The sequence below is a fragment of the Roseinatronobacter domitianus genome (genome assembly GCF_023336755.1).
Taxonomy (GTDB): Bacteria; Pseudomonadota; Alphaproteobacteria; order Rhodobacterales; family Rhodobacteraceae; genus Roseinatronobacter; species Roseinatronobacter domitianus.
In genome coordinates this window covers 110941-222042 of record NZ_JALZWP010000003.1, presented here as the reverse complement: position 1 = coordinate 222042, position 111102 = coordinate 110941, and the positions used below count along the sequence as shown (strand labels likewise).

The following is a 111102-nucleotide window of genomic DNA, read 5'->3' as shown; positions in this document are numbered from 1 at the left end:
ACCTTGGCGCGACCCAGATCGTTGCACGCGAGGAGTTGAACGAAACCGTCAAACGCCCGCTGGAATCGGAAACATGGGCGGGTTGTGTCGATGCCGTGGGCGGCGCGATGTTGGCGCGTGTGCTGGGGCAGATGAAATATGGTGCCTCTGTCTCTGCCGTGGGGTTGGCGGGTGGCGCGGGTTTGCCGGCGACGGTGGTCCCGTTTCTGTTGCGCGGCGTGAATTTGCTGGGCATCGATTCGGTTCTGCAACCCTATGAAAACCGCCTGCGCGCGTGGCGGCGGATTTCGCAAGACCTGCCGATGGACAAGCTAGAGGCAATGACTCAGCTCGCCACGCTGGCTGATTTGCCGCAACTTGGCGCCGATATTCTGAAAGGGCAGGTCAAGGGGCGCGTTGTGGTAGATGTAAACGCCTGAGCGCGATTCCGCGTGCAAACGCTATTTACTTGGCGCTTTGCACGATTAGCTGGCTTTTCGAAGGCAGAGTCTATTGCAAACCCAGAGGAAGAAATGGCCCCACGTCCAAATCCTATCGATAATATGAGCCCCGCCGAAAAGCTGTTGCGGGTCGGCACTTTTGGCAGTCTGGCAGTGCTGTTGATCTTGGTCACAGTGCGCAGCTTTGGCGATGGCCCGGATCGGCAGGCGACCCCGCAGGTCGCTGAAGTCTCCGAGCCTCTCCAGGAGGAAAGCCGCGAGGAGGTTAGCGTTGCTGATATGTCGGCCCCTGTGACGGAAGACCCGGCTGAGCCGGTCGAAACCGCAGAGGCCACGCCTGCCGCAGAAGAGCCGGCCTCGACAGAGGTTGCAGAGGAGGCCGAGCCGGTTGCGGAAGAGACCGCCCAAGCGGAAGAGGCAGCAACCGAGCCTGCCCCGGCAGAAACGACAGAGGAAACCGTCGAAACCGCCGCCGAGGCGACACCCGCAGAGCCTGAACAGGCTGAAGGGTTGCAAGAGTCTGCGCTTCTGGCGCGTGCCGACATTGACGCAGGTGAAAGTGCTTTCCGCCAGTGTTCGACCTGCCACCAATATGCGACTGAACGCAACGCGGGTGGTCCGCATTTGGTCGGGATTGTCGGGCGTGAGGTGGCGGCAGTCGACTCGTGGCGCTATTCGACCGCGCTGCAAGAGGCAGGCGGCATCTGGACGCCGGAACGGCTGGAGCAGTGGCTGACCAACCCCAATGAGTATATTCCCGGTAACCGGATGGCCTATCCCGGCGTGCGCGACGAACAGGAACGCATCGACATCATTGGGTTTCTTGCGGCGCAAGGCCAATAATATCAGCCGCGCGGCAGGATCAGCCGCGCGGTCAACCCTTGGGGGCGTTGCTCGAATTCCAGCTCGCCCCCATGCTGGGCGGCAATGGTCGCCACAATGCTAAGCCCCATGCCAAAGCCTGAAATTGGCGTGCCATCCGCATCGGTCAGGTTCTCGCCACGCTGAAACGGGTCGGTCAGACGGCGCAAGCTATCCGCGTCCAGTTCGCGGCCTGCATCCTGAACTTCCAGCACTACGCGTGCAGAATCGGCACGCAAGATGATGTCGGCGCGGCGTCCGTATTTCAGTGCATTCTCGATCAGGTTCGACAAGGCGCGCTCCAGTGCCAAGGGCCGCCCGGTGAATAGAAGCCGCCGCGATTCCGGCAATGCCATGCGGCGCGGACGACCCAAGGCAAAGACGGTCTGGGCGGTGTCCATGCTGGCGGGTGCGGCCAGCGTCATGCCCACCGGGCGGCCGGTGTCGCGGTAGTCATCGACCACAGCTTCGGTCAAGGCGGCAAGGCAGAATTCGCGCGTGGATTCTGCCGCGATTTCGGCGCGAGTGAAGGTCAGGACTTCCTCGATCATCGCGCCCATACGGTCCAGATCATCCTCGAACCGGGCGCGCAATTCGGCGTCCTCTATCATCGCCGCGCGCAGACGCAGGCGTGTGGCCGGGGTTCCCAGATCATGGCTGACACCGGACAGCACCATGGCGCGCCGCGCAAGACGCGCGCGCTCATCGGCCAGATAGCCATTCACGGCGGTAATGGTGGCGCGCAACTCCTCTGGGCCGGTCAGGGCCAGGTCGGCCGTTTCGCCGGGACGCCGGCGCGTGGCCAGTCCGCGCGCGAAATCGCGAAAACTGGCGGTCAGGTCGGCGGCATGGCTAAGAAGCGCCATCAGTGCCACACCTGCCAATACAAGCGCTCCGATTCGCCAGTCGCGTGGTTGCGCGTCGCAGGACCACAGCGCGCTTTCCGCCCGCCACCAAGGCCCGTTATCAGCGCGCAAAAACAGCACCGGGTCTGAACACAGCCGCGCCAGCGTTCGCGACAGCGCGGCCATGCCCGCGTAGGCCCCCGCAGCGTTCAGGTCTGCCACGGGGTATTGCAGCCTTGCGCTGACGACCTGCACCTGCAACCGCGCGCCGCCGCCTTGGCCAGCACCATCCGGGCCGGGCTGACGAAAGGCCAGCGATGTTACGCGCGCCGAGGATCTCATCCCGGCCTCATCGGCACCGGGGGGCTGGTCTGTGCGCCCCAGCGCGACCAGCCGCGTGTCGCCGGGCAATGGCGTGCCCAGCAATACAGTTGCGGCGACGTCGCGCCCGGTTTGGGCGGCCCGATCCAGATGCTCGCGCCATGCATGGGTCGAGGACAGCCACAACCATGCCGCCAGCGCGCCCGCACCCATCGCCGACAGTATCCACAGGCTGGCCCAGCCGCGCAGGCTGCGGATCATCCCTCAACCTCGACCGGGCAAGCCAGCACATAGCCCACGCCGCGCGCGGTGCGGATCAGGACGGGGTCTTTCGGTGCGTCCTCTATCTTGCTGCGCAAGCGGCCCACCAGCATGTCGATGGCGCGGCCCTCGGCGGGGTCTGTGCTTTCGCCAAGCACATCCATGGCTTCGGCGATTTCCTCGCGCGACAGCGGGATTTCGGGGTTCGCCAAGAACACCTGCAACAACTGGCGCTCGCGGGTGGACAGAGCCACCTCGAACCCGCCCGGTGCATGGGCGCTCGCCTCTCGTGTGTCGAATCGCCATCCGGCGAAACGGTAGACCCGCGCTTGCCGCCGGTAAGCCAGCGACGCCGCGCGCCGGGTGCGGCGCAGCACCGCGCGCACGCGTGCGACCAACAATTCGGGGTTGAAAGGTTTGGCAATGTAATCATCCGCGCCAGAGCGATAGCCCGCCATGCGGTTGTCATCTGCCGATAATGCCGAAACCATGATGATCGGCACGTCATGCTCTTGCCGCAACTGTTGGCAGATGCGCAGGCCGCTTTCGTCGCCCAACATCACATCGAGCAAGATCAGGTCCACGCGCCCCGCCGCCATTTGCTGCGCCACGCCTGCGCCGTCCTGCACGCCTGCCACGGAAAAGCCGTTGCGTTGCAGCCAGCCAACCATCATGGAACACATCTCTGCGTCATCATCGACCACCAAAAGGCGGGGAATGGCCATTCCTGCTCTCCTCCAAGCCGCGGATGGTGTTGGTTTAGCACCAAGCACGCGGGTATTGTAACAGCCTGTAACAAGCGCCGCGAAATTCGGTCAATCCGGGTGCATAGGGCAGTTGCGTGGGCCACATGGCTTGCGCCATGCTTACCACGTCTGGCGGATGTCCCGCCAACCATCTGGGAGGATGATCATGAATATGAAGACGATTCTTGCGACTTCCGTCGCATCTTTTTGCATGGCCGGTGCTGCGATGGCAGAGCCTCAGGCCGAGGTTCTGCATTGGTGGACCTCTGGCGGTGAAGCCCGTGCCGTGGCCGTGTTGCAGGAAGAATTCGCCAGCCGTGGCGGTAGCTGGACCGACATGCCCGTGGCCGGTGGCGGTGGCGATGCGGCCATGACCGCGCTGCGCGCCCGTGTGCTGTCCGGCAACGCACCGACCGCCGTGCAGCTCAAAGGCCCCGCCATTCAGGAATGGTATGAAGAAGGCGTTCTGGCTGACATTTCCGCCGTGGCCGAAGCTCAGGGCTGGGCCGATGTCCTGCCCGCGTCCATCGCGGGCCACATGCAGTGCGAAGGCACTTGGTGCGCGGCACCCGTAAACGTGCACCGCGTGGATTGGGTCTGGGCAAACAAAGCGATCCTGGACGAGCACGGCATTGCCATGCCGACCACTTGGGACGAATTCAACGCCGCCGCTGACAAGCTGCAAGCTGCGGGCATCACGCCGCTGGCGCATGGCGGTCAGTCATGGCAGGACGCGACCGTGTTTGAAACCGTCGTGCTGGGTCTGGGCGGGCCGGAATTCTTCCGTTCGGCGCTCATCGATCTGGATATGGACGCGCTGACATCTGACACGATGAAAGCTGCCTTCGACCAGATGCGCACCATGCGCGGCTATGTCGACGCCAACTTCTCGGGTCGTGACTGGAACCTTGCCACCGCGATGGTCATGAATGGCGAAGCTGCCTTCCAGATCATGGGCGACTGGGCCAAGGGCGAATTCCTTGCTGCTGGTAAAGTGCCGGGCGAGGATTTCCTGTGCGCTTCGACCCCCGGTGATGGCTACCTGTATAACGTCGACAGCTTTGCGATGTTCGAAGTCGATGGCGAAGATGCGCAGGCTGGTCAGGCGCTTTTGGCAGAGCTGATCGTGGGCCAGAACTTTCAGAAAGTGTTCAACCTGAACAAAGGCTCCATCCCGGTGCGCAGCGATGTTGCGCTGGATGAGTTCGACGCTTGCGCCGTTCTGTCCTCTAACGAGATGGCGGCCACTTCGGACGCCGGGTCGCTGCTGCCGTCCTACGCGCATGGCATGGCGCTGCGCGGCGCGCAGGCGGGCGCAATCACCGATGTCGTGACCGCGCATTTCAACAGCGACATGTCCTCTGACGACGCTGTCCAAATGCTGGCCGACGCGGTCACCAACTCGATGTAATCAAAACGCGCCGGGGGCGATCCTGTCCCCGGCGTCCCTTGCGGCATTGGCCGCAACGTGGCCCCGGCGCCACCCCATTCCCCAACCGAAGGGAGGCTTCCCATGCAATGGCTTGAACGCCATGTGCCGAAGCTTGTTCTGGCACCCAGTTTTATTGCGGCCCTGTTATTCGTTTACGGCTTTATTGCGTGGACGGCGTGGGTCAGCTTCACCCGCTCGCGGCTGTTGCCCAATTATGACCTTGTCGGCACCATCCAGTATGAACGGCTTTTCGCCTCGCCCCGGTGGGAGGTCGCGCTGAACAACCTGTTCGTGTTCGGTGTGCTGTTCATTGGCATTTCCATGCTTCTGGGCCTGCTGCTGGCGATTTTTCTGGACCAGAAAATCCGCACCGAAGGTGTGTTGCGCACCATCTATCTATACCCGATGGCGCTGTCGCTGATCGTAACCGGCACCGCCTGGAAATGGATGCTCAACCCCGGTCTGGGGCTGGAAGCCATGGTGCGCGGCTGGGGGTTCGAGGATTTCCGCTTCGACTGGATCACCGACCCCGACATGGCCATTTATACCGTGGTCATCGCCGGGGTCTGGCAGGCGTCTGGTTTCGTGATGGCGCTGTTTCTGGCGGGTCTGCGGTCGGTGGATGGAGAGATCATCAAAGCCGCGCAGGTCGACGGCATCCCGACCCACCGCATCTATACCGCAATCATCATTCCCAGCATGGCCCCGATCTTTTTGTCGGCCTTCATCGTGTTGTCGCATCTGGCGATCAAAAGCTTCGATCTGGTCATTGCGCTGACCGGGGGTGGCCCCGGCTACGCCACCGACCTGCCCGCCACCTACATGTATGCCATGGCGTTTTCGCGCGGCGATATCGGGCAGGCAGCCTCGAGCGCCATGGTCATGATGATGATCGTCTTCGCCATCGTGGTCCCATACCTGTATTCAGAGCTGAGGGCGAAACATGACTGACGCAACCTTCACTGCCCCAACCCAGTCGCGCGCGCTGAAAATCGCCTTGCGCTGGGGGCTTTACCTGATGCTGACGGTGTTCGCGCTGTGGTATCTGCTGCCGTTCTTCGTGATGCTGACGACCTCGCTCAAAAGTCTGGAAGAAATCCGCACCGGAAGTCTGATCGCCCTGCCGCGCGAGGTGACCTTCGATGCCTGGCGCACCGCTTGGTCGGGGGCTTGCACCGGTATTCAATGCGAAGGCTTGCAGCCCTATTTCTGGAACTCGGTCATGCTGGCGGTGCCTGCGGTCATGATCTCGACTGTTCTTGGCGCGATGAACGGCTATGTCGTTGCGCAGTGGAACTTTCGCGGCGCCAACATCATCTTCGCGCTGATGCTGTTCGGCTGTTTCATCCCCTTTCAAGTCGTGCTGCTGCCCATGGCGCGGACCTTGGGTATTCTGAACATCGCGGGCACCATTCCGGGGCTGATCTTCGTGCATGTCATCTACGGAATCGGCTTTACCACGTTGTTTTTCCGCAACTATTACGTGACCATCCCGGCGGAACTGACCAAGGCTGCGAAAATTGACGGGGCGGGGTTCTTCCGTATCTTCTGGTCGATCTTCCTGCCGCTGTCTCTGCCCATCATCGTCGTGACGGTCATCTGGCAATTCACCCAGATCTGGAACGATTTCCTGTTCGGGGTGTCCTTCAGCCAAGCGGGCACGCAGCCGATCACGGTCGCGCTGAATAACATCGTCAACTCCACCACCGGCGTCAAAGCCTACAATGTCGATATGGCCGCCGCGATCATTGCCGCCCTGCCGACCTTGTTGGTCTATGTCGTCGCCGGAAAATACTTCATTCGCGGCCTGACCGCCGGATCGGTGAAAGGATAATCTCATGTCGCATATTCTAGAGGTCGACGGCCTGTTCAAAAGCTACGGCGCGACCGAAATCCTCAAGGACATCAATGTCAGCATTGATAAGGGCGAATTCCTTGTGCTGGTTGGCCCGTCGGGTTGCGGGAAATCCACCCTGCTGAACTGCATCGCGGGTTTGGAGCCGATCACCGGTGGCGCGATCCGCATTGCGGGGCAAGACATGACGCAGGTCAGCCCAAAGGACCGCAATATCGCCATGGTCTTCCAAAGCTACGCGCTTTACCCGACCATGAGTGTGGCCAAAAACATCACCTTCGGGATGCAGGTCCGCGGCGTGGACAAGGCCACGCAAGCTGCAAAGCTGGCAGAAGTCGCGCGGCAATTGCAGATTGAACCGCTTCTGAACCGGCGTCCGGGTCAGTTGTCGGGTGGTCAGCGCCAGCGTGTTGCCATGGGGCGCGCTTTGGTGCGCGACCCGGCGCTGTTCTTGTTCGATGAACCATTGTCAAACCTCGACGCAAAATTGCGCGTTGAAATGCGGACAGAGATCAAGCGCCTGCATCAAGACCTTGGTGCCAGTATGGTTTACGTCACCCATGACCAGATCGAGGCGATGACGCTGGCCACCAAGATCGTGGTCATGAAAGGTGGCATCATCCAGCAGATCGGCAGCCCGCACGAGATATATACCCGCCCAGCAAACACATTTGTGGCGGATTTCATGGGCAGCCCGGCCATGAACCTTATTCCGGCGCGGGCCATGCCGAATGGCACTGGTAGCGTGATCGAGATCGCGCGCGACGGCGCTGACCCGTTGCGCCTGCAAGAGCCACGCCATGCAGGGCTGACCGGCGATATCCTTTTGGGCCTGCGCCCAGAGGACATGCATGAAGCCACCGCCCGCGCCGGCGAGGCTTTGCAAGGCGGTGCCGTGCGTGTCGATGTGGTCGAGCCTGCCGGAGCCGACACGTATGTTGTTGCCAGATTGGGCGGCAAGGAAGTGACCTCGCGCTTGTCGGCCGATACTCGTGCACGTGCAGGTCAAACGCTGGATTTCGGGTTCGACCTGTCGAAAGCGTCTTATTTCGCACCTGATACCGGTGAACGCTTGATTTAGGGAGCTTGGATTTTTTCCGTCTATGAGAGCGAATGGTATGGTGCCTTATGGCCAGTCGCCGATCCGGTCGGGTAGTTGAAGGCTGTTGCGACACATTTGCCCAAACCGCAACACTGTTGCGGGGCTGCTTTCCGGCCAAGGTTTGCTATCGGTCCCTGAATGCAAACCTTGGCGCGTTCTTGCACGCGGCAAAGGCCCGTTGTTTGCGTGGTAAGGCGGTTTCACGGCGGCTGCGACCGCACCGGCAAGCTTTTATGAGCGATGCTCAACCTGCACGCGATAACAGGCTTAGCGCTATTGCCGCGCCGCTCATTCCCGTTTGACTGGCCTTGACCTGCTCCATCAGCAGAAACCGCTGCGTTATTTGGGCGATCATTTCGGGTTTTGCGAGTTCGGTCATGGCGTCGGTGCCAAAACGCTTGCGGGCTGCGGCGCGCAACCGCTCGGCCTGCTCTTCGATGTCTAAGCTGGCGAATTCCTTGGGAAGTCCAAGCGCGGTTTCAATCACCCGGCGTGTCGGCAGATCGCCGAGGACTGAAAACCACTGGGCCGCGTCCGATTGGGAAGCTGCGGCGATTTCCGGCAACTTGCGCTCGAAGGCTAAACCAAGGCGCATCGATTCGTTGCTGTCGCCAACAGCGACCTCGAAAGCCATGGTCCGAAAACGCCCGAGGAGTTGCTCGGCCAGGTCTTGCGGCGCCTGACCTGTGCCACCGGGTGCAAGATGCGCCATATCCCGCGCCAGCGCATTATAGCGCTTGTCTGCAAGTCGATTGGAAAGTGCGCGCGGGTCCGTGGCGCCGTCCGTGATGACTTTCTTGATGAAGGCACGGTTTTCCAAATCTGCCTGTAGACCGTACGCGCCCAACACCACGTCCAGAGCCTGGCGGTTCCCGACCAAATCCTCGGCGCTGCGCAGTTTGGCGAAATCTTGCGCAAACCCGCGTGTCAGGCGTGACATGCGAGGGCTGGCTGTGAAGCTGTTTTCCTGGCGTTCTCGGGTGCGTTTCAGGAATTCCCAACCGGCCAGACCACCCAGTGGAACGATCGGTTGAAAGCTCACACCCGTTGCGCGGCCATTAGCCGCGCCTCTCTCGGCAATAAGGCCCGAAGCGATTTCAAGGCTTGATAATGTTCACCATCCAAGGCGAACTCGGTCGCCTCGCGCAAATATTGGGCGCTGTCGGCATCGCGGAACACTTGGCTTAATTGCTCGATGGCGCGCAACAAGGGCGTCTGCAAATCCGTTGGGTCGGCATCACCCGACAAGATCAGTTGTGCCATATAACACGTGCGTTTGACAGGCGTCGTCGCTTCGTCCGGATGGATCGCGTCACGCAGGCGCAGAACTTTGGCGTTCGGAGTCTTGATGGACAGGCTTGTGCGCTTGTCGCCGTTTTCGATAACTGCCCCGTTCAGCAAGACGCGCTCGCGCGGGGCCAGACGTATCACGAGGCCAGTCATGTCATGCCTCCTTCTCCGTTCAGGCCGCGCATGATCGCGACATTCACGTCAATGATGGCTTCGGCTGTGCTTTCGCCCCTCAGGATAGCGTCGGTCTGTGTAACGGTGAATTGCGCCAACCCAAGCAATCCGGCCCGTATGTCGGTCGGCAACCGATTATCATCAGACGCAAGGTCAAACGCGAACTCGGTCCAAAGTTGCCTGTTGGCGTTCAGAGCGTCGGCGAGCGCCGGAAAGGCCATCGGGCCCCCCGCAATCGCGGCGCGAATGCGCGCGGTAATTTGCGCAAGTATGTCGTATTCGATGGCCCGAGGTGGCTTTTGGGCGGTGTTCGGTGTGCCATAGGCCGCAAGTGCCTGAGCATGAGCGTTCATTTCGGGTCTCCCGGAGATGGTATTGCGCAACATTTCGGTCGTTCAGGATGAAGCGGGCGACGCTGGTGCAACGCTCTACGCTATGGCTGGGCAGAGCGGCTGCTCTTGCTGATTTTCCTGTGCGCCGTGACAGTCCGTGTATGGACCCCGTGACCGGGGTCCATAGCGGTTTTTAGCGGAACAATGACAGGATGTTCTGCGGCTGCTGGTTCGCGATGGAAAGCGATTGTGTTGCCAACTGTTGCTGAACCTGAAGCGCCTGCAACCTGGCCGAAGTTGCTTCCATATCGGCATCCACCAGCGCACCGATACCGGTGTTAAGTGCATCAGTCAGGTTGGTCACGAACTCGGACTGGGTTTCGAGGCGCGACTGTGTCGCCCCGAAGGCGGCGGCTGCATCAATCGATGTAGATATCATGGTCTCGATATCGGCCAGAGCCGCGCCGGACGTGACATCCAGACGGGTGGAGACGCCATCACCCAGACCTGACAAACCGCCAGTGCCTGCCGCGCTCACCCGCACGGTGATGGCCGTATCCGAAGCATCCGTACCGGCATTGTTGAACGTTAGCACGCCATCAGACGACGGGTCATAGTCAGCCGTGAGGCCGGTGATCCCTGCGGAATTGATCTGGCTGCGGATGTTGGTCAACGCGATGTCGTTCGCATTGTTGCCCGGAGCCACGTCATCGTCTGTGACGGTGTAGCTAAAGTTTTGATCGCCAATCGTCACGCGCAGGGTTTCGCCGGTTGCAACCGTCGAGAGATCAATTGCGGCATCGCCGCCGCCAAGTGCAACCACGCTCGCTTCATCCGCGTTGGTAGACCCGATGGTGAAGGTTTGAGTGCCGCCACCATCCGCCAGGGTCGCACTCGCCGCGCCCGAAGCCCCGGTGCTGAGGTTCTGAGCGGCAACGGTGATCGTAGACGGCGTGACTGCGCCACCGCTGCGGTCAAGCGAGCCCAGAACGCTCTGGTCCGTACTGCTGCTGATAAGGTTCACGCCGTTGAACTGTGCCGCGTTTACGACCGTATTGACCTGCTGGATAAGCTGATCTGTTTCGTCCTGCAACTTGCTGGTATCGGCCGACGGGTCTTGTGCCGCGACGACCTTGGTTTTGATATTGTTCAGCAAGTCGGTGATCGATTCGGTTGCCGTGCGGGCGACCCCGACCATAGCTTGCCCCGTTGCAAGGCTGTTGGAAATAGCTTTGAAGCCCTGAACGTCGCTCTCCATAACCTTCGAGATTGCCCAAACGGCGGAGTTGTCCTTGGCCGTGGCAACGGATTTTCCGGTAGAGATTTCGGACTGTGTTTGCGCCAGACCTTTGTTAATGCCGCGCAGGGTTTGCAGCGCGACCATTGCGCTGGAGTTCGTCAGAATGCTTGACATGGTATTTACCTTCAGTGACGTGCGTTTTGCACATTGTATCAATGCGCCGGAGCGGCGCGATTTCGGTGCATTCTGCAAACGATCCGTTGCTGGTATCGATCGACGATCCTGCCGATGGACAGATCATGACGCGGAAAGAGTTGAGAAGTTGTGAACGCAATGGTGCCGGGTGTATTTTCCGGACTGCTTTTGATCTTTGAGGTTAACGCCCCCGATCATGCTTTTTGCGTAAGCTGGCCCGTTGGCGGGTGCAAGGAATGGCGCAACCCGTCTGCGCTGTAGGCTTTTGTCTCTGGGGCGTGGGGGCCAAGCCGGGTTAGGGCGCGAACGGCTTCGACCGCGTTTGAAACCACGTCCAGCAATTCGGCGTTGCGCTTGGCCAGACTTTGTAATGCGCCCAGTTCTGCTTGGGTTAACCGTGCATTTGCCAAGCGCGCGGCGGCGCGCTCCTTGCGCTCGGCGATATGCTCCAGTTTGTTCAGCTTTCCGAACATCAATGCGGCGTGTTCTGCCGCCAATACAGACTGCATCCGTGCGAAGGGTGACGGCCCAATCATGGCGCATCTGCCTTGTGGCTAGGCGCGTAATGACGAATGATCATTTCAGCAAGTCCCACCCCGCCGCTATCGGCAATGCGCTGCGCTTGCGCATCCAGCAGGAAGGATGCGAACTGCGATTCGCCTATGCCGCCGCCCTGCGTATCAGCGGGTTGTCCCGCCCCTGCGGCGGCAAGCATGTGGGACAGGAACGCGCCTTCAAACTGGCGCGCCACAGCCTTGATAGATGTTTTCGGGTGGCCAGTGGCCGCAACCGAACTTAGGGAATCCAGCATGAGGTCCTCCATTCAATGCGGTGATATTGTCTGTTGGCGGTAAAGATTCGGTAAGCACTCTGTGGCAATCTGCTTTCAGGAGGGCCTATGCCGGATTTCATGCTTCAATCGGACATCGCGATCCCAGCGCGTGTGAGCTCGCTACAGACTGCGCCTGTCCTTGCACAACGCGGCCAGGGGTTTGCGCAGTTCATGGCGGCTTCCGATTCGACGATCAAAGCGTTGGACCCGCACATGCAAGCGCCACAGTTGGCGGGCGCTGCCAGTGACGGAAATGAATTCGCGGCAGGGCAATCCGAAGCATCGGAGGACGCGCTCGCAGATAGCGCGATGGATATCATCGCATTTCAGGGTGAGCAGGCACTGTCCGTCATCCCCAGTGCAGCAGACGGGGCAATCGCAATCGCGCCCGGACCCGATACCGGAACGCAATCTGATATCGTGATGCCCGAAAAAGTCACTCACGCCAGCGGCGCAAAGTTGCAAATTGCTGAGGAGATTGCCGCGCGGGGCGAGTTCGTGCGATCCCAAAGCTCGACCATGCCGGTAGGTGTTGGGCGCATGGCCGAAGTTGCGGGAATGCCAGAGCAACAGGCGATGCGGGCCCCCTCTACGCCACGGTCCACTAGAGAGTCGCTTGGCTTTGCGTCATTAGCGCCGCGTCCTCACGACCCAGAGATTGTGGCGCAGGCCGGGCTGTCGAGGGCGGATTTGCTCGGTGATAAAACTGCGCCCCAAGCCGTTGTCCATACTGGCGCTCATCTTCTCATGTCGGCTCACGATCAGGGCAAACAAGCTCTCGCGGGCGCGGCCCTTGCGGCTTTTCCAGCGGCACAAACTGCCGCGTTCATGACCCCAGTCGCGGCGGCAACTTCCGACAAGATGCAACGCATCACGGGCATGGCCGCAGCCACACCAGGGCAACGTCTTGCCGCAGTAACGCCCATGGCGCTGGCAGAGCTTCAGCTCATACCGGGCGGCATTGTGCCCATAGCCCAGCGTGATGCGGTCCCGGAGGTTCGGCACGCCATGGCAGAGCTTGGGGACGGGGTTGCCGCGTCTTCGGTGCCGGGCGGTGGCGGGGCAGGCGTCTTGGGGCTTGCGCCCGGTGTCGCACCGTCAGCAGCAACGCCAGGGATGGTAACGCTCCAAATCGCACAGGCTTTTGCGCAGGCGCATGGCGACAGGTTCGAGGTCTCGCTGTCACCCGAAGAGCTGGGCCGCGTGCGGATTCAGATGCACTTATCGGAGACCGGGCTGCATGTGCTGATCACGACCGAGCGACCGGAAACGCTTGATTTTCTGCGCAAGAATATCGCTTTTCTGTCACGGGACTTGTCCGGGCTTGGCTTCAACAGCACAAGTTTCGAATTCGCCGGTGACAGTTCCGACCGGCACAAGGGAAAACGCTCTACGGACGGCGCGAACTTACACCCTTCGGCCTCACCATCTGCCGCAAACCTGTTGGGCGTTCAGACCACCATGCCCCTGATATCCGGGGCTGGTCTAGACTTGCGGTTCTAATACGTATTTCGGCTTCCAGAAAAGGAGTTAAACCATGTTGGACCCGGTTGCCCCAAGCGCCACGCCTGCCCAGTCGCCAGCGACCAGCCCCGGCGCTGCCACGGCAGAGGCCGGCGATTTCCATACCTTTCTGACCATGTTGACCACGCAGATGCAAAACCAGAACCCACTGGAACCGATCCAAGCGTCAGATTTCGCGGCCCAGCTTGCTACCTTCTCTGGGGTTGAGCAGCAGGTGCAAACCAATGATTTGCTGACCCGCCTTGTGGGGCGCATGGGTCTTGCAGATCTGGCCGGTTGGGTCGGGCGCGATGTTCTGAGCACAGCACCGATCCGTTTTGATGGCACCCCGATGCGTCTGGTTCCGCCGGAAGTGCAGGGGGCAAACCGGGCGGACCTTGTAGTCACGGATAGCATCGGACGCGAGATTGGGCGCTATGCGGTTGACCCGCAAAGCACCGAGATATTGTTCGAGGCGCCCGAAGGGTCGAATGTGCTTGAGTCGGGCGCGTTTTATGGGTTTTCCATGGTCAGTTACCGCGATGATATCGAATTGTCAGAAAACGCGGTTCTTGGCTATGCGCAGGTGCTTGAGGCGCGCGCCGATTCCGGGCGCACCTTGCTTGTTCTGGCTGGCGGTCAGATTATCGACAGCGATGCCGTTGTCGGCCTGCGCGACTCCGCGCTTTCGCCTGTCGGTCAGGGCTAATCACGGAACATGCCGGGTGTGATCAAGTTCCGCCAAAGCGTCGGGCAAGGCCGCAGCGAAAACGTCCAGAATTGGGTCTGGCGCGGTGCTGACACGGATGCAACGGTTTTGCGGTGCCACGAAGGGCATCCGCACGAAAACATCGCGCGCCATCAATGCGTTGACAAGCCGATGTGCGAAGGCGCCATCGTGCCCTGTATCGAGCGCGACGAAACTGGTCGCAGAGGGCAATGCATACATCCCGCAATCCGCTGCGATTTGCCCCAGTCTTTGGCGCGCCGTGGCGACATTGCTTTGCACGCGTCGCAGCCAATCCTGATCTTGCAATGCGGCCAGCGCCGCGGCTTGCGACACCCGGCCCATCCCGAAATGATTGCGGATGCGGTCGAACATCCCGATCACTGCGGGCGCGCCGATTGCGTAGCCAACGCGCATCCCCGCCAGCCCATATAGCTTCGAAAAGGTGCGTATGCGAATGACCCTTGGGTCGTCGGCGTCAATCTGCGGGGCCGTGCCGGGTGGTGCTGCGTCGATATATGCCTCGTCGAGCACCATGAGCGTGCCGTCAGGCAGACTTTTCAGCATCCGTTCGATAATCCGCCCGCTATGCCAACTGCCCATCGGATTATCCGGGTTGCAGACATACAGCAGTTTCGCGCCAACCTCCTCGGACCGGGCCAGAAGCGCGCTCGGGTCTTCGTGATCGTCACGATAGGGCACCTTGTGCAAGACGCCACCAAACCCCGCAACATGGTAGTTGAAGGTTGGGTAGGCACCGTCAGATGTTACAACAGGGTCGCCGGGGGCCACAATCATCCGCACCAGCAAGCCCAAAAGCCCGTCGATCCCTTCGCCGATCACGATGTTCTCCGGCCTGACGCCATGATGCGCCGCCAGCGCCTCTCGCAAATCGTGACACTCCGAATCGCCATACATCCAAGCGTCGGGTGCCGCGCTGCACATCGCGTCTATCGCTTCGGGCGATGGGCCGAAGCCGCTTTCATTGGCGCCGATCCGCGCCTGAAATGGCCTTCCATTCGCGCGGATATGCGCTTCTGGCCCAACAAATGGCACGGTCGCGGGAAGGCCCGCGACAAGCGGAGTGAAACGAGGCGTTTTCATCCCCTTGGGATAGGTCAGAGCAAGCGGCAGGGCAAGCCTGTCAGACCAACTTGCCGGCGTCCAGCTTGCGCAGGAAGCCGTCTGCCTCTGCCAGCACTGTGGTGCGCCGCGCCTCATCCATCCGGTCAAAGGTGCGATACATCTGCGCCATGCGTGGGTTTCCCGCGAAGCGTTCACGGTGCCGAATCAGGAAATGCCAATACAGCAGATTGAACGGGCAGGCGCGCGGCCCTGTCTTGTCCTTCACCCGGTAATGACAGCCAGCGCAATAATCCGACATCCGGTCGATATAGGCGCCAGAACTGACATAGGGTTTCGACCCGACAACGCCGCCATCCGCAAATTGCGACATGCCGATAACGTTCGGCGCTTCGACCCACTCATAGGCATCGGCGTAAACGGCCAAATACCATTCATGCACATGCGCCGGGTCCACACCTGCCAGAAGCGCGAAATTGCCCGTCACCATCAGACGTTGGATATGGTGCGCATAGGCCAGATCGCGGGTCTGCCCCACCGCGTGTTTCAGGCAATTCATCTGCGTATTACCACCCCAATAGAGGGCTGGCAACGCACGATCATGCCCCAGTGCATTGCGACTGGTGTAATCCGGCCCCTCCAGAAAATAGACCCCGCGGATGAATTCGCGCCAGCCAATGATCTGGCGGATGAACCCTTCGACGGAATTGAGCGGCGCGTGCCCCTGTCCATAGGCTTGGGCGGCACGTTCGCACACCTCCAGCGGCTCAAGCAGCCCGGCATTCAGGTATAACCCGATCACGGCATGATAGAGATACGGGTCATCGGCCAGCATGGCATCTTGATAGGCACCGAAATCGGGCAGGGCGTGGGTGATGAAATGATCGAGCGCGCACAACGCCCCTGCGCGGTCTGTCTGGAACTGGAACGGGCGCAGCGTGCCAAAATTATCCGGGAAACGGCTTTCGACCAGGTCAAGCGCGTGTTCCAGAATGTCATCGTCCTGCGCCTTCGGGGGCGGTTTGCGAAACAGGTCGCCGCTGGCCGGTTTGCGGTTGTCGTGGTCGAAATTCCACTTCCCGCCCACAGGCTTGTCACCCTCCATAAGCAGGCCGGTTTTGCGCCGCATCTCGCGGTAGAAATATTCCATGCGCAGGGCTTTACGGCCTTCGGCCCATGCTTCGAATTGCGCGTGGGTGCACAAAAAACGGGTATCTTCCAGCAATGTCAGGCGCAGGGGGATTTCGTGCAAGGCGGCGATCAGCCGCCATTCGCCGGGTTCCGTGGCCAGCACCAGGTCGGTGTCAAATTCTTCTGCACGGCGCAGCAATTCGGCCGGAAGGGAGCCCGCATTTCCCGGGTCATCAAGCCGTGTGTAGGCCACGCGCCATCCACACTCTTGCAGATGGGCCGCGAATTTCCGCATTGCGGCAAAGGTGAAGGCAATCTTTTTGGGATGATGAGGAACGTAGGACGCTTCTGACGCGACCTCTGCCATGACGACGATATCCGTGGCCTTGTCCGCTTCTGCCAAGGCCGACAGGTTTTCCGACAACTGGTCGCCCAAAACCAGGACCAAGTTTACCATGGCACGGGTTTCCCGGCATAATCGAAGAACTGTCCGGTCTGCTCTGGGCCTAAACTGTCCATCACATCCAGCAAGCGTTTGGCGGCCTGCTCGGCACTGACCGCCGGGTGCCGGCCCAGATATTTTTCGGTGAATTTTGTCGCAACCGTGCCAGGGTGCAACGCTACGCAGGCTGCGCGCTTATGGGTTCGTGACAGTTCGATCGCGGCACCGCGGATGATCTGGTTCACCGCTGCTTTCGCCGCGCGATAGCTGTGCCAGCCGCCGATCTGGTTATCCCCGATAGACCCCACGCGCGCCGACAATGTGGCCACCACCGCGGCTTCGTCGCGCGGCAGCAGGCGCGCGGTGTGGGCCAGCACCAGTGCCGGGCCAGTGGCGTTCAGCGCGAATTGCGCCGCCATTGCTTCGGATGTGATGTGCTTTAGTGCCTTTTCCGGCCTGTGGTTGCCGATCTCTAACGCGCCGGTTGCGATTATGATCCGCTGAAATGGCCCCTCCAGCTTGGACAAATGCGCGGTAACCGACGCGGCGTCGGTCACGTCCAGACCGTCTGTGCTGCGCGACAGGCCGGTTACGCGCCATCCGCGTGCTTCCAGTTCTGCCGAAATCGCGCGACCAATCCCGCCCGATGCCCCGATGACCAATGCGTGTTGCATCTCGCCTCCTACTTGTTGGGCGTAGTTAGGGCAGACGCGGCATCGGTCCAGCAGGTCGCAGCGGTGTCAGGCCAGTCGCTCTGCCCATTTGCGCGCAAAGGGTCCGACCAGAACCGCCAGCGGCACCGCAATGACCCAAGCCACCGCCCAAGCATACGCCCAGCGGCCCAGATACCCCGCTTCGAACCCGGTGTTCACCGCAGTTATGAAGCCTGACATGATGACCGACATGATCGTGCCCATCAGCACGCCGGTAAGAATGCGCAATTTCATTGTGGCCCTCTATTGCTCGACAACATAATCAATATAGTGAATATGTTGTCGAGCGCAAGACTGTCACCCCAAGGCGGCGCTGCATCGCGCACATGTGTTCGGGTGCGCGTGGCTGCCCACGTCGGGGCTGATCTTCCAGCAGCGTTCGCATTTCTGACCTTCGGCGCGGGCAAAGACAACGGCGACGCCGGGTGCGTCGTCCAGCGTGAACGCGCCTTCGGGGGCCGGTGTGGTGGTCAGGGTCACGCCCGATGTGATGCACAAATCCGCGAAGGTTTCCGGGTCGGTTACGATCTGGGCTTGCGCGTCGGTCAGGTGGACGATGGGTGCCGCTTCCAGGCTGGCACCAATGGTCTTGGCGCGGCGCTCTGCTTCCAGCGCTCCGGTCACGACACGCCGCACCATCCGCACGGTTTTGGAGCGTTCGGCCAATGCCGGGTCCAGCCAGTCCGAAGGCGTGGCCGGAATATCGTGCAGATGCACGCTGTCATCCGCGGACGGGAAGCGCGACAGCCACACATCTTCCATGGTGAACGGCAGGATCGGGGCGAGCCATGTCACCAGCCGGTGGAACAACAGGTCCAGCACCGTGCGCGATGCGCGGCGGCGCAGGCTGTCGGGCGAATCGCAGTAAAGTGCATCTTTGCGGATGTCGAAATAGAAAGCCGACAGGTCCGTTGTTGCAAAATTGAACAAGGCTTGGAACACGCCCTGAAAGTCGTAAGCGTCGTAGCCTTTGCGCACCACGCCGTCCAACTCTGCCATCCGGTGCAGCATCAGCCGCTCCAGTTCGGGCATATCAGCGGGGGCAACGCGCTCTTCCTCTGACCAGCCATCCAGATTGCCCAGCATGAAGCGCAGCGTGTTACGCAAGCGGCGGTAGCTGTCCGCCACGCCTTTCAGGATTTCTTTGCCGATGCGCAAATCCGCAGTGTAGTCGGATTGCGCGACCCAAAGGCGCAGAATATCGGCGCCGTATTGGTCGATCACCTCTTGCGGGGCGACAGTGTTGCCAAGCGATTTGGACATTTTCATGCCCTTTTCGTCCAGCGTAAAGCCGTGGGTCAACACGCCCCGATAAGGCGCGCGGCCCTTGGTGGCGCAGGCTTGCAGCATAGACGAATGGAACCAACCACGGTGCTGGTCGGTCCCTTCCAGATACAGGTCTGCGATCCCGTCCGGGCTGCCATCCTCGCGGTCACGCAACACGAAGGCATGGGTCGAGCCGGAATCGAACCAGACATCCAGAATGTCAAAAACCTGCTCATACGCGTCCGGGTCATGCAGCCCTGTAAGGATGCGTTCCTTGAAACCTTGCACATACCACGCATCTGCGCCTTCGGTTTCGAACGCAGCCTTGATCCGGGCGTTGACTTGTTCGTCACGCAACAGGAAATCGGGATCGGTCGGTTTCGCGCCGTTTTTCACGAAACAGGTCAGCGGCACGCCCCAAGCACGCTGGCGAGACAGCACCCAGTCGGGGCGGTTTTCGATCATCGAAAACAGACGGTTGCGCCCGGTTTGCGGTGTCCATTTCACCAGCCGGTCGATGCTTTCCAGCGCGCGTTTGCGGATCGTGTCGCCATGTTCGCCCATGCCGTCATCCAGCGGTTTGTCGATGGCAGCGAACCATTGCGCGGTGTTACGGTAGATCAGCGGCGCTTTCGACCGCCAGCTATGCGGATAGCTGTGTTTCAGCTTGCCCTTGGCAAACAGCGCACCGGCATAGGCGAGTTGCTTGATGACCGCGACATTCGCGCCGCCTTCCTTGCCATCGGGCTTGATGATGACTTCGCCGCCAAACAGCGGCAGGTCGGTGCGGTAGCTGCCATCCGGCTCGACGTTGTAAGTCATTTTGAAGTCAGGATATTGATCCTTGAACTGCAGATACATCTGATAGTCATCATCGCCATGGCTGGGGGCGGTGTGCACGAACCCGGTGCCCGCGTCATCGGTCACATGGTCGCCGGGCAGCATGGGCACGTCGAAATCCCATTCGCCGTTTGCGCCTTCGACGCCCCGGAAGGGGTGGGCGAGGGTGAGGGCGACAAGTTCACGGCTGCTGACGCTTCGGCGTAGTGTCGCTTTAACCTTTGCTTGTGCAAAAGCTGTTTCTGCAAGCGCCTCAGCCAAGATTACTTTGGCTCCGAGTTCCAAGTTTGAACCCTCTGGCACTTCTGTGATCTCATAAAGCCCATAAGCTATACCGGGGCCAAAACACACAGCGCGGTTTTGTGGGATGGTCCAAGGTGTGGTGGTCCAGATGACGACCGAAGCAGAAAGAAGCTCATCGAAGACTTCTTTAGACGCGACTTCTCCTTCGTTCTGGTCCAAGAGGAGTCGTTGAACGGCGTCAGCAAACTCATTGGAACTGACAGCAACAACAGGAAACCGCACCCAGATCGTATGCGACGTATGCTCGTGATACTCCACCTCGGCCTCTGCCAGCGCGGTTTTTTCCACCGGCGACCACATCACGGGCTTGGACCCCTGATACAGTGACCCGTTCATCACCAGCTTCATGAACTCACCCGCGATCACGGCTTCGGCGTGGTAATCCATCGTCAGATAAGGCTTGTCCCATTTCCCGGTAATGCCAAGGCGCTTGAATTCCTCGCGCTGCACGTCGATCCAGCCCGCGGCAAAGCGGCGGCATTCCTGACGGAAATCGACCACATCGACCGCGTCCTTGTCCAAGCCTTCGGCGCGATATTTCTCTTCGATCTTCCACTCGATGGGCAGGCCGTGGCAATCCCAACCCGGCACATAGCGCGCATCGCGGCCCAGCATTTGCTGGCTGCGGGTAATGAAGTCTTTCAGCACCTTGTTCAGCGCGTGGCCGATATGCAGGTGTCCATTGGCGTATGGGGGGCCATCGTGCAGGATGAACGGTTTACGACCTTCGGCATTCGCACGCAGCCGGTCATAGATGCCCAAGCGCTCCCAACGGGCCAGCCAATCGGGCTCGCGCGCAGGCAGGCCAGCGCGCATGGGAAAGTCGGTTTCGGGCAGGGATAGGGTGTCTCTGTAGTCGGTCATTGGGGCGATCTTTCGCAAATTGGGGAAGGGGCAAGCGCAATCGAACCCGGCACTCCGCGCGCGTCAGAGTGCCGGGACGCTAATTCGCTGGATGATCGCTATAATATTCATGCGCGCCTTATAGGGTTGCGCGCGCGCAGGGTCCAGAGGGGCGCTTGCCTGTTTTGGCGTGCAGGGATACCAACATGCAAACAGGAGGATTGCCCATGCTGATGCCGTTTCACTTCGCCTATCATGTGACCGATCTGGACGCCGCGCGCGCCTTTTATGGCGGGACCTTGGGCTGTGCCGAAGGGCGAAGCACCGAGACATGGGTGGATTTCGACTTTTTCGGCCATCAGATTAGTCTGCATTTAGGCGCGCCCTTCGCCAACACCCCCACGGGAAAGGTGGGCGATCACATGGTGCCGATGCCGCATTTCGGGCTGGTGCTGGATGTCGACCGATTTCAAACGCTGGCGGACCGGCTGGACGCGGCGGGCGTGGCGTTCGTGATCCCGCCGACCCTACGGTATGAAGGCCAGCCGGGTGAACAATGGACCATGTTCTTCCGTGACCCGTCGGGCAACCCGATAGAGGTCAAGGGCTATGCCAGCGCCGATCAGGTGTTTGCGTCCTGACATTCGGTTGCCACCCATTCGGCCACGCCGGGGCCGATAGCGGTAAGGGGCAGGGCGGTGATGGCAGGCAGCTCGTAGGGGTGGTGCGCGGCGATGACATGGCAGAGCGCATCGAATTGTCCGGCGGGCGCTTTCATGCGCACCAGCACTTCGCTTTCCGAATCGATCTGCCCCTGCCAGTGAAACAGGCTTTCCAGCCCCGGCAGGATATTGGCGCAAGCGACAAGCCGCGCTTCCAAAGCCGCACGGGCAATCTGCCGCGCGCTGTCCGCGTCCGGGCAAGTTACCTCCACTTCTATCAAGTCAGTCATCGCACCCAATACCCCGCATCCATGATCTGTTTCCTGCGTGCCCAATATGTGAAAGGCGGTGGGGTGCCTGCTATGATCTGGCGCAAAGCAGGACCGTTTTCCTTGAAGATCATCCGGCGGAAGGCAACGTGCTGGTTGAAAATGTCCCAAAGGTGAGCCGCGCGTGTGACCTGTTCCAGAATGTCGACCGCATGGTCGGACGCATAGGCGTAAATTTCGGGCAAGGCGCGGTAATGTAGCGATTTCGGGCCATCCAACCCTGTGTCGCGTCGCCCGCCGCCCTCTGCCGCAATCGCGAGGGGCAGCACGATCTGGTCCAGCCACGGGAACAGGGTTTGCGTGGCAAGTTCCGGCGGCGGGTCGCGCTCGATCGCTGCCACGTAATGCAGCAACCGTTCGCCCATCTGGTGCGGGCAGGTGCCGGTAAACCATCCGGCATTGAAATACAGATACCGCCGCCAGTCATCCGCGCCAAAACGGGTGTTAAGGGTGAGAGCCATCTCCAGCCCAAAGCGGTCATACAGCGCGCCCCAGATCTGCGCCAAGGACGGCCCGTATAAAGGCTCTCGCGGCCATGTTGGTTCGACCCGCACAGAGGCCGTGGGCGGCCCGGCCACAACATCGACAATCGGGCCGGTTATCAGCGTGTCAGTGTCAAAAAAGGCAAAAGCTTCGCCCGTGGGCAGCAGCGCCAAGGCTTCCAGCTTGTTGCCTTGCGGGTAGCGCGCGCCGAAAACCTTGCTGTGCAGCGGTATGATATCCGCGCCCAAAGCGCGCAACTCGCGGCGAATTGCGGGGCGGCTTATGCGTGGGTCGCCCTGCCATAGCGGCCCCGGTTGCGGTTCTGCTACCACCAGCCGCAGATCGCGGTTTTCCGGAAAATGGCGCAGGCTTGCGGCGAACAGAAGCGCTTCATATTGCAGCCGCCCGTCTTGCGCCACGATCAGGATATTGCGGATCGTTGCCATCTGCGCCCTTTCCTTGCTCACCCTACATTAGGCGTTCAAGCAGACGGCGCAAAGCCATTTCATCTTGCCATAAATACTCATGACACGCCTTTGGCCAAACACGCGGCTGTCAGGAAAATCTTTCAACGTCAGCAGTTTGGAATATTCACCGCCAACCCGCCCAAGGCGGTCTCCTTGTATTTTTCCGACATATCGGCCCCGGTCTGGCGCATGGCCTCTATGCAGTTGTCTAGCGGCATGAAATGCGTGCCATCACCACGCAGCGCAAGCGAGGCGGCCGAGACTGCCTTGATCGCGCCCAAGCCGTTGCGTTCAATACAGGGCACTTGCACCAGCCCTTTCACCGGGTCGCAGGTCATGCCCAGATGGTGTTCCAGCGCAATTTCAGCAGCGTTTTCGACCTGTTCGGGCGTTGCCTCCAGCACGGCGGCCAACCCGGCGGCGGCCATGGCAGAGGCCGCGCCGACCTCTGCCTGACAGCCGCATTCCGCGCCGGAAATAGAGGCGTTGTGTTTGACCAGCCCGCCAATGGCAGAAGCGGTCAACAGGAACTCACCCACCCGGGCCTCTGATGCGCCGGGAACATGGTCCAGCCAATAGCGGATCGTGGCGGGAACCACGCCCGCCGCGCCATTGGTGGGCGCGGTCACGACCTGACCGCCGGCAGCGTTTTCCTCATTCACCGCCATTGCGTAGGTGCTGATCCAGTCATTTATGACATGCGGTGCGGTCAGATTCAGCCCGCGCTCGCGTTCCAGCGCTTCGCGGATCGCTTTGGCGCGGCGCTTCACGTTTAGCCCGCCGGGTAGCGTGCCACCCGTTTCCAGCCCGCGGTCAATGCAGGCACGCATCACGGCCCAGATGCGGCGCATACCGTCATCGAGCGCGTTTGGCCCCATCAGCGCCAGTTCATTGGCGCGTTTCATCTGCGCAATGCTTTTGCCAGAAGCGCGCGCCATCTGGAGCATTTCAGCCGCCGTCGCGAAAGGGTGGGGGAAGGTCGCGGCAGGTGCGGGCGGTTCCGCGCCCAGTTCCGCCTCGGTCACGACAAATCCGCCGCCTATGGAATAATAGGTTTCCTGCGCGATGACATCGCCTTGCGCGTCGGTCGCCATAAGCCGTAACCCGTTGGCATGGCCGGGCAGGGGCGCGCCGTAATCAAACACAAGGTCGGTGTCGGGCAGGAAGCGCAGTGTGCCAAGCCCCTCTACCTCGACATGGCCCTCGGCCTTGATGCGGAGCAATTCAGCTTCGGCGCGCGTCGCGTCATAGGCAGACGGGACGAACCCCGCCAACCCAAGGATGACCGCCCGGTCGGTGGCATGGCCCACGCCGGTAAAGGCCAATGACCCATGAAGCGATGCACGCAACCCCGCCACGCCAAAAGGCAGCCCGCGCAGATGGTCCAGAAACCGCGCCGCGGCGATCATCGGCCCAATCGTGTGGGATGAGGACGGACCGATCCCTATCTTGAACATGTCGAAGACCGACAGAAACATCGCGCACCTTTTGAAAACCACTTTGGCCGAGGCTACAGGCTTGGCAGATGTTTTCAATCGCGGGAAACGACATGACGGTAGTCAAACAAGACCCCTTGGCAGATGCGCTTGGCTGAGGCAGGCTAGCGCAATGATACGAATATTTGCCATCGCGTCGCTTCTGGCCATTTCGGCCTGCTCTCCGACCACAAGCCCGCAGGCCGGGCGCAGCCTGTTCGCGCAGAATTGCGTGCAATGCCACGGCGCCAATGCCACCGGGGGCGACACTGTGCCTGACCTGACGGGGCTGGCCTTGCGCGCGGGCGGCACTTATCCGCAAACCATGGTTCTGGACAAGCTGGATGGCTATGCGCGCGGCCAGGCGGCCTATGCGGGCGTAGCGATGCCGCAATTCGGTTATCTGCTGACCGGCCCACTGACCCGCGTTCCAATGTCGGATGGAATGTCGCGCCAACTGCCTGAAAAGATCGTCGCACTCGACAGTTATCTGCGCAGTCTGCAACGGTCAGGCAATTAGCCCTTAAACCTAGGTGGCAAAGCGCCTATAACCCCGCCAACAGTTTAACGAGGGCCCGCCATGACCGACCAGATGACCCCGATTGATCGCGCCAAATACGCAGCCGCCTATTGCGCGGCGGATTTCGTCAAGGACGGCATGCGTGTGGGGCTTGGCACCGGATCGACGGCCAGTTGGCTGGTGCGTCGCCTGGGCGCGCGGGTCAAGCATGAGGGGTTGCGCATCATCGCCGTGCCGACGTCAACGCGCACCGCGCAGCTTGCGCGCGAGGTCGGGATTAACGTGGTCACGTTGGACGAGGCGCGCTGGCTGGATCTGACAATCGACGGCGCTGACGAATTCGATGCCGAACTGACGCTGATCAAGGGCGGCGGCGGCGCGCTGTTGCACGAAAAGATCGTAGCGACCGCGTCAGACCAGATGATCGTGATTACGGACCCTGCGAAAGAGGTCAACGCGCTGGGCGCATTCCCCCTGCCGGTGGAGGTGATTCCCTTTGGCTGGCAAGCGTCCAAGGCGCTGATCGAAGAAATTCTGGCCAGCATGGACGTGTTGGACCGTCGCACATCCCTGCGGATGAATGGCGACGCCCCTTATATGACCGATGAGGGCAATTACATTCTTGACCTCGCGCTGGGCCGCATCGGCAACGCGCGGCAACTGTCACTGGTTCTGAATCAGGTGCCCGGCGTGGTTGAAAACGGGCTGTTCGTCGATATCGCCGATCAGGTCATCATCGGTCACCCGGATGGTGCGGTTGAATTGCGTGACCTGTCGGACGGGTCTGCGCAGGTCAGTCACCGGCGGGTCGAACTGGCCGAGGACAGCAATATCTTCGATGATATTTGAAGGAGGGATCATGTCATTCGACTATGATCTGTTCGTGATCGGCGGTGGCTCGGGGGGCGTGCGCGCGGCCCGGATTGCCGCCAGCGAACATGGTGCCAAGGTCGCACTGGCCGAAGAACACCGCATGGGCGGCACCTGTGTGATTCGAGGGTGCGTGCCGAAAAAGCTGATGGTTTTCGCGTCAGAATTTCCCGGCCGGGTGGCAGATGCGCAAGCCTACGGCTGGGACGCGCAGATCGGCGCGTTCGATTGGGGCGCGTTCCGTGCAAAGCTGGACGCGGAACTGGACCGTCTGGAAAAAGCCTATCGCTCTGGTCTTGATGGCGCGGGCGTGACCGTGTTCGATTGTCGCGCCACGCTCGATGACCCGCATACGGTCGAATTGGCCGATGGTCGCAAAGTGACCGCGCGGCACATTCTGATCGCTACGGGCGGCACGCCGGTCGTGCCCGAACAATGGCAAAGCCAGGGTGTGCTGACCTCGAACGAGGTGTTCTTTATGGACACGCTGCCCAAGTCCATGCTGATCGTGGGCGGGGGGTATATTGCCAGCGAATTCGCCTGCATTTTCAATGGTCTGGGCGTGAAGACAACGCAATTTTATCGGGGCGCGCAAATCCTGCGCGGGTTTGACGAGGAAGCGCGTGGGCATATTGCGGATGAGATGACCGCCAACGGCGTTGACCTGCATCTGGGCACCGATGTGGTCGAGATGCGCGCCGAAGAGGGGCAAACCTTCGTCAAGGCGAGCACCGGCCATGATGGGGTCTATGACGCCGTAATGTTCGCCACAGGACGCAAGCCCAATACAGATGGCTTGGGGTTGGACAAGTTGGGGCTGGACCTTGGGCCGGGCGGCGCGATCCCGGTCGACCGCTACAGCCAGACCGCGATTCCCTCTGTCTATGCCGTGGGCGACGTGACCAACCGCGCCAACCTGACGCCGGTCGCGATCCGTGAGGGCCATGCGTTTGCTGATACCGTCTTTGGCGGCACGCCGCGCTATTTCGACCATGGGCTGATTCCGACGGCGGTGTTTACGCGCCCGGAATTCGGCACCGTGGGCTCGACAGAAGAAGAGGCGCGCGACCAAGGCCCGGTTGATGTGTATAGCGCGGCCTTCCGTCCCATGCACAGCCTGTTCGCCGGCCGCGACGCGCGCGCCATGATGAAACTGGTCGTTTGCGCCAAAACCGACCGCGTGTTGGGGTGTCACATCGTCGCGGATGGAGCGGGAGAGATGATCCAGCTTGCAGGCGTTGCGGTGTCCATGGGGGCCACAAAAGCAGAATTCGATGCTACGCTTGCGGTGCATCCATCTATGGCCGAAGAACTGGTCACAATGCGTAAACCCGCCCGGTCGCATCCCGGTTAAGGCTTGAATTTGCCGGGCGTGAACCCACTTGTCACACAAAGCTATAAATCAGGAATGGAGTCCAAATGTCCGGAAACAACGGAGGGCCATGGGGAGGCGGCAATCGCGGCAGCGGTGGAAACCGCGGTGGCGATGGCGGCAATAACGGCCCGCGCGGCGGCGGTGGCCAGCAAGTTCCCGAAATTGAAGAGATCGTGAAGAAGGGTCAAGAGCAGTTGCGCGTGCTGATGGGCGGTCGCGGCGGCGGCAATGGTGGCCCCGGTGGCGGCATGGGCGGCGGGTTCAGCAAACGCGGGGTGTTGCTGGGTCTTGTGGCGCTGGTCGTGGCTTGGGCCTTTGCATCCTTCTATACCGTGCGCCCGGAAGAGCGCTCGGTCGAATTGCTGTTCGGCCAATATTACAGCACTGGTAACCCTGGCCTGAACTTTGCGCCTTGGCCCGTGGTCAGTGCAGAGGTGGTGCAGGTGACAACCGAACGTGTGACCGAGGTTGGCACAGGGCGCTCGGTTCTGGACAGTGGTCTTATGCTGACCCGTGACGAAGCCGTGGTGGATATCGAATTCCAGGTGGTCTGGAACATCGCGGATCCTGCGCGCTTCCTGTTCAATCTGGCCGACCCACGCGAAACCGTGCGCGCAACATCCGAATCCGCCATGCGCGATATTATTGCCCGGTCCGAATTGTCTCCCGTTCTGAACCGTGACCGGGGTGCGATTGCAGCCGACCTTCAGGCGAATGTGCAAGATCTTCTCGACAGCTACGATTCCGGCATTGCCGTTATTCGGGTTAACTTTGACAAGGCAGACCCGCCAGAGCAGGTCATCAGCGCCTTCCGCGATGTGCAGACCGCCCGTCAAGAGCGTGACCGTCTGGAGCGTGAGGCTGACGCCTATGCCAACCGGGTTCTGGCAGAAGCCCGTGGTCAGGCCGCGCAGCTTCGCGAAGAGGCCGAAGGTTACCGCGCGCAGGTCATCAACACCGCGCAGGGTGAGGCCAGCCGCTTCGTGTCGGTCTACACCGAATATGTGAATGCGCCCGAGGTGACCCGTAAACGGATGTATCTTGAAACCATGGAACAGGTTCTGGGCAGCATGAACCTGACCATTCTGGACAATGTCACGGGTGGCGAAGGTGGTACCGGCGTCTTGCCCTATCTTCCGCTGAACGAACTTGGCCGCCAGAGGAGTGCAAACTGATGAAAAAAGCTGGTCTTTTGCTGCCGGTTCTGGCCGTCGCGGTCGTGCTTGCCTTCTCGTCGCTGTTCATTGTGGATGAACGCGAAAACGTGTTGGTGCTACAATTCGGGCAAGTGAAACAGGAAATCTCTGAGCCCGGTCTGGGGTTCAAGCTTCCCTTCATTCAGGAAGTGGTCCGCTATGATGCCCGCATTCTGGGTCTGCAAACGCAGCCTCTGGAAGTGACGCCGCTGGATGACCGCCGTCTTGTGGTCGATGCGTTTCTGCGCTGGCGCTTGCGGGATGTGACCGAGTTCCGTGAGGCTGTCGGTCTGGACGGTGTGCGCGGCGCGCAAGGTCGCATGGAGCGTATCATGAACGCCGCAATCCGCGAAGTGCTTGGCTCTGTGCCGTCGACGGCTGTTCTGTCTGAAGATCGCACCGGGCTGATGAACCAGATTCGGGCCATCGCAAGTCGTCAGGCACAATCCTTGGGGATCGAGGTGATTGACGTGCGTCTGACCCGCACCGATCTGCCGCAGGAAAACCTTGAAGCGACCTTCGCGCGGATGCGCGCGGAACGTGAACGCGAAGCCGCTGACGAACGTGCGCGCGGTAACGAAGCCGCGCAGCGGGTTCGTGCGCTTGCCGACCGGACGGTGACGGAACTGGTGTCGAGTGCGCAGCGTGATGCAGAGATCGTACGCGGTGAGGCCGACGCGGAACGTAACCGGGTTTATGCGGATGCGTATAATCTTGACCCGGAATTCTTCGCCTTCTCGCGGTCCATGCAAAGCTATGCGGCAGCGCTGCGGGGTGACAATTCCTCTATGGTGCTGCGCCCGGATAGCGAATTCTTCACCTTCCTGCGCAGCGATGGCCTGAGTGGAGAGGCGCTGGCCGCAGCCGAAGCCTTTGCGCGCGAATTGGAAGAAAATCCTGAAGCTGGGCGCGAACGCTTGCCTGAAACCGGGCCGGAAGAGCCTGAATCGGTGCGCGAACTTGAAGACATGATTAGCAACTAAGGGCGCAGGGCGTGACTTTTTCCACGCTGTTCTTGGCCCTTGGGCTGGTGCTAATTCTGGAGGGGCTGGTGTTCGCACTGGCCCCTTCCCGCATAGAAGATCTTTTGAAAGCTCTGGCGCAACTGCCCGAAGGCGCACGCCGTCTTATCGGCGCGCTTGCATTGGTCGCAGGGGGGGCGTTGATTACCTTGTCGGGGGTGATCGCAGGGCCGTAACCTGTGCTCACCTTTGGTTGAAATATCATTTCACGAATTGCGTTTGCGTCAATCCATCATATCTAACTGTGAAGCTGTGGCCCGTCGGTCCACAGATCAAGACAGTGAAAGAGGAGTTCACATATGCCTTCCACCGTCGCGATAGCGCGCCAAGGCGATACAGGCGGAGCGCTTAGACTAGTCAAGCTTACCGCCCTTGCGCTGGTGCTTACCCTTGCGCAAGTCACCCTTCTTATGGCGCAAGACCGCCCAGAGAGCTTTGCCGACCTTGCAGAACGTGTCAGCCCGGCCGTGGTGAATATTACCACCACGACCACGGTTGCCACGCGACTGGATGGTGCACCGCAAATGCCCGAAGGGTCCCCGTTCGAGGATTTCTTCCGCGATTTCTTTGACGACCCGCGCAACCCCGGCGCACCGAACCGTCCGCAGCGCCCACGTCAGGGACAGGCGCTCGGGTCCGGTTTCGTGATTTCACCGGACGGTTACCTGGTCACGAATAACCACGTCATCGACGGTGCTGATGAAATCCGCATCGAGTTTTTCTCTGGGCTAGAGCTGGAAGCAGAACTGGTCGGCACGGACCCGGCTACGGACATTGCCTTGTTGAAGGTCACGCATGACGACGACCTGCCCTTCGTCGCCTTCGGTGATGCAGAGGCTGCGCGCGTCGGTGACTGGGTTCTGGCCGTGGGCAACCCGCTGGGGCAGGGCTTTTCTGTCAGCGCCGGGATCATTTCTGCGCGCGGCCGTGCGTTGCAAGGCAACTATGACGACTACATCCAGACCGATGCGGCCATCAACCGCGGCAACTCTGGTGGTCCGCTATTCAACATGGAGGGCGAGGTCATCGGCGTGAATACCGCGATTCTGTCGCCCACGGGCGGGTCCATCGGGATCGGGTTTGCGATGTCGTCCAACGTTGCCACCGGTGTTGTGGAACAACTGCGCGAGTTTGGCAGCACCCGCCGCGGCTGGCTGGGCGTTCGCATCCAAAACGTGACCGATGAAATGGCCGACGCGATTGGCCTGAGCAGCGCGCGCGGTGCTATGGTCACAGAGGTGATGGATGGACCGTCCCAAGAGGCTGGCATTCAGGCCGGCGACGTCATCCTTGAATTTGACGGCGGCGATGTGGCGGATAGCAATATGCTGGTGCGGCGTGTTGCTGATGCCGGCGTTGGCCGTGCGGTCGATGTTGTGGTGTTCCGCGATGGCGAGGAAGAAACCGTTTCTGTCACGCTTGGGCAGCGCGAACTGGCCGAAGCGACCAACACTCCGGCACCCGGAATGCCAGCCCCGGACCCCGAACCGTCCAACTTTTTGGGGATGGAGCTTGCTCCCATCACCGATGCAATCCGCGTCCAGTTGGATCTGCCCGCAGGGTTGACCGGTTTGGTGGTCGGGTCTGTCGAGCCGGATAGCGATGCGGGGACCAAGGGTATTCTGCCCGGCGATCTGATTACCGAGGCCAACCAGCAACCTGTGTCCACCGTGTCCGAGTTGCAGGCCCGCGCTGAAGAAGCCCGTGAGGCTGGCCGCAAATCATTGTTGGTGTTGTTGCGTCGCGGTGGCGATCCGCGCTTCGTGGCACTCAGCCTCGAAGAGTAGCCCTACATTTCGACCACCGCCTAAAACGCGCGCCTACACGGCGCGCGTTTTTTTTGCTCAGTTCTGTCCGAAGTCGCGGGGCGACAGACCAAGACGTTGCGCGGTCTCCAGCGTCAGGATTGGGCTATCGAACCCGTTGTCGCGCTGAAACGCGCGCACCGCATCGCGAGTTGCAGCGTCAGGCTGGCCGGTGATCGGACCTGCGTAATAATCGCGCACGTGCAAAGCGCGTTGCAGGCTTGCCACGAAAACGCTGTTGACAGTTTCGGGGCAGGGCACACGAAAGGCGGTTTCTTCGATGACACCATTCGCGGGCGCAGCTCCGTTTACGGAATAACGCGCCCAACAAGCCCGGTTCGGGCTGGCGGGCAGTGACAGGCTTGCGGTTTCAACCCGCGCGCGGGTTGCGCCCGGATCTGCGGCGCTTGCCATATCAGCATGGGCCATGGCCGTCAGCGCGACGACAGCTCCGATATGCAGGGCGAGAAATCGGTTATGACGGTCTTTGTGTTCCATGCTCAGAAACTTATAAACCGATTCGGGCGCAATGTAGGCACCCATGCGTCGTTTTATCGGTGCTTTTGCGCCAAAAACACCTCTGGCCAAAATGGGTGTGGTGGCTTAAGTCGCAAACAGGACAAGCGATCAGACGAGGGCAGTATGGCCAAAATCACTTATGTCGAGTTCAACGGCACCGAACATGTGGTGGATGTGGCCGATGGCCTGACAGTCATGGAAGGCGCGCGCGACAACGGGATTCCCGGTATCGAAGCCGATTGCGGGGGTGCCTGTGCCTGCTCGACCTGCCATGTCTATGTCGACCCAGGCTGGACCGACAAACTGCCCGCCAAGGACGCGATGGAAGAGGACATGCTGGACTTTGCCTACCAGCCGGATCCACAACGCTCGCGCCTGACCTGCCAACTTAAGGTCAGCGCAGAGATGGATGGGCTGAAAGTGTTCATGCCGGAAAAACAAATCTGATCAAGCGCTGCCTCTGGGTGTAATCTTAACGGCGACTTAACCAATCTGCGTCAGGCTCTGACATAATGATGTCGGTCGAGGGGTTGGGACATGTCGCAAGCGCTTTTTCTGGGTCTGACGATCGTGACCAGCAGTGCGTTGGTGTGCGCGGCCGTGGTGCTTTTGTTTCGGGGCATGCGCAAACGTGACGCGGGCTACACCCCTGAAATATCTGAACAAGATGCCGTTTTCATCTTTCGGGATGACACGCTGGTCGACATGTCCGACCGCGGGCGCCAGCTGCTAGGGTCGATCATGGCTGCCAGCGATTGCAGGCGCGACGATCTTGAGCATTTGTTGCGGTATCTGGACCATCGGTTCCTGGACTTGCGCAGCAGTCTTGGCCGTTTGGTCGGGCTGGGGCAGATGGAATTGCAGGCGAAGGATGACAGCGGTCTGATCCTGCGGGCCAGTCGCAAGAAGGGGCTGACACATCTTCGGTTGGTCGATACACGCGCCGAAGGTGCGCTGGTCGCGATGGACCGGCTTAGTTTCGAAGCCATGCGCGAAGAGCTGGATACCCTGCGTGATGTGGCCAAGCACATGCCGGTGCTGTCGTGGCGGGTGAACAAGGTGGGCGAGATCACATGGGCCAACACCGCTTACATCGACACTTACACCGCATTCGATAAAGGTCGGAATGGTCTGGCTTGGCCAATTCCGCCCCTGTTTGACGGGCAAATGTCCGATGCGCACGGTCGCCTATCGCTCGATATGGGGGCGCATATGTCTTGGTTTAGCCATGACATGGTGGCGGACGGTGCCGAGGTGCAGCATTTCGCAACGCCCATCGACCTTGCCGTGCAGACTGAAACCTCGCGGCGCGAGATGATGCAGATCCTGACGCGCACCTTCGCATGTCTGCCCACGGGGCTTGCACTATTCGACACGGAACGCCGCCTGCAGGTTTTCAACCCCGCCTTGGTCGATCTTATGGGGCTGGACCCGCTCTTTTTGGCTGCGCGGCCCAGCTTCGAGCAGGTGCTTTTCACCTTGCGGGAATTGCGCATGTTGCCCGAACCCAAGGATTTCGCGACCTGGCGCCGCGAGATTACCGAGATGGAGCGCGCTGCCGAGACAGGGCTTTTCAGCGAGGAGTGGTGCCTTGGCAATGGCCGCATTTACCACGTTAGCGGACAGCCCCAGCCGGGTGGCGCATTGGCGTTCTTTTTCGAGGACGTGACCTCGGACGCCACGCTCGCGCGCAGCTTGCGCCAAGAGATCGAACTGGGGCAGGCTGTGCTGGATGGGCTGCCCGACGCGGTCGCGGCTTTTGGGCCTGCGGGCGATACATTGATCTCGAATGCGCGCTACAGCCAGATATGGGGCGAAGACCCTTGCAATAACCTTGCCGACACGGGCTTTCTACACGCGTTGAGCCTGTGGAAGAAAACGACGACGACGACGCCATTCTGGGACAAGCTAAACGACTTTGCCGCCAATCGTGATCTTGGTGCCGTGGTGCAAGGCAGCGTTTGCCTGCTGGATGGGACCACGCTTGGCGTTCATGCCCGGCGGCTTCGCCAAGATTGGCTTATGCTGACCTTCCGACCTTTACGGCAGGAAACGGCGCGCGACGTGGTCGTCGCCCGTCATCATGCACACGCGCTGGCGGCCCCGGATATTTTGCAAAGCGCCGGGCCTCAGTTTCGGACAGACCCTGCCGAGATCGGGCTGGCCCCGACCCGCAAGGCGCGCTTGGTTCAGCATGCTGGCAGCCGGTCGCGGGGCTAGGCGTTCTTTGTCGATGATCGTCGTGTGAACGGCGCGCAAGAGGGCTGGAATCGCAGGTCTTGGCATGTAACACCTGTGCTATGGAACCGACCCTCGACACCACGATAATATCCTCATCACCCGAGGAGACTGCGCGGATCGCGTGGCTGTTAGGTGCTCAGATGGCAGCGGGAGATGTGATCTTGTTGCAGGGTCCGGTCGGCGCTGGAAAAAGCCACTTCGCCCGCGCCTTGATCCAGTCGCGGCTTGCGGCGCTTGACCGCTTTGAAGATGTGCCATCGCCCACCTTTACCCTTGTGCAGTGTTACGATCTGGATAGCGTCGAACTGTGGCACGCCGATCTGTATCGGCTGACCAGCCCGTCGGAATGTGACGAACTGGGGTTGGTGGATGCGTTTGAGAGCGCGATTTGCCTTGTTGAATGGCCCGACCGACTGGGCGATTTGACCCCGCAAGGCGCTTTGCTGCTGGATATCCGGCCCGAGGGGGATGACCGGCACCTGCATTTTCAGAGTGAAGCACCGCGCTGGCGTGATCGGCTTATGCGGTTGGGTGCTGCTTGATGTTCGCCCGGTCCGACATACCGCGTGTGTTTGCCTTGCCGCCGGGTGCGGATTTCCCGCAGCTTTTTGCGGCGGGTCTGCGCGCAAGGTTGGCGGACATGCCGCCGGAGGCGCGGGCGCGTGTGACCATTCTGGTGAACTCTGCCCGGATGCGGCGGCGCATACGCGACTGCCTTGTGGCGCAGGGGCCGGGGCTGCTGCCGCGTATCCGGTTGGTGACCGACCCGTTACTGTTCGACGGTGCGCCGCAACATGCGCCCCCGGTCCCCCCATTGCGGCGGCGATTGGAACTGGCGCGGCTTGTCGGGATGCTTCAGGCGGCCCAGCCAAAACTGGCCCCGCGGGCAGCGGTGTTCGATTTGGCAGACAGCCTTGCACGCCTGTTCGCTGAAATGCAGGCCGAAGGCGTGCCATTTCAGGCGCTTGACCATTTGGACCTGACCGAACATGCCGAACATTGGGCGCAGGCTCAGAAATTCCTGCGTTTGGCGGAAACCGTCATCGCGCAGGATGCACCCGATGCAGAGGGCCGGTTGCGCGTCCAAGTCCTTGACCTGACCGAGGCGTGGTCAGTGTCCCCGCCGCCGGACCCGATTCTGGTTGTCGGCTCGACCGGGTCGCGCGGAACGACGGCCATGCTCATGCAAGCCGTGGCACGCTTGCCGCAAGGTGCCGTGGTCCTTCCCGGTTTCGATTTTGACATGCCGCCCGCTGCATGGGCGCTGCTGGACAGAGCGACCGTGTCGGAAGATCATCCGCAGTTTCGGTTCCGTGTTATGCTGGATGACTTGGGCCTTGGTTCCAACGCCGTCATGCCGTGGCATGAGAGCCCCGAATTGCCGCGCGGAAAGCTGATTTCGCTGTCATTGCGCCCTGCGCCGCAGACCGATCAATGGCTGCGCGAGGGGCCGGATCTGGGCGACCTTGCTCGCGCGACAGAGGGTCTGAGCCTGATCGAGGCACCGTCACCCCGCGCCGAAGCGACAGCAATTGCGCATTGTCTGTTTGATGCCGCTTGCAAGGGACAGCGCGCTGCACTTGTGACCCCTGACCGCGACTTGACACGCCGGGTGGCGGCGGCGCTTCAGGTCTGGGGCATTATCCCGGATGACAGCGCGGGCCGCCCGCTTGGGTTGTCGGCGCCGGGGCGGTTCTTGCGGCAGGTCGCAGAGTTGTTCCTGAACCGGCTGGATGTGCCTCGGCTGCTGGCCTTGTTGAAGCACCCGCTTACGCATAGCGGCGAAGGGCGCGGCGACCATCTGCGGCATACGCGCGATCTGGAACTGTATCTGCGGCGCCGGTCGCTACCGTTCCCCGATGCGCAAATTCTGGCTGGGTTCGCGCCCGATCCCGGTCCTCGGCAGGATTGGGCGAAGTGGTTGGGCGCAACGCTCCCCGCATCGCCAGACCCGGACCCGCGCCCTTTGGCGCTGCGTGTGGCCGATCATCTGTCGCTTGCAGAGGCGATCGCTGCCGGTGCCGGTGCCGCAGGCGCCGGGGTGTTGTGGGATGAAGCGGCGGGGCAAGAAGCACGCGGCGCCATGGAGGCGCTTGCGACAGAGGCAGAGGCCGGCGGCGAGTTGACCGCCTTCGACTATGTCGCTTTGCTTGGCACCCTTTTTGCTGGGCGCGAGGTGCGTGACCCCGTCACCGCACATCCTGACATCATGATCTGGGGCACGCTGGAAGCGCGGGTGCAGGGGGCCGACCTTGTAATCGCCGCAGGGCTGAATGAGGGTGTTTGGCCGAAAGCCCCTGACCCGGACCCGTGGCTGAACCGGGCCATGCGTGCGCAGGTCGGGCTCTTGCTGCCGGACCGGCAGATCGGGCTGTCGGCGCATGATTATCAACAGGCTGTGTGCGCGCCCCGCGTGGTGCTGTCGCGCGCGAAGCGCACAGCAGAAGCGCAGACCGTTCCCTCGCGCTGGTTGAACCGCTTGACCAACCTTCTGGACGGTTTGCCCGCGCAAGGGGGGGGCGCGGCGTTGAACGCGATGCGTGAGCGTGGCCAGCACTGGCTGGATGAGGCCGCTGCCTTCGAGGCTGATATGCGCCGTGTTTCGCCTGACCCGCTTGCCCCGCGCCCCGCGCCCGCCCCGCCAGTGCGCCCACAGCGGCTGTCGGTAACACAGATCGAAACCCTAATTCGTGACCCCTATGCGATCTATGCGCGCCATGTTCTGGGGCTGGAGAAGCTCAAGCCGCTGCTGCCACAGCCGGACGCTTTGTTGCGGGGCACGGTGCTGCACAAGGTGTTGGAACGCGCGACCGATCCGGAGCATCCCGGCGCGTTGATGGATGTGGCCGAAGACGTCTTGCGCGACGCTGTGCCATGGCAGGCCGTGCGCGCGTTTTGGGCCGCGCGCCTGTCGCGCGTTGCGCCGGACCTGACAGCTTATCTTGACGCGCAACCCGGCAAGATCGTGCTGCGTGAAGACAGGGCTGGCTGGGCGCTTCCCGATTTGCCCTTTACCCTGACGGCCAAGCCCGACCGGATTGACGAATGGCCAGATGGACGGTTGCATATCATTGATTACAAGACCGGGATGCCGCCAAGTAAGCCGCAGCAAGAGCGCTTTGCAAAGCAGCTTTTGTTGCAGGCGCTCATGGCGCATGAGGGCGCGTTCGAGGCGCTTGGCCCGCGCGATGTGGCGCGCATCACTTATCTGGGCCTTGGGGGCGGGGCGCTGAAAGCGGCAACGACAGAGATTGACGAAGCCTTGCTGGACACGGTCCGCGATGGTTTTTTCGCGTTGATCCGCACTTATCAGGACAAGGATCAGGGTTTTTCCGCTCGCCGCGCTGTCGAGAAAGGTGGCCTGAGTGGCGATTACGACCATCTGGCGCGGTTCGGGGAGTGGACGATGCAAGACCAGTCGGTCACGATCCCTGTGGGGCGCAACGATGGTTGATGCCGCGACCGAAGCGCAGAACCGCGCGTCAGAGCCCTTGTCCTCGACCTGGCTGTCCGCCAATGCCGGGTCTGGTAAGACCAAGGTGCTCACCGACCGCGTGGCACGGTTGCTGCTGAATGATGTCGCGCCGCAGCATATTCTGTGTCTGACCTACACCAAGGCTGCCGCGAGCGAGATGCAGAACCGGCTCTTTGCCCTGTTGGGAAAATGGGCCATGCTGCCCGATGAAGAGTTGCGCGCCGAACTGTCCAAGATCGGCGAGGCAGGCGGATCGTCAGAGCAACTGGCACAGGCGCGGCGGCTTTTTGCCCGTGCGATCGAAGCCCCGGGCGGATTGAAGATCCAGACGATCCATTCGTTTTGCGCGTCGTTGTTGCGCCGCTTCCCGCTGGAGGCGCACCTGTCCCCGGCCTTTACGGAGATGGACGCCCGCGCCGCGCGTGCCTTGCGCGCCGATGTGCTGGAGGAACTGTCGGAAAATTCCGATGCTGTGGCCCGTTTGGCGCAGGTTTTCACCGGAGCAGAGATCGAGACGCTGCTGGCCGAGATATGTGGCAAATCTGCCCTGTTCGACGCCCCCGCCCCGGAAGAGGCGACCTTTGGCCTGCCCGCAGGTATGACCGAGGACAAGCTGTTGTCAGAGGTGTTCCTTGGCAGCGAGGCCGCGCTGATTGCGGACATGCTTCCGTTTCTGGACGCGGGCGGCAAGAATGATGGCAAGGCCGCCGACAAGCTGCGCGCCTTGGACATGGACCGCGCTGATCTGTCGCTCTTGCCCCATTTGGAAGGAATATTTCTGACGGGCGCCACGGCAAAGGAACCCTTCGCGGCCAAGATTGGCAGCTTTCCCACCAAGGACACACGCATTGCCATGGATGCGCTGATTGACCCGCTCAATCAGTTTATGGCGCGGGTCGAGCAGGCTCGCCCCTTGCGGCTTGGCCTTGCCGCGCTGCACCGGGCGCGGGTGCTGCATACGTTCGCCCAGCCGTTTCTGGTGGCTTACCGCGCACAGAAAGACGCGCGCGCCTGGTTGGATTTCGACGACCTGATCCTGCGCACCGGACAATTGCTGACCGATCCCTCAGTCGCGCAATGGGTTCTGTTCAAGCTGGATGGCGGGGTTGACCACATCCTTGTCGATGAAGCGCAGGACACCAGCCCCGCGCAATGGCGGGTCATTGAATTGCTGACGCAGGAATTTACTGCGGGCATCGGGGCGCGCGACGTGGAGCGCAGCCTGTTCGTGGTGGGCGACAAGAAACAGTCGATCTATTCGTTCCAAGGGGCCGATCTGAGAGTCTTCGATGACATGCAGGCGATGTTCCGCGAACGCCTGTCCGATGTCGGGCTGCGGCTGGAAGATGCGGCTTTGGAACATTCGTTCCGTTCGTCCGCCGGGGTGCTGCGCACGGTCGACATGACATTCCAGCCGCCGCAGGATGAGGGGCTTGGCGGGCCGCCCACGCATATCGCCTTTTTCCATGCGCTGCCGGGCCGGGTGGACCTGTGGACACCGATTCTGCCCGAGAAAGCCGAGCACGACCGCGCTTGGTATGACCCGGTCGATCTGCGCTCGGACGAGCATCACGCGCGCAAGCTTGCCCGCGAAATTGCCTCCGAATTGCGCCGCATGATCGATGCGCGCACGCTTGTGCCGCACAAGGGCTCTGCTCGTCTCATGACCGAAGGTGATGTCCTGATCCTGGTGCGCAGGCGTGGCCCTTTGTTTCACGAGATTATTTCGGCCTGCAAGGCTCAAAGGCTGGCAATTGCCGGGGCTGATCGGTTGCGCTTGGGCGGGGAAATGGCGGTGCGCGACCTGACGGCGCTTCTGGCCTTTCTGGCCACACCCGAGGACGATTTGTCGCTGGCCGCCTGCCTGCGCTCGCCGCTGTTTGGCTGGTCTGAAGATGCGCTTTACCGCTTGGCGCAGGGCCGCACCAAGGGCGAATACCTGTGGTCGCGGCTGCGCGCCCAAGACGACAGCCCGACGCTGGCCGTGTTGCGCGACCTGCGCTTGCAGACGGACTTTTTGCGCCCTTATGATTTGGTCGAACGGGTGCTGTCACGCCATGACGGTCGCCGCCGCCTGATCGCGCGGCTGGGAACAGAGGCCGAGGACGGGATCGACGCGTTCCTTGCGCAGGCCCTAAGCTATGAACAAGCGGAAATACCGTCGCTGACCGGGTTCCTGTCCTGGCTGGAGCGCGACGAGGTCGAGTTGAAACGCGAATTGGACAGCGCCAGCCCGATGCTGCGGGTGATGACCGTGCACGGCGCCAAGGGGCTGGAATCGCCCATCGTTATCCTGCCCGATACCGCCGATCAAAGGGCGAATGACAAGACAGAAATTGTCGGGGTCGAAGGCCGTGCGGTCTGGAAGGCAAATGCCGGGCTGAACCCCGCGCCGGTGCAATCCGCACTGGATGATCGCGCAGCACAGCGCGCGCAGGAAGATGCAAGGTTGCTGTATGTTGCAATGACGCGCGCCGAAAGCTGGCTGATCGTTGCGGGCGCGGGCGACATGAAACAGCCCGAAAATTGGTATAATCGTGTGGCGGACGGCCTGCGTCTGGCGGGCGCGGACCATCTGGACACGCCGACCGGGCCGGGGATGCGCCACGCGCATGGCGTCTGGCCAGAGCAAGGCACAGAGCCGCAAACGGCCGCGATTGCGCCCATGCCGCTGCCCGATGCGCTTTGGTACCCCGCGCCGCCGCCACCGGATCGGCCCAAACCTTTGACCCCCTCGACCTTGGGGGGAGCAAAGGCATTGCCGGGCGAGGCAGGCCTTGACGAGGACACAGCACTGCGTTTGGGCACCGGGTTGCACATGCTGCTGGAGCATCTGCCGCTTTGGCCGCGAGAGACATGGGGCGCCCGCGCCGCAGCACTTCTTGGTAGCCCGTCCGATGCCTCGCAGCTATTGCCAGAAGCGGTCTCGGTTCTGGACACGCCTGCGCTTGCCCCGCTTTTCGCCCGCGGCACATTGGCAGAGGTCGAAATCGCGGGCCAGCTTGGCGCGCGCCCGCTGTTTGGCGTAATTGACCGGTTGGTGGTGCAAGACGGGCATGTATTGGCGGTTGATTACAAATCGAACCGGGTTGTGCCGCGCGATGTCGCAGATGTGCCGGAAGGGTTGCTGCGCCAGATGGGGGCTTATCTGCAGGCGTTGGAACAGGTCTTTCCCGGTCATACGGTCGAGATGGCGCTGCTCTGGACCGCAACGGCCGAGCTGATGCGACTGCCCGACGCGCCCCTGCGTGCCGCGGTTGCCCGCGCGAGTGCTTGAATCCGCGCGCGCAGAGGCATAATTGAGGTTCAGAGAAGCAAACCTATGGAGGGGCCAATGCCCACAGTTGCAGTTACCGATGCCACCTTCGACGCGGAAGTGCGCCAGTCCGATATTCCTGTCGTGGTTGATTTTTGGGCCGAGTGGTGCGGCCCGTGCAAGCAGATCGGCCCGGCTTTGGAAGAGCTGGCCGCCGAATATGGCGACAAGATCAAGATTGCCAAAGTGAACGTGGACGAAAACCCGAACACTGCAGCGTCCATGGGCATTCGCGGTATCCCCGCGTTGTTCCTGTTCAAGGACGGCCAGCCGGTGTCGAACAAGGTCGGTGCAGCCCCGAAATCGGCGTTGCAATCCTGGATCGACGGCGCAATCTGAACTTTTTGGGGGCTGTTTGGTCCCCAAACCCTGCCGGTCGCATCCGGCCACACGGCGGATGCCTCCGGCGGGAGTATTTTTTGCAAGATGAAGAGGGCGCGATGACCGAGTTTCCCGGCTGGCATGGCACGACCATTGTGGCAGTTCGCAGGGGCGGCGAGGTCGTTGTCGCAGGGGATGGGCAAGTGTCGCTTGGCCAGACCGTGATAAAGGGCAGCGCGCGCAAGGTGCGCCGCCTGTCACCCGGCGGCTATGACGTGGTGGCGGGGTTTGCCGGGTCCACCGCCGATGCGTTTACCTTGCTGGAACGGCTTGAAGCCAAACTGGAAGCGACGCCGGGGCAATTGGCACGCGCGTCTGTGGATTTGGCGAAAGACTGGCGCACCGACAAATATTTGCAAAAACTGGAAGCCATGCTGATCGTAACCGATGGGCGCGACCTGTTCGTGATTACCGGCGCGGGCGACGTGTTGGAACCGGAGCATGACATTGCTGCGATCGGGTCGGGGGGGAATTTTGCCCTGGCCGCCGCGCGCGGGTTGATGGCGACCGAGATGGGTGCCGAAGACGTCGCGCGCCGCGCCATGGCGATTGCGGCGGATATTTGCGTCTATACCAACGGAAATCTGACGGTGGAGAAGATTAGCGCTTAAGCTGCGCATCCATCCACGCGCGCAGAACCGCGTTCATGCGGGTTTGATAGCCTGCGCCTTGCGATTTGAAGAACTCCAGCACGTCCGGGTCGACACGCAGCGAAATCGCCTTTTTCGGCTCTGGCGTAACCAGCTTGGCGCGTGTCCAGTCGACTTCGAATTCATCTTCGTTGCGCTCGGGTTCCAGCCCAAGCTCTTCCGCGCGCCGAAGCGCGTCCCAATCAGTGCGGCCTTTGATCTGGCGAATCTCGTCCAGTGTGTAGGTTTTGATAGAGGTCTCGCTCATGTCTCCGTGCCCTCCGGGCGGTGATGATGCGGATCGTCTCTCCGCGGATCGTAAAGAACACTGCAACCATAATCCCGTTCCAATCCGCGATTGCGGCGAAGCGGTCTTCGGTATCGCTTCGGGCGGGGATAATCAGGTGCGGGCTGTCAAAAATGCTGATGACGTCAAGGAAGTCGATGCCGTGTTTTTCGATGGTTTTGAGACGTTTGCTTTCGTCCCATTCGAATGGGGGTGTCATTCGTTTTCCTTAACTGCATGAAACTGATGTTTTGTCGCATGGGCTTCCCCTATCCAAGTCATTTGCCTTCTTTTGAGGCCCAAATTGTATATACACATCGCCCACACATTCCGCAACCCCTTCAATTTCACCCTTCAAGCCTCTATCTGAGCAGGAACACCAGAAGGGACGCACCATGACCGACCTGACCCCGCGCGAGATTGTGTCTGAATTGGACCGCTTCATCATTGGCCAGAAGGACGCCAAGCGTGCTGTGGCTGTGGCATTGCGGAGCCGCTGGCGGCGCAAGCAACTGGCGCCGGAACTGCGCGATGAGGTCTACCCCAAGAACATCCTGATGATCGGCCCGACCGGGGTGGGCAAGACCGAGATCAGCCGCCGCTTGGCGAAGCTTGCGAAAGCGCCTTTTATCAAGGTCGAGGCGACGAAATTTACCGAAGTGGGCTATGTTGGCCGCGATGTGGAGCAGATCATCCGTGATCTGGCCGACGCCGCGATTGCCCAGACCCGCGAGCAAATGCGCGAGGCCGTGAAGGCGCGCGCGCACAAGGCCGCCGAGGACCGCGTGATCGAGGCGATTGCCGGTAAAGATGCCCGTGAGGCCACGCGTGAGATGTTCCGCCGCAAGCTGCTGGCGGGCGAGCTTGACGATACGGAAATCGACATCGAGATTGCCGACACATCCAACCCGATGGGGGGGATGTTCGACATGCCGGGCCAGCCGCCTCAGATGATGAATATCGGTGAATTGTTCGGCAAGGCGCTGGGCGGGCGCACCACGCGCAAGAAAGTCACAGTTCGGGAAAGCCATGATCTGCTGATCGCGGAGGAGGCCGACAAGCTGCTCGATGACGAGGCGGTGAAGCTGGCCGCACTAGAGTCGGTGCAGGAAAACGGCATTGTTTTTCTGGATGAGATTGACAAGGTCTGTGCGCGGGCCGATGCGCGCGGCGGCGATGTGAGCCGCGAAGGCGTGCAGCGCGACCTGCTGCCGCTGATCGAGGGCACGACCGTCACCACCAAGCACGGGCCGGTAAAGACCGATCATATTCTGTTCATCGCATCGGGTGCTTTCCACGTTGCAAAGCCGTCCGACCTGCTGCCGGAACTGCAAGGGCGCCTGCCGATCCGGGTAGAGTTGCGGCCTTTGACAGAAGCCGATTTCGTGCGAATTCTGACCGAAACCGACAATGCTCTGACGCGGCAATACAAGGCTTTGATGGGCACAGAGGAGGTCGAAGTGAGCTTTGCCGAGGACGGGATCGCAGCACTTGCGCGCATAGCCGCCGAGGTCAACCAATCGGTCGAGAATATCGGCGCGCGGCGCTTGTATACGGTGATGGAGCGCGTGTTCGAGGAATTGTCGTTCCATGCGCCCGACCGCTCGGGCCAAGCCGTTGTGGTGGATGCCGCTTTCGTGGAGCAGAATATCGGCGATCTGTCGCGCTCGGCCGATCTGAGCCGTTATGTTTTGTAGCACTGGACGGGTTGGGGGATTTTCCTATATAATCGGTCAGGAAATAGAGGCAGCCAAAGGAAAGGCCGTGCCATGCCACAAGATGAAGGCGATCTGCTGATAAAGCCCTCCAGCACCGAACACCCGCTGTATGAGCCATTGGTCGAGGCGTGTAAAACGGTCTACGACCCGGAAATTCCGGTCAATATCTTTGATCTGGGGCTGATCTACACCATCACGATTTCAGACGCTGGCGAAGTTGAGGTCATCATGACCCTGACGGCGCCCGGCTGCCCGGTGGCGGGTGAAATGCCCGGCTGGGTTGCGAACGCCATGGAACCCGTGCCTGGCGTGCAATCGGTGAATGTGGAAATGACCTTCGACCCACAATGGGGCATGGATATGATGTCGGACGAAGCGCGGCTGGAACTGGGGTTCATGTGATGGAAATTGTCTTGTCCGAACGTGACAAGATGCAATCGGGCGCGCCTTATGACCCGGGCTGCCCGGAATTGGTGGCCATCCGCAAGCGCGCGCAAGGTTTGATGCGGGATTATAACCAAACCATCATGGGCGACCCGCAGCGCGCAGAGATTTTGCAATCGCTTCTGGGCAGCTGGAATGGGGCGGTCATTCGCGCACCGTTCCATGTCGATTATGGCATGAATATCCATTTCGGGCCGGGCTGTTTCGCGAATTTCAACCTTGTCGTGCTGGATGTGTGCCCCGTGCATATCGGCGCGCGCACCCAGATCGGGCCGAATGTGCAGATCCTGACGGCAGACCACCCGCGCGATGCGGCATCGCGTGCCAAGGCTGTCGAATGGGGCCGTCCCATCACCATCGGGGCTGATGTCTGGATCGGTGGTGGCGCGATTATCCTACCCGGCGTTACGGTGGGAGATGGGGCAATTATTGCCGCCGGCGCGGTGGTCACGCGCGATGTGCCTGCGGGCGCGACCGTGATGGGCAATCCCGCGCGGCAACAGAAACGGAAAGAGAGCTGACATGTTTGGCATTCCCGGAAAATCCCCGGTAACGATGACACCCGCCGCTGTGCGGCAGATCACACGTCTGATGGAACGCGAGGGCGCCAAGGGGCTGCGCGTGGGCGTGAAGAAGGGCGGCTGCGCGGGCATGGAATACACCATGGAGACCGCACAGGACGTGGGCGAACATGAAGAAGTGATCGAGCAGGATGGTGCGCGCGTGCTGATTGCACCCATGGCGCAGATGTTCCTGTTTGGCACCGAAATCGACTACGAGACGGGGCTTTTGGAAAGTGCATTCAAGTTTCGCAACCCGAATGTGACCGATGCTTGCGGCTGTGGTGAGTCCATCAAATTCGATGACGTGGATACCCTGACAGAGCGTATGAACGCCGCCCGCGCGCAAGGCTGATTGCATCGCCGCGCGGTGGGGCGTATCCCTGTGCAAGACCAACAGGAGGAACGCCAATGCCTTGCAAACTCGTCGCCGGTAACTGGAAGATGAACGGTCTGCGCGCCGATCTGGACGAGATGCGCGCGTTGATCGCGGCCCACCCGGACCCGGACTGCGGAATGCTGATCTGTCCGCCGGCCACGCTGCTTGCGCCGATGGCTGATCTTGCACAAGGCAGCCGCCTGCTCGTGGGCGGGCAGGATTGCCATACGGCCAAGAGCGGCGCGCATACCGGCGATCTGTCGGCAGACATGTTGGCTGACGCTGGCGCGCGCCATGTTATTCTGGGGCATTCCGAGCGGCGTGCTGACCATGGTGAAGGCTCTGATCTGGTTGCCGCCAAGGCACGCGCCGCGCAGGAGGCGGGTCTGACAGCGATCATTTGTGTGGGAGAGACCGAGGCACAGCGCGACGCGGGCACCACGTTGGAAGTGGTGCTGGGCCAGTTGCTCGAGTCTGTCCCGGATGGCGCGAATGCAGGCAACACTGTTATCGCTTATGAGCCAGTCTGGGCCATTGGCACGGGCCGCACGCCCACGTTGGAGCAGATTGCCGAAGTGCATGACGCATTGCGCGCGGCGGTCCCCGACGCCGAGATGTCGCTGCTATATGGTGGGTCTGTGAAGCCCGGCAATGCAGCAGATATTTTTGCGCTGGCGAATGTTGATGGCGCACTTGTCGGTGGCGCGTCTTTGAAAGCCAGCGATTTCGGCGCGATCATCGCGGCCTTGGACGCGGCCTAGATGCGGTAACGAAGTGTGGGGGTGGCGATAGCGGCAAACAGCACGCCACCCACGAAGCCACCAAGATGCGCTTCCCATGCCAGCATGCCCGACAGCATTAACCACAGCACCACATTCAAAACCGCAAGCCCAAGCAAGGACCGCCACAGCGGTCGCATTGGGCTGCCCAGATGGTGGCGCAACTGCCATTCCCAGAACTTCCACGCGCCAATCAGGCCAAAGACCGCGCCGGACGCGCCGACCATGGGTGCATCGGCATTCGACAGCAGGGCATAGCCCATGCCGCCGGTGAAGACGCTGACTGCGTAAAGCAGCAAGAAACCGCCTCCGCCGACCCGTGCAACCACGATGCCACCAAGTGCCAGCACCGCAACCATGTTGCCGAGCAGGTGGATAAAGCTGCCATGCAAGGCGGCATATGTGAAAAACATCGCAATTTGCTGGCCGGGGTAAACAGGTTCCCATCCGCGCAGCAAGCCATCCCAAAAGGCACCATACATCAGAAATACGCCACGCAAGCGTTCAAATCCCAACAACCCGGATTCACCCAAAGTGAGCAGGATTTCGGGCGCGCATGTCAGAGCAACCAGCCAGAGCACTGCTGGCGTGTTCGTGACTGTCGGGAAAACAATGTTGCGCGGAGCCATAAGCGCGGCTTTGACACTCTCTTCCACAATTTGCAAGTCATCCTGCGTGGGCCGGACCACCCGCACAGACCGACTCACCGTCGTAGAGGACCGAATGTCAGGGCGCATCTGGTGTTAGTAACCCGTGCTGCGAATTAGGGTCCGAATGGTTTCCAAGACAAGTTTCAGATCGGTGCCAAGGGTTAGGTCAGACGCATATTCCACGTCGATCTGGGCACGGCGCCGGAAATGGGCGTCATTGCGCTCGGACACCTGCCATTTGCCCGAGATCCCCGGCTTCATGGAAAGATAAACATCGAGTGTCGGGCCGTAAAGTTCGATCTGATCCAGCATCATCGGGCGCGGGCCGAGCAAGCTCATATCGCCTTTCAAAACGTTGAAAAGCTGCGGAATTTCGTCGATAGAGGTACGGCGTAGAAACGCCCCGACCCGTGTAATCCTAGGGTCATCCTTCAGTTTTTGCGTGCTTTGCCATTCGCGCGCGCGCTCCGGGTCGTTCGCCAGCAGATCTTCCAGAAGTTTGTCAGCGTTCGGATGCATCGTCGACAGTTTCCAGATGCGGAAGATTTGGCCATGTTGGCCAAGGCGCAATTGGGTATAGAAAATCGGATTGCGCGTCAGGAGGTTTGCAAGGGCGCAGACCAGCAGCACAGGAATAACAATCGGCAAGGACGCGAGGACGATGGCAAGGTCCAAGACCCGCTTTCCATAGCGGACGTAGAACCCGTCCGCATTGATCGTCTGGTCGTAGTTGTCTTTGGCCACCACTTGCGTGGCCTCCATCTTGTTATGTTGAAACGTCATTGTCATGCTTTTTACCCTTACCCATCGTACTCATGCTACTTTCAACTTGGGCCGCAACACTTGCGGTCCTCGCATCAAGCCAAGTTTTCGTGGCATGATTATGGTCTTGGTCGGACACAACTTTAACTTACCCTTAACCTTGCGTTTTTTCATTAAAAAAGAGTGAACTGCGGGGGGCTGACACATGAATCGTGTTCGATTGTTATTCTTTGGTGGACAAAGCTACGCGTGTTTACAATTTGTTTCCAAGAGGCCCGGTCGCGCAGTTTGGCCATCGGCATGTCACGGTGCCCATCTGGAAACGATTCGATTGCAATGGGATTGACTTGCACAGCGTCAGCGCCGAAAGCTGCGAAAACGATGCCACGCGTTTGCCGCGTTTACGCTTAAATTTCGTCATGTCGAAACAGTATCGCATGATCTGCGGGTATCGTCGCAAGGGGCAGAAGCATTATGGCACATGGATTTTCGTCGTATCTGGAGCATTTCTCGTTCAAGCAACGGCCGTTTTCCCTGACGCCCGATCCCGAATTCCTGTTCTGGTCCGATACCGCGCGCGGTGCCTATGCCATGCTGCAATATGGCCTGTCGACACGCGCGCCCATCACCCTGCTGACCGGCGAGATCGGTGCGGGCAAGACCGTGCTTTTGCAGCATTTCATTGAAGAGGCTGATGACGATGACAGTCTGTCCATCGCGCTGGTCACGAATACGCGTCCCAACACCCGCGAGATTTTGCAATGGCTGCTGCCGGAGCTGACGCAGAGCGATCTAAGCGACGAATCCAAGTTCCTGAAGGTGCAGGAATTCTTGATCCAGGAATTCAACGAAGGGCGGCGGGTGCTGCTGGTCATTGACGAGGCGCAGAACCTGTCGCTAGAGGCGCTGGAAGAGTTGCGCATGTTGACCAATATCAACCTTGGCAAGGAAGAGGTCTTGCAGCTTTTCCTGATCGGTCAGCCAGAATTGCGCGATCATGTCCGTCGCCGCGAATTGGTGCAGTTTGCCCAGCGTGTCGCAGCAAATTACCATCTTCCGTATATGCAGCCTGAAACCGTGCTGCACTATGTTTCGCACCGCCTTAAAGTGGCGGGTGGCAAGCCCAATATCTTCAGCAAGCAGGCGGTCATGGTCATTCATGAAGTGACGGGAGGCGTGCCGCGCCTGATAAACCAGCTGTGTGACATGTCACTGACCTATGCGTTCGCCCAAGGCGATCAGGTGGTGAAGCGTGCCACCGTCCAAGCGGTGCTGGACGATGGCATTTTCTTTGCCCCTGTGCGGGACTGACACCTTACCAATGGCCGGTATTGCCCATGCTGGCCCAAGGCTCTGCTGGCGCGAGGGATTCCCCCTTTTGCAGAAGTTCGATCGAAATATTGTCGGGTGAGCGGACGAAAGCCATGTGCCCGTCGCGTGGCGGACGGTTTATCGTGACGCCATTGTCCATCAGATGCTGGCAGGTTGCGTGAATGTCTTCGACCTCATAGGCTAAATGTCCGAAATGACGGCTGTCCGAAGGCAGCGCCTCATCTCCGTCCCAGTTCCATGTCAGTTCAACCGGGCATTCGGGCTGTCCGGGCGGTGCCATGAAGATCAGTGAAAACCGGCCACCTTCGCTGTCGTGGCGGCGGATTTCCTCTAGCCCGAGCAGTTTGTAAAACGCCATGGAGGCGTCAAGATCCTTGACCCGAACCATTGTGTGCAGATAGCGCATATCATCTCTCCTTGTTCTGCGAGGCAGGTATGACCTTTCGCGTTGCGTTCAACCCCGTGACAGGGGCTTTTCAAGCGCGCCGAATCCGGGCATTGTTAAAAAAATCACAGTATAATGTGGATGGGCAGAGCTATGCAGCAATATCTGGACGGTTTGCGCTATATTCTGGAGCATGGCACGCCCAGCGATGACCGCACTGGCACTGGCACTCTGTCAGTCTTTGGGTTGAGCATGCGCTATGATCTGGCCGATGGGTTCCCGCTTGTCACGACCAAGCGCGTGCATCTTAAATCTGTCATTCACGAACTGCTTTGGTTTCTGTCTGGTGACACGAATATCGGGTATTTGAAAGCCAATGGCGTCTCGATCTGGGATGAATGGGCCGATGAAACCGGCGATCTTGGGCCGGTCTATGGCCAGCAATGGCGCAATTTCGGCGGTGTGGATCAGATCGCGACATTGGTGCAGCAGATCAAGACCTCTCCCGACAGCCGCCGCTTGATCGTGTCGGCTTGGAACCCGGCAGATGTGCCCGACATGGCGCTTCCGCCTTGCCATACGCTGTGGCAGGTGCGGGTTTTGGCCGGCAAGTTGCATTTGCAGCTTTATCAGCGATCGGCCGATATGTTCCTTGGTGTGCCGTTCAACATTGCCTCTTATGCGTTGTTGCAGATGATGTTGGCACGGGTCTGTGATCTGGAGCCGGGAACCTTCGTGCATACGATGGGCGACGCGCATATCTATTCCAACCATATGGAGCAGGTGCAAACTCAGTTGTCGCGGACCTTGCGCCCCTTGCCGCGCATGGAAATACTGCGCACACCCGATAGTATTTTCGATTTCACCTTCGATGATTTTCGGATCGAGGGCTATGATCCGCACCCGGCGATCAAGGCTCCGGTGGCAGTCTGATGTTGACCTTGATTGTGGCACGGGCGCGCAATGGGGCCATCGGGCGTGGCAATACAATTCCATGGACTGCCCCCGAAGATCTGGCCTTTTTCCAGCGCGAAACTTTGGGTGGCGCGCTTATCATGGGGCGCAATACTTGGGAGAGCCTGCCGAAACGGCCTTTGCCAAGGCGGTTGAACATTGTCGTCACTTCGCGCCCGCTGACGCAAGAGGGTGTGCGCACCGCAACCTTGGCGACAGCGCAAGACATAGCCACCAATGCGGGCTATGCGCGGGTCTATGCGATTGGGGGGGCGGGAATATATAGCGCGTTCCTGCCTTTGGCGGATAGGTTGCTGATAACGGAGGTTGCGCTCGACATCCCTGATGCCGATACGTTCTTCCCGCCCGTAGCCCTTGACGCATGGCGTAAAAACGCGGAGTTTCAATTGCGTAGCGCCGACCCTGGTTGCCGCCTGCAAGAGTATCTGCGCGCGTGACCCTGCTGCTTGTGTCCAATGGGCAACAGGCGTGTCAAATGGACAAGCACACCGCATGTTGCGGTTGGGTGGAGCCCGCCACCAAATATGCGATAATCTAGGCTTCGCGGTTCTCTTATTAATGTATCCGCCACAGGATTTATTCCCGCTCAAGCTGAGTCGACGCGCCGGGATGGTGCCAGTTGCCCTCAATTCGATGGAATGTTGCCACAACCCTGACAATTCGGTAATATCACTCTAATTAGACAAAACCCTATCAAAAGGGCGATGGCGTATCCCGAAAGAAGGATACCCACAGAGGCAGAGACAGAGGCAACCTATGTGCAGGTCACTTGACCAGAGCAATTGCGTGTGTGCGCAGACCGTCCCTGGTGGCGGTGCTCGGCTAGGTGCCCTGTTCCGTGATCGGGCAGAACAATGCAGCTTTATTTTCCAGTAGCCTCCGCAGGGGCAAAGTTTTCTTTCAGCGCAATGCGCCTTGTTATGCTGTTGACCGGGCTTGTCGCGCTGTCGGCTTGCGGTATCCGTCTGCCGGGAAATACCGACAGCCCGACCGAACTGGCAGAGGCCGTGACAGAGTTTCGCGTTGTTCCTGCATCGCGCGCCTTTGTCAGTGTCCCGTCGGCCATGTTGGTCATGGAGCGTGACCTTGGCGGTGCGATAGAGCAACGTATCACCTTGCCGAACCCGACATCGCTTGCCGGTGAAAACGTCATCATGCTGCGCGCCCAGCAGGGTAGCCTTGCGCGTGGCACAAGGTTTGTTCTGAGCGAGCAACTTATGCAGTTCGGCGGCGCCCCCAGCCCGTTTGCGGGTATTTCCGAAGGCGCGTTGACCGCGACAACTGACAGCTTTGGCGACATTACCTATTCGACCATCCGCCCTGGTGGCGATGTGGTCTGCGTTCTGGCATTTCGCCGGACCCAAACCGCGAGCCGCGCCTTGCCGCGCGGCACCGGTGCTTTGGATATCATGATGAGAAACTGTGTATCGGGGACGGTCGAACGTGCCCTAGCCCCGATTGGTACGAGTGCGTTCGGCCTTGGATTGCCGGGTTAACCTTATTTTGGAGCCTAGTTTATGAGTTTGCTTATTGCCAACAGGCGGCTGAAGCCGGGCGAGATTTTCCTCGCATTTCTGTGGTTTGCGATTGTCATTCCGCTCGCATTTTTGTCCAGTATTCCGACTTCGAACGCGGTGCAGGGGGCCTTAGGCCTTTTCGCAGTGCTGGGCGTTGCGGTTCTCAAACCCTTTACCATGAAATCCATCGTTGCGCGCTTCGCATTGCTGGCGATCGCGTCAGCAATCGTGATGCGCTATTGGTTCTGGCGCGTCACCTCGACCCTGCCGCCGATTGATGAACCCTTGTCTTTTGCCATCGCAGTGGCGTTGTTCATTGTCGAGACCTATGCGATCTGCGTGTTCTTTGTCAGTTCGTTCATCACCGCCGATCCAGTAGAGCGGAAGTTGCCGCCCAAGGTGGCCGCATCCAGTTTGCCAACGGTCGATATTCTGGTGCCCAGCTATAACGAGCCGATCGAGATGCTTTCGGTTACGTTGTCGGCGGCCAAGAACATGCACTACCCGCAGAACAAGCGCACGGTTGTCTTGTGCGATGATGGCGGCACCGATGAACGTTGTAACAGTGATGATCCGGTAAAGGCGCAGGCTGCACGCAAGCGCCGGGCCGATTTGCAGGCACTGTGCGCAGAGCTGGGCATCGTTTATTCTACCCGTGAGCGCAACATCAACGCCAAGGCCGGGAACATGTCTGCGGCACTGGAGCGGCTGGATGGCGATTTGGTCGTGGTGTTCGATGCCGACCACGTCCCGGCGCGGGATTTCCTTGCGCGCACGGTTGGGTATTTTGTCGTCGACCCAAAGCTGTTTCTTGTTCAAACGCCCCATTTCTTCCTGAACCCGGACCCCGTGGACCGCAATATCGGTTTGCGCGCGGATTGCCCGCCGGAAAACGAGATGTTCTACCATCAGGGCCATAAGGGTCTTGACCGCTGGGGCGGTGCTTTCTTTTGTGGCTCTGCGTCTGTTCTGCGCCGCGCTGCCCTCGACTCTGTGGGCGGTTTCGCCGGTGAGACGATCACCGAAGATGCCGAAACCGCGTTGGAAATTCACAGCCAAGGGTGGAAAAGTCTATATGTCGATCATGCCATGATCGCGGGGCTTCAGCCGGAAACCTTTACCTCTTTCATCGAACAGCGCGGGCGCTGGGCCACGGGCATGATGCAGCTTCTGCGCCTGAAAAACCCGTTGCGCCGCAAGGGGATGAGCCTAAGCCAGCGGCTGTGCTACCTGAATTCGATGACCTTCTGGTTATTCCCGTTGGTGCGTATGACCTTCATCCTTGCGCCCTTGGCCTACCTGTTCTTCGAGTTGCAGATTTTCGTCGCAACCATTCAGGAAGTCGCGGTCTACATGTCAAGCTACATGGCGATCAGCTTCATGGTGCAGAACGGGCTTTATGCGCGGGTGCGCTGGCCTTTGATCTCGGAATTGTATGAAACGGCACAGGCGCCCTATTTGTCGGGCGTTGTGCTGCGCACCATTTTCAGGCCGCGCGGCGCCAAGTTTAACGTGACCGCCAAGGACGAGGTGCTGGAAGAGGACTTCCTGTCGCCGATCTACCGCCCGCTTCTTGTGCTGTGGGGCATCACGCTTCTGGGCGTTCTTGCAGGTGCCATTCGCTGGGTTCTTTTTCCTGGCGACCACAACATCCTGATGATCGTGGGTGGATGGGCGATTTTCAATTTCATCATCCTGTCTGCCGCTCTGGGGGCCATCGGTGAGCGCCGCCAGCGCCGTGCCGTGCCAAGGGTAGAGATGAATGTGCCAGCCGTTGCCGCGATTGGCGCGGGCGAGCAATATACGTTTACGGCGGCAACCGTGCTCGATTCCTCGACCAGTGGCTGCAAGCTGAAGCTGATACCCGGCCCAGACACCGATCTTACCGAACTTACCCGGCTGGAAAAGGGTACAGTGTTCTACTTTACCCCGGAATTTCCGAAATCGCCGCATCTGGAAAACGCGGTGCGGGTGCAGGTGGTCAATATCAGCCGTGACCCTTCCGGGGTTGTTTTGGGCGTGCGCTACGACCCGGAGCAATCGCTGATCGTGCGGGAAACCATCGCGCATCTTATCTTCGGCGATTCCGCCGTATGGGAACGGGTCCGCGAAAGCCGGAACAAACCTATGCCGCTGTTGAAGGGCATGGGGTATGTTGTCTCTTTGGCCTTTACCTCTGTGGCGCATGTCATGCGCATGATCGTCAACGAACCCGCCCGGCGCAAGCGCGCCGAAGAGCGCGAGCGTGAGGTGGCGATCGTCGAGGATCATCCGGCGCATATCCTTGCGTTTGGCGAGACCTTCGACCCGGTGTTGAGCGAGCCCGTCCATCCGATGAAACAGATGCTGACGCGATCAGAGAGCGCGGCGCGCGGGGCTGCCCGGCCTGGAACCTATGGCACGCCCATTGACCGGGGGACGAACGCATGATCCGGATTCCCGTTATACTGTCGGCCATCGCCCTCGCATGTTCGCTTGCACCAACCGTGGCGCTTTCCCAGGGCGGGATGATCCTTCTGCCCGAGCAGGATATGCCGCTTAGCAGTCAACTGGCCGACGGAATCGACCCAAGCGACCGTTTGCGTCAATACGGCCCTGCGGACGGGGATCAGACCGCGCCGGAGCAGCGCAAATGGGTTTCACCCCTGCGCCTGACCGATCTGCAGGTGCAGCGGAACGGACCGCTTGCGCGGGTCACAGGTGAACGCGAATTGGTCAGTTTCGACCTTTATGTTGCGGATCCCGGCCGCACCCAACGGCTGCAACTTGTCACCGTGTCCAGCATCAATCTATTGCCGGAACGCTCCTTCATGCGGGTGCTGGTGAATGGGGTCGATCTGGGGCGCACGTCTCTTGACAATTTCGAGTCCGAGGACAGCGACGAGTTCATCCTTGCCCCCGGCACATTGCGCGCAGGCCGCAACGCGGTGCAGATCGAGTTCCGTCAGGGGCACCGCATATTTTGTGGCCCCGAAGCGTCTTTCGACCTGTGGAGCGATATTGATCTAACCCACAGCGGGTTGGTGCAAGATGCAGATAACGGCGCAATCGGGCCTGACGATTTCATGATGGGACTGGCAGCGCAATCGGCAGCGCTTGCGCCGGTTGAAATTCGGGGTATCGACAGCCTTGGCGCCGAGGCCGAAAACTGGCGCCGCGCCCTTGTGCGCCGGTTGAACCAGTCGCTGGTCGGTGCGCCGGTTGTCTTTGCCTTCACCGACTACTGGACGCTGGAACGCGAGACACCAGCACAGGCCCGCATTACCATCCTTCCCGCGGCGCAGTCGCGCGTCAGTTTTCAGGTTGGTGGCGACGGAGCGCGCGTCATGGTGCTGGAAGTGGCGCAAGGCACCCGTCCGGCTGATCTGCTGGGGCAGATCCCACAACTGGAACCGCAGGAGCAGGCTGACCGCGCCTCTTTGCTTGTCGCGGATGCAGAGAATACCTTTGCCAATTTCGGCATTCACACCGAAAGTTTTTCGCAACGCTATGCGATCCGCAATCATCCGTTTCGCCTGCCGGATGACTGGCTGATCCTGACGGCTGAGAAGGCCCGCATCTATCTGGATTACGCCTATGTCGAAGGGTTGCCGCAGGGCTCGCTGTTGCTGATCCGGGTCAATGGCCAATCCGTCCGCCTGTTGCCGTTGCGCGGCGACGGCGGGGCACCGATTGTCCGTTTCCCGATTGATTTCGAGGCACGGATCATGCAGCCGGGCACCAACACCCTGACATTCGAAATGATGGTGCCGGGCGATCCCGCTGATCTGCCATGCCCCGCCTACGACCAGCCCTTCCTTCAGATCGGCGAAACGTCCAGCCTCTTCGTGCCCTATAGCCCGCCCATGTCGATCCCGGACATGGACCTTGCCTTTAGCGCGCTAACGCCGGACAGCCTGCGCCAGAACGAGCTGAGCGGTCGCGCCTATTCCGAAAATGACATTCTGACCTTGTCGGCTGTGCTGGCCCGCGCACGTGGCGATATTCGGTCGTCCACGCTGCATCTTGTCTCCATCGACGATCTGGGCGCAGTTCCGATGGCGCATCATCGGGCTGATCGGAAATTGCTTGAAGACACGGTGTTGATAACCCCGGAATACGAGGCGCTTCTTGCCGAACAACGCACGGTTGATGACCCTTTCGCCGTGCGCCGGCAGCAAGAGCGTGGGTTTACGGCAGCCCTGAGCAATATCTGGGCGCTTGTGCTCGACAAGGTCTATTGGGTGCGCGACAGGATTTTCCCGTCAAATGGCGACCAGCTGAATGCGTGGCTGTCCGAACGGCGCGGGCAAGCGGTTCTGTTTCATCTGGACCCCGATCGCCCTGACGAAATCTGGATGCTACGCAGCCCGGATAGCGACATTACGCAAATCGCGAACTCTATCGCGGGGGCGCGCGCCTATGGGCGTGGTCCGCGCGGGCAAGTGTCCATCCTTGGCTATGACGGGCGCTGGGACAACTGGATCGCGCCGGATCGTCGTCCGATCATGCTGGAGCCATGGTCCTTTCAGAATTTCCGCACCGCAATGGGCAATTTCGTCTCTGCGCGCCCGATTTTCTACACATTCTTGATGTTATTCCTTGCCATGGCGTCAGCCCTGGTCGCTTTGCGGCTTGTCATCTCAACCCGAGAGAAACCATGAAAAGACGTGATTTCTTGTCTGGCACCGCCGCAACCATGTTTGCGGGTTCCAGCATGGCCCAAACCATGATGGCAGAGTTCGGCCAGACCGCGCGTCCTCTGTGGCAGGCTTGGCGGGACCGCTTTGTCATGCCCGATGGCCGTGTGGTCGATACATTGCAAGGTCAGGCCAGCCATTCCGAAGGGCAGGGCTATGGGATGGTGCTGGCGTCGTATTTTGACGATGCCGAGGCATTTGCCCGGATGTTCCAATGGACCGAGCGCAATCTTGCCGTGCGCTCTGATCCGCTTCTGGCTTGGCGCTGGTTGCCGGATACGGTCAATGCCGTGCCGGACCGCAACAATGCGTCGGATGGTGATCTGTTCTATGCATGGGCGCTGGTGCGGGCGGCGGCGCGATTTGACAATCGGGCCTATATGACGCGCGCCAGAGAGATCGCCGAGGCCTTGGCGGCGACCTGTATCGTGCCCATGCCGGGTGCAGAGGGGCGCACGCTTTTGTTGCCCGCGCAATTTGGGTTCAACAAAGAAACACATGTCACGATAAACCCCTCCTATTACATGCCGCGCGCCATGCGCGAGGTTGCCGCCGTGACCGGGGTCAGCGCGCTTGCGATTTGCGCGCAGCATGGCGAGGCGCTGCTGGATCAGCTTGCTCAGGGCGGTCTGGTGCCGGATTGGATTGATGCGTCGCCGGATGGGGTTACGGCATCGAAAACCCTGTCCGAGAATACCGGCTATGAGGCGCTGCGCGTGCCGCTATTTTTGATCTGGTCGCGCATCCCGCGTCATCTTGCAGTGCGACGCATGGCGGCTGTTTATGCAAGAACGGTGCAGCCCGGTGTTGGCGTGCCGACTGTGTTGGAACCAATCTCTGGCAGCGTTCTCGAAAGCTCGGGCGATGCCGGATATCAAGCGATTGCTGGGCTTGTCACCTGCGCGGAAGGTGCGGGACCCGGCGCGCTCATCCCGCCATTCACGCCTGACCAACCTTATTATCCGGCGACTTTGCACCTGTTTGCAATGATCGCCGCCCATGAAACCTTGCCGGAATGTGTGCCGTTATGATCCGATCCCGTGTTCGTCATCCAGCCCTGATCGCCGCTGTTCTGGCCTGCCTGGCCGGCGGGTCGGCCTATGCGCAAACCGCCAGCTACGATGATTTGCGCGCTTTGCGCTATTATCTGCAACAAGGCGATGACGAGGCGACTCGCGCAGAGTTGCGCCGTTTGCGCGCGGCCTATCCCGATTGGCGTCCGCCGTCCGATATGAACGACTTGCTGGTGCCACAGGCGACAACCGCCAATGTCGACGAAGGCGCGATCTGGCGCCTTATTGAACGCAAGGATTATGCCGCCGCGCGTCGTGAGATCGACACCAACCGTCAGGCCGTCTCGGGCTGGACACCGCCTGCCGACATGTTGCGGGTGCTGGAAACAAACGAGGCGCAGGACGCGTTCACATCCGCTACCGCTGCGCGAAACGCGGCCGACGCAATCGCGATAGCACGACGCTCGCCCCAGATTATGAGCTGCGAGCGGATCAACAACGCATGGCTGTTGTCGGACATGTATGTGCTGGCCGGGCAGACGGCCGCCGCTGTCACGACATATCGCAACACCGTGCAATCCTGCACTGGCTACAGCCAGATGGAACCCACGTTGGAAAAGGCCTCTGCCGTGGCAAGCCAGGCCGATCTGGCCAGCATGTTCGACGTTGCCCGCACTGCGAACCGGGCGGAAACCCCGCGATTGAATGCGTTGCAACAGCGTTTGCTGGGGGGAGGTGCCCCGGCACCACAAACGGCGGCTGCGCCAGCACCACGCGCGGCTCCTGCGCCGCGCCCGCAAGCCGTGGCGGCGCCGCCTTCGGCACCGGCGACAAACTCATCGGGACTGCCCGTGCGCGGGGATGGGCGCCTTGCAGAGGTGCGTGCCCTGAAAGAACGCGAACAATATGCACGCTGCATCGCGGCATCGCAGAACCCGCGCTCGCTGGATGTTCTTTATGAACGGTCATGGTGCCTTTACAGCCATGATCGCCCGACAGAGTCGCTTGTCGGGTTCCAAGCTTCGGCAGCGGCTGGGGATGCGATTGGTCCCAATGTCGGGCGTGACGCGCATTATGGGCTGGCGTTGTCTTACCTTAACCTGAACATGACCGAGCAGGGGGCGCAGATTGCCACACGCGCCCGGCTGACCGACACGCAGCGCGCAGAGGTCGAAAGCATCGTGCTGGACCAGCGTGGCGTGAAAGCGTATCGCAATGGCGATTATCGCCAGTCCATCGCCTATTTCAACGCGCTAGAGCAGTTGAAAGGTGGGCTGCGCCGCGACCTGTCTATCTTGCGCGCCTATGCGTTACTTAATTCCGGTCAAAGAGTGCAGGCCAAATCCGAATTTGAACGCTTGCATGCCCAGCTTGCAACCGCCGAAACCCGGCAGGGACTGAACGCAGCACTTGGGAATTAAGCGCAAAGACCCGGACCCGTGAAACGCGAAACCCCCGCCATTGGCGGGGGTTTTCGGTTTATCCGTTTGATGCTGCGACTTTCAGGCGGCGCGCGCCACCACCATCGTCGGAATGCGTGTCCATGAATTCCATTACCAGCGGGCGGATATTGTTGCGCCACGACTTGCCGGCGAAAATACCGTAATGCCCCGCTCCGGGTTCGACATGGCTGGCCTTTTGCGCATCCGACAGTCCTGTCAACAGGTCCAGCGCGGCAAGGCATTGACCGGGCGCGCTGATATCGTCTTTCTCGCCCTCGACGATCTTGACGGCAACGCGCGTGATCTTACCGATATCGACCTTGTGCCCATCGACCATGAATTCGTTGCGCGCGATTTCACGGTCTTTGAAGATACGTTCCACCGTGGACAGGTAGAATTCTGCTGTCATGTCCATGACGGACAGATATTCGTCATAGAAGCGGTTATGCTTGTCGCGCTCGCCGCCTTGGCCATGAGCTTCGGCAGAAATTTTGTCTGCAAAGGCCTGTGAGTGACGTTCAAGGTTCATCGAGATGAAGCCGCCAAGCTGCAACAGACCCGGATAGACCAACCGCCCAACGCCGCTGTATTTGAAGCCGACACGCTGGATCGCAAGATGTTCCAGTTGCCCCATAGTCACACGTTCGCCGAAATCTGTAACTTCCGTAGGCGCGGCATCCGGGTCCACCGGGCCTCCGATCAGCGTCAGTGTGCGGGGCTGCGATTCGGGTTCCAGCTCTGCGAGGTAGGCGGTGGCGGCCAGCGCCAGCGGCACCGGTTGGCACACGGCGATCACATTTGTATCTGGCCCAAGATGGCGAATAAAGTCGGTGAGGTAGAGCGTGTAATCTTCGATGTCGAATTTGCCTTCCGACACGGGAATGTCGCGGGCGTTGTGCCAGTCCGTAACCCAGATCTCACAATCCGGCAGCAGGCTGGCCACTGTCGAGCGAAGAAGCGTCGCATAATGCCCCGACATCGGCGCGCAGAGAAGAACACGGCGCGGCTTTTCTGGACGGCCATGCACTTTAAAGCGCAGCAGATCGCCAAAAGGTCGTGCTAATTCAACCACTTCTTCAACGATGTGGTCACGCCCGTCTTCTGCGACGACGGATGTTATATTCCAGTCTGGCTTGATGACCATCCGGGCGAAACTGCGCTCTGTCACGCGGCCCCAAGCCGACATTACCTTGAACATCGGGTGCGGCACCATTCCCCAGACCGGGTAAGAGGCGAATGCCCGCGCAGAAGCGCCCATCCATTCGTTTGTGTTGCGAATGGCTTCCATCAGGTCGTAGGTGGCCATGCCCTTCATGCAGTCATCCTTTTCAGCGCTCGAACAGGTAACGCCAATCGTCCCTTTAACTCAAGTTGCGCGGCAGCTATCCTAAACGACAATATGCTGCGCATGCGAAGGGTAGGGGGAAATTCGCTTTATGACAACTTCTGAATATGATGATGAAAAAAAAGCTGAACGTTTGAAAGAAAACATGGCCCGGATAGAGGCGTTGACCGCACGCCTTACAAACGCCTTGGCGCACCGCGAGCCACCGCGGCCCAGCCTGCAAGCGCCCGATTCGGACCTGTTCTTGCATGGCGTGACGGCTTATTGGACCGAAATGGCCAAGAACCCGTCCAAGGCTTTGGAGCAACAGCTTGAATTCTGGGGCAAATCGCTGAAGCATCATTTGGAAGCGCAAAAAGTTTTGCAAAGCGGGAAGTTAAAGGCACCGGCGGATATGACCCCCGACGACCGCCGTTTTTCGAACCCGTTGTGGAAGACCCACCCCTATTTCAACTACATCAAGCAGCAATACATGATCGCGTCCGGGACAATGCAGGATGCGATCGAGGGTCTGGAGTCGATCGACGATCGCGAAAAGCGCCGGTTGCGGTATTTCACGTCACAGTTGGTCGACATGATGGCGCCGACCAATTTTTTAGCCACCAACCCTGACGCGCTGATGAAGGCGGTCGAGACCGAGGGGGAGAGCCTTGTGCGCGGGCTGGAGAACCTTGTGCGCGACGTGGAGGCGAACAAAGGCGAGTTGCAGGTCACGCTGGCCGACAAGGAAGCGTTCAAGCTGGGTCAGAACTTGGCGACGACCCCGGGCAAAGTGGTATTTCGCAACCGTTTGTTCGAACTGATCCAGTTCAGTCCCACGACCGAGCAGGTCCACCGCACGCCGCTTTTGATCTTTCCGCCATGGATCAACAAATACTATGTGATGGACCTGAAGCCGCAGAACAGCCTGATTAAGTGGATCGTGGATCAGGGCTATACGCTGTTCGTGGTGTCATGGGTGAACCCCGATGCGAGCTATGCCGATACGGGCATGGATGACTATGTTGCTGAAGGGTATCTGGAAGCGATTCGCGTCACCCGCGAGATCACCGGTGAACCACAGGTCAACGCGATCGGCTATTGCATTGCCGGGACGACACTGGCGCTGACCTTGGCGCTGATGAGCAAGCGCAAAGACAAATCGGTGCGCGCGGCGACCTTCTTCACCACGCTTACGGATTTTTCGAACCGGGGCGAGGTCGGAGTTTTTCTGGAAGATGATTTCGTCGACGGGATAGAAGCCGAGTGCAACGAGAACGGGTATCTGGACAGTTTCTTCATGTCGCGGACCTTTTCCTACCTGCGGTCAAACGACCTTATCTATGGTCCGGCCATCCGCAGCTACATGATGGGTGAGGCGCCGCCGGCGTTCGACCTTCTGTATTGGAACGGTGATGGCACCAACCTGCCGGGCAAGATGTGCGTGGAATATCTGCGCGGGCTGTGCCAGCAGGATCGCTTCGCGTCTGATACTTTCCGGATCTGCGGCGAGGATGTGTCGCTGTCGGATGTGAAGCACCCGCTATTTGCTGTGGCCTGCGAGACCGACCACATCGCCGCATGGAAATCCAGCTTCCGTGGCATTGCTAAAATGGGCAGTCGGGACAAGACCTTCATCCGGTCGCAATCGGGGCATATTGCCGGGATCATCAATCCCCCTGCCAAGAAGAAATACGGCCACCATGCGGGGCCAGAGGTGAAGGGCACGCCGGAAGACTGGATGGAGGTCGCAGAATTCCACGAAGGATCGTGGTGGCATCGCTGGGAAGAGTGGCTTCGCAAGCGCTCTGGGGCAAAAATTCCGGCGCGGATCCCCGGTGATTCGGGGTATGAGGTGTTGGCGGACGCACCCGGCACCTATGTGAAGAGCACGAAAAACGATGCGATGTCATAAGGTTGGATTTAGCCTAGCAAAAAAAATGCTGCGGTGCAGAAAAAAAGATTGAAATGCTGCACCGCAGCATGCATATTGTGTTCAGACGCAGGGAACACGACGCGACCTGCCGGAAGTTTTAGCTAGGAGAAGCACAATGACCAACGCTGCTGATTACACCAAAATGATGAAAGACATGATGGGCACCATGCCGATGGACACCACCGCGTTCACCGATATGTTCAAAACCCAGGCTGCTGTTGCAGAAAAGATGAGCAAAGTTGCTCTTGAAGCTGCCGAAAAGTCGACCGAAGTTTCGACCAAATGGACCAAGGCAACGCTGGCAAAAGCCGGTGAGCTGTCGACCGCCAAGGAAGATCCGGCTGACTACAGCAAAGCCATGACCGATTTCGCATCCGCTTCGGCTGAAACCGCCGCAGAGCATGTCGCTGCTTTCGCTGAAATCGCGAAAAAAGTGCAGATGGACACCGTTGAGTTGCTGATGGCTGCTGGCAAGGACATGCAGGAAGAAACCACTGCTGCAGTCAAGAAAGCCACCGACACGGCGACCAAAGCAACGAAAGCCGCAACCGCCAAGTAAGGCGCTTCGGTTCTCTACCCGCGGACCTGTTCCTCCCGACAGTTGACCGCGATGAAAGGGTGCGCATGCAATGCGCGCCCTTTTCTTTTGTCGTAACCTCCCCTAGGCTCTGCTGCACCGCAAAACCCATGGGAGGGGGCCTCGTGTCACAAGACGCAAAACCGCTGCTGATAAAGCGCTATGCCAGTCGCAGGCTATATAACACGGAAACCAGCGATTATGTGACGCTTGAGGATATCGCGGGTTTCATCCGCGATGGGCGCGAAGTGCAGATCGTCGACCTGAAATCCGGCGATGATCTGACGCGGCAATACCTGCTTCAGATCGTGGCAGAGCACGAAAGCCGGGGCGAAAGTGTCTTGCCGATCGACGTGCTGACTGACCTTGTGCGCAGCTATACGACGCAAGCGCAAAGCGTGGTGCCGCAATTCTTGGCCATGTCTTTTGAGATGCTGCGCGACGGCCAGTCGCAGATTGTGGACAACATGGCTCGTGCGAACCCGATGGCGGCCATGCCCGGCTTCGAAGAAATGCAGCGCCAGCAGCAGGCTTTCATGAAAACCATGATGGCAGGTTGGCCGGGTATTCAGGAGTCCGAGGGCGGCTCCAGCGGCGACGATCTGGACGACATTAAGAAACAGCTTTCGGAATTGCAGGACAAGCTGTCGAAGATGAACAAGTAGCGCTCACAGCCCTAATTTGTCGCGCAGCCCGAACCATGTCATGGCCAAAGCCAGAAGCGGGCTGCGTAATGCGCGCCCGCCGGGAAAACGGGGCAGGGGAAGTCGCGCCATCAGGTCAAAGCGTTCCGATTTGCCTGCAACGGTTTCGGCCATAATCCGGCCCGCGAGCGTGGCCAGCGCCACGCCATGGCCCGAATAGCCCGAGGCCGACAGGATATTTGGGGCCACTCGCATAAAGGCGGGCAGGCGCGTCATGGTGATCGCCAATGTGCCGCCCCATGCATGGGTAATGCGGGTATTGGCCAGTTGCGGAAACACTTGCAGCATGGGTTTGCGCACGGTGCGCGGAATGTCGGGAAAGCGGTAGCCATAGCTTTCGCCGCCGCCGAATAACAGCCGGTTATCCCCGGACAGGCGGAAGTAATTGATAACGAACTTGCTGTCTGCCACGGCATGATTGCGCCTTAGAACCATGCCTTCGGGCAGTGGTTCGGTGGCAATGATGAAATTATTGATCGGCATGACGCGCGCCGCGACCTGTGGCGCCAGCCCGCCCAAATAGCCATTCGCGGCCAAGATAACGTGATCGGCCTGCACATGCCCTGTCTGGGTGCGGATAATGGGGCGCGCCCCCGGCTCTATCGCCACCACAAGCGCGTTTTCATGGATCACCGCGCCAGCTTTCAGGGCCGCGCGCGCAAGGCCAAGCGCATAGCGCAACGGGTGCAAATGCCCCGCGCCATGGTCAAGGATGCCGCCTTTATACCGGGGCGAATTGACGATCTCCTGAACCCCGGCGCGGTCCAGTGGTTCGATCTCGGTGTATCCATACTCGCGGGCCAGCTTCTCGGCATAAGCATGGCTGTGGCGTGCGCCGCTCTGCTGCCAATCGGCATGGATGACGCCGGGCGCGATGGGGCAGTCCATCGCGTGCCGCGTAATCAGATGCTGCACCAGATCTCGCGCATCCAGCCCCATCTGCCACAGCCTGTGCGCGTCATCGCGCCCGACCATGCGTTCGATCGCGTCTTGCTCTATGCGCTGGCCCGGCCCGATCTGCCCGCCATTGCGCCCCGATGCGCCGAATCCCACCCGATGCGCTTCCAATACGCGCACCGAATAGCCGCGTTCGGCCAGATGCAGCGCGGCAGACAGCCCTGTATAACCCGCGCCAACAATGCAGACATCTGCCTTTGTCGCACCCTTCAGCGGCGGTTGCAGAGCAAGTGGCGTTGCGGTGTCGGCATAGTAACTGGGCGGATACTGCCCGGCGCGATCATTGGCGAACAGCAGGTTCATACGTTCAGCAGCAGGTGTTCGCGTTCCCACGGGCTGATGACCTGAAGAAATTCGATATATTCGTCCCGTTTCACAGCGGCATAGGTCTTGCAGAATTCGGCGCCCAGAATGTCGTGCAGGGCCGTTGCTTCTTCAAACAAGGTGACGGCATCGCCCAGCGTGCGGGGCAATTCGTCTTCGTCCATATAGGCGTTGGTGCGGCATTCTTCGCGCGGGCCGGTCTGCTCTATCAGGCCCAAATAACCACATGCAAGCGAGGCCGCGATTCCAAGGTAAGGATTGCAATCCATCCCCGCCAGCCGGTTTTCCACGCGCCGCGCTGCGGGCGTCGAAATCGGCACCCGCAGCCCTGTGGTGCGATTGTCATGGCCCCATTCCAGGTTGATAGGGGCAGAGAAGTCGGGAACGTAACGGCGGTAGCTGTTTACATAGGGCGCGATTAAAGCAACGGCGCGCGGCAGATGGCGCTGCAATCCGCCGATAAAGTGCAAAAACGCATCGGTGCTTTCACCTGATGGCGTGGAAAACAGGTTCGCACCGCTGGCCACATCCAACACGGAATGGTGTATGTGCATGGCCGAACCCGGTTCACCCTCGATGGGTTTGGCCATGAAGGTCGCGAACATGTCATGGCGCAATGCGGCCTCGCGGATCATCCGCTTGAAGTAGAAGACCTGATCGGCCAGCACCAGAGGGTCGCCATGTGCAAGGTTGATCTCGACCTGCCCCGCGCCGCCTTCTTGCAGGATGCCGTCTATCTCTAACCCCATAGCTTCGGCAAAATCGTAGATATCATCTATGACCTTGCCGTATTCGTCGACCGCCGACATGGAATAGGCCTGCCGTGCCGCCGCGCGCCGCCCGGTGCGCCCCATGGGCGGAATGATCGGCATGTTCGGGTCAAGGTTGCGGGCGACGAAGAAGAACTCCATCTCTGGGGCGACGACTGGCTGCCAGCCCTTGGCGCGATACAGGTCCAACACCCGCTTCAACACGTTGCGCGGCGCGGTTGGGATGGGCGCGCCGTCTGCGTCCTCTGCATCGTGAATGATCTGCAAGGTCCAGTCAGCCGTCCAGGGGGCGGCCGTCGCGGTCGTGAAATCGGGCCGCATGATCATATCCGGTTCCAGATCGGCCCCGTCCCGGAAATCGGCCCAGCCACCGGTGATGGTTTGCAGAAAAATCGAGGTCGGAAGATAGTATTTCGTGCTGTCATCGAATTTGAAAGCGGGCATGGCCTTGCCGCGCGCCACTCCGGCCATATCGGCGATGATGCATTCCACCTCGTCCAGCCTGCGGCCTTCCAGATAGTCGCGGGCTGCTTGTGGGATATGGTCGCGCCAGGAGCTCATATCCGCAAACCGGCGTGTTGCTTGTAGAATACCGCAATACGGTCCGCCACGCGAGCGCTATTGGCGTGGCCTAATCCGGCTTGTGCGTCGTGCAACTGGGCGTCAGGCACCACACCGGGGCCGCGATGGTCGATCAAGCCCTGAATGACGCGGTCTTCGAACTCTGGGTGGGCCTGAACCGAGAACCCGTGCCCCGGATAGTGCAGCGCCGCATGGGCGCAGGCCGCGTTGCGGGCCACGGTCTGCGCGCCCTTGGGCGGCGTGATAACCTGATCCTGATGCCATGCGTTCAACCGCACAGGCCCACTGTCGAAGTCATAGTCCTGCGCGCCGACGACCCAACCTTCGGCGTATTTTTCGACGCGACCGCCAAGCGCCTGCGCCATGATCTGGTGGCCGAAACAGATGCCGACCACTGGCACATGCGCGGCAAAGGCATCGCGGATGAACTGTTCCAGAACGGGGATGAACGCGTGATCCTCGTAGACACCATGGCGCGAGCCGGTGATAAGCCAGCCATCTGCCTCGGTCACGCTTGCTGGAAACGTCATCGCTTCGACATGCCATGTCTTGAACGAAAAACCATGCCCGTCCAGAAGCCGCATGAACATGGGGGGATATTGGCCGGTTTTCGCGCTCATGTCATCGGGCAAACGCCCGCATTCGAGGATACCGATTTTCATCGTGTTGAGTCTTTCGGGGTCAGGAAAGCCCGACGCTATCGCGCGTCTGCGTTGGGTGCAAGCCCGCTGACGGGCCTAGACACTGTCAAGGTAGAGCGCCAACAAAGCTTGGTGTTCAAGCTGTGCAAGGGTCTTGATTTCCTGTCGCTTCGTGCGTGTAAAATTGTCGATCAGGCGTGCCGGGAGCAGCCGTTCCATCAGGTCGGATGTCGCAAAGCGCGCGATTGCGGCGTCCCATGTCGTCGGGATTTGCGGCAAATCCTGTTCATAGGCATTGCCGGTCAGCGGGGCAGGCGGGATCATGCCGTCCGCCAGACCCAGCTCCATCCCGCCAAGGATAACGGCCAGCACAAGATAAGGGTTGGTGTCACCGCCGGGCACACGGTGCTCCAGCCGCCGCGCGGCAGGCGGGCCATTCGGAACCCGGACCGACGCGGTGCGGTTTTCATAAGCCCAGCCGACGCCGGTTGGTGCATGAGCGTTTGGAACCAGCCGGTCATAGCTGCCCGCATGTGGCGCGAAAATCAGCGTGGCATCGACCATGCTGGCCAACACGCCGCCGGTCGCCTTGCGCAACGCTTCCGACCCGTTGCGCGTGCCGTCGTCGAAAATATTGCGCCCGTCGCGATCCAGCAGCGAGGCGTGGACATGCAGCCCGCTGCCAGAACTGTCGGGATAGGGCTTGGCCATGAAGCTGGCGGCAAAGCCGTGCATCCTCGCAAGCCGTCGCACCAGCAGTTTGAACAACCAGGTATCATCGGCCATGCGCATTGGGTCCGGGCCATGCGCAAGGTTGACCTCGAACTGGCCCGGTCCGGCTTCGGATGTGGCGGTGTCGGCGTCTATGCCAAGTGCCTCGCAGCCTGCGTAAAGCGCGTCGAAGAACGGGTTGAACATGTCCATGACCTGCATGGAAAGCGTTGCGGCCCCCCAGTTGCGCCGCCCCGTTGCCGGGTTTGCAGGGGGCGCGAACTGGTCGCCGCTGTCGTCGATCAGGTAGAATTCCAGCTCGGTTGCGGTCACTGCGGTCAGGCCGCGCGCGGCAAGCCGGTCGACCACTGCGGCCAGCGCATTTCTGCCGTCGCCCGCAAAGGGTGTGCCGTCCTCCAGATGCATGGCCATTGGCAGCATTGCCGCTTCCGGCCCGATCCATGGCATAGGCAGCAAACCGCGCGGGGTCGGGCGCAGAAAGCCATCGGCATCGCCGGTGTCGAACAGCAGCGGACTGCCTTCAATGTCATTTCCCAGAATATCCAGGTTCAGGGCCGAAAGCGGCATCTTTGTCTGCCCCGCCATCAGCTTGGGCAACGCACTGGCCGGCATGCGCTTGGCGCGCGCAACCCCGTTCAGGTCCGGAATGACCACGCGGATCTGACGCAGGGTATCTGGGTCTACCATAGCTTAGCGTATATATTGAGGGCGGAACCGGAACCGCGCGCGGCTGCGTTGCGGCAAATGCCGGTTCAAATGCCGCCCGACCAAACCGTACCCCCCTACGATCAACAGCGTCAGGGCCACGAAATAGGCGGCCACAAGCGGATAGGCGACGAACGGATTGAAGGTCTGATCCACGAAATAGCGCGCGTAATAAAACGCCTCGCCCACCTGTTGTCGTGCGGGAAAGGCAGACAGGAACACCAGGGTCGTCGAATGCGTCAGAAAGATCGCCTCGTTCGTGTAGCTTGGCCATGAAAGGCGCAGCATGTTCGGAAAAATCACGCGGCGAAACTTGGTCCAGCCGCGCATCCCGTAAGCATCCGCCGCTTCAAGATCGCCCTTCGGGATGGATTGTAGCGCACCGTAAAACAGCTCTGCCGAATAGGCCGTGGTGTTCAGCACCAGCACCAGAACGCCGCCCACTTGTGCTGTCGTCGACGCCGAGGTGTCGACCGTCAGCGTGATAAAGCCCAAGGGAATATCAATGCCGCTGCGGGGCAACAGGACAAAGGCGGAGTAGAAGAAGAAAAACTGTATAAAAAGGGGCGAGCCGCGAAAGACGAAAATGAACATTGCAGCGGCGCGCGACAGCCATGGGTTTTCGCTGAAACGCGCCATGGCCACCGCGACGGCAAGGCCAAAGCCGATGGCAATCGCGACTGCGGCGAAATAGACATTCCAGATCAGGCCAGACCCGATCAGGAAGACCTGATCGCAAAAAGTAATATCCAGCCCGCGCGGCAAAAGCCGCTCACCAAACTCGCGGCCCAAGGCACGAAAGGCATAAGCCTCGAAGCTTTCCCAACAGGTTCTCATGCCGCAGCCCTTCGCTGGCGTTCACCCGCCGCGGTGGCCTGACCATGCGACAGGCGTCGGCCCAGCCACGCGAAAACACGCTCCGATGCCCATGTCAGGAACAGGTAAAACACCAGTAGAGCCAAGAAATACCACATGCGCCAATCCGGGTGCGGATAGCTGAAGATAGAGGTTTTCTGTCCGCCCAGTTCCCGCGCCCAATAAACAATATCTTGCAGGCCCAGCAGGAACAGCAACGGCGTGGCTTTTATCAGGATTTGCCAGATATTCGACAGGCCCGGCAGCGCATAGACCCACATTTGTGGCAGCACCACCCGCCGAAAGGCTTGGGCGCGCGTCATCCCATAGGCCTCTGCGGTTTCGACCTGCGCGTGCGGCACAGCCTGCATTGCGCCGTGCAGTGTGTTGGCGACGAAAGCCCCAAAGACCAGCGCGAAGGCCAGAACTGCCATGCCGAAGGAATAGGTGGTATACATCCATTGCGGCGACCCGTTGGGCGGCAGTTTCGCCTCTGGGCAGACAAGGAAATCGGTGCCCTGACGGATGGGCTCTGTCCAGTCGGGACAACGTGCTTGATGCAAAAGCCATTCAATGCCTTGCCCCAGCGCAATAGGCACGAACAGGAAAAACACGATATCGGGCACACCGCGCACGATATTGACATAAATTTTGCCAAATCCCTGAAACGGCCAGAACCGCGAACGCAGCGCCAGTGCGCCCAGCATGCCCATGCCAAGCGCAGCCGGCGCGGTGACGGCCAACAGCACCATCACCAACAGGAACGCCCCGTAAAAATCCAGATGGGTCGCCGATGTCAGGTAGCAGGCGAACCAGTTGAAGCCGTCGAGGATGGAGGGGTCAGAGCAAAAGCCGAACATGCGCGCGGGCGGTGGTGCGGGGCCAAAGGGCGGCCCCGCACGCGTGCCTTACTCGAACAGCGGCTGGTCTTCGCCGAACCACTTGGTAATCATGGTATTCAGCGACCCGTCGGCCTTCATCTCAGAGATTACACCATCAAAGGTGGCGCGAAGGTCATTATCGCTCTGACGGGTGCCAACACCGATGCCGTCACCCAGCAGCACGTCGTCGCCAAGGAAGACCAGTTCACCGCCCGAGTCGCCGACATAGGGCTCCAGAAAGGCCTTGTCCGCCAGAACCGCGTCAACCTCTCCATTGCGCAGGGCGGCGATGGTTTCATCCGGGGTGGGGAATTCCAGAAGGTCAGCGTCTGATTCGGCGATATGGCCTGCCTGTATGGTGTTCGACTGCGCCGCGACAACCCCGGACATAGTCACATCCGCATCCGTCCCGGCAAGCGCGATAAAGGCCGAGGGTTCAGGTTGCAGATAGTTCTGGCTGAACGCAATGACCTCACGGCGCGCGTCGGTAATGCTCATACCGGCCATGATGGTGTCATAGTTGCCAGAGACCAGATTGGGGATGATCGTGTCCCAATCATTGATGACCCACTCGCAGGTCAGGCCCGCGCGTTCGCAGATCGCGTCGCCCAATTCACGCTCGAACCCGTCCAACTCGCCTGTGGCGTCGTTGATGAAGTTATACGGAGGGTAGGCCCCTTCGGACCCCATGCGCACCACGTCTTGGGCCAGTGCCGTGCCAGTTCCGAAGGCGGTCAGTGCCAGGCCAAGGATCAGTTTTTTCATGTCATTACTCCCGGTTGGTTATGGTTAATGCGGCTGGCTATGGCTGAGAAACTGTTTCAGCCGCGCGGATTGCGGATTGCCGAACAGGGTGTCTGGTGGCCCCTCTTCCTCTATCCGGCCATCATGCAGGAAAATCACATGGCTGGACACATCGGCGGCCAGTCGCATGTCATGGGTGACGATCAGCATGGTGCGCCCTTCTTGCGCCAGCGCCTTGATAACGCGCACCACTTCCTGTTCCAGTTCAGGGTCCAGCGCCGAGGTTGGTTCGTCAAACAGCAGCGCGCGCGGCTCCATGCACAACGCGCGCGCAATCGCGGCACGCTGTTGTTGGCCGCCCGACATTTGCGCGGGGAAAACATCGGCCTTGTCGCCAATCCCGACCTTCTCGAGGATAGCGCGGGCGCGGGGCTCGACTTCTGAACGGTCCTGTTTCAGAACATGGACCGGCGCTTCCATCACGTTCTGCAACACGCTTAGATGCGACCACAGGTTGAAGCTTTGGAAGACCATCGACAGGTTGGTGCGAATGCGCGTGACCTGTCCACGGTCGGCAGGTTGGCGGTTGCCCCCTGTGCCACGCCAACGCACGGGTTCCCCTTCGAACAGAATCTCGCCCTGCTGGCTGTCTTCCAGCAAGTTGCAGCAGCGCAACAGCGTGGATTTCCCGGAACCGGATGACCCGATCAAAGAGATCACGTCCCCCTTTTGCGCGCTCAAGTTAACGCCTTTCAACACTTCCAACGGCCCATAGGCCTTATGCAGGTCGCGAATCTCAATAACGGGCGTGTCGGACATGTGACCTTGCTGGCATAACGTGCCCGTCATTTCTGCCTAAAAAAAGCGCATTGGCAAGGGTGCACGCACCCGATCGCCTGCGTTGACGCAGCGTCGCCCTCTGATGCCTAGTTGTTGCGCAAGCCCGGCCAGGTGGTTTCGGCACGCGCAATGAAACCGGGAATATCGCGCTCCCAGCGTCGCTGGATGCGGCGATTTGCGTTGAGATAGAGCTTTCCGTCAACAATGGCCCATGCATGCGGGTCGACCGGGGCCAGATATCCCTCTGCGACGGCCCAAGCGCAATTGCCGTCATATTGTGGGGCATAGCGCGTGGGGTCAGCGGCAAAGGCATCACGATTGGCGGACGATGCAAAATGCCAGCGCCTGCCGTTCCAATCCAAACTGTGGGCGGTGTTACCCAAGCGCGGCGCGCCGTCGATGAAATAGGCAACCGGGTCATAGCCATCAAGCATCGGGGCCGCTTGCGCGAATAGCGACGAAGCGGGAAGGCCCAAGAGCGTGGCAGCCAGAATTGCGCGTCGAGAGATCATTCTATCCTCCATGGCGATCACTCCACCCTACGCAACCTCAGCCTGGATCGTAACATCACCCTTGTGTGAATGGCTTGCGACAGACCCTGTGCGCCTGTAGGTGTCTGGCCAAACAGATCAGGAGCAAATGCCATGGCGTCGTATCAATATGTCTACCACATGGATGGCGTGTCCAAGACCTATCCGGGTGGTAAGAAGTGTTTTGAAAACATCCGTCTGTCATTCCTGCCCGGTGTGAAGATCGGCGTTGTGGGTGTGAACGGCGCGGGTAAATCGACCCTGCTGCGCATCATGTCCGGTGCCGACAAGGATTTCACCGGAGAGGCCTGGGCCGCCAAAGGCGCGAAGGTTGGCTACCTGCCGCAGGAACCACATCTGGACCCGGAGCTGGACGTGCGCGGCAATGTCATGCTGGGCGTGGCCGAGAAACAGGCCAAGCTGGACCGCTATAACGAACTGGCCATGAACTACTCCGATGAGACCGCCGATGAGATGGCCGCGCTGCAAGACCAGATCGACGCGGAAAACCTGTGGGATCTGGACAGCCAGGTGGATGTGGCGTTGGAAGCGCTGCGCTGCCCGCCCGACAACGCCGATGTCGAAACCCTCTCAGGGGGCGAGCGCCGCCGCGTGGCGCTGTGCAAGCTGCTGCTGGAAGCGCCCGACATGCTGCTGTTGGACGAACCGACAAACCATCTGGACGCGGAAACGGTCGCGTGGCTGCAACAGCACCTGATCGACTACAAAGGCACGATCCTGATCGTCACCCATGACCGCTACTTCCTGGATGACATCACCGGCTGGATTCTGGAATTGGATCGCGGACGCGGCATTCCCTACGAAGGCAACTACTCGGCTTGGCTGGAACAAAAGGCCAAACGGCTGGCGCAGGAAGCACGAGAGGACAAATCGCGCCAGAAATCGCTGGAGCGCGAATTGGAGTGGATCAGGGCCGGGGCAAAAGCGCGCCAGACCAAATCCAAGGCCCGCATTTCCGCCTATGAGGAAAAGGCCAACCAGTCCGAGCGCGAAAAGGTTGGCCGCGCGCAGATCATCATCCCCAACGGCCCGCGCTTGGGCGGCAAGGTCATTGACGTGACCGACCTGCGCAAAGGGTTCGAGGATAAGCTGTTGATCGAAAACCTGTCGTTCCAACTGCCGCCCGGCGGCATCGTCGGCGTGATCGGCCCGAACGGCGCAGGTAAATCGACCCTGTTCCGCATGTTGACGGGCCAAGAACAGCCCGATGCAGGCACAGTCGAATTCGGCGATACGGTGCAGCTATCTTACGTCGACCAGTCGCGCGACGCGCTGGATGACAACAAGACCGTGTGGGAAGAAATCTCTGACGGGTTGGACATTATCCAACTGGGCGACGCCGAAGTGAACAGCCGCGCCTATTGCTCTGCCTTCAATTTCAAGGGCGGCGACCAGCAAAAGAAGGTGGGCCTGCTGTCGGGCGGTGAACGCAACCGCGTGCATATGGCGAAACTGCTGCGCGCGGGCGGGAATGTGCTTCTGCTCGACGAGCCGACCAACGATCTGGACGTGGAAACCCTGCAAGCGCTGGAAGCGGCGCTGGAAGATTTCGCGGGCTGCGCGGTCATCATTTCGCACGACCGCTTCTTCCTTGACCGGCTCTGCACGCATATTCTGGCCTTTGAAGGCGAGGCGCATGTCGAATGGTTCGAAGGCAACTTCGCGGCCTATGAGGAAGACAAGAAGCGCAGGCTTGGCCCGGACGCGCTGGAGCCGAAGCGGGTGAAGTACAAGAAGTTTACGAGGTAGAAACAAATGAAATTGATTCGTTTAAACAAGTCTGATGGCACTTGGAAAAGCTTGGAAGATCAGTGGGCCGCCGAGTGTGATGGTTTTGGTGAAGACTATGAGTCGTATGCTGGAGCCTCGGTTTCGACGCTTCGTGAAGAGTGTGACGATGGTGAGATTGATGCTGATACAGGGGTTTTCTCACTACAAGATGAAACGAAAAAGCACCATGCAGCATGTTTTTTGAACTCCACCTTACTCAAGGGCTACGCAGGAAAAGTCCTGCGTGTGCGACATCTAGTGCTTTCCCCCTACTATGATTTTGAGGAACTCACGGAAGGCGACTACGCTGAAGTGCAAGCTTACTTTTTCAATGCTCTGCTGCAGTGCTCCGAAGAAACCCTACCCAGCCCACACGTAAAGTTGCACTATCGCAGCCCTAATGATCGTCAATTTTTTGCCGCATTGGCGATGCAACTTCGTTTTGCTGGACAATCTTGGAAGGTTGATTCAAAAGGGATGTGGCTACACTTATCAAAAGTGTAACGTTTATGGGGTAAAGCTGCTACGAAGCCCCGAGTGGAGGAAGCGATGCTCACGCATTTGGAAATGAAAGCTGCTGTAAGGAACGCGATCGAAGCTGTTGGATTGGATGCTTTCAAACGAACTTCAATGTTCATGTCGAATAACAAGGCATCTGTGGCAACGGTGCGCGACGATACGGCCAAAGCCGCCTAAAATCGCTCTATTATTTGAAATTCGCGCCGTGCAGAACCGATCTGCACGGCTTCTTTTTTATGATGTGTTGGGATGCTCCGATGTCAGTTTCTGTTGTTCCCGTCCTGACCTCTGACGCGCAAGCCGATGACTTTCTGGATCAAGACCTTTCGACGCTCGATTTCGCGCAATTCAAGCCTGCGTGGTTCAAGACACCGAAACCCAAGCCCAAGCCCCAGCCCCAGACCTAACCCCATCTTGCACCCGCCCCGCCAATCGGCGACAAGCCCTGTGATCCGTTCCAAGGGGCCTGACCCATGCAGACACCTGCCCTGATCCTGGCCTATATGGCGTTCTCGCGCCTGTCCGCGCCGATCTGGCACGCGGCGCTGAACTGGCGTGCGAAGAAGGGCAAGGAAGACCCCGCGCGCTTATCCGAACGCTGGGGCCACCCCGTGCAGGCCCGCCCCGATGGCGAACTCCTGTGGCTCCACGGTGTCAGCGTAGGCGAGGTGACGGTGCTTCTGACGCTGCTCGACCGCCTGTCGCAGACCCGCCCGCAGACGCATTTCCTGCTGACCTCGATCACCCGCGCCGCCGCCGATGCGATGGCCAAGCGCCAACTGCCCCCGCGCGTCATTCACCATTACGCGCCCGCAGATTACCCCGGTGCCGTTGCGCGGTTCCTAGACCATTGGCGCCCCGATGCGTTTGTGCTGTCGGAAATGGACCTCTGGCCGCGCCTGCTGGCGGAAACCCACAAACGCGGCATCCCCATGGTCATCCTCAACGCCCATGTCACTCCGCGCCGCCTGCGCAACCGCAAACGCGCGGCCAGCGCCAATGGCTGGCTGATGGACCTGTTTGGTGAAATCCATGTGCAGGACGACCGCTCGGCAGAGCTATTCGCCCAGATCGGCGCGCCGATGGGCAAGATCAGGGTCACAGGGTTGCTAAAAGCCGCGTCGACCCCGCCGCCCGACCACGCGCAGGCCCGCGCTGAAATTAAAGCACAAATCGGCGACCGCCCGCGCTGGCTGGCGGCGTCCACCCGGACCGAGGAAGAGTCGCAGGTCATGCAGGTGCACGCACAAGCGTTGGACGCTTGCCCGGATCTTCTGATGATAATCGCGCCGCGCCAGATGCGCGATGCCGACCGCACAGAGGCCGATGCGCGGGCCGTATTTGACTCCGCACGAATTGCCCGCCGGTCCCAGGGCCAGCCGATTACGCCTGAAACACAGGTCTATATCGCTGACAGCATGGGCGAGATGGGGGTCTGGTTGCGGCTGGTGCCGGTCGCTTATCCCGGCCAGTCTTTGCCGCTGGAGGGGCGGGTCATGACCGGCAAGAACCCGTTTGAAGCCGTGGGGCTGGGAGTGTTGGTCGTGCATGGTCCGAATGTCGGAAATTTCCACGCGGCGTATGACCTGTTGGCCACGCACGGGGCTGCATTATGCGTGCCAGATACCGCCGCCATGGCGCAGGCAGTGGTCGATGCGCAAGACCCTGACTTTCGCGCGCGTTATTTGGCAAAGGCCGCCCGCGTGCAGGCGCAGGTCATGGCCCCGCTGGACCGGGCGTTCGAGACGATAAGCGCCATGCTGCCAAGCGATCGGTGTAGTTGAAATACCGGTTTTCCCGGTGGCCAAGGCGCGGTAATGACGTGGCATAGCAACGGAAAGGTCTGAGACATGGACAAGCTTCGGGTTTATATCGGCTGGGATTCGCGCGAGGATATCGCGTATCAGGTGGCCAAGCAGTCGCTGGAAAAGCACGCCACTATCCCGGTCGAGGTGATGCCGATCAAGCTGCAAGACCTCGTGGATCAGGGCTTGTATACGCGAGAGATCGACCCGCTGGCCTCGACCGAGTTCACCTATTCGCGTTTCCTCGTGCCGCATTTGGCGGGCTATGAGGGTTGGGCGATCTTCGTGGATTGCGACTTCCTGTTCTTCGGCGATGTGGCCGAATTGCAGGATTACATGGACCCGTCCAAGGCCGTGATGGTTGTGCAGCACGATTACGTTCCCAAGGAAACCACCAAGATGGATGGGGTGCCGCAATCTGCTTATCCGCGCAAGAACTGGTCGTCCTTCATGCTGATGAATTGCGGCCATCCCAGCACGCAGCAGCTGACGCCGGAACTGGTGAACCGTGAAAGCGGCGCCTTTCTGCACCGCCTGCAATGGGCGCAGGATGACGAAATCGGCGCGCTGCCGACCGGATGGAACTGGCTAGAAGGCTGGTATGACAAGCCTGACACTGGCTACCCGCAAGCCGTGCACCACACGCGCGGCGGCCCGTGGTTCAAGGAATGGCAAGACGTGGATTATGCCGCCGAATGGCTGGCAGAGGCTGCGGAGTATGAGGCGAAGGACGGGAACTGACAAACGTCAGCTAGGCCCTGCCGCTCTCGTCTAGATTGGCGGGGTTTTTGAACTTCAGGAACACATTCTCGAATGATTGCTTATCGCCCAGAGATTGACGGCCTGCGCGCGATTGCGATCTTGCCGGTGGTGTTCTTCCACGCCGGGTTTACCCTATTTCAGGGTGGGTTCGTCGGCGTAGACGTGTTCTTCGTCATTTCTGGCTACCTCATCACTTCTATTATATTACGCGATTTGGAACAGGGGCAATTCACCTTCCGGCAGTTCTTCGAGCGGCGCGCGCGGCGCATTCTGCCCGCGCTGTTTCTGGTCATGGCGGTGTGCATCCCGGTCGCGTATTGGCTACTGCTGCCCCCCGCGTTCAAGGATTTCGCGGAAACCGCAGCGGCGGTGGCGCTGTTCCTGTCCAACATCCTCTTCATTGACCGGCTGGATTATTTCGCCCCGGCGGCAGAATTCAACCCGCTTTTGCACACATGGTCGCTTGCGGTCGAAGAGCAGTTCTATCTGATCTTTCCGCCCATAGTGCTGCTGGCATGGCGATTGGGCGGCAAACGCGCGGCCTTTTGGACCAGCCTTGTTTTGCTGCTGTGCAGCTTCGCGCTGAGCGAGGCCGCCTGGCGGATCAAACCGGCGCAAAGCTTCTTTTTCTTCCCGACCCGTGCATGGGAGCTGTTGGCAGGCGCGCTATGCGCCTTTGCGCTGTCATCAACGGCCATACGCACCCGTTTGCATGCCCTGCCGCGCATGCTGCGCGAGGCGGTCGGTATCGCTGGTTTCGGCGCGATTTTGGCGGCGATCTTTTTGTATGACAAGTCGGTGCTGTTCCCGTCCTATGCTACGCTGCTGCCCGTCTGCGGCGTGGTGGCGCTGATCTTGTTCTGCGACAAGGGCACCGTTCTGGGGCGTGTTTTGGGCTGGCACGGGCTAGTTGCGGTCGGGCTTGTCAGTTACAGTGCGTATCTCTGGCACCAGCCGCTCTTTGCCTTCACCCGGATCTATTTGGGAGCCGAGCCTGCGCTGCATGTGATGTTGTTGCTATGCGCCTTGGTCTTTGTGCTGGCGGCGCTGAGCTGGTTTCTTGTCGAGCGCCCTTTCAGGCATCATGGACAGGGTCGGGCGCGGTTCCTGCCGCAGCGCAAGGCCCTGTTTGCCGCCGTTCTATCTTGCATGGCGGGCTTTGTCGCGTTCGGGGTCTGGGGGTTGCAGACCGAGGGGCGCGCGGCGCTGTGGCTTGCGCAGGCAAGCGACGAAGATCGCCGCACCTTCGAAGTGCTGCAAGACGCCGATATGATCGCGCGCTATTCTGACCCGACCGAGTGCCGTTTCGTCTACCGCGCCCCAGAGCTTGATACAGCCTTGGCGGCCCGCTTGGCGGCATGCCGCGACCAATATGGCCCCGGCGTTGCTGTGCTGGGCGACAGCCACGCGCTGGACCTGGTGGAAGGTCTGTTCGCGGTCAGCGACACGCCATTCCTGTTCGGCCTGTCGCGCGCGGGGTGCAGGCCCGGCACGCCCGAGGATTCGTGCAATCTGGACCCGTTCCGCGCACTGGTGGCGCAAGACCCGGGGCTGTTTCGCCATGTGATCCTTGAAAGCGCAGGCCAGCATATGGTGGCCGATGCCGCCGGGCGTAGCGCCGAGCGGCTGTTCCGCACTTTCGGTCCAGAGATGCCGATCCCCTTCATGGAGCTAGTGGTCAAGACAGAGTTGATCGGCGCGATCGGTCGTTATCTTGAGTCCTTGTCGGTCCATGTGCCGGTGATATGGTTGACACCGCGCATCGAAATGCACCTGCCCGACAGCTATGTCATGGTGAAAGGATGTCGCCACGATTTCGCCCTGCGCCCGGGCCAGTCGGAACTATTCGACCGCATGACGCAAGAGATCGCCCGTCGGGCGCAAGCCATGGCGCGGGTTTCCGTGGTCGATCAGATGGCCGTGATTGATCTGCAAATGCCGGATGACTTTCTGAATTGCCAGCGCAGTTTGTGGACCGACGAAGACCACCTTAGCGCCGCCGGGCGCGAAGCCTTTGCCGCCCGTTTGGCCCCGGTTCTGCTGGCGGAGTAGCCCGGCTCAGACCACGCCGGCGCTCAGGCGATCATGCAGGCGAATCATGCTTTGCACCGCTTGCGCGTCATCGACCACGCAAAGCGCGTAAACCGTTTAAAAGCCTTGGTGATTTTATTCATCTTATCATGGCGACATGTGGGCGGGCGCATATAACCAGTCGACGAAGGGTGTCCCCAGCTTCGCACTTACTGCATATCCACGCTCTATCAAAAACTCATGGGCGGCCATGTCCGCTGTCCCCTTGGCCACTTTGCGCTCTTTCATTTCCATCATCACAAAAGGTTTGCACCGATCCAGAAGAGCATACGCTCCATGAAGGGTTTTCAATTCATATCCTTCAACATCCAATTTCAGGAACAGAACCTCTGTCATCTCAAGGCTGTCGAGCGTGACTGCCGGAATATCGCCCGTGCCGCTTACTTCGCGTGAGATAGAGCGTCTGAAAAGCCCCGGCGTGCCCATGCTGACGCCGCCGGGCGCGTCTGACACTGCTTTTTGATGCACGGTAATCCGGTCCTTCAGCCCCCAATCGGCGACATTACGCTTTAGACAATCGAAGGTGTCTTGCGCAGGCTCGAACGCATGAACATGGCCGAATTGCCCGGCCATGTGGCGCGCATAGGCCCCGACATTTGCGCCCGCATCAATGGCCACGCTGGCCGCCATGCGTGCATCGCCGACCTGCACGCGGATATGGGACATCGCGTCTGTCAGGTGGTGCAACTGCGTTCCATGGCCGCCGTTTTCATAATTCGCCTTGGTTTTGCGCAGGTTCTTGAACCAGAATGTATCTACATCCGGAACCCAGTATTCGCCGACCTTCTTCATGTTGCCTTACCTTTGTTTCAGGCGCGTGATCGACGCCCTCGATGTTATGAAATTTTCGGTCCGCACAAATCTTCAAACCACCCCTGCGCGCAAGCAATCATGCAGCCGGATCATGCCTTGCACGTTTCCTGCCGCGTCCACCACGCAAAGCGCATTGACCTTCTTTCCGTTCATCACCGCCACAGCTTCGGACACCAGTGCGTCGGGCTGGATGGTCTTGGGGTTGCGGGTCGCGACATCTGCGGCGCGGCGTGTCATCAACCCGTCCATGTTGCGGCGCAAGTCGCCATCGGTAATGATGCCGGTCAGGCGCTGCCCCTCGATGATGATTGCCACACCGTAGCCGGTGCCGGTCATCCGCATCAGAACATCGGACATCGGCGTGTCCTCTGCCACCAGCGGCAACATGTCACCGGTATACATCAGGTCCGCCACGCGCAGGAATTGCGCGCCTAGCTTGCCGCCGGGGTGAAAGACGTGAAACCGCTCCGGGTTAAAGCCCTTGCGGCGCATGACCGCGACCGCCAGCGCATCGCCCAAGGCCATGCTGGCCGTGGTCGAGGTGGTGGGCGCCATGCCGATTGCGCAGGCTTCGGGCACATCGGGCAGGGCGAGCACGATATCGGCACGGCTGCCAAGCGTGCTGTTTGGTGCGCGCGTGATCGCGATCATGGGAATGTTGAACCGCCGGGTATAGCCGATGACATCACTCAATTCGCGCGACTCGCCGGAATTGGACAGCAAGATGCAGCAATCATCCTGCGTTATCATACCAAGGTCGCCATGGCTGGCTTCCGATGCGTGGACGAAATGCGCAGGCGTCCCGGTAGAGGCGAAGGTCGCCGCCATCTTGCGCCCGACATGGCCTGATTTGCCGATGCCCACGACGATCAGCCTGCCTTTCAAGCCAGTCAGTATTTCCACGGCTTGCGCAAATTCGGCCCCAAGCTCATCGGCCATTCTGCCAAGGGCGCGCGCCTCTGTATGCAGCACGTCGCGGCCTGCGGTGATTGCATCTTCGATCACTTGGGACGACACTTGCGCGACCTCTTGTTGTTGCTGCTTTGCGCCTTACCGCGCGGTGTCAGGCCAAGTCAATCTTGGGGTGCGGGTTTCGGCTTGGGGCGCGGCTTCTAAATCGGGTAAGCAGGCAGAATGAAACCGGAAATCATGGCAGTTCTGGCAATTATCGCGGGTGGAGCCTTGGGCGGTCTTGTCCGCAGTTGGATATGCACGCGCCTGTCCGGAGCGCGCGGGATCGCAGTCGTCAACACGACCGGTAGCCTGGCGCTGGGGGTGGTGGCGGCGAACGCCGCGCCCGGCAGCTTGGTTTGGCTGTTTCTGGCAACTGGCGTTCTGGGGGCCTACACCACGGTATCCAGCTTTGCGCTAAACACCGTGCAGATGTGGCAAGCAGGAGGGCACGCGCGTGCAGTGGCAAATGTCGCAGGCTCTGTGATGCTGTCGGTTGCGGCTGTGGCGCTCGGCTTTTGGCTGGGCGGTCTATGAGCCTCTGGGTCGCCCTTGGAGCCGGCATTGGTGCAGGCGCACGGGCGGGGCTGTGGTGGCTTTTGCCGATTTACGGCACCTTGGCTGCGAATGTCGCGGGCTCGGTTCTGATCGGTCTATTGGCGGCTTTGCCCTTGTCGCCACGCGCACGGTCCTTTGGCATGACGGGGTTTTGCGGCGGCTTCACCACCTTTTCACTGTTCGGATTGGAAACGCTGCTTTTCCTGCAAGCGGGCAACTACGCTGCCGCCGCGCTTTACGTCTCGGCAACACTTGCGTTATCGCTTGGTGGCGTTGCCTTCGGCCTTAGGCTTGGAAAGCGCGTTCATCTTGCCCGAAATACTCCGCCGGGGTGAATGGGCCGCAAGGCCCAGAGGGGGGCGCGCAGCCCCCCTTTACAGGTTCTCTACCTGCGGCAAGCCCATGATGTGATAGCCGCCATCGACATGCACAATTTCTCCCGTGGTATGCGCGCCGTAGTCGCTGGCCAGAAACACCGCCGCACCGCCCACGCTGCCGAGCGTGGCGTTTGTCCGCAAGGGAGCGTTTGCCTCGGTATGGCGGTAGGTCTTGCGCGCGCCGCCGATGGCCGCGCCTGCGAGCGTTTTCATCGGGCCGGGGCTTATCGCGTTCACGCGAATGCCCTCCGGGCCCAGATCATTGGCCAGGTAGCGCGTGGCGCTTTCCAGCGCGGCCTTGGCCACGCCCATCACGTTGTAAAACGGCGTCACCTTGTTGGACCCTTGGAAAGTCACGGTCAGCAGGCAGCCGCCATTCGGCATCAACTCTGCCGCGCGGCGACCCGCATCAATGAAGCTGTAGCAGCTAATATCCAGCGAATGCGCAAAGTTTGCGCGGCTGGTGTCGCGGAAACGGCCCGTCAGTTCGGCCTTGTCCGAAAAAGCGATGGCATGGACCAGAAAATCCATGCTGCCCCAGCGGTCTTTCAGCGCGGCAAAGGCGGCATCCATGGACGCATCGTCGCTGACATCGACATCCAATAACAGGTCGGACCCGACACTCGCGGCCAAGGGTTCCACGCGCTTCCCGAAGGCTTCGCCCTGGTAGCTGAAGGCAAGTTCCGCGCCCTCGGCCGCCAGTGCCTGCGCGATTCCCCACGCGATAGAGCGTTCATTGGCCACGCCCATGACCAGCCCGCGTTTGCCTTGCATCAGACCTGTCATGACAGCCCCCTTAGTCGCGCCAGGCGCTGAACAGCAGTGTCGCGTTGGTGCCGCCAAAGCCGAAGCTGTTGGAGAGAACCGAATCCAGTTCCACGTTTTCGACCAGCGATGTGGCGATTTCGCCCTCGCGGATGGCCGGGTCCAGTTCGCTTACATTAGCAGAGGCGGTGATGAAATTGCCCTGCATCATCAGCAGCGAATAGATCGCCTCATGCACGCCGGTCGCACCAAGGCTGTGGCCGGTCAGCGACTTGGTGGATGAGATGGGGGGCACATTGCCCTCGCCCCAGATACGGCGGATGGCTTCAACCTCTGTCACGTCACCTGCGGGGGTCGAGGTGCCATGCGCGTTGATGTAGCTGACCTTCCGGTCTTCGGGCAGGGTGCCAAGCGCCAGCCGCATCGACCGCTCGCCGCCTTCACCAGAGGGGGCGACCATGTCATGCCCGTCGGATGTGGCCCCATAGCCTGTGACTTCGGCATAGATTTTGGCACCGCGTGCTTTCGCGTGTTCCAGTTCTTCCAGAACCAGCATCCCGCCACCGCCAGCGATGACGAAGCCGTCGCGGGTGGCGTCGAACGCGCGCGCGGCGGCTTCGGGCGTGTCGTTATACTTGGACGACATCGCGCCCATCGCGTCAAACAGGCAGGACAGGGTCCAGTCCAGCTCCTCGCCTCCGCCCGCGAAGACAATGTCTTGCTTGCCCATCTGGATCAGTTCCACGCCGTTGCCGATGCAATGCGCCGATGTCGAACAGGCCGATGTGATCGAGTAATTCACGCCTTTGATTTTGAAGGGGGTCGCCAGACAGGCAGAGTTCGTGGACGACATGCAGCGCGTGACCATGAATGGTCCCATGCGCTTGGGGCTGCCCTTTTCGACCACGATCTTGTGTGCCTGAAACAGGTTCGATGTGGACGGCCCGCCCGATCCGGTCACAAGCCCGGTGCGCGGGTTGGAAATATCCGCTTCCTCTAGCCCGGCATCCGAAATCGCTTGCTCCATGGACAGAAAGTTATACGCAGCACCCGGCCCCATGAAGCGGAGGTTGCGCTTGTCGATATGGTCCTCAAGCACAATTTTCGGTTCGCCTTTGACCTGGCTGCGGAACCCGTGTTCAGCATATTCCGGGGCAAAGACAATGCCCGACCGCCCTTTGCGCAGGCTGTCCGAAACTTCCTCGGCGTTGTTCCCAATGGGCGAAATGACACCCAGACCTGTAATGACCACGCGACGCATTGGCGTCCCCCCTTGTATTCATGCCGCCAGCCTGTCTAGGGCAGGCACGCTGTTAGGGCAAGGCCGCAAGCGTGATACTTGATTGGCGCGAGTTATTGCGCGGGCGCACAGTTTTTGGGGGCTTGGGGCGCCATTGCAAGCAATTCCCGCAACCCACAATTTCCGCGCACAAGGTCTTGCAGCGTTACCATGTCCAATTCGTGGTAGAAGGCGTCCAGCGCGCGTGTAATGTAATTTCGCAAGCGGCAGGCGCTGACAAGCGGGCAGGTGTTGCCCTCTGGCGAAAAGCACTCGGCAAAAGGCGTGCCGGATTCGAAGATGCGAAACACTTCCCCAATAGAGATGTCTTCGCTGTCGCGTGACAGCTTCAATCCGCCGCCGCGCCCGCGCAATGTTTCGACAAACCCGTGCTCTTGCAACGTGTGGACAACCTGCAACAGGTGATGCACCGAGGCATTGCAGCGCTCGGCAATATCGGCGGTGCGCAGCTTTTCGCCGTGGTTGATCCCGCAGGTCATCAAGACCCGCAGGGCAAGGTTTGTTCTGGTCGTCAGGCGCATGGCTCTCCGCTTTCGGTTGGGGCTTTTGTAACCGGATTTGCGTGAAATGTCCTGATCTGAATCAAATTGGGTTGGTCTGCCGCCACCACCCCACCTGTTTTGTGCGGCAGAGTGCCTGCCGGGTTAGCCCTCTGACAGGGCGACTTTCATGTCCTTGACCTGATAGATGACTTCGCCATCGGCCTCGACCGTTCCATCGGCCACGCCCATGGTCAGGCGGCGGGTCTGGATCGCTTTGGTAAAGTCCACCTTGTAAGTCAGCATCTTGCGGTCGGGGCGCACCATTCCGGTCAACTTCACCTCGCCCACGCCAAGCGCGTAGCCGCGACCCTGCCAGCCACGCCAGCCAAGGTTGAAGCCGGTCAACTGCCACAGGCCATCAAGGCCCAGACAGCCGGGCATGATGGGGTTTCCGGGGAAATGACATTCGAAAAACCACAGGTCGGGCGTGATGTCGAATTCCGCTGTGATATGCCCTTTGCCATGCAATCCACCATCCGAGGATACATCCGTGATGCGGTCCATCATCAGCATCGGCGGCGCGGGCAGTTGCGCATTGCCGGGGCCGAACAATTCGCCGCGGGCGCAGGCCAGCAGGCCCTCTTTGTCAAACGAGGTCGGGAACTGGGACATATCGGCACTCCTTATTTGGCGTTGCACGGGTTTATCACCCTCATTTGACGGGCCGCAAGACCGCGTGGTGCCCCCTGCGACCTGTTTTCATTTGAATTCTGCGTCGCGCGCGCGTATTTAATAGGCATGGATACGAATTTTGCAGATATCACCGATGCCGCCATGCAGACCGGCGCAAGCTGGTTGTCCGGCGCGCAAGTGCGGCCAACGCGTCAGCGTTTGTCATTGGCCAGCCTGCTGGTGGGGGACGGTTGCGATCGTCATGTGACCGCCGAAGGGCTGTTCATTGCCGCAAAAGAACGTGGTGAAAGCGTGTCCCTCGCGACCGTTTACAACACGCTTCGGGCGTTTTGCGACGCTGGGCTGATGAATGAGATCACGGTCGATGGACAGAAATCGTATTTCGATACATGCACCGACGATCACCCGCATTTCTTCTGGGAAGATACTCAGGAGCTGAGCGATGCGCCGGCGTCCGAGCTGGAAATCAGCCGATTGCCTGCGGCACCAGCGGGCGCAGAGATCGCACGCGTTGATGTGATTATCCGTGTCCGCCGCAGCTAAGCTGCCTGCGCCTAGTTTACAGGGTAATCAAGCGCATCCCGTAAAATAGTAGCGCTGACAGCAAGGCCGCTGCCGGCACTGTTACAACCCAAGCGGCAAGTATTGTTACGAAATGCCCGCGCCGCACGACCTTTCTGCGGGTCCGCACTTCGGGGGGCGATGTTGTGTCCAGCCTGTTTTCTTTCAGAATACGCTCGTGATACCACTCGCGAAAGAAGCCGACCCCGAACACTGCTCCGATGGCGATATGGGTCGAACTCACTGGTAGCCCGAGTCCCGACGCGAAGATCACCGTAATCGCGGCGGCCAGTGCCACGCAATAAGCGCGCATGGCGTTCAAGCGTGTGATCTCGCTGCCGACAATATTCATAAGTTTCGGCCCAAACAGCAAAAGCCCTACAGACAGGCCCACAGCGCCAATCAGCATGACCCAAAGCGGGATGGCGACGCTGTCGGACGCGCCCCCATCCTGCACGGCATGAACGATAGCGGCCACCGGGCCGATGGCATTTGCGACATCATTGGCGCCATGCGCGAAGGAGAGCAGCGCGGCCGAAAATATCAGCGGGATGTTGAACAACACCTTGAGCGATTTCTTGCGGTTCTCCATACCCTTGCTTTGGTATCGGATCACCGGGCGCATCGCGATGGTCAACACGATTCCAACCGCCAGCCCCAGCAGCAGCGCGTTCTCGAAGCTGATCTTGTAAATCTTGCTGAACCCTTTCAGCGCCAGATATGTTGTAAAGCATCCGCCCATAATGCCGATCAGTATCGGAACCCAGAAGCGCGCGGCGTCTATCATGTTGGGGCGGTAGATGATCCGCGACTTGATGATTCCAAGAAATGCTGCGGCAAACAGCCCCCCTAGCAGGGGCGAAATCACCCAGCTGGCCGCGATCCGGCCCATCATCTCCCAGTTGACAGCGCTGAGCCCTGCGGCGGCAATGCCCGCGCCCATCACGCCGCCCACAATGGAATGCGTGGTGGAGACGGGCGCGCCGACCCATGTTGCAAGATTGACCCAAAGCGCGCCGGCCAGAAGGGCGGCCATCATCGCCCAGATGAAAGTCTGGGTTTCGGCCACCGCCTCTGGCGAGATAATGCCGCGCGACACGGTGCCGACAACATCGCCCCCGGCGATCAGGGCACCTGCTGTTTCGCAAATGGCCGCGACAATCAGTGCTGTGCCGATGGTCAGCGCGCGTGCGCCCACTGCCGGGCCCATGTTGTTTGCAACGTCATTGGCGCCAATGTTCAGCGCCATATAGGCGCCGATAATGGCGGCGGCGACAACGATCAGCCCCAATGGGTCGAAACCGATCAGCGCGGCCGCAATGATCCCGGTCAGGGCCATGAACGCCAGAGCAACCCCAGACGCGACCAGCGGGCGCGATGTATAGGCCATGGCCTGTTCCATCGCGGAAATCTTGCCAAGATCCTTGTTCAGGGTTTTCCACGATTTCTCGAACTGCTCTGCCACGCCCGTCGATTCCCTTGTGAAGGTTTTGTGACGACGGGGGATAGCACCGCTTCTGCGGGGCGGCAACGGTCCCCGAAGGCTGTGGATAACTGTACGATTTTTACAAAATCTTTACAATGATGCCAGTAAGCGCGCCAAGTGTGGGTTCTGGACCGCCGAGGCGGCCTTTTGCGGGCTGGCCCATTGACGGGTGCGCTTGTTCGCTTCGGGAAACGTATCGGAGGTTTCGGTCACATCCAGTCGGAATACCTGCGCGCGGCATTGCACGGGCAGCCCGCTGCTTTTGATCTTGGTATAGGTGAATGCGCCTACCGGGTCCGTTGTAATCCGCCCGCGCACTCCGGCTTCTTCCCACGCTTCCTGAGCGGCTGCCTCTGCCAACGTCATCCCGTCCATCGGCCAGCCTTTGGGGATCATCCACAATTTGCGCGTCAGGGTCTGGATCAGCAACACCTCCGTCCCGCGTGCGCCGTTGCGCAAGCAAAGCGCCGCGACCTGCACGAACGCGGGCCGCACGAATTCCAGCGCGTTGTTCAGGATGTCTATGGGCCTGCTTGCGGTATTCATCTGCTCGTTCCTTCATTTCGGCCCGCGTGCCATGGTTATGTATCAGTTTTATGACGCTTAAGCGCATTTGCGCATCACATCTTCATGGGTCTTCACGAGGCTCGGCCCGGCCAGCTTTTATGCCAGCGCGATGCGACTTCGCGTCAAGCCGTCTGCGCTTGCTGGCCAGCGTTGGCCGCGTGGCAATGCGCGGTTTGGGCCGTTTGGTGGCCTGCACGATCAGCTCTGCCAACCGGGCGCGCGCAATTTCGCGATTACGGGTCTGGCTGCGCGTCTCCTCCACCCGCAAAATTAACGCGCCATCCTGCGTCCAGCGCCGTCCGGCCAGCCGTCGCAGGCGCGCCTTGACGGGATCGGTCAGGTTTGGGCTGCGCGCGGCTTCGAACCGCAATTCCACCGCAGATGACACCTTGTTCACATTCTGCCCGCCCGGTCCTTGCGATCGGGTAAATGTTTCGGTCAATTCCCAGTCTTGCAGGGTGATTTCATCAGTTATGCGCATCTTGCTTTCGCCGGTGAACGAAAGGGCCGCCCAAATAATGGACGGCCCTAAACGAGCTTCAGGAGATGGAGCCGAATTAGAGCACGGCCCAATCAAAAAGGGTTCCCCATCGGGGCTGCCGTCAGGTTTTGCCCCCTCTGACTGTCTTCGCACCTCTCTCCAACATCACTCTAGACACTGGACCACCTCCTTTCATTACGTTGCTGTTAGGAGAATGGTGGCACATATTTTGTGTTTGTCAAAAGAAATTATGCGACAGGTTGCGTCATTTTCGAAACGATCAGGCGGAAAGGCACTAGTGCCAGCAGCGCGAGCGACAGTTTGACCGCCCAATCTGCGACTGCGAGCGACACCCAAAGCGGGGCTTCGGGCCCAAAACCAAGCAGTGGCAGGATTTCCCCGGCCCATGACACGTCATTGGCGGGTTCCAGGAAAATCAACGACGCAGAAAACGCGATGCTGAAAAATAAGGCAGTATCCAGCGTGGACCCGACCAAGGTCGATGCCAACGGCGCGCGCCACCATGCTCCGCCATGCTTGTCTTCGCGCAGGCGGTCGAAAATCGCAACATCGACCAGTTGGGCCACCAGAAACGCGGTGCCCGACCCCAGCGCGATGCGCAATGTCACCAATGGACCGAATTCGCCCATGATCTGCGTGCCGATCAACGAACAGATAACGCCGACGGCGAAGCCGACCCACACAACGCGGCGCGCGGCTTGGGGGCCGTAGACGCGGTTCATCACGTCATTGACCAAGAAGGCCAGAGGGTAGGTGAACGCCCCCCATGTCAGCCAGTTTCCGAACAGGAATTGAACAAGAATATTCGAGGCGACGACAATGGCCGCCATGGCGATTACGCCGGGCAGGTAAGTGCGGGTCATGTATATGGTCCGTTTTGACAAGGTTGCGGAGACTTGTGCCTTCTGAAAGGCAGGGCGCGCATAACCTGCGCGCCCGATTTTGGCAAGAGGGGCGTTGCCCTAGCGCGCTTTCAAAGCATCGCGAATTTCGACAAGCAACTCTTCGCTCGTCGGGCCTTTCGGTGCTTCTTCCACGGGCGCTTCTTCTTTCTTCTTGCCCACACTGGCTACCCGGTTCACGCCCTTGACCAGCAGGAACACCACCCATGCAATAATCACGAACTTGATGACCGCGTTGATGAAATTGCCGATCATGAATTGAGCTTCGCCCAGCCCGAAGCTGATGCTGCTGAAATCAACCCCGCCGATGATCAGTCCGATCAGCGGATTGACCAGATCATCCACCAGCGAGGTGACGATGGCGGTAAAGGCCGCGCCGATGATGATACCCACGGCCATGTCCATGACATTGCCGCGCATGATGAAGGCCTTGAACTCGTTAAGCATGTTATACTCCTGATGCTTTATAATAGCGTGTAGGGTAATGCTGCGATGTGATAGACCTGTAAAGCTGGAATCAGCGTGGCAAGGCGCCTTCAGTCACATAGCGCAGGATTTGGGCGACCTGTTCGGGCGTTTCGACCACGGCAAGGGCGGCGGCATCGACCTCTTTCAGGGCGTGCTGGTGGTCGGCCCCGTGCATCACGATCAGCGATTTGCCAAGTGCGGCAGCGTAGCCTGCATCGAAGGCGGCGTTCCATTGCTTGTATTTATCGCCGAAGCGGACCACGACGATATCGGCCTCTTCTATGGCCTTGCGGGTTCGGATAGCGTTTAACTTCGCGCCTTTATGATCGTGCCAGAACTTGTTGTCCTCTGCGCCCAGAATGGCCACACCGCAATCATCCGACGCTGCGTGGTCGGTGACGGGCGCGCTGAAAGACACCGGCAACCCGTCAGAAGCGGCAATCAGCGCATCGCGCCAATCACTGTGGATCTCGCCGGCAAGATAAATGGCATAATGCATGGTGTTTCCCCTTTGCTGCTTTTTGCTTGCCCTAGCATAGCGCGGGCCAACGCAAAACCCGCGCTTGGTATGCTATGCCATGTTGCGATGAGGGGCATTCTGTGGCAAGCACAGGCGGACAGAAACTGAACCGGAGAGTTCACATCATGCCGGACTTCACCGCCCGTCGCACCATGATGGTGGACACGCAAGTGCGCCCCTCGGATGTGACCAAGTTCCCGATCATAGACGCGATGCTGCGTATCCCGCGCGAGGTGTTCACGCCAGAGCGCCTGATCGAGGCTGCCTATATGGGCAATAATATTGATTTGGGCGGCGGCCGTGTGCTGCTGGAACCCCGAACATTCGCCAAGATGCTGGATGCGCTGGAAGTCGGAAATCGCGACCTTGTGCTCGATATTGCCTGCGGGACGGGCTATTCTGCGGCGGTTCTGGCCCAGATCGCTCAAGGTGTCGTCGCGGTAGAGGAAGACACGGTGCTTGCTGCGGAAGCCCAAGCCGCACTGAGCGCCACTGGCTGCGACACTGTTGTGCTGCACACCGGACCGCTGACGAACGGTGCGCCGGACTATGCGCCTTACGACGCCATGATCTTGCAAGGCGGAGTAGAGCAGTTTCCCGATGCCCTGACCGACCAGTTGCGCGAGGGCGGACGTGCGGCTTGCCTGTTCGTTGAAGGATCGCTGGGTGTGGTGCGTATTGGTGTGAAGCAGCAGGGCCGCATTGCATGGCGCGACGAATTCAATGCAGGCGCGCCGGTGCTTCCCGGTTTCGAACGCGATCACGCTTTCAGCCTGTAAAACCGACATACAAAAGGCCGCGAAATGATCCGACGTCTGAGTGCTCTTTGCATTGCCGCTGCGCTGTGTTCACCGATTCCTGCCATGGCGCAATCATTGGCAGATACCTTTGTTGCAGCTTATCAGAATTCCAACATTCTGGAGCAGAATCGCGCTGTGTTGCGGGCCGCAGATGAGGATGTCGCCATCGCCGTCGCGCAGTTGCGCCCGGTGGTGAATTTCGTGGCTGGGCTTCAGGGGCGGGCCCAATCAAGTGGCTCTGAGTCGTTGACGTTGTCGTTCAACCTGAATGCCGAGGTCACACTCGTGGACTTTGGGCGGGGCCGATTGGCCAAGGAGGCGGCGAAAGCGCAAGTTCTGGCCACCCGTCAGGCACTTTTGAACGCTGAGCAGCAGGTTTTGCTCAATGCTGTCTCTGCCTTCATGGACGTGCGGACGGCAACCGAAGCCGTGCTGTTGCAGCAGGCCACGGTGCGGGTCATTACCCGAGAGTTGAGCGCCGCGCGCGAACGGTTCGAGCTGGGCGAGGTGACGCGCACAGACGTATCGCTGGCAGAGGCGCGCCTGGCCGCCGCCCGTTCGCAGCTTGCCGCGTCTGAGGGTGATCTTGCCGCCGCCCGCGAGGGCTACAAACTTGTGACCGGCAGCTATCCATCAAGCCTGAGGGCCGCGCCGGCGTTGCCGCGCACGGCAGCCTCCTTGCAGGCGGCACAAGACATTGCGCGCCGCACGCATCCGAGCATCCTGCAAGCCCAGTTCGAGGTGACGGCGGGCGATCTGAACGCTGAGCGCGTCGAGGCGCAGCGCCACGGGTCTGTGACTGGCAGTGCCGGGGTCGGGCGCAGTTTCTCGAATCAAGCGGCCAGCGACGTGGGCAGCGTGACGGCGGGGATTACATATGCCCGTCCAATTTATCAGGGTGGACAACTCCGGGCCTTGTCACGGCAAGCTATTGCTCGGCGCGACGCGACGCGCGCTGGGCTGCATCAAACAGCGGCGCAGGTGTTGCAGAACGTGGCGCTGGCCTGGGCCAATCTGGATGTGACCCGCGCGCGCATCAGTGCCAGCCGCCAGCAGGTCACGGCCTCGCAAAACGCCTTCGATGGCACGCGCGAAGAGGCGCGACTGGGCGCGCGCACCACGTTGGATGTGCTGAACGCCGAAAACGATCTGCTGAACGCGCGCACCACCTTGTTGCAGGCCGAAGCCGGTTTGCAAACGGCCACTTACAACCTGCTTGCCAGCATGGGCTTGTTGACGGTCGAGCACCTTGGGCTGGGCATTACAACCTATGACCCGGAAGCCTATTACAACGCCGTCAAGGACGCACCGGCCATTTCGGCGCAGGGCGAGGCGCTGGACCGCATTCTGCGCGCCCTCAACAAGGCAGATTAATCCTGTCGGCGCATAGGTGATTGTCTGACGGTTCCGGACGCGCTAGGCTGCCTGCGGAACAGTGGAGAGCGTGGCGCCAGATCACGCACCCTGTGTGTGTTATCAGTGGGGAAAGGGCAAGACATGACCGAGGCGATGTCGCGGCACGAAATAGAGGATGTGTTGTCATCCATCCGGCGTCTTGTATCGCATGATGAACACCCGGCACACCCAAAGCCTGCAACGCCCGGAAAACTGGTGCTGACCTCGGCGTTGCGTGTCGATGATGGACCCGATACGGCGCAAGACCCCAAGTTCCCGGAAGTCGAAACCAAATCTGATCCGGCCCCAGAAACCCTGCAATCTGTGATTGCGTCCAAGCCTGATCCAGTTGAGTCGCCAAGGCATCCGAGTTTTGCCGATGCCGCCCTGCGTGCGCCATTACTGACCCGAATTGCCCAAGCCGGGCAGGGGGCAGCGCAGATATTCGCGGCGCCGACTGCCTCTGGCCCCATGGTCGAGCCGGATGTTGAGGGCGAAACTCAACTGGAAGAAACCCTTGCACGACTTGAAAAGGCACTGGCAATCGCCCCTGCCGAGGCTGCCGAGGCTGCCGAGGCTGCCGGGGCTACCGAGGCTGCGGAAACGGCGGATACTGTGATCGACGAAGACGCCTTGGCAGAGCTGGTGGCGCGTATCGTGCGTCAAGAATTGCAGGGTGAGTTGGGCGAGCGGATTACCCGTAACATCCGCAAGCTGGTCCGCGCCGAGGTCGCGCGCGAATTACAGATGCGCAATCTGTAACGGGGCTTGCATCCGGCTTCGGCCATATATTACACCTAACACACGGAAACACTGCGCTCTCCCTCGCCTTTCCGGTTGTTGCCCGCCTTGTGCGGGGTATTTCTTGAGGGAGAAATCACATGCATCGCCGTCTTTTCCTGCAATCCGGTATTGCCGCCGCACTTGTTGCCCAGGGTCTGTTGCCGCGTCGTGCCTTGGCCGTAAACTCGTTTGAAGCGGGGTCGGCGCGGTTGGACATGGTGTCGGATGGTAACCTTGTCTTGCCGTTTGATTCGACGCTTGAGCAGCTTCCAGCCGAATTTCTGGCAGAGCTGCGCGCGCGCTATGGGCTGTCTGACCAGATGACTCCACCGTGCAACCATACGCTGTTGCGCGACGGTGAACGGACGGTGTTGTTCGATGTGGGGGCTGGCTTCGATTTCATGCCAAGCGCGGGTATGCTGCCCGACACGCTGGACGAGATGGGGGTCGCGCCAGAGGACATCACGCATCTGGTCATCACCCATGCCCACCCCGATCATATCTGGGGGTTGCTGGATGATTTCGACGAACCTTTCCTGCCGAATGCCCAGATCATCATGGGCCGGGCGGAATGGGACTACTGGATGGACCCGGCCACCATCGACACGATTGGGGCAGAGCGCCAGTCCTTCGCCGTGGGCGCTGCCCGGCGGCTGGAAATAGTGGCCGATCAGGTCATCCTCATCGAGGATGGCGCAGAGGTCGTGCCCGGCGTTCAAGCTGTGGCCAGCCCCGGACACACGCCCGGCCACATGTCCTACCAGGTGCAGCTTGGCGGGCAAGGCGTGCTTGTGACAGGCGATGCAATCGGCAACGGCCATGTGGCATTCGAGCGCCCCGAATTCGCGTCAGCCGCCGACCAAGACCCGCAACTGGGCGCTGCCAGCCGCGTCGCGCTGTTAGACCGGATTACCGCTGACAACCTGCTTGTTGCGGGCTTTCATGTGCATGATGGCGGCTTGGGCCGCGCCGAAAAGCTGGCCGATGGCGGCTATCGTTTTAATCCGGAGATCTGAGTGATGACACGCCCTATTCTGTTAACCATGACGGCCGCACTCTGGGCCGGGGCCGCTTTTGCGTCGGAGGATATTGCAGACAAATATCCGCAATCGGTGCTGTATAACAAACCGGTAGAGGTGATCCCGCATGTCTGGTCGTCCATCGGCGCGACGGCACCGCCGACCTATGAGAACGCGGGGCACAACAACAACCTGAGCTTTATCATCACCGGTGATGGCGTGGTCGTCATAAATTCCGGAGCGTCCTACAAGCTGGCCGAAGCCCTACATGCGGAAATCCGCGAACGCACAGACCAACCGGTCAAGCTGGTGATTGCCGAAAACGGGCAAGGCCATGCAATGCTGGGCAACAATTACTGGATAGAGCAGGATGTGCCGGTTCTGGCCCATGTCGATGCCGCGCATGAATATGAGAAAGACGCGGGGCAGGGGCTGCAAGCCTTGCAGAACTATGCTCGCGAGAATGCCGAAGGCACTGTGCCCATGGCCCCCACGCTGACATTCACCGACAGGTATGACGCGTCGATGGGTGATTTCCGCATAGAGGTGTTGCATCTTGGCCCGGCCCATAGCGCGGGCGATACGCAGGTCTGGCTGCCAGAGCAATCGTTGATGATTGCGGGTGACATCGCCTTTCAGGAACGCATGCCGCCAATTTTTGAGGGCACCTGCACAAGCTGCTGGATCGAAACCTGGGAAAACGCGTTCGAGCCATTGAACCCGACCTATGTGATCCCCGGTCATGGGCACCCGACCAACCTGGCGCAGGTGCGGCGCTATACGCGTGATTATCTGGTGTATCTGCGCGAAAAGATCGGCGAACATATCGACGAAGGCGGCGACCTGACCTCGTCTTATTATGTCGACCAATCCCCCTACACCCATCTGGACACGTTTGAGGAACTGGCGACCCGCAACGCGGGCGTAGTGTTTTCCGAGATGGAGTGGGAATAAGCTTGCATAAGGCGGGCGCGGGTCATTCCGCGCCCGTTTTGTCTTGTGGTCAGACCGCTACAGCGTGCCCGCGCCCGTCTCGTTGATCGATCAGGAAATCGGTCAGCGCCGCGCCGATCCACATGCACAAAAGTGCCAGCCACGCGGTCGTGGCAAAGACCGAAGCGCCGGTGAGCGAGCCGATAGCGCAGCCCCCTGCCAGCATACCGCCAAAGCCCATAAGCGCAGCCCCGACAAGCGAACGGCGCATGGCATCGGCCCCGTCATAGCCCTGCCATTTCAGTTCTTTGGCGAAAAGTGCGGCCAGGAACGCCCCCAGCACCACGCCCGGCACCAACCCGATATCGAAGCGCAATCTTGGCGCGGGTTCCAGAAAGAACATCAATGTGTTGGCCGAAGGGCCGGTGAATGTGGCCGATGTCACATTGATTGGGTCAAAGGCGATCTGCGCAAGGGTCCATGTAGCAATCCAGCCAAGTGCTACGGCAAAGCCCACGCCAGACGCAAAGACCAGCGAGCTCCATGTCAGCTTGTGGCGAAATGCAAGGAACAGGGCCAGCAGGGCAGTCGCCACACCCAGCCACAGCCCAAGGTTTTGGTTCAGCCCGACCATGTCCAGCAAATGCACATTGCGCCCGCCGGGGGTGGTCCAGAGGCTTGCCAACCATGTGCGCAAGGGCGCAAGCCAGCCGTAAAGTGCCATTTGGGCGACCAGTGCAAAGACCATACCGGCAATGACGGATCGCAGGTTGCCCGTTGCCGCCAAGACCAGCAAGCGGCCCGAACAGCCGCGCGCCAGCACCATGCCTGCGCCGAACATCAACCCGCCGATAACCGCGCCGGACCATGACCCGGCCACGGCCATAAGCCGCGCGTCATCAGCCCGGAACAGGCCCAGCGATTGCGCGCCCTGCACCCAGACCACGGCGGTCGAGAAGGTCAGCAGCCAGATCGCCATGCGCGGCCCCATTTCGCCGCGGGCAAATTCGACGGTGGCCGCGCGCAGACAAAAGCGCGAACGTTGCGCGGCGATGCCGAAAACCATGCCGACCATCAGGCCCATCAAGGCTTCGACATTGCTTTCGCCAAGGTATTCAACAACCGGAATCAGGTCCATATCCGCGCGTCCCAGATAATTCGAGTGTGGGCACGCTAAGCGCCCGACACAGGGGGCGCCTTGATCTGGATCAGAATTTGGGTTTCCGGAACATATGTTGCATCAAAAGCACCGCATCGCGCACGCGTTGATCTGCCAATGAATAGATAATCTGGTTACCCTCGCGCCGGGTTGTCACCAGCTTTTCATGCCGCAACCGGGCCAGTTGCTGGCTGACGGCGGCCTGGCGCGACAAGATCAGCTTTTCCAGTTCTGTCACCGAACAATCGCGCTCGCACAGATGATACAGCATCAGCAGGCGGCCTTCATGTCCCATTGCTTTTAGGAAATCGGCTGCCGCGCGCGCCTCTGCCTGCAAGGCGTCATGGCTGACGTCAGACGTCGGCGGAAGCGATGCTTCCCCCGGTTGGCGCCCGAATTCTGTCTGGGTGCCATGCTCCATTGGTTGCCCGTCTGGCAAGGTGCTTGTTCCGACTGTTACTGTCATGCCTGCGCTATATCAGCGCGCTATCGTTCCAGACACTGTAACAGATGCGAAGGCAGGTGGCGAGTTCGGCGCGTCAAATTCTGTTGATTGTGGCAAAACCCGTCAGTTCAAAGCGGGTTGGCCCAGCTCGGTCTGAGCTTCCTCAATCATTTTCGCGATATAAGGCCAGAAGAAATCTTCTCCCGGAAAGCCGGTCATGCGCGACATCTCGTGGCCATCGGGGCCGATGAGGATGAAAGTCGGGGTCACAAAGGGCCTCGATTCCAAGGTGATCCCCTCGGGCATGTCTTTGCGCAGGTCGGCATGAAACAGCGGGGCCGCTGCACCATGCTCTGTCTTTTCATAGATCGGGGCGATGTCGCGGTTGAACGCCACGCAATAAGCGCAGCCCGGCTGTTCGATCATCAGCAGACGCAGCCCGCTGGCAGGGTCTGCCATGGCGGGTGGGAGTTGCGTAAAAACAGCAAGCGCGGCCCAAACCGCAAGTTGACGAAACGATCTAAACATAAGCATAAGGTAATATGTTGTTGTGGCTGCTGCAACCAGCATGCAGGCCCTAACCCGAAGGAGCCGGTCACATGTTCGATATCAGTTTTGCAGGGGCGGCGCTGGCGGGGCTGTTATCGTTCTTCACGCCCTGCATTCTGCCCATTGTGCCGTTTTACCTATGCTACATGGCCGGGCTCTCGATGGGAGAGTTGCGCGATGAGGGCGGCCTTGAGCCCGGCGCGCAGAAGCGGCTTGTGCTGTCCTCTGTTGCCTTTGCGCTGGGCGTGACCAGTATTTTTGTGCTGCTGGGGATGGGGGCAACCGCGCTTGGGCAGGCGTTTATCGCTTACCGCGACATTTTGAAGTGGGTCGCGGCCGCCGTTTTGCTGGCGTTTGGCCTGCACTTTCTGGGGGTTATCAAGATTGGCTTCCTGTATCGGCAGGCCCGGATCGAGAATGTCGGCGCCCCGAAATCCGTGGTCGGATCCTATGTCATGGGGTTGGCCTTCGGGTTCGGGTGGACACCCTGTGTCGGCCCCGCGCTGGCTGCGATCCTGATGGTTGCGTCGGGTATGGGAGAGGTCTGGCGCGGTGGGCTTTTGCTGGCGGTCTATGGCATTTCCATGACCTTCCCTTTCGTCATTGCAGCGCTGTTCGCGCGCCCGTTCCTGAACTGGGTCGGCAAGCACCGGTCGAAACTGGCGCATGTCGAAAAGGTCATGGGTGGTATGCTTGTGGTCTTCGCGATTCTGATAGCGACCGATTCGATCAGCCTGATCGCCGAATGGATGCTTCGGAACATGCCATGGACTGCTACCTTGGGTTGAAAACTGGGAGGAAAACATGCTGAGATTTGCTTACGCCTTGCTAACCGGCCTGATACTGGCTGGCCCCGCCACGGCCGTGCCGTTGGGAGAAGACGGTCTGCACAAACCTGACTGGTTCGTGGAAACCTTCCGCGATATGCGCGATGATCTGGCGGATGCGAATGCCGAAGGTAAACGCCTGCTTTTGATGTTTGAACAGCGCGGGTGTATCTACTGCACACGGATGCATGAAACCGTCTATGTCGACCCAGAGATCGAGCGTCTGCTGTCCGAAAAATTCTACGTCATCCAGATGAACCTGTTCGGCAACCTGGAAGTGACCGATTTCGACGGCACCGTGATGGAAGAACGTGACATGGCCCGGCGTTGGGGCGTGGTGTTCACGCCCACGCTGATTTTCGCTTCCGAGGAGGCGCCCGAATCAGCCAGCCTGCGCGAATCGGCCGCAGTTGTCATGCCCGGCGCGTTCGAGAAGGGCAGTACCCGACTGATGCTGGAATGGGTGTTGGAGAAAGGTTACGAGGGCGACGAACATTTCCAGAAATATGTGGCGCGCCGATTGGATGAAATGCGCGCGGCACAGTAACCTACTGCAACTGTTCTGTTTTATCCCCGCCCTTGGTCATCACGGGCGGGTTTTTCTTATTCAACTAAAAGAATATGCAAAAAATCGAATTTTCATTTGCGGCCACGGCATCCCATGGTCTACAGTAATAACCATGGTGAGCTTGGGAGAGCGCCAAAACCAAATAGCGTGTCTGGGAGGACATCCATGACTTCACGTTTCATCCGCGCAGCATTGGCAACGACGATGGTCGTGGCGGCCGCGTCCGCATCCGCAGAGATCAAACCCGCAGATGTCGTCTGGGAAGACGAGATCGCAATTCCGGCGTCTTTGACCGGTGTGCCGGGTGACCCGTTGGAGGGCGCGAAGGTCCTTTCGGCCAGGTCGCTTGGCAATTGCGTTGCGTGCCATGAAAATTCTGCAATGCCGGATGTCGCATTTCAGGGCAACGTCGGTCCCGCTCTTGATGGAACGGGGGCTCGCTGGTCCGAAGCTGAGCTGCGCGGCATTGTCGCCAATGCAAAACGTGTCTTCCCCGACAGCATGATGCCCGTGTTCTACAACGATAATCCGGAAGACTTCATTCGTCCCGGAAATGCATACACGGCAAAAGCTTACGATCCCGAAACTTTTTCGACGCTGCTGACTGCTCAGCAGATTGAAGATGTGGTGGCTTACTTGACCACCCTGACCGAATACTGAGGCGGCCAGACGTCCCTCGGTTCCTCTCTGACTGCGAAAGGATTGCACCATGTTTACACGACGCGACACAATGGCCTTGGGCCTTGGCGCTGCCACCATCACCTTGCTTCCGATCAGCGTCCATGCGGCGGCTGACGATGCCATCGCGGCCTATACCGGCGGCGCATCCGTGACCGAAGGCGGCGTTATGATCACCGCGCCCGAGATTGCGGAAAACGGCAACACTGTGCCCATCTCGGTAGAGGCACCGGGTGCAGAAGAAATCGCAATCTACGCCGATGGCAACCCGACACCGGGCGTTGCGGTGTTCAAATTCGGCCCCGCTGCCGGATCGCACCGTGCGTCGACCCGCATTCGCTTGGGTGGCACGCAGGACGTGGTTGCAGTGGCCAAGATGCCTGATGGCAGCTTCCAGCAAGCCGCTGTCGAAGTGAAAGTGACCATTGGCGGTTGCGGCGGCTAATCCAGCCCTCCCCTGCCAACCGATATTTTAGGAGAGACATGATGTCCGACGTAAAACCCCGTATCCGCCTGCCGCGTTCTGCAAAGGCTGGCCAAGCCGCCGAAGTCAAGACGCTGGTCAGCCACGTCATGGAAACCGGCCTGCGCAAAGACGCAGACGGCAACACCATCCCGCGCATGATCATCAATCGCTTCACCTGCGAATATGGTGGTGAGATGGTGATCGATATGGCGCTGGAAGGCGCTATTTCCGCCAACCCGTATGTCGAATTCGACATTATGGTTAGCGACGCTACCGATGTTGTCTTCACTTGGTATGAAGATGGCGGCGCGGTCTACACCGAAACGCAACAGCTTTCGGTCGGTTAATCTAACTTGGTCATGCGCCAGTCTGGGAGGAGACGTATGAAGACCTTTACCCTAAGCAAGCTGATGGCCTCTGCGGCAATCTGTGCGGTCGCGCTTACCGGCGCGGCCTATGCAGACCCGCATCCGGATGCAGAGCTTATCATTGAGGGCGAATTGAAGCTGAACGTGCGGGCCGAGGCTCCGGCGCATTTGGACGGCGCGCTACCCGAACTGTATTCGGGTTGGTTGTTCCGCACGGATGAGACCCGCGAACTTCAGATGGATGACTTCGAAAACCCTGCAATGATCGCTGTCGAAGACGGTGCCGATCTGTGGGAAACCGCAGATGGCGCTGCCGGACAGTCCTGCGCGGATTGCCACGGTGATGCGTCCGAATCCATGAAAGGCGTTCGCGCCTCTATGCCCAAGGTCAACGAGAATGGTGACCTGTGGTCCATGGAAGACTACGTCAACAACTGCCGGACGACCCGGATGGAAGCAGAGCCTTATGGCTGGAACAGTGGGGACATGCGCAACATGACCTCGTTCATTTCCATGCAGTCTCGCGGTATGCCGGTGAATGTGGCGATTGACGGTGAAGCCGCTCCCTTCTGGGAGAAGGGCAAGGAAATGTATTACACCCGCTTCGGCCAGTTGGAACTGTCTTGCGCCAATTGCCACGAAGACAGCTGGGGCATGATGATCCGTGCGGACCATCTGAGCCAGGGCCAGACCAACGGCTTTCCGACCTACCGTCTGAAAAACGCTGGCATGGTGTCCATACATAACCGCTTCCGTGGTTGTATCCGTGACACGCGGGCGGAATCCTTCGCCATTGGCTCGCAAGAGTTCCGCGAGCTGGAACTGTATGTCGCGTCGCGCGGCAACGGGCTGGCAGTCGAAGGCGTTGCCGTTCGTCAGTAACCTATTGGACCGGGGCGCAGGATATGCGCCCCGGCCTATGGTCTGGCGTTTTTTCAGACCAACAATATTCACACTTACGAAGATTGGCATGTCCGTATTCCTCCCAGCGGCATGCCGTCTCTCCCAAGGAGAACTCTCTCATGATTTCCAGGCGCGAATTCCTGCAAGCCTCTGTCGCGGCTTCTGCGCTCTACGGCATTTCCGGTTATGGCAACTGGGGCAAACTGGCCGCGCAGCAGACGCTGACGCAGGATGATCTGCTGAAATTCGACACGTTCGGAAATCTGTCGATCATCCACATCACCGATATTCACGCCCATCTGAAGCCGATCTGGTTCCGCGAGCCGGAGTTGAATGTCGGCGTGGGCGATGTGAAGGGCAAGCCGCCACATGTCGTCGGCAAGGACTTCATCGAGATGTTCAACCTTAAGCCCGGCTCGCCCGAGGCTTATGCCCTGACCTACGAAGATTTCGTCGCGCTTGGCAAAACTTATGGCCAAATGGGCGGGATGGACCGCGTTGCAACCGTGGTCAAGGCGATCAAGGCCGACCGCCCTGATGCGATCTTGCTGGATGGTGGCGATACATGGCACGGCTCTATGACCAGCTACCTGACCAAAGGGCAGGACGTGGTCAATGTTATGAACAAGCTTGGCGTTGAGGCCATGACCAGCCATTGGGAATGGACCTTTGGCACCGACCGCGTCATGGAGATCGTAGACGGTCTGCCGTTCCCCTTCCTTGGCCAGAATATTTTCGATTCTGAGTGGGACGAACCCGCCGAATTCCCCGATTACACGTGGTTTGAGCGTGGTGGCGCGAAAGTCGCGGTTATCGGGCAAGCCTTCCCCTACATGCCCATTGCCAACCCCGGCTGGATGTTCCCCGAATACAGCTTCGGCATTCGCGACCGGCGCATGCAGGAAATGGTCGATGAAGTGCGCGCGCAGGGGGCCGATCTGGTCGTCGTGCTGTCGCATAACGGCTTTGACGTGGACCGCCAGATGGCAAGCCGCGTAAGCGGTATTGACGTTATCCTGACCGGCCACACGCATGACGCGTTGCCCGAACCGGTGATCGTGGGCGAAACCCTTCTGATCGCCAGCGGCAGCCACGGCAAGTTCGTGACCCGTCTGGACCTTGATGTCCGTGATGGCCGCATGATGGGCTTCCGCAGCAAGCTGATCCCGATTTTCTCGGATGTCATCACGCCCGATGCGGAAATGGCCACCCTGATCGACGCGGAACGCGCGCCGTTCAAGGACCAACTGGAAGAGGTCATCGGCCATACCGATAGCCTGTTGTATCGTCGGGGTAACTTCAACGGCACCTGGGATGACCTGATCTGCGATGCGATCATGTCCGAGCGGGACACCGAAATCGCCATGTCACCGGGCGTGCGCTGGGGTGCCAGCCTGATGCCGGGCGACGCGATTACCCGCGAAGATATCCATTCGGTTACAAGCATGACCTATGGCCAGTGCTACCGGACCGAGATGACCGGCGAGTTCCTGAAAGTCGTTCTGGAAGATGTGGGCGATAACCTGTTTAACCCGGACCCCTATTTCCAACAGGGTGGGGACATGGTGCGCATGGGCGGGCTTGGTTACAAGATCGACATCTCGAAGCCGATTGGCGAGCGCATCTCGAACATGACGCTTTTGTCCACAGGTGATGCGATCGACCCGGCCCGCTCCTATACCGTGGGCGGTTGGGCAAGTGTGAACGAGGGGACAGAAGGCCCGCAGATCTGGGACGTGGTCGAAAACCATATCCGCAAGATCGGTCGTGTGGCGCTGTCACCGAATAACTCGGTAGAAGTGACAGGGCTTTAACCATTTAACCGGGGTGGGTCTGCGCCTGCCCAGATCAGCAAAAGGAACTACGTCATGACCGACCAGTCGAATGACGCGCCCCGCAAGGCCGGCGGTGCCAGCCGCCGCGATTTCCTGCGCACCGCAGGGCTTGCCGCCGGGGGCGCGGCCCTTGGGGCCACGGGTGCTCGCGCGAATACGCCGGACCCGTTGATTACAGAAGTGCAGCCCTATGCCTCTTTCACTGGGGAAGCGGTGGACGCCACGCCATACGGAATGCCGATCCATTATGAAGAGCATGTCGTGCGCCGCAATGTCGAGTGGCTGACCGCTGACCCGATCAGCTCTATCAACTTCACGCCGATCCACGCGCTGGAAGGCACGATCACGCCGCAGGGCTGTGCGTTCGAGCGCCACCATTCCGGCGCGATCGAGATGAGCAAGCAGGAATACCGCCTGATGATCAACGGGCTGGTCGATCGCCCGCTGGTCTTTACCTTTGCCGACCTGATGCGCCTGCCGCGTGAAAGCCGCGTTGCGTTTTGTGAATGTGCCGCCAATAGCGGCATGGAGTGGGGGGGCGCACAGCTAAATGGTGTGCAATTCACCCACGGCATGATCCATAATATGGAATATATCGGTGTTCCGTTGCGTGTGCTGCTGGAAGAAGCTGGCGTGCAGCCAGAAGGCAAGTGGATCTTCGTTGAAGGCCATGACGCCAGTTCCAATGGCCGGTCCATTCCGCTGGAAAAAGCGATGGATGACTGCCTTGTTGCCTTCTACGCCAATGGCGAAGCCCTGCGCATGGAGCATGGCTACCCGGTGCGCTTGATCGTGCCCGGTTGGGAAGGCAACATGTGGGTCAAGTGGCTGCGCCGCATCGGCGTCTACGATCAGGCCGTCGAAGCCCGCGAAGAAACCAGCAAATACACCGACCTGCTGGCCAATGGGATCGCCCGCAAATGGACATGGGAGATGGACGCGAAATCCGTTGTCACATCACCCTCGCCGCAAACGCCGGCAAGCCACGGCCCCGGTCCGATGGTTATCACTGGATTGGCATGGTCCGGCCGAGGCAAGATCACCCGTGTCGATGTGTCCACGGATGGTGGCGCCAACTGGGTCGAGGCCCGGATCGCGGGCGATGCGCAGTCGATGGCACTGACGCGCTTCTATGTCGATCATGTCTGGGATGGCAAGCCGATGCTGCTGCAATCGCGTGCAGTCGATGAAACCGGCTATGTCCAGCCCACCAAAGACCAGTTGCGTGCCGTGCGCGGTCTGAACTCGATCTACCACAACAACGGCATCCAGACCTGGTATGTCAACGAGAATGGGGAAGCTGAAAATGTCGAAGTGTCGTAATCTGATCGCTACCACGGCGCTCGCAACCTTGGCTGCCGCCCCGGTTCTGGCGCAGGAATTCGGCCTTGGTCGCGCGGCCTTGCCCGAAGAGATCGAAGCTTGGGACGTTGCAGTATTGCCGGATGGCACCGGCCTGCCGGAAGGGCAGGGCGATGTCTATGACGGTGAAGAAGCGTGGATCAACAATTGCGCGGCGTGCCATGGCGACTTCGCCGAGGGCGCTGGCGCATGGCCTGTGGTTGCGGGCGGGGACGGAACCCTGACCGACGCGCGCCCGGTGAAAACGGTTGGTTCCTACTGGCCTTATCTGTCCACGGTGTTCGACTATGTGCACCGCTCCATGCCCTTTGGCGCGGCCCAGATCCTGACCTATGACGAAACTTATGCGATCACGGCTTATATCCTGTATTCGAACGGGATCGTGGAAGATGACTTCGTGCTCAGCAATGAGAACTTCACAGAGGTCGTGATGCCGAACGTCGATGGGTTCATCATAGATGATCGGATGGAAACAGAGTTTCCGCTCTTTGTGACAGAGCCTTGCATGAGCGATTGCTCTGCGCCGGTCGAAATCACGAAACGGGCCACTGACATAGCCGTGACTCCAGCCTTCCCGCGCTTGCTGCTTGACGGAACCGTGCTGGAGCCGGGTGCGACGCTAGAGGAAGCCTCGGCGCAGGGCACCGCGACAGATGCGGCACCTATGGAAGAGGCTGCGGCCGAACCCGCTGCCGAAGAGGTGCAGGTCGCAAGTCTTGATCCAGCGATGGTCGAAGCAGGTGAACGGGCTTTCCGTCAATGCCGGTCGTGCCATCAGGTCGGTGACGGCGCCCGCAATGGCACGGGTCCGACGCTGAATGGTATTGTCGGGAACGTTGCCGGGCAAGTTGATGGGTTCCGCTATTCGCCAGCATTCGTGGAGAAAGCGGAAGAGGGCCATGTCTGGACCGAAGAATCCCTTGACGCATTCCTCGAAAATCCGCGAGACTACATTGAACGCAATCGCATGGCGTTCCGCGGCGTGCGGGATGCGGACGAACGCGCAGCTTTGATCGCCTATCTGACCTCTTACTCTAACTGAGCGGAGAATTATGAAGGGACAATTCCTTTCCATTTCACTCTGCATCGGGGCCTTGCTGGCCCCGACTTCAGCTTTCGCGCAAGCGATCGCTATTGGCGATGCAGAGGCTGGCGCAGATGTCTATCGACGCGAATGCGCGAGTTGTCACCAGATCGGTGAAGGTGCGACGCACCGCATCGGCCCCCATTTGAACCATATCTTTGACCGCGGCGCTGCCAGCCACGATGATTTTCGGTATTCCGGGGCGCTGGAACGGCAGGGACGTGACGGGCTGACATGGGATCTGCGGCGCCTTCATGCATATATTGAAAACCCGCGGGCCTTGGTGTCGGGCACCCGCATGTCGTATCGCGGGTTGAAAGATGAAGAACGCCGCTCTGACTTGATCGCTTACTTGCGCGTTTTCTCGGACCAACCGCAGAACATCCCCGAAGCCGCGCCGACGGCACTTCGTCCCGAAATAGAGCTTTCGCCTGAAATACTCGCCATCGTGGGGGATGTGGAATATGGCGAATATCTAAGTCAGGAATGTGCCACCTGCCATCAGCGTAGCGGTGCAAATGAGGGTATTCCCGGCATTGTCGGCTGGCCCGAAGAAGATTTCGTTGTCGCCATGCACGCTTACAAGGAAAAGCTGCGCCCGCATGAGGTGATGCAAACGATCGCAGCTCGCCTTGGTGAAGAAGAAATCGCAGCCCTCGCCGCTTATTTTGCGGAGTTGGACGAATAAGAATGTAGGCCCATGCCGTTTGGTGTGGGCCGCATTGCCGTTTCGCGGATTGCGCACGGCCAATAATCCGGTTCCACGCTCTATGCCCTGCGAGGAACCCTGACCCGTCCGGAGCTGCGCTATTGGCGCAGGGGAGGCTGGACGACTGGAGGAGAAGGGCGCAAATTCGTCTCGTTTCGAGGCGAAACATGGGAGAGAAAACCAATGAAGCTTCAACGCAGAACATTTCTCGCGAGCGTTTCGGCGGCCAGTGCAGTCATGGCTGCGCCGCCTGTCCTGGGGCAAGCGCGTCCACGTGTGGTTGTTATCGGCGGTGGGTCTGGCGGTGGCACGGTGGCTCGTTATATCGCGAAGGATAGCGATGGTGCGGTCGACGTTACGCTGATTGAACCGACCAAGCGCTACTACACCTGCTATTTCTCGAACCTCTATCTGGGCGGGTTCTGGGGCTATGACGCACTTGGTCATGGCTATGAAGGCATAGCCGCTGCGGGCGTGAATGTGGTCCATGACTGGGCGATTGGCGTAGACCGTGATGCGCGGACTGTTACGCTCGCTTCGGGCGCGTCGGTGCCTTATGATAAGCTGGTTGTCGCCCCCGGCATCGACTTTGTCGATAATGCCGTGCCGGGCTGGGACGTGACCAAGCAAAGCCTTATGCCCCATGCCTATAAGTCTGGCACACAGGTGCAACTGCTGAAGAACCAGATCGAGAACATGCGCGACGGCGGCACTTTCTGCATGGTTGCCCCGCCGAACCCCTATCGTTGCCCCCCCGGTCCGGGAGAGCGCGTGTCGATGGTCGCGCATATGCTGTCAGAGTCGAACCCGACCGCGAAAATTCTGGTGGTCGACCCGAAAGAGAATTTCTCGAAGCAAGCATTGTTCGAGGAAGGCTGGGCCAAGCATTACCCAGGTATGGTCACACGCATTGGCCCCGATTTTGGCGGTGCGAATGTCGAAGTGCGCCCCGATGCGATGGAAGTCGTGATTGATGGGCAGGTCGAGAAGGTTGACGTCTGCAACGTGATCCCCGCCCAGAAAGCGGGCAAGATCGCAGAGCTGGCTGGCCTGACCAATGACGCGGGCTGGGCTCCTGTCACGCCATCTGACATGCGCTCGACCATGGACGAAAACGTCTTCGTTTTGGGTGATGCCGCACAACAGGGCGCGATGCCGAAATCGGGCTTCTCGGCCAATAGTCAGGCCAAGGTCGTCGCCAATGTGGTGCGCGGCGAGTTGACGGGCAGCCGCATCTTCCCGGCGCGCTACTCCAACACCTGCTGGTCGCTGATTGCGACGGATGACGGTGTGAAGGTTGGCGCAAGCTACGAAGCAGGAGAAAACCAGATCGAATCCGTCTCCAGCTTCATCAGCCAGACCGGCGAAGAAGCTGATCTGCGCCGCCAGACCTACGAGGAAAGCATCGGTTGGTATAACGGGATCGTGGCTGACATCTTCGGCTGATCCGCGCTAACATCGATATTGAAAGGCGGTGCTGGTGTCAGCGCCGCCTTTTTCATGTCGATCATTACAGAACATGTGGCGCGAATGCGAAGTAGTGCGACCCACTTCAGGGGTCAGCGCCCTTCGCGCAGCCAAGCCCCAAGAGCCAGACCGGCAGCCAGTATAAGCCAAGCCCAGCCGGGCAGCAACGCGGCGGTGGTCAGGTCGGTCGTCACATAGGCGTTGCGCGGTGTGATACCCAGCCAACCGCGCCCGGCTGCGGCGCGGCCTTCTCGGATCTGCCGCAATTCTGGTAAACCTTCGGACATCTCGACCACACCGCCACGCGTGGGTTCGATCAGTCCGCCCAACCGCGCGCCTGTCGCAATCGTGCTTTCATATTCGCGCGGGGCTTGTGGGCCGACAGCGACCACGCTTGTCAAATCACCCTCGCGCAGCCGGTAAAGTCCGATTTCCGGCACATCCCATTCTGTGCGGTATTCGCCCGGTGCCTCTTCCGTTACGGCAAGGGCTGTTTCGGTGCCATCCGGTGCTGTCACGATGATATCACCGACCCCATCGCCTAGGCTGCGACGGGTGATCGACAGGCGTTGGCCTTCTGCGGTGGCGGTCAGGGTTTCTTCCTGCAATTCCGGCTCGCCCATCATCCAATGCGCAAGGCGCCGTAGCAGTTCAAGCTGCGGCCCACCGCCCTCAAAGCCACGGTCCCAAAGCCATGTCTGGTCAGAGGCGATAAGCGCCATGCGGCCTTGCTCGACTCGATTCAGCATTAGCAGAGGGCGTCCGTCGATCCCGTCCATAAGGACTTGGCCATCCTCTGCCACAACTTCTATCTGACGAAACCAGCGGCCCCAGCCTTCAGCTGCGGGGGCCAAAGCCTCTAACCCGGCCGTGACCGGGTGGCGCTGGCCAAGATCCGTTACCTCTGGGCGGAAGCCCTGGTCCAGGACGCGGGCTGTTGGGCTGGCAGGGAAGACCGCGCCAAGTGGCGAGCGCCAGATGCTCTCTGCCCCGGCCAGTTCCGGCCCACCAACGACCAGAAGTGCCCCGCCATCCTGCACATAGCGCGCAATATTGGCGAAATAAGCCGACGGTAAAATGCCGCGCCGTTTGTAACGGTCGAAGATGATAAGGTCGAATTCGTCGATCTTCTCGATGAACAATTCGCGCGTTGGGAACGCGATGAGTGACAATTCATTTACCGGCACACCATCATGCCGGTCGGGCGGGCGCAGAATGGTGAAATGCACCAGATCAACCGCCGGGTCCGATTTCAGCAGGTTGCGCCATGTGCGTTGGCCTGCGTTGGGTTCACCCGAAACAAGCAGCACGCGCAACCGGTCGCGCACGCCATTCATTTGCACGATGGCGGCGTTGTTGCGGTCGGTCAACTCGCCCGGAGCGTCCTCCAGTTCGAATTGCAGAACATTCATCCCGCCTCTGTCCAGCGTGACGTCGATCTCCATGTCCTGCCCAATGGGCACCATGGCGCTTTGGCGCGGTCCGCCGTCTATAGAGTAAAACAAGGGGGCCATACCCCCGGCCCCGGATGGAACTGCGCCTTGGTCTTCAACGCGCAGGGTCAGCGTTACGGGTTCACCAAGGATTGCAAAGGCAGGTGCATTGGTCACGACCAAGCGGCGGTCCCAGTCCTCGGATTGTCCGGTTTGCAGCAAGTGCAGTGGGCTGGGCAGGTCCAAAGCCATGTCCGCGTCATGCGCCAGCCCGTCCGACAGCAAGAATGTCCCGGCAAGCCGGTCGCGCGGGATTTCCGCAAGCGCCTCTGCCAAAGCTCCGGCCAGCAGGCTGCCTTGATCGCGTGCGGCATCCTCGACTGTGACGAAGCGGGTTTCCACTCCGGGCAGGGCTGCAAGTTCCTGTTCCAGATGGGTGCGGGCTGTGTCGGTTTGCGCGATGCGGTCGCTTAGCCGGTTCGAGGCAGTCTGATCCACCACCACCAGCGCGATATCAGAGAGCGTATCGCGCAATTCGGTTTGCAGCGCCGGATTGGCCAGCGCGGCCAGCAGCGCCAGCGCCGACAGCCCGCGCAACCACCACCCGCGCAAGCCACGCCAAAGCGCCAAGGCCACCATCAGCACAGCGACCCCGGCAACCGCGCCCAAGAACGGCCAAGGCAGCAGTGGCGCAAAGGTAATCTCTGTTCCGCTCATTGCCCCAGCCTTTCCAGCAAAGCAGGCACATGCACCTGATCCGACTTGTAATTTCCGGTCAGCACATGGGTAATCAGGTTCACCCCGAAGCGGTAAGCCATTTCACGCTGCTCCTCGCCCACCAGCCCCATGCCTATGCGCACCATAGGTTGCCCGGCCTCATCCACCGCCCATGCACTGGCCCAGTCATGCCCGCCGACAATGACCGGCGTTACCCCGTCATTCAGATTGCGAAACGGCATACCTTCGGCGCGTTCTGCATCGGCGGGGGCGGCTTCGACCCAGACATCGCGCCCCCGGTAGCGGCCCGGAAATTCGCTGAGCAGGTAGAACGTGCGGGTCAACACATGGTCCTCTGGCACGGGCTCCAGCGGCGGTATGTCCAGCGGGCGGGCGATTGCCTGCAAGCGTCTGGCTTCTGGAGTGGTGCGGGTCAGCCCGGCCAGTTCGGCATCGCGCGTGTCGAACAAGATCATTCCACCGCCGCGCAAGTAGCGGTTCAGCTTGGCATAAGCAGCATCTGACGGGATGGGTGTGTTTTCCGTGATCGGCCAATACAGGAACGGGAAGAAGGTCAATTCATCGCGTTCTATATCTACGCCGATCGGCGGCGCGGGTTCGATAGAGGTGCGGGCAAACAGGATGCGGCTTAACCCGCGCAAACCGGCCTCGGCCATGTCGTCCACGCGGCCATCGCCGGTCAGCACATGGCCCAGAACCAGCGCGTTTGTCGCTTGCAGGGCAAGCCGGTCATCCGGGTCTTGTGCGTAGCTTTCGGCAGGCAACATAAACGCCAACAAGACTGCCGCCACAGCGCTGCCGCGCAGCCGCCCGGACAGCCACAATGCGGCAAGGATGTCGATCAGCAGCAACCCCAGACCCGCGATCAAGAGCGGTGCACGCAGATCACGGGTGACAGCGACGGCGTCGCGCTCGACCGCAACGGTCGCGGGCCATGTGCTGGGTGACAATGCCATGTCCTGCGTGCCAAGGTTCAGCGCCAGCGTTCCTGCGGCACTGCTGTAAACACCGGGCGGCAGGTCTGGCCCGAAAGCGCGCGCCGCCAGGATTGTGCCTTCGACCGCAGGTTCGCGGCTGGTATCCTGTATTTCGCCAAACCCATCAAGCGCGCGTTGCGGTTGCCAAAGCTGATCGCCGACCGCGTCCGGGTCAAGCGCCGCCCCACGGGTAGAGACGGCCAGCCGCTCCAACATCTGCACGAACAATCCCGATAATGGCAGGGTCGACCAATCGGCATTGGCAGTGGTGTGGACCAGCACGATCTGGCCGTCCTCGTCGAACTTGCGCGTAACCAGCGGCGTGCCGTCGGCCAATGTGGCAATCGTGCGGTCCGCCAGGCCGGGATCGGGTTGTGCCAAGACCTGCGCGGCGACGGTCACATCTTCGGGGATTGTAAGACCCGCGAAAGGCGAGTCCGGCGCGAAATCGCGCAAGCGTCGCGGTGCGCCCCAGCTCATGGCCCCACCGACCGTGCGCCCGCCGATCCGCAGCCGGACAGGCAGTAGCGGGTCTTCGGCGTCGCGCGCGATTTCCGATGCGGCAAGGCGCGGCCCGGCAAAGCGCATCAACATCCCACCCGCTCGCACGAAATCAAGGATCTGCGCGGTTTCGACCTCTCCCAAACTGGCGACATCGACCAGAATCAGAACATCCGGCGCGGTCAGCAGCAGATCGTCAATCGACGGGCTTTCGATCAGCTCTGCGACCGGTCCCAAAGCTTGGCGCAAATAGAAGAATGGCGACAGCAACTCTGCCCCCTCGTCACCCTCGCGTCCGGTCAGAAGCGCCACCTTGCGGCGTTGCAGCGCGTCATCGGTCAGCGCGACTGCGCCAGCGCTGCGCACCCCGGCAATCTGGAATCGGGTGATGCGGTTGCGCAATTCGGGTTGCAGAACCAAATCGACCTCTGCGCGCTCTGCGCCTGCCTCGAAGCGGGCCGTGGCGCGGGTCAGCGCACGCTCTACCCCCGACGGGTCGCGGCCTGTCGCGATGATGTCGACCTCAGTGGCCGGTTGGTCGGGCAATCGGATGGCTTGCAGGTTCAAAACGCCTTCCCGCAGGCTGGGCGGTGCGAGCGCAATCACGGGGCGCGAGGTTTCAAAC

At 60.2% G+C, this 111102-nt stretch carries 114 protein-coding genes (2 of these 114 cut by a window edge); 65 read left to right on the top strand and 49 right to left on the bottom strand.

The window, feature by feature from the left end; translation table 11 throughout:
• Together acuI and M3N55_RS05095 are read left to right on the top strand one after the other, a co-directional pair.
• On the top strand, nt 1–419 hold the 3' portion of the coding sequence (gene acuI, locus M3N55_RS05100) for an acryloyl-CoA reductase (RefSeq protein ID WP_249057027.1). Its footprint begins 574 nt before the window's first position; 419 of the gene's 993 nt are visible here — the last part of the coding sequence; its start codon lies beyond the left edge, outside the window; it ends in the stop codon at nt 417–419.
• Between the two features lie 93 nt (nt 420–512).
• Nucleotides 513–1283: a c-type cytochrome gene (locus M3N55_RS05095; protein ID WP_249057025.1), complete on the top strand. Its 771-nt coding sequence runs from the start codon at nt 513–515 to the stop codon at nt 1281–1283.
• A 2-nt stretch (nt 1284–1285) separates the two neighbouring features.
• Here the strand turns inward: M3N55_RS05095 and M3N55_RS05090 are convergent, their stop codons facing one another.
• Entirely contained in the window at nt 1286–2728 is a 1443-nt protein-coding gene (locus M3N55_RS05090; RefSeq protein ID WP_249057023.1) for a sensor histidine kinase, read from the bottom strand.
• A complete protein-coding gene (locus tag M3N55_RS05085; RefSeq protein WP_249057021.1) occupies nt 2725–3453 on the bottom strand; it encodes a response regulator transcription factor in 729 nt (242 codons plus the stop codon). Before M3N55_RS05085 ends, M3N55_RS05090 begins: the two co-directional genes overlap by 4 nt.
• Nucleotides 3454–3640: 187 nt before the next feature.
• Here M3N55_RS05085 and M3N55_RS05080 point away from each other — a divergent pair, with 187 nt between their 5' ends.
• The 4 genes from M3N55_RS05080 to M3N55_RS05065 all read left to right on the top strand — a co-directional run bounded on the left by M3N55_RS05080 (nt 3641) and on the right by M3N55_RS05065 (nt 7842).
• The gene (locus M3N55_RS05080) at nt 3641–4885 is read left to right on the top strand and encodes an ABC transporter substrate-binding protein (RefSeq protein WP_428982606.1); all 1245 of its coding nucleotides are present in this window, start codon (nt 3641–3643) and stop codon (nt 4883–4885) included.
• Nucleotides 4886–4987: 102 nt separating this feature from the next.
• Entirely contained in the window at nt 4988–5857 is an 870-nt protein-coding gene (locus tag M3N55_RS05075; RefSeq protein ID WP_249057020.1) for a carbohydrate ABC transporter permease, read from the top strand.
• Nucleotides 5850–6740 (top strand): carbohydrate ABC transporter permease, encoded by an 891-nt coding sequence (locus tag M3N55_RS05070; RefSeq protein ID WP_249057018.1) that lies wholly within the window; start codon nt 5850–5852, stop codon nt 6738–6740. Before M3N55_RS05075 ends, M3N55_RS05070 begins: the two co-directional genes overlap by 8 nt.
• Before the next feature lie 4 nt (nt 6741–6744).
• Entirely contained in the window at nt 6745–7842 is a 1098-nt protein-coding gene (locus tag M3N55_RS05065; RefSeq protein WP_249057016.1) for an ABC transporter ATP-binding protein, read from the top strand.
• A gap of 265 nt (nt 7843–8107) precedes the next feature.
• Here M3N55_RS05065 and M3N55_RS05060 read toward each other — a convergent pair whose 3' ends face one another.
• The 6 genes from M3N55_RS05060 to M3N55_RS05035 all read right to left on the bottom strand — a co-directional run bounded on the left by M3N55_RS05060 (nt 8108) and on the right by M3N55_RS05035 (nt 11905).
• Nucleotides 8108–8905 carry a DUF1217 domain-containing protein gene (locus tag M3N55_RS05060; RefSeq protein WP_249057014.1) on the bottom strand — a complete coding sequence of 266 codons (798 nt, stop codon included), beginning with the start codon at nt 8903–8905 and terminating at the stop codon, nt 8108–8110.
• Complete coding sequence (flbT, locus tag M3N55_RS05055) at nt 8902–9306, bottom strand: flagellar biosynthesis repressor FlbT (RefSeq protein ID WP_249057012.1); 405 nt, start codon at nt 9304–9306, stop codon at nt 8902–8904. The genes M3N55_RS05060 and flbT overlap by 4 nt, the downstream gene beginning before the upstream one ends.
• Nucleotides 9303–9680 carry a flagellar biosynthesis regulator FlaF gene (flaF, locus tag M3N55_RS05050; RefSeq protein ID WP_249057011.1) on the bottom strand — a complete coding sequence of 126 codons (378 nt, stop codon included), beginning with the start codon at nt 9678–9680 and terminating at the stop codon, nt 9303–9305. The genes flbT and flaF overlap by 4 nt, the downstream gene beginning before the upstream one ends.
• A gap of 172 nt (nt 9681–9852) precedes the next feature.
• Nucleotides 9853–11073, bottom strand: a complete 1221-nt coding sequence (locus M3N55_RS05045; RefSeq protein ID WP_249057010.1) for a flagellin N-terminal helical domain-containing protein — start codon at nt 11071–11073, stop codon at nt 9853–9855.
• Between the two features lie 215 nt (nt 11074–11288).
• On the bottom strand, nt 11289–11630 hold the full coding sequence (locus M3N55_RS05040; RefSeq protein ID WP_249057008.1) for a hypothetical protein: 342 nt from the start codon (nt 11628–11630) through the stop codon (nt 11289–11291).
• Nucleotides 11627–11905 carry a rod-binding protein gene (locus tag M3N55_RS05035; protein WP_249057005.1) on the bottom strand — a complete coding sequence of 93 codons (279 nt, stop codon included), beginning with the start codon at nt 11903–11905 and terminating at the stop codon, nt 11627–11629. Before M3N55_RS05035 ends, M3N55_RS05040 begins: the two co-directional genes overlap by 4 nt.
• Before the next feature lie 192 nt (nt 11906–12097).
• On the opposite strand from M3N55_RS05035, the gene M3N55_RS05030 reads away from it, so the two are divergent.
• Together M3N55_RS05030 and M3N55_RS05025 are read left to right on the top strand one after the other, a co-directional pair.
• Nucleotides 12098–13429 carry a flagellar hook-length control protein FliK gene (locus tag M3N55_RS05030; RefSeq protein WP_249057003.1) on the top strand — a complete coding sequence of 444 codons (1332 nt, stop codon included), beginning with the start codon at nt 12098–12100 and terminating at the stop codon, nt 13427–13429.
• A 34-nt stretch (nt 13430–13463) separates the two neighbouring features.
• Nucleotides 13464–14138 (top strand): flagellar hook capping FlgD N-terminal domain-containing protein, encoded by a 675-nt coding sequence (locus M3N55_RS05025; RefSeq protein WP_249057002.1) that lies wholly within the window; start codon nt 13464–13466, stop codon nt 14136–14138.
• Here M3N55_RS05025 and M3N55_RS05020 read toward each other — a convergent pair whose 3' ends face one another.
• The 5 genes from M3N55_RS05020 to ileS form a co-directional block, all read right to left on the bottom strand.
• Complete coding sequence (locus M3N55_RS05020; RefSeq protein ID WP_249057000.1) at nt 14139–15260, bottom strand: pyridoxal phosphate-dependent aminotransferase; 1122 nt, start codon at nt 15258–15260, stop codon at nt 14139–14141.
• A gap of 40 nt (nt 15261–15300) precedes the next feature.
• Nucleotides 15301–16827, bottom strand: a complete 1527-nt coding sequence (locus M3N55_RS05015) for a cryptochrome/photolyase family protein (RefSeq protein ID WP_249056998.1) — start codon at nt 16825–16827, stop codon at nt 15301–15303.
• Entirely contained in the window at nt 16821–17486 is a 666-nt protein-coding gene (locus M3N55_RS05010; RefSeq protein ID WP_249056996.1) for an SDR family NAD(P)-dependent oxidoreductase, read from the bottom strand. Before M3N55_RS05010 ends, M3N55_RS05015 begins: the two co-directional genes overlap by 7 nt.
• A 66-nt stretch (nt 17487–17552) precedes the next feature.
• Nucleotides 17553–17759: a DUF2798 domain-containing protein gene (locus tag M3N55_RS05005; RefSeq protein WP_249056993.1), complete on the bottom strand. Its 207-nt coding sequence runs from the start codon at nt 17757–17759 to the stop codon at nt 17553–17555.
• Nucleotides 17760–17822: 63 nt separating this feature from the next.
• Nucleotides 17823–20798 carry an isoleucine--tRNA ligase gene (ileS, locus tag M3N55_RS05000; protein WP_249056991.1) on the bottom strand — a complete coding sequence of 992 codons (2976 nt, stop codon included), beginning with the start codon at nt 20796–20798 and terminating at the stop codon, nt 17823–17825.
• 206 nt (nt 20799–21004) lie between these two features.
• Here ileS and M3N55_RS04995 point away from each other — a divergent pair, with 206 nt between their 5' ends.
• A complete protein-coding gene (locus M3N55_RS04995; protein ID WP_249056990.1) occupies nt 21005–21418 on the top strand; it encodes a VOC family protein in 414 nt (137 codons plus the stop codon).
• Here M3N55_RS04995 and cutA read toward each other — a convergent pair.
• The 3 genes from cutA to M3N55_RS04980 form a co-directional block, all read right to left on the bottom strand.
• Nucleotides 21400–21729, bottom strand: coding sequence for a divalent-cation tolerance protein CutA (gene cutA / locus M3N55_RS04990; RefSeq protein WP_249056989.1), 330 nt, complete (start codon nt 21727–21729; stop codon nt 21400–21402). The genes M3N55_RS04995 and cutA overlap by 19 nt on opposite strands.
• The gene (locus M3N55_RS04985) at nt 21726–22697 is read right to left on the bottom strand and encodes a hypothetical protein (protein WP_249056987.1); all 972 of its coding nucleotides are present in this window, start codon (nt 22695–22697) and stop codon (nt 21726–21728) included. The genes cutA and M3N55_RS04985 overlap by 4 nt, the downstream gene beginning before the upstream one ends.
• 128 nt (nt 22698–22825) lie before the next feature.
• Nucleotides 22826–24196: an L-serine ammonia-lyase gene (locus M3N55_RS04980; RefSeq protein WP_249056985.1), complete on the bottom strand. Its 1371-nt coding sequence runs from the start codon at nt 24194–24196 to the stop codon at nt 22826–22828.
• A 130-nt stretch (nt 24197–24326) separates the two neighbouring features.
• On the opposite strand from M3N55_RS04980, the gene M3N55_RS04975 reads away from it, so the two are divergent.
• The 7 genes from M3N55_RS04975 to M3N55_RS04945 all read left to right on the top strand — a co-directional run bounded on the left by M3N55_RS04975 (nt 24327) and on the right by M3N55_RS04945 (nt 30963).
• A complete protein-coding gene (locus tag M3N55_RS04975) occupies nt 24327–24713 on the top strand; it encodes a c-type cytochrome (RefSeq protein ID WP_249056983.1) in 387 nt (128 codons plus the stop codon).
• Nucleotides 24714–24773: 60 nt separating this feature from the next.
• Nucleotides 24774–25562 (top strand): ribose-5-phosphate isomerase RpiA, encoded by a 789-nt coding sequence (gene rpiA, locus M3N55_RS04970; protein WP_249056980.1) that lies wholly within the window; start codon nt 24774–24776, stop codon nt 25560–25562.
• Nucleotides 25563–25572: 10 nt separating this feature from the next.
• The gene (gorA, locus tag M3N55_RS04965) at nt 25573–26937 is read left to right on the top strand and encodes a glutathione-disulfide reductase (RefSeq protein ID WP_249056979.1); all 1365 of its coding nucleotides are present in this window, start codon (nt 25573–25575) and stop codon (nt 26935–26937) included.
• 65 nt (nt 26938–27002) lie between these two features.
• Nucleotides 27003–28133: an FtsH protease activity modulator HflK gene (hflK, locus tag M3N55_RS04960; RefSeq protein WP_249056977.1), complete on the top strand. Its 1131-nt coding sequence runs from the start codon at nt 27003–27005 to the stop codon at nt 28131–28133.
• Nucleotides 28133–29137, top strand: a complete 1005-nt coding sequence (gene hflC, locus M3N55_RS04955; RefSeq protein ID WP_249056975.1) for a protease modulator HflC — start codon at nt 28133–28135, stop codon at nt 29135–29137. The genes hflK and hflC overlap by 1 nt, the downstream gene beginning before the upstream one ends.
• Before the next feature lie 11 nt (nt 29138–29148).
• On the top strand, nt 29149–29352 hold the full coding sequence (locus M3N55_RS04950; protein WP_249056973.1) for a DUF2065 domain-containing protein: 204 nt from the start codon (nt 29149–29151) through the stop codon (nt 29350–29352).
• A gap of 123 nt (nt 29353–29475) precedes the next feature.
• Entirely contained in the window at nt 29476–30963 is a 1488-nt protein-coding gene (locus tag M3N55_RS04945; protein WP_249056971.1) for a Do family serine endopeptidase, read from the top strand.
• Nucleotides 30964–31020: 57 nt separating this feature from the next.
• On the opposite strand, the gene M3N55_RS04940 is transcribed toward M3N55_RS04945, so the two are convergent.
• Nucleotides 31021–31524: a peptidoglycan-binding domain-containing protein gene (locus M3N55_RS04940; protein ID WP_249056969.1), complete on the bottom strand. Its 504-nt coding sequence runs from the start codon at nt 31522–31524 to the stop codon at nt 31021–31023.
• A 99-nt stretch (nt 31525–31623) separates the two neighbouring features.
• Between M3N55_RS04940 and M3N55_RS04935 the strand changes: the two genes are divergently transcribed.
• From M3N55_RS04935 to hslV, 7 genes are all read left to right on the top strand, one after another.
• Nucleotides 31624–31947 carry a 2Fe-2S iron-sulfur cluster-binding protein gene (locus tag M3N55_RS04935; RefSeq protein ID WP_249056967.1) on the top strand — a complete coding sequence of 108 codons (324 nt, stop codon included), beginning with the start codon at nt 31624–31626 and terminating at the stop codon, nt 31945–31947.
• A gap of 90 nt (nt 31948–32037) precedes the next feature.
• A complete protein-coding gene (locus M3N55_RS04930) occupies nt 32038–33720 on the top strand; it encodes a PAS-domain containing protein (protein WP_249056966.1) in 1683 nt (560 codons plus the stop codon).
• 80 nt (nt 33721–33800) lie between these two features.
• The gene (tsaE, locus tag M3N55_RS04925; RefSeq protein ID WP_283163874.1) at nt 33801–34283 is read left to right on the top strand and encodes a tRNA (adenosine(37)-N6)-threonylcarbamoyltransferase complex ATPase subunit type 1 TsaE; all 483 of its coding nucleotides are present in this window, start codon (nt 33801–33803) and stop codon (nt 34281–34283) included.
• Complete coding sequence (gene addB / locus M3N55_RS04920; protein ID WP_249056963.1) at nt 34283–37195, top strand: double-strand break repair protein AddB; 2913 nt, start codon at nt 34283–34285, stop codon at nt 37193–37195. Before tsaE ends, addB begins: the two co-directional genes overlap by 1 nt.
• Nucleotides 37188–40493 (top strand): double-strand break repair helicase AddA, encoded by a 3306-nt coding sequence (addA, locus tag M3N55_RS04915; protein ID WP_249056961.1) that lies wholly within the window; start codon nt 37188–37190, stop codon nt 40491–40493. The genes addB and addA overlap by 8 nt, the downstream gene beginning before the upstream one ends.
• A 57-nt stretch (nt 40494–40550) precedes the next feature.
• The gene (gene trxA / locus M3N55_RS04910; RefSeq protein WP_249056959.1) at nt 40551–40871 is read left to right on the top strand and encodes a thioredoxin; all 321 of its coding nucleotides are present in this window, start codon (nt 40551–40553) and stop codon (nt 40869–40871) included.
• Nucleotides 40872–40972: 101 nt separating this feature from the next.
• Complete coding sequence (gene hslV, locus M3N55_RS04905; protein ID WP_249056956.1) at nt 40973–41524, top strand: ATP-dependent protease subunit HslV; 552 nt, start codon at nt 40973–40975, stop codon at nt 41522–41524.
• Here the strand turns inward: hslV and M3N55_RS04900 are convergent.
• A complete protein-coding gene (locus tag M3N55_RS04900; protein WP_249056954.1) occupies nt 41514–41810 on the bottom strand; it encodes a BrnA antitoxin family protein in 297 nt (98 codons plus the stop codon). The two genes, hslV and M3N55_RS04900, sit on opposite strands and share 11 nt — an antisense overlap.
• Nucleotides 41746–42048: a BrnT family toxin gene (locus M3N55_RS16835; protein WP_428982603.1), complete on the bottom strand. Its 303-nt coding sequence runs from the start codon at nt 42046–42048 to the stop codon at nt 41746–41748. The genes M3N55_RS04900 and M3N55_RS16835 overlap by 65 nt, the downstream gene beginning before the upstream one ends.
• Nucleotides 42049–42223: 175 nt before the next feature.
• Here M3N55_RS16835 and hslU point away from each other — a divergent pair, with 175 nt between their 5' ends.
• The 5 genes from hslU to tpiA all read left to right on the top strand — a co-directional run bounded on the left by hslU (nt 42224) and on the right by tpiA (nt 45690).
• Nucleotides 42224–43525 (top strand): ATP-dependent protease ATPase subunit HslU, encoded by a 1302-nt coding sequence (gene hslU / locus M3N55_RS04890; RefSeq protein WP_249056951.1) that lies wholly within the window; start codon nt 42224–42226, stop codon nt 43523–43525.
• Between the two features lie 72 nt (nt 43526–43597).
• Nucleotides 43598–43948, top strand: coding sequence for an SUF system Fe-S cluster assembly protein (locus M3N55_RS04885; protein WP_249056949.1), 351 nt, complete (start codon nt 43598–43600; stop codon nt 43946–43948).
• On the top strand, nt 43948–44511 hold the full coding sequence (locus M3N55_RS04880) for a sugar O-acetyltransferase (protein WP_249056947.1): 564 nt from the start codon (nt 43948–43950) through the stop codon (nt 44509–44511). The genes M3N55_RS04885 and M3N55_RS04880 overlap by 1 nt, the downstream gene beginning before the upstream one ends.
• Before the next feature lies 1 nt (nt 44512).
• Nucleotides 44513–44905 carry a HesB/IscA family protein gene (locus M3N55_RS04875; RefSeq protein ID WP_249056946.1) on the top strand — a complete coding sequence of 131 codons (393 nt, stop codon included), beginning with the start codon at nt 44513–44515 and terminating at the stop codon, nt 44903–44905.
• Between the two features lie 56 nt (nt 44906–44961).
• Nucleotides 44962–45690 carry a triose-phosphate isomerase gene (gene tpiA, locus M3N55_RS04870; protein ID WP_249056944.1) on the top strand — a complete coding sequence of 243 codons (729 nt, stop codon included), beginning with the start codon at nt 44962–44964 and terminating at the stop codon, nt 45688–45690.
• Here tpiA and M3N55_RS04865 read toward each other — a convergent pair.
• Nucleotides 45687–46337: a rhomboid family intramembrane serine protease gene (locus M3N55_RS04865; protein WP_249056942.1), complete on the bottom strand. Its 651-nt coding sequence runs from the start codon at nt 46335–46337 to the stop codon at nt 45687–45689. The genes tpiA and M3N55_RS04865 overlap by 4 nt on opposite strands.
• Nucleotides 46338–46451: 114 nt before the next feature.
• The gene (locus tag M3N55_RS04860) at nt 46452–47147 is read right to left on the bottom strand and encodes a sugar transferase (RefSeq protein WP_249056940.1); all 696 of its coding nucleotides are present in this window, start codon (nt 47145–47147) and stop codon (nt 46452–46454) included.
• Nucleotides 47148–47594: 447 nt separating this feature from the next.
• Between M3N55_RS04860 and M3N55_RS04855 the strand changes: the two genes are divergently transcribed.
• The gene (locus M3N55_RS04855) at nt 47595–48431 is read left to right on the top strand and encodes an ExeA family protein (RefSeq protein WP_249056938.1); all 837 of its coding nucleotides are present in this window, start codon (nt 47595–47597) and stop codon (nt 48429–48431) included.
• A 4-nt stretch (nt 48432–48435) separates the two neighbouring features.
• Here M3N55_RS04855 and M3N55_RS04850 read toward each other — a convergent pair whose 3' ends face one another.
• Nucleotides 48436–48858, bottom strand: a complete 423-nt coding sequence (locus M3N55_RS04850) for a VOC family protein (RefSeq protein ID WP_249056936.1) — start codon at nt 48856–48858, stop codon at nt 48436–48438.
• Nucleotides 48859–48990: 132 nt separating this feature from the next.
• Here M3N55_RS04850 and M3N55_RS04845 point away from each other — a divergent pair, with 132 nt between their 5' ends.
• From M3N55_RS04845 to M3N55_RS04815, 7 genes are all read left to right on the top strand, one after another.
• Nucleotides 48991–49770: a thymidylate synthase gene (locus M3N55_RS04845; protein ID WP_249056934.1), complete on the top strand. Its 780-nt coding sequence runs from the start codon at nt 48991–48993 to the stop codon at nt 49768–49770.
• Nucleotides 49770–50249, top strand: coding sequence for a dihydrofolate reductase (locus M3N55_RS04840; protein ID WP_249056933.1), 480 nt, complete (start codon nt 49770–49772; stop codon nt 50247–50249). The genes M3N55_RS04845 and M3N55_RS04840 overlap by 1 nt, the downstream gene beginning before the upstream one ends.
• 483 nt (nt 50250–50732) lie before the next feature.
• Nucleotides 50733–51308, top strand: coding sequence for a hypothetical protein (locus tag M3N55_RS04835; protein WP_249056931.1), 576 nt, complete (start codon nt 50733–50735; stop codon nt 51306–51308).
• A gap of 21 nt (nt 51309–51329) precedes the next feature.
• On the top strand, nt 51330–53759 hold the full coding sequence (bcsA, locus tag M3N55_RS04830; RefSeq protein WP_249056929.1) for a UDP-forming cellulose synthase catalytic subunit: 2430 nt from the start codon (nt 51330–51332) through the stop codon (nt 53757–53759).
• Entirely contained in the window at nt 53756–55972 is a 2217-nt protein-coding gene (locus M3N55_RS04825) for a cellulose biosynthesis cyclic di-GMP-binding regulatory protein BcsB (protein ID WP_249056928.1), read from the top strand. Before bcsA ends, M3N55_RS04825 begins: the two co-directional genes overlap by 4 nt.
• Nucleotides 55969–57039: a family 8 glycosyl hydrolase gene (locus M3N55_RS04820; RefSeq protein WP_249056927.1), complete on the top strand. Its 1071-nt coding sequence runs from the start codon at nt 55969–55971 to the stop codon at nt 57037–57039. The genes M3N55_RS04825 and M3N55_RS04820 overlap by 4 nt, the downstream gene beginning before the upstream one ends.
• Complete coding sequence (locus tag M3N55_RS04815) at nt 57036–58442, top strand: hypothetical protein (RefSeq protein ID WP_249056924.1); 1407 nt, start codon at nt 57036–57038, stop codon at nt 58440–58442. The genes M3N55_RS04820 and M3N55_RS04815 overlap by 4 nt, the downstream gene beginning before the upstream one ends.
• A gap of 58 nt (nt 58443–58500) precedes the next feature.
• Here the strand turns inward: M3N55_RS04815 and phaZ are convergent, their stop codons facing one another.
• Nucleotides 58501–59778 (bottom strand): polyhydroxyalkanoate depolymerase, encoded by a 1278-nt coding sequence (phaZ, locus tag M3N55_RS04810; RefSeq protein WP_249056922.1) that lies wholly within the window; start codon nt 59776–59778, stop codon nt 58501–58503.
• 121 nt (nt 59779–59899) lie between these two features.
• Here phaZ and M3N55_RS04805 point away from each other — a divergent pair, with 121 nt between their 5' ends.
• From M3N55_RS04805 to phaR, 3 genes are all read left to right on the top strand, one after another.
• Nucleotides 59900–61702, top strand: a complete 1803-nt coding sequence (locus tag M3N55_RS04805; RefSeq protein WP_249056920.1) for a PHA/PHB synthase family protein — start codon at nt 59900–59902, stop codon at nt 61700–61702.
• A 136-nt stretch (nt 61703–61838) separates the two neighbouring features.
• A complete protein-coding gene (locus M3N55_RS04800; RefSeq protein WP_249056918.1) occupies nt 61839–62282 on the top strand; it encodes a phasin family protein in 444 nt (147 codons plus the stop codon).
• Nucleotides 62283–62410: 128 nt separating this feature from the next.
• Nucleotides 62411–62965: a polyhydroxyalkanoate synthesis repressor PhaR gene (gene phaR / locus M3N55_RS04795; protein ID WP_428982602.1), complete on the top strand. Its 555-nt coding sequence runs from the start codon at nt 62411–62413 to the stop codon at nt 62963–62965.
• A 3-nt stretch (nt 62966–62968) separates the two neighbouring features.
• Here phaR and M3N55_RS04790 read toward each other — a convergent pair whose 3' ends face one another.
• From M3N55_RS04790 to M3N55_RS04750, 9 genes are all read right to left on the bottom strand, one after another.
• Nucleotides 62969–64264 carry an NAD(P)/FAD-dependent oxidoreductase gene (locus M3N55_RS04790; protein WP_249056915.1) on the bottom strand — a complete coding sequence of 432 codons (1296 nt, stop codon included), beginning with the start codon at nt 64262–64264 and terminating at the stop codon, nt 62969–62971.
• Nucleotides 64261–65616 (bottom strand): glutamine synthetase family protein, encoded by a 1356-nt coding sequence (locus M3N55_RS04785; protein ID WP_249056912.1) that lies wholly within the window; start codon nt 65614–65616, stop codon nt 64261–64263. Before M3N55_RS04785 ends, M3N55_RS04790 begins: the two co-directional genes overlap by 4 nt.
• The gene (locus tag M3N55_RS04780) at nt 65613–66299 is read right to left on the bottom strand and encodes a type 1 glutamine amidotransferase (RefSeq protein WP_249056911.1); all 687 of its coding nucleotides are present in this window, start codon (nt 66297–66299) and stop codon (nt 65613–65615) included. The genes M3N55_RS04785 and M3N55_RS04780 overlap by 4 nt, the downstream gene beginning before the upstream one ends.
• A 75-nt stretch (nt 66300–66374) precedes the next feature.
• Nucleotides 66375–67697, bottom strand: a complete 1323-nt coding sequence (locus M3N55_RS04775; RefSeq protein ID WP_249056908.1) for a glutamine synthetase family protein — start codon at nt 67695–67697, stop codon at nt 66375–66377.
• 3 nt (nt 67698–67700) lie between these two features.
• A complete protein-coding gene (locus M3N55_RS04770; RefSeq protein ID WP_249056906.1) occupies nt 67701–68552 on the bottom strand; it encodes an ABC transporter permease in 852 nt (283 codons plus the stop codon).
• On the bottom strand, nt 68549–69430 hold the full coding sequence (locus M3N55_RS04765; RefSeq protein ID WP_249056903.1) for an ABC transporter permease: 882 nt from the start codon (nt 69428–69430) through the stop codon (nt 68549–68551). Before M3N55_RS04765 ends, M3N55_RS04770 begins: the two co-directional genes overlap by 4 nt.
• A 48-nt stretch (nt 69431–69478) precedes the next feature.
• Nucleotides 69479–70216 (bottom strand): transporter substrate-binding domain-containing protein, encoded by a 738-nt coding sequence (locus M3N55_RS04760; protein ID WP_249056901.1) that lies wholly within the window; start codon nt 70214–70216, stop codon nt 69479–69481.
• Between the two features lie 24 nt (nt 70217–70240).
• Nucleotides 70241–71014, bottom strand: coding sequence for an ABC transporter ATP-binding protein (locus M3N55_RS04755; protein WP_249056900.1), 774 nt, complete (start codon nt 71012–71014; stop codon nt 70241–70243).
• Between the two features lie 107 nt (nt 71015–71121).
• Nucleotides 71122–71547 carry a YHS domain-containing (seleno)protein gene (locus tag M3N55_RS04750; RefSeq protein WP_249056898.1) on the bottom strand — a complete coding sequence of 142 codons (426 nt, stop codon included), beginning with the start codon at nt 71545–71547 and terminating at the stop codon, nt 71122–71124.
• 132 nt (nt 71548–71679) lie between these two features.
• Between M3N55_RS04750 and ettA the strand changes: the two genes are divergently transcribed.
• From ettA to M3N55_RS04715, 7 genes are all read left to right on the top strand, one after another.
• Nucleotides 71680–73335, top strand: coding sequence for an energy-dependent translational throttle protein EttA (gene ettA, locus M3N55_RS04745; protein WP_249056896.1), 1656 nt, complete (start codon nt 71680–71682; stop codon nt 73333–73335).
• A gap of 6 nt (nt 73336–73341) precedes the next feature.
• The gene (locus tag M3N55_RS04740; RefSeq protein ID WP_249056894.1) at nt 73342–73860 is read left to right on the top strand and encodes a hypothetical protein; all 519 of its coding nucleotides are present in this window, start codon (nt 73342–73344) and stop codon (nt 73858–73860) included.
• Nucleotides 73861–73905: 45 nt separating this feature from the next.
• On the top strand, nt 73906–74052 hold the full coding sequence (locus M3N55_RS04735) for a hypothetical protein (protein WP_249056891.1): 147 nt from the start codon (nt 73906–73908) through the stop codon (nt 74050–74052).
• 80 nt (nt 74053–74132) lie between these two features.
• The gene (locus tag M3N55_RS04730) at nt 74133–74282 is read left to right on the top strand and encodes a hypothetical protein (RefSeq protein ID WP_249056889.1); all 150 of its coding nucleotides are present in this window, start codon (nt 74133–74135) and stop codon (nt 74280–74282) included.
• Between the two features lie 66 nt (nt 74283–74348).
• Nucleotides 74349–75659 (top strand): 3-deoxy-D-manno-octulosonic acid transferase, encoded by a 1311-nt coding sequence (locus M3N55_RS04725; RefSeq protein ID WP_249056888.1) that lies wholly within the window; start codon nt 74349–74351, stop codon nt 75657–75659.
• A gap of 66 nt (nt 75660–75725) precedes the next feature.
• Nucleotides 75726–76421 (top strand): hypothetical protein, encoded by a 696-nt coding sequence (locus M3N55_RS04720; protein ID WP_249056886.1) that lies wholly within the window; start codon nt 75726–75728, stop codon nt 76419–76421.
• A gap of 72 nt (nt 76422–76493) precedes the next feature.
• Nucleotides 76494–78494, top strand: a complete 2001-nt coding sequence (locus tag M3N55_RS04715; RefSeq protein WP_249056884.1) for an acyltransferase family protein — start codon at nt 76494–76496, stop codon at nt 78492–78494.
• 126 nt (nt 78495–78620) lie between these two features.
• Here M3N55_RS04715 and M3N55_RS04710 read toward each other — a convergent pair whose 3' ends face one another.
• Both M3N55_RS04710 and M3N55_RS04705 read right to left on the bottom strand, forming a co-directional pair.
• Nucleotides 78621–79325 (bottom strand): FkbM family methyltransferase, encoded by a 705-nt coding sequence (locus M3N55_RS04710; protein WP_249056883.1) that lies wholly within the window; start codon nt 79323–79325, stop codon nt 78621–78623.
• Nucleotides 79326–79397: 72 nt separating this feature from the next.
• Nucleotides 79398–80363, bottom strand: a complete 966-nt coding sequence (locus M3N55_RS04705; protein WP_249056881.1) for a KpsF/GutQ family sugar-phosphate isomerase — start codon at nt 80361–80363, stop codon at nt 79398–79400.
• A 117-nt stretch (nt 80364–80480) separates the two neighbouring features.
• On the opposite strand from M3N55_RS04705, the gene M3N55_RS04700 reads away from it, so the two are divergent.
• Together M3N55_RS04700 and M3N55_RS04695 are read left to right on the top strand one after the other, a co-directional pair.
• Nucleotides 80481–80834 (top strand): fluoride efflux transporter FluC, encoded by a 354-nt coding sequence (locus M3N55_RS04700; RefSeq protein ID WP_249056879.1) that lies wholly within the window; start codon nt 80481–80483, stop codon nt 80832–80834.
• Nucleotides 80831–81190, top strand: coding sequence for a fluoride efflux transporter FluC (locus tag M3N55_RS04695; protein ID WP_249056877.1), 360 nt, complete (start codon nt 80831–80833; stop codon nt 81188–81190). The genes M3N55_RS04700 and M3N55_RS04695 overlap by 4 nt, the downstream gene beginning before the upstream one ends.
• 39 nt (nt 81191–81229) lie before the next feature.
• On the opposite strand, the gene M3N55_RS04690 is transcribed toward M3N55_RS04695, so the two are convergent.
• From M3N55_RS04690 to fabA, 4 genes are all read right to left on the bottom strand, one after another.
• Nucleotides 81230–82018 carry an enoyl-ACP reductase FabI gene (locus tag M3N55_RS04690; protein WP_249056876.1) on the bottom strand — a complete coding sequence of 263 codons (789 nt, stop codon included), beginning with the start codon at nt 82016–82018 and terminating at the stop codon, nt 81230–81232.
• 10 nt (nt 82019–82028) lie between these two features.
• Nucleotides 82029–83258 carry a beta-ketoacyl-ACP synthase I gene (gene fabB / locus M3N55_RS04685; protein ID WP_249056874.1) on the bottom strand — a complete coding sequence of 410 codons (1230 nt, stop codon included), beginning with the start codon at nt 83256–83258 and terminating at the stop codon, nt 82029–82031.
• Between the two features lie 92 nt (nt 83259–83350).
• Nucleotides 83351–83818: an RrF2 family transcriptional regulator gene (locus tag M3N55_RS04680; protein WP_249056872.1), complete on the bottom strand. Its 468-nt coding sequence runs from the start codon at nt 83816–83818 to the stop codon at nt 83351–83353.
• 123 nt (nt 83819–83941) lie between these two features.
• Nucleotides 83942–84451 (bottom strand): bifunctional 3-hydroxydecanoyl-ACP dehydratase/trans-2-decenoyl-ACP isomerase, encoded by a 510-nt coding sequence (gene fabA / locus M3N55_RS04675; RefSeq protein WP_249056871.1) that lies wholly within the window; start codon nt 84449–84451, stop codon nt 83942–83944.
• A 126-nt stretch (nt 84452–84577) separates the two neighbouring features.
• Between fabA and irrA the strand changes: the two genes are divergently transcribed.
• On the top strand, nt 84578–85015 hold the full coding sequence (gene irrA, locus M3N55_RS04670; RefSeq protein ID WP_283163873.1) for an iron response transcriptional regulator IrrA: 438 nt from the start codon (nt 84578–84580) through the stop codon (nt 85013–85015).
• 16 nt (nt 85016–85031) lie between these two features.
• Here irrA and M3N55_RS04665 read toward each other — a convergent pair whose 3' ends face one another.
• The 6 genes from M3N55_RS04665 to M3N55_RS04640 all read right to left on the bottom strand — a co-directional run bounded on the left by M3N55_RS04665 (nt 85032) and on the right by M3N55_RS04640 (nt 89457).
• A complete protein-coding gene (locus tag M3N55_RS04665; protein ID WP_249056869.1) occupies nt 85032–86498 on the bottom strand; it encodes an inorganic phosphate transporter in 1467 nt (488 codons plus the stop codon).
• Between the two features lie 111 nt (nt 86499–86609).
• On the bottom strand, nt 86610–87065 hold the full coding sequence (locus M3N55_RS04660) for an NUDIX hydrolase (protein ID WP_249056867.1): 456 nt from the start codon (nt 87063–87065) through the stop codon (nt 86610–86612).
• A gap of 82 nt (nt 87066–87147) precedes the next feature.
• Nucleotides 87148–87567 (bottom strand): alternative ribosome rescue aminoacyl-tRNA hydrolase ArfB, encoded by a 420-nt coding sequence (arfB, locus tag M3N55_RS04655; RefSeq protein WP_249056866.1) that lies wholly within the window; start codon nt 87565–87567, stop codon nt 87148–87150.
• Between the two features lie 248 nt (nt 87568–87815).
• The gene (locus M3N55_RS04650; RefSeq protein ID WP_249056864.1) at nt 87816–88451 is read right to left on the bottom strand and encodes a queuosine precursor transporter; all 636 of its coding nucleotides are present in this window, start codon (nt 88449–88451) and stop codon (nt 87816–87818) included.
• Between the two features lie 99 nt (nt 88452–88550).
• The gene (mscL, locus tag M3N55_RS04645; protein WP_249056862.1) at nt 88551–88937 is read right to left on the bottom strand and encodes a large conductance mechanosensitive channel protein MscL; all 387 of its coding nucleotides are present in this window, start codon (nt 88935–88937) and stop codon (nt 88551–88553) included.
• Nucleotides 88938–89007: 70 nt separating this feature from the next.
• The gene (locus M3N55_RS04640; protein ID WP_249056860.1) at nt 89008–89457 is read right to left on the bottom strand and encodes a YtoQ family protein; all 450 of its coding nucleotides are present in this window, start codon (nt 89455–89457) and stop codon (nt 89008–89010) included.
• A gap of 146 nt (nt 89458–89603) precedes the next feature.
• On the opposite strand from M3N55_RS04640, the gene M3N55_RS04635 reads away from it, so the two are divergent.
• The 5 genes from M3N55_RS04635 (at nt 89604) to M3N55_RS04615 (ending at nt 94429) form a co-directional block, all read left to right on the top strand.
• Nucleotides 89604–90257, top strand: coding sequence for a protein-L-isoaspartate O-methyltransferase family protein (locus tag M3N55_RS04635; RefSeq protein ID WP_249056858.1), 654 nt, complete (start codon nt 89604–89606; stop codon nt 90255–90257).
• Nucleotides 90258–90281: 24 nt separating this feature from the next.
• Entirely contained in the window at nt 90282–91652 is a 1371-nt protein-coding gene (locus M3N55_RS04630) for a TolC family outer membrane protein (protein ID WP_249056856.1), read from the top strand.
• Between the two features lie 123 nt (nt 91653–91775).
• Nucleotides 91776–92435: a hypothetical protein gene (locus M3N55_RS04625; protein ID WP_249056854.1), complete on the top strand. Its 660-nt coding sequence runs from the start codon at nt 91776–91778 to the stop codon at nt 92433–92435.
• Between the two features lie 119 nt (nt 92436–92554).
• Nucleotides 92555–93472 carry an MBL fold metallo-hydrolase gene (locus tag M3N55_RS04620; RefSeq protein ID WP_249056852.1) on the top strand — a complete coding sequence of 306 codons (918 nt, stop codon included), beginning with the start codon at nt 92555–92557 and terminating at the stop codon, nt 93470–93472.
• Between the two features lie 3 nt (nt 93473–93475).
• Nucleotides 93476–94429 (top strand): MBL fold metallo-hydrolase, encoded by a 954-nt coding sequence (locus M3N55_RS04615; protein WP_249056849.1) that lies wholly within the window; start codon nt 93476–93478, stop codon nt 94427–94429.
• Nucleotides 94430–94478: 49 nt separating this feature from the next.
• Here M3N55_RS04615 and M3N55_RS04610 read toward each other — a convergent pair whose 3' ends face one another.
• From M3N55_RS04610 to M3N55_RS04600, 3 genes are all read right to left on the bottom strand, one after another.
• Nucleotides 94479–95546 carry a YeeE/YedE family protein gene (locus M3N55_RS04610; RefSeq protein ID WP_249056846.1) on the bottom strand — a complete coding sequence of 356 codons (1068 nt, stop codon included), beginning with the start codon at nt 95544–95546 and terminating at the stop codon, nt 94479–94481.
• 70 nt (nt 95547–95616) lie between these two features.
• Entirely contained in the window at nt 95617–96033 is a 417-nt protein-coding gene (locus M3N55_RS04605) for an ArsR/SmtB family transcription factor (protein WP_346429254.1), read from the bottom strand.
• A gap of 102 nt (nt 96034–96135) precedes the next feature.
• Nucleotides 96136–96471 carry a thioredoxin fold domain-containing protein gene (locus M3N55_RS04600; protein WP_249056845.1) on the bottom strand — a complete coding sequence of 112 codons (336 nt, stop codon included), beginning with the start codon at nt 96469–96471 and terminating at the stop codon, nt 96136–96138.
• A gap of 140 nt (nt 96472–96611) precedes the next feature.
• Between M3N55_RS04600 and M3N55_RS04595 the strand changes: the two genes are divergently transcribed.
• The 11 genes from M3N55_RS04595 to M3N55_RS04545 all read left to right on the top strand — a co-directional run bounded on the left by M3N55_RS04595 (nt 96612) and on the right by M3N55_RS04545 (nt 106807).
• Nucleotides 96612–97349 (top strand): cytochrome c biogenesis CcdA family protein, encoded by a 738-nt coding sequence (locus tag M3N55_RS04595; protein WP_249056843.1) that lies wholly within the window; start codon nt 96612–96614, stop codon nt 97347–97349.
• A gap of 16 nt (nt 97350–97365) precedes the next feature.
• The gene (locus M3N55_RS04590; protein WP_249056841.1) at nt 97366–97935 is read left to right on the top strand and encodes a thioredoxin family protein; all 570 of its coding nucleotides are present in this window, start codon (nt 97366–97368) and stop codon (nt 97933–97935) included.
• Between the two features lie 186 nt (nt 97936–98121).
• Complete coding sequence (gene soxX / locus M3N55_RS04585; RefSeq protein ID WP_249056839.1) at nt 98122–98616, top strand: sulfur oxidation c-type cytochrome SoxX; 495 nt, start codon at nt 98122–98124, stop codon at nt 98614–98616.
• Between the two features lie 49 nt (nt 98617–98665).
• Entirely contained in the window at nt 98666–99079 is a 414-nt protein-coding gene (gene soxY, locus M3N55_RS04580) for a thiosulfate oxidation carrier protein SoxY (protein WP_249056837.1), read from the top strand.
• A gap of 38 nt (nt 99080–99117) precedes the next feature.
• On the top strand, nt 99118–99447 hold the full coding sequence (gene soxZ / locus M3N55_RS04575) for a thiosulfate oxidation carrier complex protein SoxZ (RefSeq protein WP_249056835.1): 330 nt from the start codon (nt 99118–99120) through the stop codon (nt 99445–99447).
• 36 nt (nt 99448–99483) lie between these two features.
• Nucleotides 99484–100350: a sulfur oxidation c-type cytochrome SoxA gene (gene soxA / locus M3N55_RS04570; RefSeq protein ID WP_249056832.1), complete on the top strand. Its 867-nt coding sequence runs from the start codon at nt 99484–99486 to the stop codon at nt 100348–100350.
• A 140-nt stretch (nt 100351–100490) separates the two neighbouring features.
• Nucleotides 100491–102185: a thiosulfohydrolase SoxB gene (soxB, locus tag M3N55_RS04565; protein WP_249056830.1), complete on the top strand. Its 1695-nt coding sequence runs from the start codon at nt 100491–100493 to the stop codon at nt 102183–102185.
• Between the two features lie 54 nt (nt 102186–102239).
• Nucleotides 102240–103529 carry a sulfite dehydrogenase gene (gene soxC, locus M3N55_RS04560; protein ID WP_249056828.1) on the top strand — a complete coding sequence of 430 codons (1290 nt, stop codon included), beginning with the start codon at nt 102240–102242 and terminating at the stop codon, nt 103527–103529.
• Complete coding sequence (locus M3N55_RS04555; RefSeq protein ID WP_249056826.1) at nt 103513–104610, top strand: c-type cytochrome; 1098 nt, start codon at nt 103513–103515, stop codon at nt 104608–104610. Before soxC ends, M3N55_RS04555 begins: the two co-directional genes overlap by 17 nt.
• A 10-nt stretch (nt 104611–104620) precedes the next feature.
• Nucleotides 104621–105340: a c-type cytochrome gene (locus M3N55_RS04550; protein WP_249056824.1), complete on the top strand. Its 720-nt coding sequence runs from the start codon at nt 104621–104623 to the stop codon at nt 105338–105340.
• A 204-nt stretch (nt 105341–105544) separates the two neighbouring features.
• Nucleotides 105545–106807: an NAD(P)/FAD-dependent oxidoreductase gene (locus M3N55_RS04545; RefSeq protein ID WP_249056823.1), complete on the top strand. Its 1263-nt coding sequence runs from the start codon at nt 105545–105547 to the stop codon at nt 106805–106807.
• 113 nt (nt 106808–106920) lie between these two features.
• Here the strand turns inward: M3N55_RS04545 and M3N55_RS04540 are convergent, their stop codons facing one another.
• Together M3N55_RS04540 and M3N55_RS04535 are read right to left on the bottom strand one after the other, a co-directional pair.
• A complete protein-coding gene (locus M3N55_RS04540; RefSeq protein ID WP_249056821.1) occupies nt 106921–108978 on the bottom strand; it encodes a hypothetical protein in 2058 nt (685 codons plus the stop codon).
• On the bottom strand, nt 108975–111102 hold the 3' portion of the coding sequence (locus tag M3N55_RS04535; RefSeq protein WP_249056819.1) for a DUF4159 domain-containing protein. 623 nt of this gene lie beyond the right edge of the window; the window shows 2128 of its 2751 coding nt (coding positions 624–2751); its start codon lies off the right edge, out of view; it ends in the stop codon at nt 108975–108977. The genes M3N55_RS04540 and M3N55_RS04535 overlap by 4 nt, the downstream gene beginning before the upstream one ends.

What these genes read in the sequence shown, in the direction of transcription:
- M3N55_RS05095 (WP_249057025.1), top strand. Translation starts at nt 513, where the DNA reads ATGGCCCCACGTCCAAATCCTATCGATAATATGAGCCCCGCCGAAAAG.
- M3N55_RS05090 (WP_249057023.1), bottom strand. Translation starts at nt 2,728, where the DNA reads ATGATCCGCAGCCTGCGCGGCTGGGCCAGCCTGTGGATACTGTCGGCG.
- M3N55_RS05085 (WP_249057021.1), bottom strand. Translation starts at nt 3,453, where the DNA reads ATGGCCATTCCCCGCCTTTTGGTGGTCGATGATGACGCAGAGATGTGT.
- M3N55_RS05080 (WP_428982606.1), top strand. Translation starts at nt 3,641, where the DNA reads ATGAATATGAAGACGATTCTTGCGACTTCCGTCGCATCTTTTTGCATG.
- M3N55_RS05075 (WP_249057020.1), top strand. Translation starts at nt 4,988, where the DNA reads ATGCAATGGCTTGAACGCCATGTGCCGAAGCTTGTTCTGGCACCCAGT.
- M3N55_RS05070 (WP_249057018.1), top strand. Translation starts at nt 5,850, where the DNA reads ATGACTGACGCAACCTTCACTGCCCCAACCCAGTCGCGCGCGCTGAAA.
- M3N55_RS05065 (WP_249057016.1), top strand. Translation starts at nt 6,745, where the DNA reads ATGTCGCATATTCTAGAGGTCGACGGCCTGTTCAAAAGCTACGGCGCG.
- flbT (WP_249057012.1), bottom strand. Translation starts at nt 9,306, where the DNA reads ATGACTGGCCTCGTGATACGTCTGGCCCCGCGCGAGCGCGTCTTGCTG.
- flaF (WP_249057011.1), bottom strand. Translation starts at nt 9,680, where the DNA reads ATGAACGCTCATGCTCAGGCACTTGCGGCCTATGGCACACCGAACACC.
- M3N55_RS05045 (WP_249057010.1), bottom strand. Translation starts at nt 11,073, where the DNA reads ATGTCAAGCATTCTGACGAACTCCAGCGCAATGGTCGCGCTGCAAACC.
- M3N55_RS05040 (WP_249057008.1), bottom strand. Translation starts at nt 11,630, where the DNA reads ATGATTGGGCCGTCACCCTTCGCACGGATGCAGTCTGTATTGGCGGCA.
- M3N55_RS05035 (WP_249057005.1), bottom strand. Translation starts at nt 11,905, where the DNA reads ATGCTGGATTCCCTAAGTTCGGTTGCGGCCACTGGCCACCCGAAAACA.
- M3N55_RS05030 (WP_249057003.1), top strand. Translation starts at nt 12,098, where the DNA reads ATGGCGGCTTCCGATTCGACGATCAAAGCGTTGGACCCGCACATGCAA.
- M3N55_RS05025 (WP_249057002.1), top strand. Translation starts at nt 13,464, where the DNA reads ATGTTGGACCCGGTTGCCCCAAGCGCCACGCCTGCCCAGTCGCCAGCG.
- M3N55_RS05020 (WP_249057000.1), bottom strand. Translation starts at nt 15,260, where the DNA reads ATGAAAACGCCTCGTTTCACTCCGCTTGTCGCGGGCCTTCCCGCGACC.
- M3N55_RS05015 (WP_249056998.1), bottom strand. Translation starts at nt 16,827, where the DNA reads ATGGTAAACTTGGTCCTGGTTTTGGGCGACCAGTTGTCGGAAAACCTG.
- M3N55_RS05010 (WP_249056996.1), bottom strand. Translation starts at nt 17,486, where the DNA reads ATGCAACACGCATTGGTCATCGGGGCATCGGGCGGGATTGGTCGCGCG.
- M3N55_RS05005 (WP_249056993.1), bottom strand. Translation starts at nt 17,759, where the DNA reads ATGAAATTGCGCATTCTTACCGGCGTGCTGATGGGCACGATCATGTCG.
- ileS (WP_249056991.1), bottom strand. Translation starts at nt 20,798, where the DNA reads ATGACCGACTACAGAGACACCCTATCCCTGCCCGAAACCGACTTTCCC.
- M3N55_RS04995 (WP_249056990.1), top strand. Translation starts at nt 21,005, where the DNA reads ATGCTGATGCCGTTTCACTTCGCCTATCATGTGACCGATCTGGACGCC.
- cutA (WP_249056989.1), bottom strand. Translation starts at nt 21,729, where the DNA reads ATGACTGACTTGATAGAAGTGGAGGTAACTTGCCCGGACGCGGACAGC.
- M3N55_RS04985 (WP_249056987.1), bottom strand. Translation starts at nt 22,697, where the DNA reads ATGGCAACGATCCGCAATATCCTGATCGTGGCGCAAGACGGGCGGCTG.
- M3N55_RS04980 (WP_249056985.1), bottom strand. Translation starts at nt 24,196, where the DNA reads ATGTTTCTGTCGGTCTTCGACATGTTCAAGATAGGGATCGGTCCGTCC.
- M3N55_RS04975 (WP_249056983.1), top strand. Translation starts at nt 24,327, where the DNA reads ATGATACGAATATTTGCCATCGCGTCGCTTCTGGCCATTTCGGCCTGC.
- rpiA (WP_249056980.1), top strand. Translation starts at nt 24,774, where the DNA reads ATGACCGACCAGATGACCCCGATTGATCGCGCCAAATACGCAGCCGCC.
- gorA (WP_249056979.1), top strand. Translation starts at nt 25,573, where the DNA reads ATGTCATTCGACTATGATCTGTTCGTGATCGGCGGTGGCTCGGGGGGC.
- hflK (WP_249056977.1), top strand. Translation starts at nt 27,003, where the DNA reads ATGTCCGGAAACAACGGAGGGCCATGGGGAGGCGGCAATCGCGGCAGC.
- hflC (WP_249056975.1), top strand. Translation starts at nt 28,133, where the DNA reads ATGAAAAAAGCTGGTCTTTTGCTGCCGGTTCTGGCCGTCGCGGTCGTG.
- M3N55_RS04945 (WP_249056971.1), top strand. Translation starts at nt 29,476, where the DNA reads ATGCCTTCCACCGTCGCGATAGCGCGCCAAGGCGATACAGGCGGAGCG.
- M3N55_RS04940 (WP_249056969.1), bottom strand. Translation starts at nt 31,524, where the DNA reads ATGGGTGCCTACATTGCGCCCGAATCGGTTTATAAGTTTCTGAGCATG.
- M3N55_RS04935 (WP_249056967.1), top strand. Translation starts at nt 31,624, where the DNA reads ATGGCCAAAATCACTTATGTCGAGTTCAACGGCACCGAACATGTGGTG.
- M3N55_RS04930 (WP_249056966.1), top strand. Translation starts at nt 32,038, where the DNA reads ATGTCGCAAGCGCTTTTTCTGGGTCTGACGATCGTGACCAGCAGTGCG.
- tsaE (WP_283163874.1), top strand. Translation starts at nt 33,801, where the DNA reads ATGGAACCGACCCTCGACACCACGATAATATCCTCATCACCCGAGGAG.
- addB (WP_249056963.1), top strand. Translation starts at nt 34,283, where the DNA reads ATGTTCGCCCGGTCCGACATACCGCGTGTGTTTGCCTTGCCGCCGGGT.
- addA (WP_249056961.1), top strand. Translation starts at nt 37,188, where the DNA reads ATGGTTGATGCCGCGACCGAAGCGCAGAACCGCGCGTCAGAGCCCTTG.
- trxA (WP_249056959.1), top strand. Translation starts at nt 40,551, where the DNA reads ATGCCCACAGTTGCAGTTACCGATGCCACCTTCGACGCGGAAGTGCGC.
- hslV (WP_249056956.1), top strand. Translation starts at nt 40,973, where the DNA reads ATGACCGAGTTTCCCGGCTGGCATGGCACGACCATTGTGGCAGTTCGC.
- M3N55_RS04900 (WP_249056954.1), bottom strand. Translation starts at nt 41,810, where the DNA reads ATGAGCGAGACCTCTATCAAAACCTACACACTGGACGAGATTCGCCAG.
- M3N55_RS16835 (WP_428982603.1), bottom strand. Translation starts at nt 42,048, where the DNA reads ATGACACCCCCATTCGAATGGGACGAAAGCAAACGTCTCAAAACCATC.
- hslU (WP_249056951.1), top strand. Translation starts at nt 42,224, where the DNA reads ATGACCGACCTGACCCCGCGCGAGATTGTGTCTGAATTGGACCGCTTC.
- M3N55_RS04885 (WP_249056949.1), top strand. Translation starts at nt 43,598, where the DNA reads ATGCCACAAGATGAAGGCGATCTGCTGATAAAGCCCTCCAGCACCGAA.
- M3N55_RS04880 (WP_249056947.1), top strand. Translation starts at nt 43,948, where the DNA reads ATGGAAATTGTCTTGTCCGAACGTGACAAGATGCAATCGGGCGCGCCT.
- M3N55_RS04875 (WP_249056946.1), top strand. Translation starts at nt 44,513, where the DNA reads ATGTTTGGCATTCCCGGAAAATCCCCGGTAACGATGACACCCGCCGCT.
- tpiA (WP_249056944.1), top strand. Translation starts at nt 44,962, where the DNA reads ATGCCTTGCAAACTCGTCGCCGGTAACTGGAAGATGAACGGTCTGCGC.
- M3N55_RS04865 (WP_249056942.1), bottom strand. Translation starts at nt 46,337, where the DNA reads ATGGCTCCGCGCAACATTGTTTTCCCGACAGTCACGAACACGCCAGCA.
- M3N55_RS04860 (WP_249056940.1), bottom strand. Translation starts at nt 47,147, where the DNA reads ATGACAATGACGTTTCAACATAACAAGATGGAGGCCACGCAAGTGGTG.
- M3N55_RS04855 (WP_249056938.1), top strand. Translation starts at nt 47,595, where the DNA reads ATGGCACATGGATTTTCGTCGTATCTGGAGCATTTCTCGTTCAAGCAA.
- M3N55_RS04850 (WP_249056936.1), bottom strand. Translation starts at nt 48,858, where the DNA reads ATGCGCTATCTGCACACAATGGTTCGGGTCAAGGATCTTGACGCCTCC.
- M3N55_RS04845 (WP_249056934.1), top strand. Translation starts at nt 48,991, where the DNA reads ATGCAGCAATATCTGGACGGTTTGCGCTATATTCTGGAGCATGGCACG.
- M3N55_RS04840 (WP_249056933.1), top strand. Translation starts at nt 49,770, where the DNA reads ATGTTGACCTTGATTGTGGCACGGGCGCGCAATGGGGCCATCGGGCGT.
- M3N55_RS04835 (WP_249056931.1), top strand. Translation starts at nt 50,733, where the DNA reads ATGCTGTTGACCGGGCTTGTCGCGCTGTCGGCTTGCGGTATCCGTCTG.
- bcsA (WP_249056929.1), top strand. Translation starts at nt 51,330, where the DNA reads ATGAGTTTGCTTATTGCCAACAGGCGGCTGAAGCCGGGCGAGATTTTC.
- M3N55_RS04825 (WP_249056928.1), top strand. Translation starts at nt 53,756, where the DNA reads ATGATCCGGATTCCCGTTATACTGTCGGCCATCGCCCTCGCATGTTCG.
- M3N55_RS04820 (WP_249056927.1), top strand. Translation starts at nt 55,969, where the DNA reads ATGAAAAGACGTGATTTCTTGTCTGGCACCGCCGCAACCATGTTTGCG.
- M3N55_RS04815 (WP_249056924.1), top strand. Translation starts at nt 57,036, where the DNA reads ATGATCCGATCCCGTGTTCGTCATCCAGCCCTGATCGCCGCTGTTCTG.
- phaZ (WP_249056922.1), bottom strand. Translation starts at nt 59,778, where the DNA reads ATGAAGGGCATGGCCACCTACGACCTGATGGAAGCCATTCGCAACACA.
- M3N55_RS04805 (WP_249056920.1), top strand. Translation starts at nt 59,900, where the DNA reads ATGACAACTTCTGAATATGATGATGAAAAAAAAGCTGAACGTTTGAAA.
- M3N55_RS04800 (WP_249056918.1), top strand. Translation starts at nt 61,839, where the DNA reads ATGACCAACGCTGCTGATTACACCAAAATGATGAAAGACATGATGGGC.
- phaR (WP_428982602.1), top strand. Translation starts at nt 62,411, where the DNA reads ATGGGAGGGGGCCTCGTGTCACAAGACGCAAAACCGCTGCTGATAAAG.
- M3N55_RS04790 (WP_249056915.1), bottom strand. Translation starts at nt 64,264, where the DNA reads ATGAACCTGCTGTTCGCCAATGATCGCGCCGGGCAGTATCCGCCCAGT.
- M3N55_RS04785 (WP_249056912.1), bottom strand. Translation starts at nt 65,616, where the DNA reads ATGAGCTCCTGGCGCGACCATATCCCACAAGCAGCCCGCGACTATCTG.
- M3N55_RS04780 (WP_249056911.1), bottom strand. Translation starts at nt 66,299, where the DNA reads ATGAAAATCGGTATCCTCGAATGCGGGCGTTTGCCCGATGACATGAGC.
- M3N55_RS04775 (WP_249056908.1), bottom strand. Translation starts at nt 67,697, where the DNA reads ATGGTAGACCCAGATACCCTGCGTCAGATCCGCGTGGTCATTCCGGAC.
- M3N55_RS04770 (WP_249056906.1), bottom strand. Translation starts at nt 68,552, where the DNA reads ATGAGAACCTGTTGGGAAAGCTTCGAGGCTTATGCCTTTCGTGCCTTG.
- M3N55_RS04765 (WP_249056903.1), bottom strand. Translation starts at nt 69,430, where the DNA reads ATGTTCGGCTTTTGCTCTGACCCCTCCATCCTCGACGGCTTCAACTGG.
- M3N55_RS04760 (WP_249056901.1), bottom strand. Translation starts at nt 70,216, where the DNA reads ATGAAAAAACTGATCCTTGGCCTGGCACTGACCGCCTTCGGAACTGGC.
- M3N55_RS04755 (WP_249056900.1), bottom strand. Translation starts at nt 71,014, where the DNA reads ATGTCCGACACGCCCGTTATTGAGATTCGCGACCTGCATAAGGCCTAT.
- M3N55_RS04750 (WP_249056898.1), bottom strand. Translation starts at nt 71,547, where the DNA reads ATGATCTCTCGACGCGCAATTCTGGCTGCCACGCTCTTGGGCCTTCCC.
- ettA (WP_249056896.1), top strand. Translation starts at nt 71,680, where the DNA reads ATGGCGTCGTATCAATATGTCTACCACATGGATGGCGTGTCCAAGACC.
- M3N55_RS04740 (WP_249056894.1), top strand. Translation starts at nt 73,342, where the DNA reads ATGAAATTGATTCGTTTAAACAAGTCTGATGGCACTTGGAAAAGCTTG.
- M3N55_RS04735 (WP_249056891.1), top strand. Translation starts at nt 73,906, where the DNA reads ATGCTCACGCATTTGGAAATGAAAGCTGCTGTAAGGAACGCGATCGAA.
- M3N55_RS04730 (WP_249056889.1), top strand. Translation starts at nt 74,133, where the DNA reads ATGTCAGTTTCTGTTGTTCCCGTCCTGACCTCTGACGCGCAAGCCGAT.
- M3N55_RS04725 (WP_249056888.1), top strand. Translation starts at nt 74,349, where the DNA reads ATGCAGACACCTGCCCTGATCCTGGCCTATATGGCGTTCTCGCGCCTG.
- M3N55_RS04720 (WP_249056886.1), top strand. Translation starts at nt 75,726, where the DNA reads ATGGACAAGCTTCGGGTTTATATCGGCTGGGATTCGCGCGAGGATATC.
- M3N55_RS04715 (WP_249056884.1), top strand. Translation starts at nt 76,494, where the DNA reads ATGATTGCTTATCGCCCAGAGATTGACGGCCTGCGCGCGATTGCGATC.
- M3N55_RS04710 (WP_249056883.1), bottom strand. Translation starts at nt 79,325, where the DNA reads ATGAAGAAGGTCGGCGAATACTGGGTTCCGGATGTAGATACATTCTGG.
- M3N55_RS04700 (WP_249056879.1), top strand. Translation starts at nt 80,481, where the DNA reads ATGAAACCGGAAATCATGGCAGTTCTGGCAATTATCGCGGGTGGAGCC.
- M3N55_RS04695 (WP_249056877.1), top strand. Translation starts at nt 80,831, where the DNA reads ATGAGCCTCTGGGTCGCCCTTGGAGCCGGCATTGGTGCAGGCGCACGG.
- M3N55_RS04690 (WP_249056876.1), bottom strand. Translation starts at nt 82,018, where the DNA reads ATGACAGGTCTGATGCAAGGCAAACGCGGGCTGGTCATGGGCGTGGCC.
- fabB (WP_249056874.1), bottom strand. Translation starts at nt 83,258, where the DNA reads ATGCGTCGCGTGGTCATTACAGGTCTGGGTGTCATTTCGCCCATTGGG.
- M3N55_RS04680 (WP_249056872.1), bottom strand. Translation starts at nt 83,818, where the DNA reads ATGCGCCTGACGACCAGAACAAACCTTGCCCTGCGGGTCTTGATGACC.
- fabA (WP_249056871.1), bottom strand. Translation starts at nt 84,451, where the DNA reads ATGTCCCAGTTCCCGACCTCGTTTGACAAAGAGGGCCTGCTGGCCTGC.
- irrA (WP_283163873.1), top strand. Translation starts at nt 84,578, where the DNA reads ATGGATACGAATTTTGCAGATATCACCGATGCCGCCATGCAGACCGGC.
- M3N55_RS04660 (WP_249056867.1), bottom strand. Translation starts at nt 87,065, where the DNA reads ATGAATACCGCAAGCAGGCCCATAGACATCCTGAACAACGCGCTGGAA.
- arfB (WP_249056866.1), bottom strand. Translation starts at nt 87,567, where the DNA reads ATGCGCATAACTGATGAAATCACCCTGCAAGACTGGGAATTGACCGAA.
- M3N55_RS04650 (WP_249056864.1), bottom strand. Translation starts at nt 88,451, where the DNA reads ATGACCCGCACTTACCTGCCCGGCGTAATCGCCATGGCGGCCATTGTC.
- mscL (WP_249056862.1), bottom strand. Translation starts at nt 88,937, where the DNA reads ATGCTTAACGAGTTCAAGGCCTTCATCATGCGCGGCAATGTCATGGAC.
- M3N55_RS04640 (WP_249056860.1), bottom strand. Translation starts at nt 89,457, where the DNA reads ATGCATTATGCCATTTATCTTGCCGGCGAGATCCACAGTGATTGGCGC.
- M3N55_RS04635 (WP_249056858.1), top strand. Translation starts at nt 89,604, where the DNA reads ATGCCGGACTTCACCGCCCGTCGCACCATGATGGTGGACACGCAAGTG.
- M3N55_RS04630 (WP_249056856.1), top strand. Translation starts at nt 90,282, where the DNA reads ATGATCCGACGTCTGAGTGCTCTTTGCATTGCCGCTGCGCTGTGTTCA.
- M3N55_RS04625 (WP_249056854.1), top strand. Translation starts at nt 91,776, where the DNA reads ATGACCGAGGCGATGTCGCGGCACGAAATAGAGGATGTGTTGTCATCC.
- M3N55_RS04620 (WP_249056852.1), top strand. Translation starts at nt 92,555, where the DNA reads ATGCATCGCCGTCTTTTCCTGCAATCCGGTATTGCCGCCGCACTTGTT.
- M3N55_RS04615 (WP_249056849.1), top strand. Translation starts at nt 93,476, where the DNA reads ATGACACGCCCTATTCTGTTAACCATGACGGCCGCACTCTGGGCCGGG.
- M3N55_RS04610 (WP_249056846.1), bottom strand. Translation starts at nt 95,546, where the DNA reads ATGGACCTGATTCCGGTTGTTGAATACCTTGGCGAAAGCAATGTCGAA.
- M3N55_RS04605 (WP_346429254.1), bottom strand. Translation starts at nt 96,033, where the DNA reads ATGACAGTAACAGTCGGAACAAGCACCTTGCCAGACGGGCAACCAATG.
- M3N55_RS04600 (WP_249056845.1), bottom strand. Translation starts at nt 96,471, where the DNA reads ATGGCAGACCCTGCCAGCGGGCTGCGTCTGCTGATGATCGAACAGCCG.
- M3N55_RS04595 (WP_249056843.1), top strand. Translation starts at nt 96,612, where the DNA reads ATGTTCGATATCAGTTTTGCAGGGGCGGCGCTGGCGGGGCTGTTATCG.
- M3N55_RS04590 (WP_249056841.1), top strand. Translation starts at nt 97,366, where the DNA reads ATGCTGAGATTTGCTTACGCCTTGCTAACCGGCCTGATACTGGCTGGC.
- soxX (WP_249056839.1), top strand. Translation starts at nt 98,122, where the DNA reads ATGACTTCACGTTTCATCCGCGCAGCATTGGCAACGACGATGGTCGTG.
- soxY (WP_249056837.1), top strand. Translation starts at nt 98,666, where the DNA reads ATGTTTACACGACGCGACACAATGGCCTTGGGCCTTGGCGCTGCCACC.
- soxZ (WP_249056835.1), top strand. Translation starts at nt 99,118, where the DNA reads ATGATGTCCGACGTAAAACCCCGTATCCGCCTGCCGCGTTCTGCAAAG.
- soxA (WP_249056832.1), top strand. Translation starts at nt 99,484, where the DNA reads ATGAAGACCTTTACCCTAAGCAAGCTGATGGCCTCTGCGGCAATCTGT.
- soxB (WP_249056830.1), top strand. Translation starts at nt 100,491, where the DNA reads ATGATTTCCAGGCGCGAATTCCTGCAAGCCTCTGTCGCGGCTTCTGCG.
- soxC (WP_249056828.1), top strand. Translation starts at nt 102,240, where the DNA reads ATGACCGACCAGTCGAATGACGCGCCCCGCAAGGCCGGCGGTGCCAGC.
- M3N55_RS04555 (WP_249056826.1), top strand. Translation starts at nt 103,513, where the DNA reads ATGTCGAAGTGTCGTAATCTGATCGCTACCACGGCGCTCGCAACCTTG.
- M3N55_RS04550 (WP_249056824.1), top strand. Translation starts at nt 104,621, where the DNA reads ATGAAGGGACAATTCCTTTCCATTTCACTCTGCATCGGGGCCTTGCTG.
- M3N55_RS04545 (WP_249056823.1), top strand. Translation starts at nt 105,545, where the DNA reads ATGAAGCTTCAACGCAGAACATTTCTCGCGAGCGTTTCGGCGGCCAGT.
- M3N55_RS04540 (WP_249056821.1), bottom strand. Translation starts at nt 108,978, where the DNA reads ATGAGCGGAACAGAGATTACCTTTGCGCCACTGCTGCCTTGGCCGTTC.